This window comes from Actinomycetospora sp. CA-101289 (assembly GCF_050955895.1).
Taxonomy (GTDB): Bacteria; Actinomycetota; Actinomycetes; order Mycobacteriales; family Pseudonocardiaceae; genus Actinomycetospora.
Genome location: NZ_CP192093.1, coordinates 1 through 115,343 on the forward strand (window position 1 = coordinate 1; position 115,343 = coordinate 115,343).

Below are 115,343 nucleotides of genomic sequence, written 5' to 3' on the forward strand. Positions count from 1 at the left end.
GTGTCGGACCAGCTCTTCGACCTCGACGAGACCTGGGGCCGGGTCGTCTCCGAGCTCACCGCCGGCGCGATCGGCGGCGCCGCGCTCTCCCCGCAGCAGCGGGCGTGGGTGCGCGTGACCCGCCCCCTCGGGCTGCTCGACGACACGGCCCTGCTCGCCGCGCCCAGCGAGTTCGCCAAGGAGGCCATCGAGCGGGCCCTGCGCGAGCCGATCGTCGACGCGCTCTCCCGCCACATCGGCCGCCCGGTCTCCCTCGCGGTGCGCGTCGACCACAGCGCCCGGCCCACGCCCGACATCGGGCCCAGCACCTCGCCACTGCCGCGCGTGAACGCGTCGTCCGAGGACGGCCACCCGTCCGGTGACGGCCACCGCCCCGCCGACTCGGGTCCCGACACCGGCTACCTGGCCGCGACCTCGTCGCCCGGGTCGCCCACGTCGTCGCACCGGGCCGAGGCGATCGCCGCCGCCGCCGGTGTCGGGCGGGTGACCTACAACCCCGACCGGGCACACCCCGAGGAGGAGGTCGACGAGGTCCGCGACGGCCTCGCCGCCGTCCACGAGATCTGGACGCCCCGGGGCCCGGGTGAGCCGAACGAGCTGCGCGACACCGGCCCCGACCCCGCCCGCGGCGCACCGCGCTCGCAGACGCGGCTGAACGAGAAGTACACCTTCGACACGTTCGTCATCGGCGCCTCGAACCGCTTCGCCCACGCCGCCGCCGTCGCGGTGTCCGAGGCGCCGGCGCGCGCCTACAACCCGCTGTTCGTCTGGGGCGACTCCGGGCTCGGCAAGACACACCTGCTGCACGCCGTCGGGCACTACGCCCAGCGCCTCTTCTCGGGCATGCGCGTGCGCTACGTGTCGACCGAGGAGTTCACCAACGACTTCATCAACTCGCTGCGCGACGACCGCAAGATCGCGTTCCAGCGCCGCTACCGCGACGTCGACGTGCTGCTGGTGGACGACATCCAGTTCCTGGAGGGCAAGGAAGGCACCCAGGAGGAGTTCTTCCACACCTTCAACACGCTGCACAACGCGAACAAGCAGATCGTCGTGTCCTCCGACCGGCCGCCCAAGCGGCTGGAGACCCTGGAGGACCGCCTGCGCACGCGGTTCGAGTGGGGCCTGATCACCGACATCCAGCCGCCCGAGCTCGAGACGCGCATCGCCATCCTGCGCAAGAAGGCCGCCGGCGAGCGGATGGCCGCCCCGCCCGAGGTCCTCGAGTTCATCGCCGACCGCATCGAGCGCAACATCCGCGAGCTCGAGGGCGCGCTCATCCGCGTCACCGCGTTCGCGTCGCTGAACCGGCAGCCGATCGACCTGCAGCTCGCCGAGATCGTCCTGCGCGACCTCATCCCCGACTCGCGGCAGTCGGAGATCACCGCGCCGACGATCATGGCCGTCACCGCCGAGTTCTACTCGGTGTCCATCGACGACCTCTGCGGCCCCGGCAAGACCAAGGCGCTCGCCCTGGCCCGCCAGATCGCCATGTACCTCTGCCGCGAGCTCACCGACCTCTCCCTGCCCAAGATCGGCCAGATGTTCGGCAACCGCGACCACACGACGGTCATGCACGCGGACAAGAAGATCCGCAAGGAGATGGCCGAGCGTCGCCGGACCTACGAGCAGGTCCAGGAGCTCACCGCGCGCATCAAGCAGCGCGCCCGGGGCTGAGCTCGCCCTCCCGCCCCCGGTCGGCAGCGAAGGCGTCCCTCGCTGCGTCCCGCGCAGTCGAGGAGTCCTTCGCTCCACGACGCCCGCGCCGCACCCCGGCGCAAGCCGCCGAACCGGTCACCCTGCGTCGAGATCGTGCGCCATGTCGAGCGACGGTGCGTGACCGGTGGAGCAGCGCCGAACGCCGAGTCGACGGTGATCGGCGCCGAGCACAGGGTCCGGTAGCACACGGCGATCGTTCGACTCCCGATCGACCCACAGCTGGGGACAACTCTGTGGACATCTCCCTCGCGGCGGTGGAGCGGCCCGGGACGAGGAGGCGCCGGGACGAGCTGTCCACCGGACACGCCGATCCGTCCCCGGATCCGGGGACCCCGCGGATCGAGGTGTCCACACGGGGTCGCGCCCGCCCACCTGCACGGACGGCCCCCGTCCACACCGCGCACAGGACCTATTACTACTGCTGTTTATCTCTCTCTAGAGAACTCAAAGAGAACAGGTGGTGTGGACGGAGCGCCGAGACCGCTCCGAGACCTCGTCGGACGTACCCGATCGGCTCGGATCGAGATCGGGCCCGGAGTGTCGGACCCCTGTTGCAGGCTCTACCGTGATGCACCCGCGCCGGGGTGCACCGCCGGAGGCGACGCCGCACCGGCCCAGCAGGGGGAGGACCCGCGATGAAGTTCCGCGTCGAACGAGACGCTCTCGCCGACGCCGTGGCCTTCGTCGCCCGCAGCCTCCCGAGCCGCGCACCCGTCCCGGTCCTCGGCGGCGTCCTGCTCGACACCGAGGGCGACGGCACGCTGACGGTCTCCGGCTTCGACTACGAGGTCTCCGCCCGCGTCGAGGTGCCGGCGATGATCGGCGACGGCGGCCGCGCGCTGGTCTCGGGCCGCCTGCTCGCCGACATCACGCGCGCCCTGCCGCCCCACCCCGTCGACGTCACGGTCGACGGCCCGCGCGCCACCATCGCCTGCGGCAACGCCCGCTTCAGCCTCCCGACGATGTCGGCCGAGGACTACCCGCAGCTGCCCGAGATGCCGCCGGTCGCCGGCGCGCTCGCCCCCGAGGTGTTCGCCCAGGCCGTCTCGCAGGTCGCGGTGGCGGCCGGACGCGACGACACGCTGCCGATGCTCACGGGCATCCGCATCGAGATCGACGGCTCCACGCTGACGCTGGCGGCCACCGACCGGTTCCGCCTCGCCGTCCGCGAGTTCAGCTGGGAGCCGGGCGAGAGCGCGGGCGGCGGCGAGCAGGGCGAGGTCGCGCTGCTGGCGCCGGCCAAGACCCTGGCCGAGGCGGCCAAGACGCTGACGTCCTCGGGCTCGCGCATCGAGATGGCCCTGGCCCGCGGCGACGGTCTGCTCGGCCTCGCCGGCGGCGGGCGGCGCTCCACCACGCGCCTGCTCGACGCCGAGTTCCCGCGCTACCGCCAGCTGCTGCCCAAGGAGCACACGTCGGCCGCGGTGCTCGAGATCGCGCCGCTCGTCGAGGCCATCAAGCGCGTCTCGCTGGTGGCCGAGCGCGGCACCCAGGTGCGCCTCGAGTTCGCCGACGACACGCTGCGCCTCACCGCGGGCGGCGACGACGAGGGCAGCGCCGAGGAGGAGCTGGCCTGCCGGTTCGTCGGCGAGCCGCTGACCATCGCGTTCAACCCGGGCTATCTGCTCGACGGCCTCGGCGCGCTCGGCGCCGAGCACGCCCACCTCTCGTTCACCACGCCCAGCCGCCCCGCGCTGCTGCGCCCGGCCACCCCGCCCGGGGAGTCGGCGGACGCCGGCGCCGACGGCGACGACACCGCGGGGGGCGGGGCCACCGCGGTCGAGCCCGGTCCGGGCGAGGGCGGCGACGACCTGCCGGAACCACGCCCCGGGTACCTCTACCTCCTGATGCCGGTGCGCCTGCCGGGCTGACCCGGCCGCACGGCACGCCCCACACCGAGCACCCCGTCCGGGGAGCCGACGAGAGGAACTCAGACGTGCAGCTGGGCATGGTCGGACTCGGGCGCATGGGCGGCAACATGGCCGAGCGGCTCCGCGCCGCCGGGCACGAGGTCGTGGGGTACGCCAACGACGGGTCCGGGGACGTGGCGTCGCTCGACGAGCTCGTGAAGGCCCTCGCGGCGCCCCGCACGATCTGGCTGATGGTCCCGGCGGGCGAGGCGACGCACTCGACGGTCCGGAGCCTCGCCGACCTGCTCGAGGCCGGCGACCTGGTGGTCGACGGCGGCAACAGCAAGTTCACCGACGACGCGGTGCACGCCGAGCTGCTCGACGGCCACGGCGTGCGCTACGTCGACTGCGGCGTCTCGGGCGGGGTGTGGGGGCGCACCGAGGGCTACGGGCTGATGGCCGGCGGCGACGCGGGCGACATCGAGCGCCTGCTGCCCGTGTTCGACGCCCTGCGCCCCGAGGGCCCCCGCGAGGAGGGTTTCGTGCACGCCGGCCCGGTCGGCGCGGGCCACTACGCGAAGATGGTCCACAACGGCGTCGAGTACGGCCTCATGCAGGCCTACGCCGAGGGCTACGAGCTGCTGAGCGCGGGCGGACCGGTCGACAACGTCGGCGCGGTGATGAAGGCGTGGAGCCGCGGCACGGTGGTGCGCAGCTGGCTGCTCGACCTCATGGTCCGCGCCCTCGAGGCCGACCCGAAGCTCGACCAGATCACGGGCTACGCCGAGGACTCCGGCGAGGGCCGCTGGACCGTCGACGAGGCCATCGTGCACGCGGTCCCGGCGCCGGTGATCTCGGCGGCGCTGTTCGCCCGGTTCGCCTCCCGCCAGACCGACTCGCCGGCCATGAAGGCGGTGGCCGCGCTGCGCGCCCAGTTCGGCGGCCACGCCACGCACAAGGCCGGCGACGCCGCCAACGAGCCGCCGACCGGGGGCTGACCGCGCGGCTGACCGCCCGGCGGGGGCGAGCGGAACGAAGGGACGGATGTACGTCAGACAGCTCTCGGTCACCGACTTCCGTTCCTGGGAGCAGGCCGACCTCACCCTCGCGCCCGGTGTCTCGGTGCTCGTGGGGGCCAACGGCCAGGGCAAGACCAACCTCGTCGAGGCCGTCGGCTACCTCGCCACGCTCTCGTCGCACCGCGTCGCCGGCGACGCGCCGCTGATCCGCCGCGGCACCGCGGCGGCCACGGTGCGGGCGGTCGTGGTCAACGAGGGCCGCGAGCTGACCGTGCAGGTCGAGATCGCCAGCGGGAGGGCCAACCGGGCGCGCGTCAACCGCTCGCCGGTGCGCAGCCCCCGCGAGATCCTCGGCATCGTGCGCACCGTGGTCTTCGCGCCCGAGGACCTCGCGCTGGTCCGCGGCGACCCGGGCGAGCGCCGGGGCCTGCTCGACGACCTCCTCGTCGCCCGCGCGCCACGCTGGGCCGGGGCGCGCGCCGACTACGACAAGGTGCTGCGCCAGCGCTCGGCCCTGCTCAAGACCGCCCGGAACGCCCGCGGCGACACCGGCACCCTCGACGTCTGGGACGCCCACCTCGCCCGCGCCGGCGCCGTGCTCGTCGCCGGGCGCCTCGAGCTCACCGCGGCGCTGGCCCCGCACGTCCGCGACGCCTACGCCGAGGTGGCCCCGGAGTCGGTGCCGGTGGGCGCGCGCTACCGGTCCAAGGTCGCGGCGATCGACGACCTCGGGGTCACCGGCGCCGCGGTGCCGCCCGTCGAGGACCTCGAGGCGGTGCTGCTCGAGGAGATGCGCCGCCGGCGCACCCACGAGATCGAGCGCGGGGTGTGCCTCGTCGGACCGCACCGCGACGACCTCGAGCTCGTCCTCGGCGAGGGCCCGGCCAAGGGGTACGCCAGCCACGGCGAGTCGTGGTCGCTGGCGCTCGCGCTGCGCCTGGGCGGCTTCGAGCTGCTGCGCGGCGAGGGCTCCGAACCGGTGCTGGTGCTCGACGACGTCTTCGCGGAGCTGGATGCTCGACGCCGGCGGGCCCTCGCGCGGACGGCCGGACGCGCCGAGCAGGTGCTCGTCACCGCGGCGGTGGACGACGACGTGCCCTCCGACCTGCACGGGGCACGCTTCGTGGTCGAGTCGGGCACGGTGAGTGAGAAACCGGCGGCGAGTCGGACGACAGGGGGTGCGACTGGTGGGCCGGACGCGTGACGATGACCCTCGAGCTGGGGACAGACCTGTGGATGCTGTGGACAACTCGGGTGGGAGATCCGTCCCGGGCGATCGTCCGGGTGCGGATCCGGGGGCGGAGCAGGGCGGCGACCCCGGCGGCCCTGTCCACACCCCCGGATCGGGGGAGCCGGCGGCGGATCCACCCTCCCGGCGCGGTGCCGATCTGGCCCGCGACGCCCTCGCCGCGGCGCGCGAGGCGGCCGCCGCCAAGCGGGCCGCGACCGGGGGCGGGCGCGCCGACGCGGTGCGGCGCCCGGTCCGCCGCGGCGCGAACGGTCTGCGGCGACCCCGGCGCCGCGGCTGGTCGGGCGCCGGCTCCGACGACCGCGACCCCCAGCCGCTCGGCCGCCTCGCCTCGCGCCTGTCCGGCGAGCGCGGGTGGGCGCCGAAGCTCTCCGGCGGCGCGGTGTTCGGGCGCTGGGCCGAGCTCGTCGGCGAGGAGGTCGCCGAGCACGCCCGCCCGATAGCGCTGCGCGAGGGCGAGCTGACCGTGCAGGCCGACTCCACGGCGTGGGCCACCCAGCTGCGCCTGCTCCAGCGCCAGCTGCTCGGCCGCCTCGCGAACCGCCTCGGCGACGGGGTGGTCACGCGCATGCGCATCCACGGGCCGACCGCCCCCAGCTGGCGCCGCGGCCCCCGCCACGTGTCGGGGCGCGGTCCGCGCGACACCTACGGCTGACGGCTCGCTGGGGCGCTGCCACCGGCCGCCGAGAGGCGTCGGGAGGCCGTCTCGGGCGGTCGATCCCTCCCCGGGGCGATTCCGTCGCCCTGTGACGCGCTGAGCCGTGTGCCCGGGCCGTTCTGGGGAGGGGGACCCGGTAGACTGGACGGCAGAGGTACCCGCCCGCGCGCCGTGCGTACGGGCACGCGTCCACGCGAGGGAGAATCCGGAGCCCGTGGCAGCCGCACAGAACTCGGCCAAGAAGAACAACGGCGACTACAGCGCCTCCTCGATCACGGTGCTCGAGGGTCTCGAGGCCGTGCGCAAGCGGCCCGGCATGTACATCGGCTCCACCGGTGAGCGCGGCCTGCACCACCTCATCTGGGAAGCCGTCGACAACTCCGTCGACGAGGCGATGGCCGGCTACGCGACGTTCGTCCACGTGACCCTGCAGGCCGACGGCGGCATCACGGTCGTCGACGACGGCCGCGGCATCCCCGTCGACGAGCACCCGGTGGAGAAGAAGCCCGCGGTGGAGATGGTCATGACCATGCTCCACGCCGGCGGCAAGTTCGACGACAAGTCGTACGCCGTCTCCGGTGGTCTGCACGGCGTCGGTATCAGCGTCGTGAACGCCCTGTCCGTCGCGCTCGACGTCGAGATCCACCGCGACGGCCAGGCCTGGACCCAGCACTACGACCGCTCGGTGCCGGGACCGCTGGTGGCGGCGGGCAAGACGCGCAAGACCGGCACGTCGATCACGTTCTGGGCCGACCCGGACATCTTCGAGACCACGACGTACAACCTCGAGACGGTCTCGCGGCGCCTGCAGGAGATGGCCTTCCTCAACAAGGGCCTCACCATCACCCTGCGCGACGAGCGCAAGCCCGAGGGCGTCGACAGCGACGGGGTGGACCTCGACGAGGCCCCGGACGCCGAGGGCTACGTCTCGAAGGTCAAGGAGCGCACCTTCCACTACCCGGGCGGCCTCGAGGACTTCGTCGCCCACATCAACCACGCCAAGGACCCGATCCACCGCAAGCCGGTGGGGTTCCAGGCCGAGGGCACCGGCCACCAGGTCGAGGTCGCGATGCAGTGGAACTCGGGCTACTCCGAGTCCGTCTACACCTTCTGCAACACGATCAACACCACCGAGGGCGGCACCCACGAGGAGGGCTTCCGCTCCGCGCTGACCGCCACGGTCAACCGCTACGCGCGCGACAAGAAGCTCATCAAGGACAAGGACCCGGCGCTCACCGGCGACGACATCCGCGAGGGCCTCGCCGCGATCGTGTCGGTCAAGGTCGCCGAGCCCCAGTTCGAGGGCCAGACCAAGACCAAGCTCGGCAACACCGAGGTCCGCTCGTTCGTCCAGAAGGTCTGCAACGAGCACCTCGGCGACTGGTTCGAGGCCAACCCGGCCGAGGCCAAGACCATCATCAACAAGGCGGTCGGCTCGGCCCAGGCCCGCCTGGCGGCCCGCAAGGCCCGCGAGCTCGTGCGCCGCAAGACCGCCGGCGACCTCGGCGGACTGCCCGGCAAGCTCGCCGACTGTCGCTCGAACGACCCGGAGCGCAGCGAGGTCTACATCGTCGAGGGCGACTCGGCGGGCGGCTCGGCCAAGTCGGGGCGCGACTCGATGTTCCAGGCGATCCTGCCGATCCGCGGTAAGATCATCAACGTCGAGAAGGCCCGCATCGACCGCGTCCTCAAGAACAACGAGGTCCAGTCGATCATCACGGCGCTCGGCACGGGCATCCACGACGAGTTCGACCTCAGCAAGCTGCGCTACCACAAGATCGTGCTGATGGCCGACGCCGACGTCGACGGCCAGCACATCCGGACGCTGCTGCTGACGCTGCTCTTCCGCTTCATGCGCCCGCTGGTGGAGAACGGCCACGTGTTCCTCGCGCAGCCGCCGCTCTACAAGATCAAGTGGAGCGGCCGCGGCGCCGAGCCGGAGTTCGCCTACTCCGACCGCGAGCGCGACGGTCTGATCGAGGCCGGCCGGGCGGCAGGCAAGAAGATCAACAAGGACGACGGCGTCCAGCGCTACAAGGGCCTCGGCGAGATGAACGCCAAGGAGCTGTGGGAGACGACGATGGACCCGTCGACCCGCATGCTGCTGCAGGTCACGCTCGACGACGCGGCCACGGCCGACGAGCTGTTCAGCGTGCTGATGGGCGAGGACGTCGAGTCGCGGCGCTCGTTCATCACCCGCAACGCCAAGGACGTGCGCTTCCTCGACGTCTGACTCGCGCCTTGGCGCGGCCGGCTGGTCGAGGTCGAGACCCGGGGCCCGGGTTCCACGGGAGTTGTTTCCCGTGGAACCCGGGCTCTCGTCTGTGCGGGCAGCCGCGCGGCGGACCCCCGCGATCGTGCACTCGGCCCAGTTCGGGCACGGGTTCTTTGTCGAACCTTGACCCTGTCCTGGGCGGGTCGTTCCATGACCGGGCACCCCGACGACGAGGAGCGCCCCATGCCCAGCGACGCCGCCCGACCCTCGCTGCGCGTCCCGCGCAAGGTGGCGCTGGCCAGCCTGGTCGGCACGACCATCGAGTGGTTCGACTTCTTCATCTACGGCACCGCCGCGGCCCTGGTGTTCGGGAAGCTCTTCTTCCCGTCCGCCTCGCCGACCGCCGGCACGATCGCCGCGTTCGGGACGTTCGCGGCCGGGTTCATCGCGCGCCCCTTCGGCGGCGCGGTGTTCGCGCACTTCGGCGACCGCGTCGGCCGCAAGCCGATGCTCGTGTGGTCCCTGCTGCTCATGGGTGCCTGCACGGTCGCCATCGGGCTGCTGCCCACCTACAGCGCGATCGGCGTCGCGGCCCCGATCCTGCTGGTCGTCCTGCGCCTCGGGCAGGGGTTCGGCGTCGGTGGCGAGTGGGGCGGCGCGGCGCTCATGGCCGTGGAGAACGCCCCGCCGCACCGACGCGGCTTCTACGGGAGCTGGCCGCAGGTCGGCGTCCCGCTCGGTCTCGTCTGCGGCACCGGCGCGTTCCTCGTCCTCGACCTGACCCTCACCGAGGCCCAGTTCCTCTCGTGGGGCTGGCGCGTGCCGTTCCTGGCCAGCGCACTGCTCATCGCCGTCGGCATGTGGATCCGCCTGACCGTCGCGGAGAGCCCGGTCTTCCGCGAGTCGATGGAGACGAAGTCGGCGGCACGGATGCCGGTGGTCGAGGCGTTCCGCACCTACCCCAAGGAGATCCTGCTCGCGGCCGGGTCGTTCCTGGCCACCAACGCGACGTTCTACGTGGGCTCCGTCTGGCTGGTCTCCTACGCCACGACCAGCCTGGGCTACGACCGCACCGAGATCCTGGCGGCGAACACCGCCCTGTCCGCCTCGGACATCCCGATGATCCTGCTGCTCGGCCTGCTGTCGGACTACGTGGGCCGGCGCCGGATGTTCCTCGCCGGGATGGGGCTGCTGGCGGTGTTCGGCATCCCGTACTTCCTGCTGGTCGGCACGGGCAACCTCGCCCTGTTCATCCTCGGCGGCCTCGTCGTCCAGGCCTGCCGCAGCGCGGTGTACGGCCCGCAGTCGGCCTACTTCGCCGAGCAGTTCCCGACCCGCCTGCGCTACAGCGGCGCCTCGCTGGCCTACCAGCTCGCGTCGATCCTCGGGGGCATCGCACCGACGATCTGCGCGGTGCTCGTCGCCGCCACGGGCAGCCTGCTCTCGGTCGGCGTGTACGTCGTCGGCATGGCGCTGATCTCGCTCGCCTGCTCGTACGCGATGAGCGAGACCCTCCAGCGCGGTCTCGTCGAGGACCCGCGCGCCCCGGTGCCCGCCGTCGCGGGCGACCACGCGCGGTAGCACCCGGCGCGCCGCCGGGGGAAGCCGTGGCCGACGGGGGGCGTCGGTAGACTCGAGGGGTCGGGACCCGCGCTGACCAGGTGCGGATCCGGCGCACGACGACGACCCCGTCGAGACGATGCGGTGTCCGCCGCGGCCCCGGGGTGCAGAAGGGGAGACCGACCGCGTGACCGAGACGACCCTGCCTCCCGGCTCCGGCGAACGCATCGAGCCGGTCGACATCCAGCAGGAGATGCAGCGCTCCTACATCGACTACGCGATGTCGGTCATCGTGGGTCGCGCGCTCCCCCTGGTGGAGGACGGCCTCAAGCCCGTCCACCGGCGCGTCCTGTACTCGATGTACGACTCGGGCTTCCGGCCCGACCGCAGCTACGTCAAGTGCGCCCGCGTCGTCGGCGACGTCATGGGCAACTACCACCCGCACGGCGACTCGGCGATCTACGACGCGCTCGTGCGCCTCGCCCAGCCGTGGTCGATGCGCTACCCGCTGATCGACGGCCAGGGCAACTTCGGCTCGCCGGGCAACGACCCCGCGGCCGCGATGCGGTACACGGAGTGCCGGCTCACGCCGCTGGCCATGAGCATGCTGGCCGACATCGACGAGGAGACCGTCGACTTCGCCGACAACTACGACGGCCGCACCCAGGAGCCCACCGTGCTCCCGGGCCGCGTGCCCAACCTGCTGATCAATGGCAGCGCGGGCATCGCCGTCGGCATGGCCACCAACATGCCGCCGCACAACCTGCGCGAGGTGGCGGCCGGCGCCACGTGGGCGCTGGACAACCCGGAGGCCTCCGAGGAGGAGACCCTCGAGGCCCTCATGGGCTACATCAAGGGCCCCGACTTCCCCACCGCCGGCCTCGTCGTCGGCAGCGACGGCATCGAGTCGGCGTACCGCACCGGGCGCGGCTCGATCCGCATGCGCTCGGTGGTGGAGGCCGAGGAGGACAGCAAGGGCCGCACCACCCTCGTCGTCACCGAGCTGCCCTACCAGGTCAACCCGGACTCGCTCATCGAGTCGATCGCGACGTTGGTGCGCGACGGGCGCATCGCGGGCATCGCCGAGATCAACGACGAGTCGTCGGACCGCGTGGGCCGCCGCATCGTCATCACGCTGCGCCGCGACGCCGTGGCCAAGGTTGTGCTGAACAACCTCTACAAGCACACCCAGCTGCAGTACAGCTTCGGCGTCAACATGCTGTCGATCGTCGACGGGGTGCCGCGCACCCTGCGGCTCGACCAGATGATCCGGCACTGGATCCGCCACCAGATCGACGTCATCGTCCGGCGCACGCGCTACCGCCTGCGCAAGGCCGAGGAGCGCGCCCACATCCTGCGCGGGCTGGTCAAGGCGCTCGACGCCCTCGACGAGGTCATCGCGCTGATCCGCGCGTCGCAGACCGTCGACGTCGCCCGCACCGGCCTGATCGAGCTCCTCGACATCGACGAGCTGCAGGCGCAGGCGATCCTCGACATGCAGCTGCGTCGCCTGGCCGCCCTCGAGCGCCAGAAGATCATCGACGAGCTGGCCGAGATCGAGGAGACCATCCGCGACCTCGAGGACATCCTCGCCCGCCCCGAGCGGCAGCGGCAGATCGTCCGCGACGAGCTCGGCGAGATCGTCGAGAAGCACGGCGACGACCGCCTGACCCGCATCGTCGGCTACGACGGCGAGGTCGCCGACTCCGACCTCATCGCGGTCGAGGACGTCGTCGTCACGATCACGCGCACCGGCTACGCGAAGCGCACCAAGACCGACCTCTATCGCGCGCAGAAGCGCGGCGGGCGCGGCGTGCAGGGCGCGACGCTCAAGCAGGACGACCTCGTCGCACACTTCTTCGTGTGCTCGACGCACGACTGGCTGCTCTTCTTCACCAACAAGGGCCGGGTCTACCGGGCCAAGGCCTACGAGCTGCCCGAGGCCAACCGCAACGCCCGCGGCCAGCACGTGGCGAACCTCCTCGCGTTCCAGCCCGAGGAGCAGATCGCCCAGGTCATGCACATCAAGGACTACGACGTCACGCCGTACCTGGTGCTGGCGACGAAGGCCGGCCTGGTGAAGAAGTCGCGCCTGACCGACTTCGACTCCAACCGCTCCGGCGGCCTCATCGGCATCAACCTGCGCGAGAACGACGAGCTCGTCGGGGCCGTGCTGTGCTCCGACCAGGACGATCTGCTGCTCGTGTCCGCGGAGGGCCAGTCGATCCGCTTCACGGCCACCGACGACGCGCTGCGCCCGATGGGCCGCGCCACCTCCGGCGTCACGGGGATGCGCTTCAACAGCGGCGACGAGCTGCTCTCGCTCGGTGTGGTGCGCGACGGGACGTTCCTCCTCGTCGCCACCGGCGGCGGCTACGCCAAGCGCACGCCGATCGAGGAGTACCCGGTGCAGAACCGGGGCGGCAAGGGCGTGCTGACGCTGCAGTACGACCGCCGTCGCGGCACGCTGGTCGGCGCCCTGATCGTCGAGCTCGACGACGAGCTCTACGCGATCACGACGAGCGGCGGGGTGATCCGGACGACGGCGAAGTCGGTCCGCAAGGCGGGGCGCCAGACGAAGGGGGTGCGTCTCATGAACCTCGGGGACAGCGGCACCCTGCTCGCGATCGCACGCAACGCCGAGGAGGCGGCCGACCCCGACGCGGGCGGGTCGACCTCCCAGCCGCAGCCGTGACCGCCGCCGTGACCGCAGCCGTGACCGCCAGTCCTGATCCCGTCACCGACCGACGAGACGAGTCCCCGTGAGCACACCCAAGAAGCCGGACGAGCCCGGTCCCGCTGCGTCGTCCGCCGCAGCGGACGCTCCGGGTGGCACGCGGACGGGCACGGACGAGGCGGCCGGCGGTCAGGACGCCACGACGCGGGTCTCGACGGTCGCCGACCGCGAGCCCGCCGACGGTGCCGCGACGGCGGGGTCGGACCAGGCGGACGCCCCGTCGGAGTCGTCGGGCGGCGGGTCGGCCGGCCCGCCGCCGCCCTGGCAGCGGGGCGGTGCCGGCGCGGGCGCGCCGTCCGCGCCGGTGCCCGCCGGCGGGCGCCCGGGGCCGCGTCCCAACAGCCCGCCCACCCCGGCCGGCGGTCAGCCGCGGGTCGGCGGCGGCCCGGGTGGCCCTGGCGGCAACCACCCGCCCTCGGGTCCGTTCGCGCGGCCCGGCGGGCCCCAAGGGGGCCCGCAGGGCCCCGGTGTCCAGCAGGGCTCCAACCCGCCCTCGGGCGGCATCCCGGTCGCGTCGCGCACGGCGCCGGTGTCCGGGGCGGCCCGCCCGGGCGGCACCGGTGACGGGGGCGGGGCGTCGGGCTCGACGGGCACGTCCTCCTCGGGCATCGACGCGCCCACCAACCAGCTCTCGCCCGACCAGCTGGGTCTGCGTCCCCGCGAGGACGCGGACGAGGGCCGTCGCGAGCCCGACGACGTCGCCGACCTCGCGACGGCGCGGCCGCGCACCGGCAAGGCCCCGCGGCGGGCGAGCCTGCAGGTGCGCCGCTTCGACCCGTGGTCGGTGCTCAAGCTCGCGCTGGTGCTCGGCGTCGCGCTGTTCTTCGTGTGGATGTTCGCGGTCGGCGTGCTCTACGCGGTGCTCGACGGCATGGGCGTGTGGGCGCAGCTCAACGGCACCTACCAGGACCTCACGTCCGACGCGGGCGGCGGCGGCGAGCTCATCACCGCTGGCGGGGTGTTCGGCGTGGCCGCGGTCATCGGCGTCGTGAACATCATCCTGTTCACCGCGTTGGCCAGCGTCTCGGCGTTCATCTACAACATCTCCGCCGACGTCGCGGGCGGCATCGAGGTGACCCTCTCCGAGCGCGAGTGAGGGGTGCCGGGCGCCGGATCCCCGTGCACGGCGGGCCCCGGCGCTCCGGTAACCTGGTGTCCGCACCTCGCGAGGGCCCATAGCTCAGTTGGTTAGAGCGCGTCGCTGATAACGACGAGGTCGCTGGTTCAAATCCAGCTGGGCCCACCCTGCACCCACGACGGCCCCGGAGCATCGCGCTCCGGGGCCGTCGTCGTGCGCCGTGCTGGTCGGTCAGCCCGAGAAGGCCGCCGAGTGGTCGGAGCCCTTGCGCTGGGCCTCCCAGGCCTCGACCACGTTGTTGGGCACGCGGCCGCGGTCGGACACCTCGAAGCCCTGGCCCTTGGCCCACTCGCGGATCTGCTTCGACGTCTCGCGGTCGTAGCCGCCGGGAGACGTGGCCCGGGGCGTGCCCGTGCCCGCGCCGCCGCCGGAGCGACGACGGCCGCCGTTGCTGGCGCGCCGGCCACCGGTGCGGCGCGCGGCCGCGACGTAGTCGGCGAGGGCGTCGCGGAGCTTGCTGCTGTTCTTCTCGTCGAGGTCGATCTCGTAGGTCACGCCGTCGAGGGCGAACTCGACGGTGCTGATGTCCTCGGCCTCTTCACCGGTCAGGTCGTCGACCAGGGTGACGATGGTCTTCTGCGCCATGGGGGGACGTACTCCTTCACTGCGGTGCGCGACGCGGTGGCATTCCTGGCGTCGAGCGCGACATTAGCAAAGGAATGACGAGTTGTTCCCACCGCGTTCGATTCGTGCGCCCGACGTCACTCGCCGGGGGAGAAATACGAGACCAGGTCGCTCAGTCCGGTGCCGAACACATCGCGGCCGAACAGCGTAGAGAGCCGCTCCGCCTCGGCGAGGTCGCAGTCGAACAACACCGACCACGTGACCACGCATTCACCGGTGAAGGTCACGGGTGCGACCCGCATGGTCGAGCGGTAGTCCTGCACCGGGAACGGCGATTCGAGGATGGAGTAGGTGAGCCGCCGTTCGCGGTCGTCGAGGGCGACGAGCTGTTCGCGCACCGCGCCGCCGTCGGCGAGCGTCAGGTGGCGCACCGCGCCGACCTGGTCGGTGCGGGCGCCGTCCTCGAGCTCGCTGGCGCTGATCGCGCTGTGCCAGGTCGGGAGGCCGTCGAAGTCGCGGACCACCCGCCAGACGGCCTCAACGTCGGCGGGGACGACGGCGCTGGTGGTGACATCGGGCATCAGGGGGCCTCCTCGGGGTCGTGGGTGGGGCGCAGGGCGACGAACGCCCGGGTCGTGGCCGTGAGGGCCTGCTCGGTGGGCAGGCGCTCCATGCTGCTGGCGCCGTAGAAGCCGTGGCAGGTGCGCGCGCGGGACAGGACGTGGGCCGCGTCGTCGGGGGACGAGACGGGTCCGCCGTGGACGAGCACGAGGACGTCGTCGCGCACCTCGCGGGCGGCGGCGGCCCACTCGTCGACGAGGGCGACGCAGTCGTCCAGCGTTTTCGCGGTCTGCGCGCCGATGGAACCGCCGGTGGTCAGGCCCATGTGGCACACGACGACGTCGGCGCCGGCCGCGGTCATCGCGCGGGCGTCGTCGGGGGAGAACACGTAGGGCGTCGTGAGCAGATCCGCCTCGTGCGCGGCGGCGATGAGCTCGACCTCGCGGTCGAATCCCATCCCGGTCTCCTCGAGATTCACCCGGAAGGTGCCGTCGATGAGGCCGACGGTGGGGAAGTTCTGCACGCCGGCGAACCCGAGCTCGCGCAGCTCGCGCAGGAAGCGCGGGCGGATGAGGAACGGGTCGGTGCCGTTCACCCCGGCGAGCACCGGGGTGTGGCGCACCACCGGGAGGACCTCGCGCGCCATCTCCACCACGATGTCGTTGGCGTTGCCGTAGGCGAGCAATCCGGCGAGCGAACCGCGGCCCGCCATGCGGTAGCGCCCGGAATTGTAGATGACGATGAGGTCGATACCGCCCTCCTCCTCGCACCGCGCGGAGAGTCCGGTGCCGGCGCCGCCGCCGACGATCGGCTCGCCGCGGTCGACCTTCGCGCGCAGGCGCTCGAGGATCTCGGTGCGGGTCGGGGTCACGGGCGTCCTCCGGCGATCTCCTCGAGCGCGGCCACGACCGTCGCGGCGAACTCGGGGTCGTTGACGTGGTGGGGGCTCTCGACGAGGCGGTGGTCGTCGGTCTGGTGGAACCGCTCGCGCAGGGTGTCGAACAGCGCGGCGTCGGCCTCGTCGTCGGCGAAGGGCATGCCCGGCGCGTCGAGGGCCGAGACGCCGCCGAGGGGCAGCACGAGGCGCACGGGCCCCGGGCAGGCGTTGAGCTTGTCGGCCAGGAACCCGGCGGCCGTGCGGCACTCGTCGGGCGTGGTGCGCATCAGCGTCACCTGGGCGTTGTGCTCGTAGAGCGTGCGCCCGCGGAACCGCTCGGGGACCGTGTCCGGCGCGCCGAAGTTCACCATGTCCAGGGCGCCGACCGAGCCGACCCACGGAACGCCGGTGCGCGCGATCGCGCCGAGGCGGTCCTCGGTGGCGGCCATGATCCCGCCGACGACGAGGTCGGCGATCTCGGTGGTGCTGACGTCGACGACGGCCTCGATGAGCCGGTCGTCGACGAGCTTCTCCATGGCCCGCCCGCCGGTGCCCGTGGCGTGGAAGACGAGGCAGTCGAAGCGGTCGCTCACCGCCTCGGTCACCGCGGTGACGCAGGGCGTGGTCACGCCGAACATGGTGAGCCCGAGCGCGGGCTTGTCCGACGCCGGCGGCTCCGGCGCCCCGATCGCCCCGCCGAGCGCGTGTGCGGCGTTGGCCAGCACCCGGCGGCTGATGCGGTTGAGCCCGGCGACGTCGGTGACCGAGTACATGAGCGTCATGTCGACCGACCCCACGTACGGCGCCACGTTGCCCGACGCGACGGTCGAGACCACGAACTTGGGGACGCCGACGGCCAGCCGCTGGAGGGCGGGCGTGACGATCGCCGTGCCGCCCGAGCCGCCGAGCGCGAGGACGCCGGCGACGTCCTGGCGGGCCGGGAGCCAGCGCTCGAGGGCGGCGCTCATCGCCGTCACCGAGCGGCCCCGATCGCCGGTGAACGCGTCGTCGCCCGCCACCTCGCGGGGCCCGACGTCGGCGGTGCTGGCGTCGGGGTCACTGGTCCCCACGTCGACCGTGGTCACCGCGTGCCCCGCGTCGCGCAGGAGCCCGGCGACGTAGCCGAGCTCCTCGCCCTTGGTGTCGAACGTGCCCACCACGTAGGCCCGCCACGTCGCGCTCATCCGCGCTCCCGTCCTCGACGTCGTCGGCACGGTTCCTACCCCGCGGGCGGTGTGCGGCGCGAGCAGACGGGGCGCACCGGCTCCTGCGGTACCGTGGGCGCGTCGTCGACGAGAGGGGTGCGGTGAAGACGCTCATGGCGCTCGCCCTGGCCGCCGGGGCCGCTCTCCTCGTGCGACGGCACCGGGACCAGGCCCCGACCCGCGAGGTCTGGGCCGACGCGACGAGGCCCACCGCCCCGTCCTGATCCCCTCTCGGGGACGTAGCTCAATTGGCAGAGCACCGCCTTTGCAAGGCGGGGGTTGAGGGTTCGATTCCCTTCGTCTCCACCTACTGTGACCTGCGACAACGTTGGTCCGACCTGAGCAACTTCTCCGGTCGTGGCACGGTTCGTGGCACGAGTTGGCCTATCTTCCCCGGTCATGGCGAAGGCCGTGCGCCCTTCCTCGCGCGACAGGGGCAACATCGAGCTGCTTCCGAGCGGAGCTCTGCGGGTGCGCGTCTACGCCGGCCAGGACCCGGTCACGAAGCGACGGCACAGCCTCGTCGAGACGGTGCCGGCCGGACCCAAGGCCTGGGAGCGCGCCGAGGAGGTCCGTCTCGGGTTCCTCGCCGACATCAGGAAGAGGCGCAACCCGCGGACGACGGCGACCGTCAACCAGCTGCTTGACCGCTACCTCGATCAGCACACCGGTGGCCGGCGGACGGTCGAGGGCTATCGGGAGTACGTCGACAAGCACGTCCGGCCGTTCATCGGCATGTCGAAGGTCGGCTCGATCGACGCCGAGATCCTGGACTCGCTCTACGCCGAGATGCGGCGGTGCCGCGAGCACTGCCGCGACCGTCGCGGCGTGGACCACCGGACGAGCTACCCGCACGAGTGCGATGCACGGTGCCGACCACACCGGTGCCGGCCGCTGGGCGCAGCGACGATCCGCAAGATTCACTACATCCTCAGCGGCGCCTACAAGCGCGCGGTGCGCTGGCGGTGGGTGGGCTCGAGCCCGATGGACCAGGGCGAACCACCGCCGGTCCCGTCGCCCGATCCGCAACCGCCGACACCCGAGGAAGCCGCGCGGCTCGTCGCCGCGGCGTGGCGCCGCGACGCTGACTGGGGGATGTTCGTCTGGCTGATGATGGTGACCGGCGCTCGCCGTGGCGAGGTCTGCGGGCTGCGCTGGCGGTACGTCAATCTCGAACGAGGCGTGCTGACGATCCGGCGCGCGATCGCGGAGGTCCGTGGCGAGACCGAGGAGAAGGACACCAAGACCCATCAGCGCCGACACGTCACGATCGACCCCGGCACAGTCGAGGCCCTACAGGAGCACCGGCGGCGGTGGGAGGAGCGCTGCGCCGCCCTTGAGACCGAGCTGTCGCCGGACGCCTACGTCTTCTCGTCCTCACCGACGGGGCAGAAGCACCTGACGCCGTCGTCGGTGACGCAGCGGTACAGCAAGATGGCCGACCGGCTCGGGATCGACACCCACCTCCACAACCTGCGGCACTACTCGGCGACCGAACTCATCGCGGGTGGCGTCGACGTCCGCACGGTCGCTGGTCGCCTTGGGCACGGGGGTGGAGGCACAACGACGCTTCGGGTCTATGCGGCATGGGTCGCGGAGGCGGACCAGCGAGCGGCGCAGGGCCTGGCCGACCGCCTTCCCGAGCGGCCGGCTCCCTCCGACGTAGACGACGTCGAACGCGCCAGAACCGACCCGCGATACCCCTTCGAGCACATCGCGATGGCCCTGCGCGATCGCATCGCTGCCGGCGGGTGGCCGGTCGGCGCCCAGCTCCCGACAGGGAAGCAGCTCGGCGTCGACTTCGGCGTCTCGACCGCGACTGCTCAGCGGGCCGTGGCCCTGCTCCAGGCCTGGGAACTCGTCGAGGTCAGTCGTGGCCGGCGACCCGTTGTGCTCGCTCCCCAGGCGTGAGTGGAACTTCGTGTGGTGGTCAGCTCCACCCACGGGCAACGGCCCAGAGGCTCAGGGCGCGTCCCTGCTGGCGGAGTGCGCGCCACGTTCGGATCGTCCGCATGAGGGCGCAGCGTGCCCAACCGTCCGGGGTGGCGTCTATCGAACGCCCGTTCGACAGGACGGCGCCCTTCAAGGGTTGGTGTCCCACGAGGCTTGGTCGGCCACGGTAGGTCGCACCAGAACCTGGCCGCATGCGGTCAGAACAAGGCGATCCCCCGGGCCACGGAGGCTCCGGGGGATCGCTTGAGATACTTGGGTGGCAGTGTCTTGCACCCCTGCTCAGCTAGTGAACCTGAGGTTCATGCCGAGGTCGCAGCTATGAGCCTGTGGCTTCCGCCGCGACCTCACAATCGTACCCACAGAACGCCGCTACCTATCAAGCTCCTCTACGTGATCTACCGGCTACACCTAGTGATAGTAGCTTCTCGGGGGCTGGCCCGCGGTAGGTGTCGATGTTGACTCGTCGATCGCGACCGTCCTCCAGGGTCGGACGTCCAAACGTCGCACCGAGGTGCGTAGCGATCCTGCCCTTGTGCGAACCCGCGCTGCCCGGACCACCTCGCGCGATCCGCCTGTGGTGGAGGATGGAGCCAGCGAGCAGGTCGGCGACCTGCAGCACATCGTTTGACTTCGAGTCGAGACAGGCAGCCGAGACGACGGCGGTGCTCCGAAGCCGGCTGTTCGCTCTACTGCGGACCGTGTCCTCGAGCGAGCAGCCGACCGGGGTCGAGATCGTGTCCATCAGCACGCCAACGAGCTCGCCGCGGTTGATGCTGCCGACGAGGAGCTGGGCGACGACGTCTGCGTAGACGCGCCACTGCTCTCGGTCGCCCTTGAACGGGTCATGAACTTGGCCGTCAATGACGCACGCGTGCAGCGTGGCGTCGGACTCCTCCAAGGCGGCGATGATCTCGCGATAGATGGGGACTGAGGCTCGGTTGATCTCGCTGAACTTGAGCTCGCCCGAGAAGCCGGTCTGGTCACGGAGCTCCTGGACACGTCGCGCGAACAGGCCAGGCTTCCGGAGCTTCACGGCGGCGACGACGAAGAACTTGCTGGCCGTGGAGCGAGAGCCGCTCTCATCGATGAAGATCGTCGACGTCGACGCTCGCTGCTGGACCCTAGAGGTGGGCAGAGCGGCGCTCGTGCGCGCCATGGGCGGCCTCTCGACGGACTGTCTCGGTCAGTCGACAAGCCTAGAGGGTTGAACCGACAGCTCTCGTCGCCCGCGAGTGGAGCCGCTCGTCTTTGAGGAGACACACCTGGCAGGGACATCAGGCGCCGTGCGACGGTCGATCGTCGAGGAGCTCGCCCCTAGGCTGAGGCGGATGTCCCCCGAGCCGTCGGATGCCGAAGAGCTAGCACGGCGGCTACTCGCTGAGCCGTTACCCCGGCGCTGGTCACATGTAGTCGCTGTAGCTCAGAAGGCTCGCGCAATCGCGCAGGAGCTCGGCGCGGAGGCCAAGCTCCTCGAGGCAACGGCGTGGATGCACGACCTGGGCTACGCACCGGGCCTCGCCACCACCGGTTTCCACCCCCTCGACGGCGCCCGCTATCTCCGGGACCACGGCGCTTCGCAGCGCGTCGTCGACCTCGTCGCCCTCCACTCGTCGGCGAGGGCAGAGGCTCAGGAGTTCGGGGTGGCGGACGAGCTTGCGGAGTTCCAGGACGAGCGAACCCTGACCCGCGACCTGCTCTGGTATTGCGACATGACGACTGGTCCGGACGGGTCGGACATGGAGTTCGAGGCCCGCATGGCTGAGGTCCGCGAGCGGTACGGCCCCGACCACTACGTAACGCGTGCGCTCGACGCCGGCATGGATGAGCGGCGCGCAGCGGTGCAGCGGTCCAGGGACTGGCTGACGCGGGTGGGGCTCGCGAATCAGGTGTAGTAGGGCGGCGCGTCAGTTCGGAAGCCGTGGTCGATTCGGAGCCGGATCGATGGGTGGACGTCGATGCCGTCGAGCTCCTTCCGGGACACCCACACGACCTCGCTCGACTCGTCGCTCGTCCGGGGTTCGCCGGCGATGGGGCGCGCTCGAAAGCAGATGGAGAACTCCTGGCGGACCTCGCCGTCGTCGTATGCCATGACGTGGTCGGGATTCGAGTAGATGCCGACGAGACTCGTCACCTCGACAGAAATTCCAGTCTCTTCTTGGGCCTCTCGGACGACTGTTTGGGTCATCGTCTCACCGAGTTCGTGGCGGCCGCCTGGAAGGGCGTAGTAGCCATTGTCGGTGCGACGGATCATCAGCAACTGTGCGTCCTCGTCGAGCACGAAAGCGCTGACCGCGATGACGATGCTGTTCGGTCGTGGGGCGTCCGGGTCGTTGTAGTGATCGGTCCTGGCCACGCCGCTACCACTCGGCCAGCTTCGACTGGTCCCACACGTCCACAAAGCTGCCCTCGTACGTCTCGAACACGTCGCCGGCCGACAGTTTCCGCAGATGCATCGCGGGCGCGTGCGGGCCGGGGACGCCGAAGACGTGCATGTTGACGATCATCTCATCGTCGAACCGAAAGATCGAGTTGTACAGCGTGGTCTCGTGGAAGCGGAACTCGACACCATGGGTGTGAAGGAGCGGTCGGTAGCTGACGAGGCCGTACCGGATGCGCGCCCCCAGCACTCCAGGACCGAGCTTCTCTTCCGCGCTCCGCCGCTCGGTGGCCTCGCTCTCCGGCGCCCCGAAGGCGATCCGCACAGCGACGCCGGCCTCGGCCTTGGCCTTCAGGGTGGCGATGAAGCCGGGCCGTTCATGGAGGAACTGGCCGGCGTGCACCAGCACGTCGATCCCTGCTGACGCCCGTTGCAGCAGGTCGTCCCACAGGCGGGCGGGCACGTCGCTGCGGTGCGGGAACGTCTCGACGATCTCCGAGGTCGCGGCCCTCTTCTGCCGCTGAGCCGGGACGGCTCCGGGCCAGAGGTACGACTCGCTCCGCCCGACCAAGGCAGCCAGAGCCCCCCTATGCCGGGGATACGGAACCCGATCTTGCGTCAGCCACCGTTCGACGGTCTTGGCGTCGACCCCGACCTGGTCGGCCGCCGTGGAGGTCGAGTGCCCGGCGTGCATCAGGGCGTCACGGAGACGTTCGTTGGCCACCTCGGACCTCCAGGCCTTGCCTAGGGACGACTTCATTCTAGCGAAGACGTCCCTAGTTGTCCTGCCTGATGGTGTAGGCGTCCCCTGCTCTTTCCGCACCCTTGCGTTGCCTCGCCGCCACTCGGTGAGCACGGAGGAGCTTCGGAGGACAGAGTGACACTCAACGAAAGGACTGCGACAGCGCCGACGTTCTACGACGTGGCCGAGGTCGCCGAGATGTTCAAGATGTCGCGCATGACGGTCTACCGCGCCATCAACTCCGGGGAGCTGCGGGCGATTCGTATCCGTGGGCGCCTGCTGATCCCAGCTGCGGTGATCGATGGGCTGGTCGCGGAGGCGACGGCGGAGCGACCGAACTCCGATTCCGCGATGCTCGACGTGTTCGGTGGAGGGCGGTCATGAGCGTCGGACTGCTGATCCTCTTCGCGATTCTCGGCGCATTCATCTGCGCGAAGACGCGGTCCGCTGCTGGTGCGGTGGTGTTCTCGCTCGTCGCCCTGGTGCTGTTCATCGGCACACCGGTTGGTCAAGGCCTGCCGGGGGCGATCGGCGGGTTCATGTCGGCGGTGGATCAGGCGACGACGCCGGCCTTGTCGGGCGCCTCGGAGACGACGAACGACGGCTGAAGGCCGCCACGGCACAAGGCGCTCAAGGCCGCGCGAGACAGCGGAGCCGCCGCCGGCGACGCGAGACCGATGAGTCCCGCCGAGCGTGAGTGGGCCGTTCCTCCGCCTCAAGGGCGCCTGCGGCGCCGCTGCGCGGCCGGACGAGCCCGGCCCTTGACCCCGGAGACCTCGACGGCCCGCGGCGCCCGCACGCGGGGTGGAGGCAGGCAGGACGCCTCCACCCGCAACCGGCGGGACCCATCAACACCAGCTGTGCGACCGACACACCCGATCAGCTCTGAGGAGACGACATGAACGAGACGACGCTGACGATCGTCGGCAACCTGACCGACGCGCCGGACCTGCGGTATCTCCCGAGCGGGGCGGTGCGAGCAGGGTTCACCGTGGCGTCCACGCCCCGGCGCTTCGACCGCCAGCAGGGCGCATGGACTGACGGAGACGCTCTGTTTCTGCGCGGCGTCGCGTGGGGTCCGCTCGCGGAGCACGCCGCGGAGTCGCTGGACAAGGGCGACCGGGTGGTGGTGACCGGTCGGCTGCGGCAGCGGTCCTTCGAGACCGCGGAGGGCCAGCGCCGGCAGGTGATCGAGCTCGAGGTCGACGAGCTCGGGGTGTCGCTGCGCTACGCCACGGCCCGCCCCGAGCGCACGTCCGCTCCTGCTGGCGGCGCCGACGAGCCGGAGGGCGCTGAGGCCCCGGTCGAAGAGCTGGTGAGCCGCGATGGCTGACACGAACTGGCAGGTAAGAGCGGCGTGCCGGGGCGTGGACCCGGAGCTGTTCTTCCCGGAGGCGACGGACGAGCCCCTGGTTCGCAAGCAGGTCGCGGCGGCGAAGGCGGTGTGTCGGTGCTGCCCCGTGCGCGAGCAGTGCCTCGCCGAGGCGCTCGAGCGGCTTCCGCACGGAGTCGCCGGCGGGATGACTGAGCACGAGCGTCGACGAGCTCGGGCGCAGCGCGAGCGCCCCGGCGATCGCAAGCCGCGGTGGCTGCTTCTCCTCGAGGCCGGGTCCTCCCACCCGGAGGTCGCGGCTGAGTACGGGGTGAGCGTCCGCACCATCGCGCGTTGGGCCTCCCGCCTGCCCTCTGAGCACTCGGCGCCGGCTCATGGGCCTGGTCCCCGATGAGCGCGCTCGAAGTGAGTCGACGCGAGCAGGCGGCGTGGAGGACCCGGGAGCTCGTACGCCGGGTGGCGGTCTCCGCGTTCGGCACGACCGAGCAGCAGGAGCCCGTCGAGGGGTTCCATGGCCTTTCCCGACCCGGGCTGGATGATCCGTTGGCCGGAGTCCGGGCCGGACGGCTCGTCGCCGACGTCGCGGCCGGCGCGCTGCGGGACTGGGCAATGCGAGCCCGCGGCGTCGGCCACGGCTGGGACGCCGTCGGCCAGGCACTCGGGCTCTCCGCCGAATACGGCGAGAGCACCCGCGGTGCGGCGGCATGGGAGTGGCTCATGGAGCACCGACCTCCGCCTCCTCCGGCCAGCACCCCGCCGGCCGCAGCGGTGTGGACCTGCACGACGTGCCGTGGCCGCGTACGTGACAGCGGCCCGTTCGCCTTCCACCCCGACGACCGCGAGACCGGCCATCACGACGACTGCGCCCGCCGCTGCGGCGCTCCGTGCGTGGCGCCATGACGTGGAAGGAGACAGCGATGTCTAGCCGCAGGACAGACAACCCATCGGCCACGTTCGCCGGCGCAGGACGTGCGGCGCCGCTGCTGCTCGGGGTGGAACTGGTCCGTGCCGACGTCGGCCGGAGCTTGCTCGGGCTGGACCTCGGCGACGCCCCGTGCGGCGGACCCATCACCTGGGCGCTCTTCATCGACGGCGACCTGGTGGGGCGGACCGACGAGGCGATGACCGATGAGGCGGCACAGGCGTGGGCCCGCCGGATGACCGGCGAGGGCGTGCGCTTCCAGCGCGCCGATCCACGAGGCGGCTACTGGCTCGCCGACAGCACCGACCTACAGGGCGGGTGGCCGCGGTGATGGCGACATTGGTGATCCTGGTGTTGCTGATGGCAGCGACAGCGATCTCGCTGACGCGCGGCGCGATCCGGCCGGCGCTGGTGTGCGGGGCGGTGGCCGTGCTGCCCGTGATGACGTTGCTGCAGGCGTTGTCGTGGCCGGCGCTGCTCATCGCCGGGATGCTGCTGGCGCTGGTGGGGTGGCACCGCTGGTCCCGGTCGCGGGCGATCGTGTCCCGCTGGTCGGCGCGGTCGCGGCGCCGCGCCGGCGTCGCGTCCTCGCTCGACATCGCCCGCCACGCGGGGACGGTGGCGACCCGCCGCCGCGCGGGCACGGTCCGGCCTTCGCTGGGGTCGTTGGTGCGCCGGGAGGGGTGGGCGACGCCGACCTCCGCGGTGGGGGTGGAGCTGTGCCGGGTCGGGGTGCAGCGGGTGTGGTCCTCGATCGAGGACGTGACCTTGGTCTTCGGCGGCCCCCGGACCGGCAAGACCGGCTGGCTGGCGGGCCGCGTCCTCGACGCCCCTGGTGCGGCCGTGGTGACGTCGACCCGGACCGACTTGCTCGAGCTGTGCGCCCCGATCCGGCAGCGGGCCCGTGGGCCGGTGTTCGTGTTCAACCCGGTCGGGCTCGGCGGCATCCGGTCGACGATCAGCTTCGACCCGCTGACCGGCTGCACCGACCCGGTGACCGCGATGGAGCGGGCGACGGACATGGTCTCGGCGACCTCCCGGGCGGCGTCGGGGGATGCGGAGCGGTGGGACGCGCAGGCGCGTCGGGTGCTGGCGGCGTTGCTGCACGCCGCGGCGCTCGGCGGCGGGTCGATGCGCGACGTGCTCGGTTGGGTGGCCGACAACGACCGCGCCGCCCGTGAGGTGCCGGCGCTGCTGCGCCGCAGTCAGGTGGAGACCTTCGACAAGGCCGCCGAGCAGTTCGTCACCACCAACGACCGCACCCGCACCTCCATCACCAACTCGATCATGCCGGCGCTGGGGTGGCTGAATCACCCGTCGGCGGCCGCGGCCGCGTCGGGGCGCGCCTTCGATGTGGAGGAGCTGCTCGAGGCGCGGGCGACGGTGTTCCTGCTCGGCGCCGAAGAGGCCGACACCGGTCCACTGGTGTGCGCGCTGACCGGTCACATCGCCCGCGAGGCCCGCCGCCTCGCGGTGCAGAAGCCGTCCGGGCGGCTCGACCCGCCGCTTCTACTCGCCCTCGACGAGGCCGCACTGATCAGCCCGGTCCCGTTGGAGAACTGGACCGCGGACATGGGCGGGCGCGGGGTCACGATCATCGCTCCGTTCCAGTCCCGCGCCCAGCTGCTCGCCCGGTACGGGGAGCACAAGACCGCCACGATCCTGAACAACACCGGCTCGGTCATGCTCTTCGGCGGCACCCGTGACCAGGCCGACCTGCACTTCTGGTCCACCCTCGCCGGCGAACGCGACGAACGCGTCACCACCACCGACCTCCACGGCCGCGTCGCCTCCCGAACGGTGCGCAAGGTGCCGGTCCTCGCTCCGGCGCAGATCGCCAACCTCCCGGCCGGGAAGGTCGTGGTCTACCGCCGCGGGATCGCCCCGGTCATCGGCCGGGCCCGCATGGCCTGGACCCGCACCGACGTCCGGGCCCAGCGCCAGCAGCCAGCGACCGGCTGGCGCGGCCGCTGGCAGCGCGCCCGGGCGTGGGCCGACGTCGGCCTCGCGGCGCTGCGGCGACGAGTCACCCGCCCCCGCCGCACGACCCCGGCTGCACCCCGGCCGGGCTCGAGCGCCGGCGCGCCGCTGGTCATCGACATCGACCCCGTCGTCGACCCGGTGATCGGCGCCGCCCACCAGCCCAAAGCGCGCGATGACGCGGCCGGCGACCAGGGGTGGCGACGGTGAACCGCCGCGCCAGCCAGCTCGAGCGCGCCGACCAGGCCGCCACCGCAGCCGGACCCGCCTTCAACCACCGCGCCGCCCTCACCGGTGCCGACGCGAGCGAAGCATTCACGAGGAGCTTCCGATGACTGATCGGACCAACGACGAGAACACCCCTGCCGTCGCCGCCCGTGGCGACAAGATCGCGGCCGAGCTGGAGCGGCCCACACTTGACCAGGCGCCGCCCGACCAGCTCACCGACCGGGAGCTCGTCGCCCGCGCCGAGTACTGCGACGAGATCGCCCGCACCGCCAGCCCCGCCGACCGCGCAGCAGCGCTGGCCGACCTCGAGGCCACCCGGGACGAAGCCGAGGCCCGCGCGGTGGGCGAGCCCGCGGACAGCATCCGGGCCCAGGTCGCGGGCTACATCGGGCTGGTCCGCGAGGACGAGGAGCACGCCCTCGCCGCTGAGGCCGCCACCTGGCGCCGGCAGCTCGACGCCGCGCTGCCATCTGCAGGCCCTCCGCTTGCCAGCTACGCAATCGACGATGTGCCGCTCCAGCGCGCACCCGCGGGTTCCGAGCAAGGTGCCGAGGAGCAGCTGGATGAGCGGCAGCTGCAGGAGATGCTGGCGAACGAGACACCTCTACGGCGCGCCTTCATCCGCGCGAGCTTCACCGAGGACATCGCCCCTGTGCCTGCCCAGACCCGGGGGCGCGAGCGGATTGATCTCGGCGAGACCGTACTGACAGTTGAGCAACGCGCTGACCGGGCGCAGAGCCTCGGCCAGGGCGCCGGAGTCGACGTCGCCGGCTACGACCCCGACACCGACGTCTACACCGACCCCGACACCGGCCAGGTCGTCCGCCTCGACGGCCGCCCCGCCGACGGGCCACCCGCGAGGTGGGCGGCGGACCGGCACGAGACCTACCTCGACAGCCGCCCCGCCGAGGCCTCGGCGTCCAGCTGGGCCTACAACCCGAGCGCCGAGTACGGCGATCCCGACTGGCGCGAGCCCGCCTCGGACGACGAAGCCGCCGCCCGCATCGCGTGGCTCGAGGAGAACACGGCTCCGGCGACGGGTTGGGTGCGGCGCCCCCAGACCGAGGTCGAGGACGCCCTCGACGACGCCGGCGAGCAGGCGGTGCTCTCCGACCGCGCCCACGACCACGACCCGGTCGCCTGGGCCGAATATCAGCGCCTGCTCGCCCTCGATGCCTTGACCCCGCTGCCCGACCAGTCCGACGCCCTCGACCGCCGCCAGACCGAGGAAGCCGAGGAGATGGCTGTCGAGGATGACGAGCGTTACGTCGACCCCGAGGGTCGGAGCTGGCCGTCGGTCGACGCGTGGGTCACCGCCCGCGCCGACCCTGCAAAGGCCGCCGACACCTCGCACCCCGACGACCTCCCACGGCTGCGCCAGCGCCTCGCCGACCTGCAGTTCCAGCGGGCGGTCGGCGCCGACGGCGAGCAGGAGGGCGAGCGGCGCCGCGAGCAGCTCGCTCGCTGGCACCAGGATGACCACTCGACCGCCGACGCTGACGCACGCGACCTGGGGGAGGGGCGGTGAGCCGCCGACCGCCCCGGCAGCCCGGCGGCGACGAGGAGTTCGCGCGGGTCGAGGCTCTCGCTGGCCTTGCACGCGAGGTCGACGGACTGCGCCGCCACCTCGAGGCCTTGGTCGCGGTGCCCGAGCGTGTCGATGACCTGGCCCGCACCGTCGCCCAGCTCGCCGACGCCGTGTCCGCGATGCCCGCCCGGCCAGGACCGACTGTGGCGCCCACGTGGCTCACCGCGCCCGCCGACTCGGAGGCCACCGGGCAGCTGCTCGCCGAGCTCACCGACTGGTTGCACGCGGTGTTCATGCGCTACCCCGACGGGGTCGCGGTGCTGCCCGAGTGCTGGCTGTGGCACCCCGACGCCGTCGAGGAACTCCTCTGGCTCATGCACGCCTGGCGCGCCGCCTACCAAGGCCGGGGCGCCTCGGTGCAGCTCGCCGGGGACTGGCACGACCGCCAACGCCCCGGCGTCGTCCGCCGGCTGCGCACCTCGGTCGGGTCGTGCTCCCGCGAGCGCCACCAAACCCGCGCCGGCTGGAACACCACACCCCAGGGCGCCGTCCCCGTCCCCGGCGCCGACGCTGCCCACCTCATCGCCCGGTGGTGGGCCGGCGCCCGCGACCAGCCCGCCCCCGAACCCGACCAGGCCCCCCAGCCGGGCCCGCGGCTGCGCGACGCCCTCGACGGGCGCATCGGCCCGAGCAACGGGACCCGCTAGTGACCGACCACCCACACCCCAGAGCCGTCGGGCCGCGGGCCATGTCGGTGGGGCGAGCCGTGATCTGGCTACCGGGGCTCGCGGTCGCGCTCGGCGCCGCCGTGGCGACCGCTCACGGCCTCTACGAGGTCGCGGTCGCCGCCCGCGTCCCGGCCGGGATCGCGTGGCTCTACCCGCTGATCACCGATGGGCTCGCCCTGGTCGCCTACGCCGCCACCGCCCGCCTCACCGGACCCGCGGCCCGCTACGCCTGGGCCGTCGTCGTCACCGCCGCTGGCCTGTCCGGGCTCGCCCAGGCCGCCTACCTCGCCAGCGGACCCACCGTCGACGTCGCGCCCGCACTCCGGTTCGGGGTCGGTGCGTGGCCCGCCATCGCCGCCGCCGTCGTCGCGCACCTGCTGTTCCTGCTCGCGGTCGCCGACCCGGCTCCCGGTGCCGAGTTCGGTTCGCCGTCCGTTCAGCGAGGCACTGTTCAGGGCGGGCTGTTCACCTCGTTCGACGTTCAGTCCGAGGCGTTGCCCGGCGCTGTTCAGCCGCGACTCGGCGCGGGCGACGAGATCGCCGACGCGGACCGCGCCGATGGCGCAATGGCGGGCGGACCGAGGCCGCGCGCGGCTCCGTCACCGGCGCGCGACCGGGCCGAGGCGAGCGCGGTGCGCCACGCCCAGCGCCACGGCGCCTGGCCCACCGTCACCGAGCTCGAGCACGCCGCCGAGGTCTCCCGCGGCACCGCCGCCGCCGCCCTCAAGGCCCTGCGCGACCAACCACTGCCCCTGCACCTGATCAACAGCACCGACCAGGACACCACCGAGACCACCGACGAGGCCCACCCATGACCACCAACCCAGCGATCACCACGACAAGCAACAACGACCAGAACCAAGAACCAGGACAAGAACCAGAGACAAGAGCAAGACCACTTCCCGACACCGATCACTACACCGAACAGACGACAAGACACGACCAACAAGACACCCGAACGAAAAGATCAAGGGAAAGATCAGAAGACGCACACCGAGGCATCACGATCCGAGGGTCCCGGCCGGCCTCCGGCCCGCCGCCGAACGACAAGATCGGCGCCCGCCGCCTTATTGATCTTCAATGCTCGCGCGAGGGTCGCCCGCAGAGGTGGTCCGGGTGCTGAGCGTCGCGACGGGCTACAACCCGGACTACCTGTTGCGCGAGGTCGCGACCGGGCGGGAGAACTACTACACCGGCGCGGTTGCCGAAGGCGAGCCGCCGGGGCGCTGGTGGGGGGCCGGCGCCGAGACGCTCGGGCTGCGTGGCGAGGTCGACGCGCAGGACATGACCGCCGTCTACTCGCGGTTCCTCGACCCCCGTGCCGAGGGCTTCCGCGATCCCTCGCGGTGGGACGAGCTCGGCGAGGAGGCGACGCTGGGTCACGCCGGGCGTGCCTACAAGTCCGCGGAGCAGTTGTACGCCGAGGCGCTCGAGCGTGAGCCCGATGCGTCAGCTGAACGCCGCGATGAACTCCGCGTCGAGGCGAGCAAGGCAGTGCGGCAGAACGTGGCCTTCCTGGACCTGACGTTCAGCGTTCAGAAGTCGGTGACGCTGCTGCACACCGCGTTCGAGGCCGAGGAGGTCAAGGCCCGCGAGGCAGGTCTGGACGAGGAGGCCGCCGAGTGGGCCCGGCTGCGCGAGACCGTCGAGGACGCGATCTGGCGCGGCAACGACGCCGCCCTGTCCTATCTGCAGGAGCACGCCGGCTACGCCCGCGTCGGACACCACGGCGGCAGCGCGGGCCGGTGGATCGACGCACAGAACTGGGTGGTCGCGAGCTTCTTCCAGCACGACTCCCGCGACCACGACCCGCAGCTGCACATCCACAACGCCACCCTCAATCGCCAGCAGGCCGCCGACGACGGGCAGTGGCGCACGCTGGACTCCCGCGCGATCCACCGGCTCAAGCCGGCCGCAGCCGCGGTCGGGGAGCGCACCACCGACGAGGCGCTGATCCACGACCTCGGGGTGGCGATGGCGATGCGCCCCGACGGGATGGCGAGGGAGGCGACCGCGGTCGACCCCGGCTCACGCGACATGTTCTCCTCGCGCTCCCACAAGATCAGCGGACGGGCCGCCGAGCTGATCGAGCAGTTCGAAGCCACCCGCGGGCGGGAGGCGACCGGCCTCGAGCGCGACCGCATCAAGCGGCAGGCCACCATGGCGACCCGAGCCGCGAAGTCCCACGGCGGAGAGAGCCGCGAGGCGTTCCTCGCCCGCGTCGACGACGAGCTGCGCGCCGAGGTCGCCGGCGGGCTCGCCGGGATCGCCCACGCCGCCCGCGCCCAGCACGAGCAGGACCGCGCCGAGCCCGAGCGGTTCACCGCGACGGAGGTGCTCGAGGCAGCGCTGGAGGCAGTCCAGGCCAAGAAGACCAGCTTCACCCACGCCGACCTCGTCCGCGAGATCAACGCGCTCCTGCCCGACCACCTCGGCACCCCCGAGAACACCGACGTCGCGGCGCTGCTCCACGGCCTCGCGGACGAGGCCATCGCGCTGGTCGAGCAGGTGGAGCAGGTGGAGGTGGCCGCGCCGGGCGAGGGCCTCGAGCCCGAGGCGTTGCGGCGGCGGGACGGGACGTCGGTCTACATGGCGCCAGGCGGGCGGTCCTACGTCACCCGCGAGCACCTGCGCAGCGAGAACCGACTGCGCGCGGCCACCGGCGCACGTGAGGGGGTGCAGCTCACGCCGGGGCAGGCGCACCGATTCGTCGAGCACCTCCGCGACGAGGGCATCGAGCTCGGCGTCGACCAGGCCGCCGCCGTGACCGGGGTCCTCACCTCCGGCGCGCGCCTCGAGACCCTCATTGGCCCCGCGGGCACCGGCAAGAGCTTCGTCGTCGGCTCCCTGGCCCGCGCCTGGAGCGACCCCGCCCACCGCCGCCAGGCAGACCCCAAGCGCCGCGTGTTCGGGCTGGCCACCGCCCAGCTCGCCGCCGACGTCCTCACCGAGGAAGGACTCACCACCGCCAACACCGCCCGCTGGCTGGCCACACAGCGCCGGCTCGACTCCGCCCAGGCGACCCACCGGCCCGCCCTTACTGCTGACGAGCCCTGGCGGCTGCGCCGGGGCGACCTCCTGGTGGTCGACGAGTCCTCCATGGCCGACACCGCCGCGCTCGCCGCGGTCCACGCCTACGCTGACGAGGCCGGCGCCAAGCTGCTGCTCGTCGGCGACCCCCGTCAGCTCGGCGCGGTCGGCGCCGGCGGCGCCATGGACCTCGTCGCCCAATCGGGAGCGCGCTACGACCTCGCCGACGCACGTCGCTTCCACCACGAGTGGGAGCGCGACGCATCGCTGCGCCTGCGCGCCGGCGACCCCGAGGTCATCAAGGACTACCACCGCCACGGGCGACTGCTCGACACCGGCACCCTCGCCGATGCCGAAGTGTCCGCCGCCCGAGCCTGGCTGGCCGACACCCTCGCCGGCCACCGCTCCCTCCTGGTCGCCGACACCAACGACGCCGCCGCCCGCGTCTCCTCCGCCATCCGCGACGAGCTCGTGCGCCTCGGCCGCGTCGCCGAGCACGGCCTCCCGCTGCGCGACGGCACCGCCGCCGGCGTCGGCGACGTCGTCCAGGGACGCCGCCTCGCCTGGGACCTCGCCGGCTACGAGGGCAACCGCCGCGGCCCGGTCAACCGCGAGCACTACCGCGTCACCCGCCTCCGCGACGACGGCGCCCTCGAGGTCACGGTCCTCGGTGCCGGCGAACCGTTCCATCCACGGTCCGGTGGCGCCGACGGCACCGTGGAAGGCGAGGGCGAGCGGCTCGTGCTCCCTCCCGAGTACGTGGGCGCGGACCTCACGCTGTCGTACGCGGGCACCGTGCACGCCGCCGAAGGCGCCACCGTGTGGAGCGCCCACCCGGTGGTCACGCCCCGCACCGACGTCAACGCCCTGTACGTGGGGCTCTCTCGCGGGCGGGAGGCCAACACCGCCCACGTCGCCACCCTCACCGGCCCCGACGACGCCGCCCAGGGCTCCGAGAGCGACGTGGTGCACCGCGACCCGCGCGCCGTCCTCGCCGCCATCCTCGACACCCGCGAGGCCACCGACGAGGCGCACCGCTCCGCCACCACCGCGCAGGAGGACGCCGCGGCCCGAGCCGCGTCGGTGCAGACCGCGGGGGAGCGGTTCGCCGACGTCGCCCACGAAGCCGCCACCGAGCGCACGGCGCGCTGGCTCGACGCCCTCGTAACCCACGAGGTTTTCGACCCACACGACCGGCAGCGCATCGCCGCCGAGGACGGCACCGCAGGGCTGACCCGCCTGCTGCGCCAGGCCGAGATCGCCGGCCACGACCCCGCCGAGGTCCTGCGCGGCGCCATCGCCGACCGCTCCCTCGACGGCGCGCGCCGGGTCAGCGACGTTATTCAAGGCCGCATCCGCGCCGAGCACGCCTTCGAACCCGCCGGCGACACGTGGTCCGACTGGCTCCCCCGCGACATCGACCCCGCCACCCACCGCTACCTCGAAGCGCTCGCCGAGGCCGCCGACACCCGAACCTGCGAGCTCGGCGAGCAGCTCGCCGCGCAGCCCCCGGCCTGGGCCACCCGTCGCCTCGGAGCGGTCCCCGACGACGACGCGGCCCGCGACACCTGGAGGGCCCGCGCGAGCGCGATCGCCGCCCACCGCGAGCTCGCCGGCCACCCGCTCGACGACGACGGCAAGGCCAGGACGCAACCACGCGGCCACGCCAGTGACGGGCAACCTGCGAGCGCCACCGAGGTGCTCGGCTCCGCCCCGCCGCGGGGCCACGTCGAGGCCCACGCCGCCTACCGCGCCGCGCACCGCGCCGCGGGGCTGCCCGACCACCAGCGCGACGAGCTCGAGTGCTCACCCGCCAGCCACCGCGCCCGCGTCCGCGCGTGGGAGCGCGAACAGGCCTGGGGCCCGGCCTACGTCGAGAACCTCCTCGCCGGCACCCGCCAAGCCGAAGCGCGACACCGGCAGACCGCCGAACTACGCCGCGCCGAGGCCGACGCTGCGCGTGTCGAGGCGGAGCGAGACCGCCTCGCGCGCGAGGCGGACCACGCTGGCGCGCTCGCCGAGAACCTGGACCGCCACGGCACCACGCTCGAACAGCAGGCTCAGACCTATGCCGAGTGGTACGCCGCCACTGCCATGACCCGAGCTCTCGGCGAAGCCTCCGCGCAGTACCTCGCCGAACAGCAAGCCGCTGACGAGCCCGAGCCGGCGGTCACCGCCGAGGAATGGCTCGCCCTCGACCGCGCCGCAAAACACGAGGACGACGTCCATCGCGACATCACCGACATTGACGTCGAGGAGCGGCCCGGCGTGGACGAGCGCACTGTCGAGGCGGACAGCGACGATTCCGACGTCTCGCCCGAGCTCGACCGTGTCGAGGACGAGCGTCACGCGGCTCCCGACGCCGTCGAACGAGGCGCTCCCGAGCCCGACGGTCGAAGTGACCGTGATGACGTGCCTCTGGCGGAGACGGACGTCTCTGACATACGTGAGACTGCCGACCGGACTGCGAGCGGCGTCGACGAAGACACGGTCCACGCCCCCGACGCCAATGAGGTCGCGGCCGCGGCCGCCCGCGCTCACGAAGCCGCCGCCGAGCTCCGCAACCGGGAAGCCCTCGAGGAGCGCCACGAGGCCGACGAACGATCACAACAGCTCGCCGCCTGGCACGCGGAGGACGAACCCGTAGCGGGGGAGACCGTCGACGCGAGCGACGACGAGGACGTCGCTGACTCGGACGACTACGTCAACGTGTGACCCGACGGAAGTGGGATCGGCGGCCCGGACCGATCGGGTAACGGGCGGTCCAGCGCTTCCCGGAGGATCGCCGCGCACTCCCCGCGTAGATCGGCGCCTGCGCGGGACCCGTCCTCGAGGTGGCGTGGAAGCACCGGCGGCATGTCGTCGATGAATCCCAGCGCCCAGCTTAGGGCGCGCCCCGCTCCATCCGCGATGGCTGTCGTCCAGCCGTAGGCCGACCACTGTCCCCACCAGCGCCGTCGCTCGGCGCTGTCGAGCCGCGCGATCCCGGCTTCGCGCCACCACCCGGGCTCCGGGTACGGCTCGCCGCGCGACACCGCACCGCACACGATCAGCTCACCCATCGCCCGCCACCGACTCGGAGCCGCGACGTCAGCCGTCGCCGGCGCGGTCGGATGCACACCACCGACCCACGCCAGCGCGCACTGCGCCCCGTGGACCTCCGGGGACTTGCCGCGCTCCACGTAGCACCACAGCAGACCGTGCTCCACCCACGCGAACTGTGGGAGCGGCGGAGCGACCCAGTCTGGCACCTCCCGCACGCGGGGCACTCCCCACACCCTCGTCGTCGCGCTCTCGGTCTCAGCCACGCCGCACCGCCCTCCCGCGCCAACTTTCGGCGCGGGTTGCACTGGAACTCTGTTTCACAGGAGTGTGCGCCGGGCCCCCGACAGCTGGTTGCTTATCTCAAGGGCGACCAGTTGCGTTTGGGGCGCTGTGCGAGGAGCGAGGGCTGATCCTCATCCCGTCAGGATGATGAAGGAAGCGCGACCAGCACACCGCGCCCTCGGAGGCCCACCAAGTGCGCAACAACCGTCCTTCCCACTGCGCGATCCCGGATTACGACGCCACACTCGAGGTTGCGGTGCATGGCGTACTGGGTGAGGTTGGCGCTTCCTATGAGCACCGTCTGCTCGTCGATGACCAAGACCTTGGCGTGCAGCGCAGCTCCGTCCTCTCGGCACGCTCCCGGCCACGCGAGCCTGGTGGCAGGGATGCCCGAGAAGGCGGGCGCCCCGCCGTCGAATCTTGGGTTGTCGGCGGCCCGCTCAGCGAGGAGCGTGATGTCGACTGAGCGAGCGGAGGCCGCTTCCAGCGCGGTGCCGACGCTCGGCTCGGAGTGCATGGCGTAGCTGACGAGCACCACCTCCCTCCGGGCCTCGTTGATCAGATCGGCCACCGTCGCCGACGTCAGTCGGTGGACGGTGACGCCTGACGACGGCCCGGACCAGACCACGTCGATCCGAGAGGTGCCCCGTGCCCGTGCCCGTCGGAGCCCGTCGAGGACGCCGGCCAGCTCGACGTGAGAGCGGTTCGGCAGCGCCGCCTGGATGGACGAGCAGACAGCGCGGACGGGTTGCGAGCCGGTGGCGGACCGAAGTCTCGTGATCGCTGCTGGTCCCTCTCGGGTCGCCACCGTGAGCTCCTCGAGGAGGCGGTCGGGCAACGTCGTCGCGAGGTGGACGAGCTTGTCGACCGGATCGTTCATCGGGGAAAGGCCAGTCCGTTGCCGGTGAGGTCGACGAGGACCGCGCGATCCAGCCAGCGGTTATTCGCCTCGCAGCTGGTTTCCGAGACGAACAGGCAGGCGTGACACGCGGCGGCGTGCTGAGTGCGGTCTCCCGGCGATGGTTCGTGCTCAGCGCACAGCGGGTCGGACGAACAGCGCGCCGCGTCCTCCATCGCCTGGTCGAGCAGCCGCGTCAGGTGGTCGGTCTCCCCTAGCGCCACGAGTCCGCCGAGGGTGCCCTCGCTGTCGCTGGCCGCCGTCGACAGCAGGAACCCGGCCGTTCTCGTGCCCGGCTGGCCCACGTAGAGCCGCTCGCGGATGCTCGCCGACGAGTAGCCGCACTCGAGGGCGACCTGTCGAATCAGTAGGTGGCTCATCGTGTGCAGCAGCAACATCCGCGCCATCGGGAACAGTGGGTCGGCCGGACGGTCGTTGGCCTCCCGCCATGCCCTGTGCGCCTGTCGCAGGTTCTCGATCCGGGGATGGTCGGCGACAGCGTCCTCCCATGCCGCGACGCGATCCTCGCGCAGCTGCAGGAACACCCCCTCGCCCCGCTTCTCGACCGCAGGCACCCAGTCGACCGGGCCGCGACGCAGCGGCGCGAGGTTGGCCGGCCGTCCCTCCCGCCCGTCGGGCCCCTCAAGCCGCGTGAATCCGAGCAGCGCCTGGACCTCACGCAACCGCGGGACCCGCACCACCTGGTCGAGGAGGCCCTCGTAGCCAGGCGGGACGATCAGATTCGGTGCCGCGCGGAAGTCCTCGTCCTGCTTCTCAGAGGTTGGGCGAGAGAGCAGCTGCCACTCCTCGTCGAGCAGGTCGCCGGGTTCGGCCGGCACCGGGCCGCCGCCAGCTCGCATCTTCTCGATCTCGGCCCATATCTCGTCGACCGGCTCGTCGCGCAGGGACCGGAGCTCATCCATTCCGTCGACGATCGCCTTGACCACCTGCGGAGTCGGCTGCGCCCCGAGGAGCTCCCAGTGCTCCCCGATGCGATCGGCGAGGCTCTCGGAGCTGGGCAGGTGCAGGGCACTCGCGCTGACGCCGAACCAGAGGTTGCTTGCCCCGAGGACGATCAGCCGCAACGGCGCACCGCAGTCCTCGAACATCTGCAGGTGCGGGTGCCGCCCGCGGCAGCGGGGCAGACGGTCGGACCCGTCAGTGCCCGAGGCCCGCGCGACGTTGGCCGAGGCACCACACTCCGAGCAACCGATCGTCACCTGCGGTGCGAGAGTGCTGGCGGAGTCGCGCATGGTCAGCTGCGGTCCCCCGCACACCGCCCCGCGGGCTTGGTGGACGAACTCGACGTACGGGAAGTCATCGAGGTGGCCGCGGGCGCATGCGACGAGGAATCGGGCCGGTATGCAACGCCGCTTGCGCGCGTCGGCTCGGTTCGCCTGGTGCGGGCAGCCAGCGTGCACGATCTTCGCCAGGTCCGGGCGGCGACCCCACCGGTGGACGAGCACGAACTGATTGCTGCCGTGCAGCGCCCCGAGCCGGTGGCACTGCGGGCACCGGAGCCAGCCCGGGAACGGTGACACCGGGACGCCAACCTGCGTCCACGGGTCGTCGGCGGCCGCCGGGTCGACCGGTGCACTTTTCAGAGCGCTCACGGTAGGACCGAGGGTGCGCTGGACTTCGGAGAGCAGCCGTGGTTCGTGGACAACCTGCTGGTTCGCGGCGCTCCACGCATCCGTCCCCCGCACGATGACGCTCAGCGCGGGCAGGTCGACGACCGCTCCGACCCCGGTGGTCGAGACGAGGTGGCTCGGGCGCGCCTGCCCGATCCGGGTGGGCTGGGAAATGGGTCCGGGCCGCGACCGGCCGGGGCGGCTCACGCGTTCCCCTGCGTTCCGTAGGTCCACGCGGGAGCATCAGTCAACGACGGATCGCCCTGCCGAATCTGGAGCAGGACCTCTTCCTCGACCTCGCGCATGCTCATCGGCGCGGTCCAGAGGTCCCACGCCGTGACCCCAGGTGCTTCGAGCAGCCCTGCGACATCCGCTGCCTCCTGGTAGCCGAGCTTCCCGGTCGGCAGCTGCGTGCGCCGTTGCGACCACCGGTCGAGCCGATGTTGGACCTTCTTGCGGACCTCGTCGGCGACCTCCTGGTCGCTGGTCACGCGCTCCGCGCGGCGCCCGATCAGCTCGACGAGAGCCTTCGCGGACGGTCCGGTCAGCGGCACTGTGTGCGCGGCCGGGTTCGGCAGGCGGGACGTGGCCTCATGCCTGATGTCCGTGACCACCACCGCGGAGAGCGCGCGGTCGAGCGCGCGGTCACTGAACGGCGTCGTCGTGACCCCCTCGACCCGCATCCCGAAGGTGGCGTGGTTGTAGCCGAAGCGCTCGTAGTGCCCGAGGTCGCGCGGCCGGGTCCATTGGAAGATCGTCAGAACGAGGCCCGGCTCCGACGGCCGGCGCCCCACCCGTGAGGTCGCCTGGATGTACTCGGCAGTGTTCTTCGGCTGGCCGGTGACCACCATCGCCCCGAGCCGAGGGACGTCGACACCGACCTGCAGCATGCTCGTCGCGAGCAGGACGTCGACAGGCCGCATGCGCTCGGCGGCCTCCTTCCGGAAGTCGGGATCGGTGCGCAGGCGCTCCATCGCGGCGGTGGAGTCGTAGGTCGGAACGAAGCCCCGGTCGAGTTCCGCGAGCGTGCTCGTGATCTGCGCGCTCGGCATGCGGCTCGTCAGCTCACTCACGGCCGGGCGTCGGCGGCGGGTGCGGACACGGTTGCTGGAGAGCCGGTCGGCCACGTCGTCCTCCACCAGACGGCGCATCCCGGCGAGCTCGCGGGTGGAGGTGAAGTAGTCGACCACCGTCATGTACGGGTCGGCCGGGGCGCCGTGCTCGTCGAACAGGGCCTGGGCGTGCTCGAGCAGCGCCGCCATCACGCGGATCTCCACCGACTTCAGCGTCTCACCGGGCGCGCAGATCCCGAAGTAGCGCCGGCCGGGCTGCTTTGCGGTCGGCTCAACGGTGGTGGAGAAGAACGTCTCGCCCGCGTCGATGACCTGAGGCGGGAAGACCGTCAGCCCCCGGGCGAAGACCTGCTCCACCTGGTCGCGGGCCCGGCGAACCGTAGCGGTCGAGGCGACGAGGACCGGCCGGACGACCTGCCCGTCGCGCTCGTGGGTGCAGAGCTCGTCGACCACGGTCTCGTAAAGCCCGACCATCGACCCGAGTGCGTCGCTGATCAGGTGCAGCTCGTCCTGGATGATGAGATCAGGCGGGCGCAGCCGCATCGCGGGCTGCAGGGCGGTGGCGGGGTAGCCGGCCGCGGCGGGGTGACGGCTCTTGCAGAAGCCGACGAACTCGGGGTTGTGCCAGCCGTGTCGTGGGCAGCGGGTGTCGACCTGACCGAAGAGCGTCGCGGTCGCCGCCTTCCACGGAAGCTGTGCGAACTTGTCCACCGTGCTGATCACGAGCGCCGGCGTTAGGCGGTAGAGCTCCTCGTCGGTAGTGACCACAGGGAGCCCCTCGCCGTGCGCCTGGCGCTCCGAGAACGGGCACGTGCCCTCTGGGTCGGGGCAGTAGGCCAGCACCCGGCGCCGGACGTCGTCGGTGGTGACGTCGCGGCTGCCCTCCAGCGCGAGACCGCACCACGGGCAGGCGGCGAGCTGAAGCACCCCGCCCGGACCCGTGGTCTGACCCCGCTTGTCCTGGATCTCCTGGCGGGCGTTCTCAAAGGTGTTCGGGGTGACCGACACCCCCACCCACAGCCCGAGACGGAACGGCACCGTGCCCCACCGGCCGTCGCCGCCTGCGATCCGCTCGCGGCGCAGCCACTCGCAGGCGCAGATCAGCGAGGCGGCGCGCTGGAACTGCTGCGCGGTGAGCAGCCGCAGCGTGTAGCGCATGAGCACCGCGACCCCGTCGGTGCCGTCGCGGGCCTCCTCGCCGGTCCCCACCACGCCCTGGAGCCGCCGGACGGCGAGGGTGAACGCCGTCAGGCCGAGGTAGGCCTCCGTCTTCCCGCCGCCGGTGGGGAAGAACAACAGCTGCGCCGTGCCGTCGTCGGGACCCCGCAGGGCATCGGGGTGGCTCGGGTCGGTCAGCCCGGGCAGGCAGAGCAGCACGAACGCCAGCTGGAACGGCCGCCAGCTCCGGGTGCCGACGACGTTGTGCTTGCGCAGCAAGGCGTCGAGCCCGAGCGCGGGGTCGGCGAGGCGGTCACGCACCACCTCACCCCGCACGCGCTGCAGCGCCATGGCTTGGTTGGCGAACCGGAAGGCCTCCCGCGCCTGCCCATTGTCGCGGAGCAGGTCCACGGCGCGGTCGAGGCGGTCGGCGACCTTCAGGGCGAAGTCGAGGCCGACCGCGGCCGCCGGGGCGTAGCGGGCGACCTCGGGGTCGTCGAGCCGAGGCCGCTGTTCCTCCTGGAGCCACCGCCGGTACCCGGTGACGAGGGGACGCAGCGCCCGGACCAGGTCGTCGCGGGCGAGGCCGGGGCTCCCGAGCGTGTCCATGTCGAGTTTCAGCCCGGGCATCTTTCGGGAGTCGCCCGGGACGACGAGCGGCACCTCGGCGGAGGGGAACGATGTCGTCGTCAACCGCCACGCGCGGTCGTCGCCTCGCCGGACGTCGGCGTCGACGGCGCACTGGCGGCCATGGGCGTACTCCCGGGAGTGCCGGAAGAGCAGCTCCAGGGTGCGCCGCTCGTCGTCGGAGGTGGAGGGTGGCTCGGAGAGCTCGGGATCGTTGTGCCCGGCGAAGACCGCGGCGGCACCGTCGAGCGCGGTGACCTGGAGTTGAGCCTGGTAAAGGCGGGCCGTGTCGGGTGCCGACGACGGCGGGGTCTGGCGGTTGATAAGCGCGACGTCGACGATGCGCGTCGCGCCCTTGTGCCGGACGACAGCGCGGACCACGACCTGCTCGTGCAGCGGATCGGGTACGAGGTTGTCCTCTCCGCCGACGGTGCAGTCGATCTCGACCGGCCCGCCGCACGGCACCCGCTTCCACACCCGGCTCGGCCGGCCCTGCTCGGTCTCGTGAATCTCCGACGGACCACGCTCGTAGCGGCCCCACGAAGCCTTGACCCGCAGGGTGTCGACGTCGGCCGGCACCTGGAACGACAGCCCGATCGACGACGCGCCCCGGCTCCCCGAGCGGACCGTGGCCACCGGCTCGGTCCCGGCGTCGCCCGGCTCGTCGAGCGATCCGCCCTCGGCCTCGACGGTCTCGGGTGCCAGCCCGGCCGCCTCGTCGTCGGCGTCCGCTGGCGGCGCCGCCGCCGGGACGAGCCGCCCGACGAGGTACCGCTCAGCGGGCTGCATCCCGGGCGGCAGCTCCTCGTCCGGCCCATCCCACGGGCCGAGCAGGTCGCGCTCGAGCCGGTGCTCCAGCTCGTCGCGCACCGCGACCGACAACATCGCACTCGGGTCCACCTGCGCCCCCTCCCCTCACGGACGCGCCGAGCGTAGGAGGGCCCACCGACAGCCTCACTGACCGGTCACCGGGGCAGCCCAGAAAGTCCTCCCGGCTGGGTCCCGTCGACGCCCTGACAAGAACCGCGGTCCGCAAGGTCGTGAGCTTCACCGGGACGATCCGAACCTGTTCACCCGATGAGCCGACGCCAGCGCTCAGTCGTTCGGCAACAGTCAGTTCGTGGCGTGGGGGAAGCGGCGTTGTCCGGGGATCAACGAGGACGGAACGCGCTGCCGCCGAACGTGGTCCATCGAGGGGAACCCTCGCAAGCGCTACTGCCACGACCATCCGGGAGGGCGGGACAACAGCGTCGGGCGGGTATCGCCCGGGGTTCCGACTACTTTGCGATCGGCCAGTGCCTTCGTGCCGTCTCCTCGCGCGTCGACGGATCGAGTCCAGGGCGAACGGAAGCCCCACCCGTCGACCGCGTTGCGCTCGGGGCGCACGCCGGTGGGGCCCGACGCGGTCGCCTTCGTTGGTCGGGTCCTGTCCGACGGTTGGCAGTCGGCCGTGTCAGGGGAGCTGGCACGCGCCCTCAACGACGAACTGTGGCACGCGCTCAGCGCGAAGAGCGGTAACCGAGTGTTCTGCCGGAACCTCGCCTATATCGCTCGGGAGCTCGAGAAGATCGTTGAAGCGCCGAAGCGCTTGCTCAGCTGGGCGGTCCGGCGTGCCGTCCGGTCGCAGGGCGCCTCCACCATCGAAGCCGAGATTGCTAGGGCACTGGTGGATCACGCGGTCGGCGATTCGCTGAAGCTGTCTATCCCACACCTCGGGGATGCAGTGCGGACGATCCGCGTGACCGGGGTCTGGTCGTGCTTACAGGCCGATCTCTCACTCGAGGGCTGCGAATGCTTCAAAGACCTCGCTTCGGACAAGCCGAAGGAGTTGATGAAGGCCGAGCTGGAGGCCAAGATCGACGGCCTCGTGCGCGCCTGACCACCGCGCTTGGCCAGCAAGGCGCGTGTCTTCTCGCGGCGTTCGAGGAGCTTGGGCTGCGTCGCGCCGACCCATCGATCGGTGAGGCGGTGTGGGCTTCCCAGCGATCGATGATCGCGATCTCCGACTCGAGGTCGCCGAGCTTGCGGTAGATGATCGCCGCGTGCCCGGTCCAGGCCGGCGGGGTTTCCCGAACGACGATCTCCCGTGTCCCGAGGTACTCGGCGCGACGCGGAGCGTTATAACGCTGGACGGCCTGCTCAGCTTCGAGGGCCGTGATGGTCTCGAGGAGCAGTTCCAACGCCTCGCCGTACCGCTGCTCGCGCTTGAGCCGCACGACCTCGTCGTGCCAGGCCAGGAAGTGGTGCCCGCGGACGAAGCCCGCTTCATGCTCGGCGGCTTCCATTTCGTCGGAGGGGGACAGCCGCCAGCCGTCGCGCTTCGCCGTCCACGCCCGCTTCCCCTGACCCATGCCGTCGTAGCGCGGATCGGACCAATACCGATGGGTGTCGTCCTTCGGCTCGACGGTGCGGGGGCTGAACCAGCCCATCACTTGGCTCCCTGCTCGGCGGCGTAGCGGCGCTGGTTCTCCTCAAGCAGGCGGTCGAGGAGTTCGAATCGGGCGTCGGGACCGACAGTCCAGCGGATGCCGATCCTGGTGGGGTGGTGGCCGATGTTGAGGTCGAGGTCCGACCAGCCGTAGGCGTCCATGACCGCGTGGTCGATGTCGGCGTGGAGGTCGCGGAGGGCGACGACCGCCGGGTCGCGATCGGCGGGGTCGTGGACGTGGTTGTAGGTGGTCGTCAGGCCCCAGCCCCGGCCGAACATCAGCTCTCGCCGCTCGGTGTCAAGGCGGGCGCCGAGCTCATCGAGCCAGGGCGTCGGTACGGGCCGCGGCAGGGTGAGGAAGACGTCCGAGGGCGAGTAGTTAACTCGTGTCTCGAGCGTGGATGTGTACCGGACCGTCCACGTCGTGTGGATGCTCGACGACAGCACGGCCAGCTCTGCGAACCCGTCGAAACCAAACACTGCGCATTTGTGGGCGAAAACCTGGTTCGCGGGGACGCGGACCGGCATCACAGCGTTGCTAACCATGCTGATGGCAAGGACGTGTTCAAGGTTAGAGATCGCCGCGTACAGGTTCGGAGCGCGCTCTCCGTAGATCCACCATCGGTCGCGACGCTGAGCTCGTGCGTTCCGGTCACGCTCGGGCTTGACGTCCCGCTGGACGATAGCGAGCAACTCCGGGTAGCGCTTGGCCTGATCAAGCGACCAGCCTCGGAAGTTGATAATCCAGCGGCTCGCCGAGCAGTCCGGTCGCTGATTGAGGTCCTGCCCAATGATATAGCGTTGGAGCGCTTCGGCGTGGCGAGCGTCTTCAGAGATTAGTTGCAGCGCCTCGTCTTCGCTCATCGTGAAACCGAGGCCATCCACCTTTGATCCGTTGAAAACAAGATTCGCATTCTCGGCAAGGCGATGCTTGGCGCCACCGACACGGCCCACCGGCTCGAGGTCGGCGCCGATGGCGGGCACCGGTTCGTCGTCAAGGCGTCGCTCACCGAGCGGGCCGACAGGAGCGCGGCTGGCCCACACGTCAACAATCTCGAGATTCGCGCTCGCCGACGGCCATGGGTGGCTAGTCCGGCCGCGACGGATCGTCATCCCCCGAGCCACCGACTGGGCGAGCCCAACCTCCAGGGTGTCCCCCTGCACCAAGGTGTTTGTTGCGATGTAGCCGAGCTGACCCCGCGAGGACAGCAAGCGCTGCGCGCGGAGAACGAAGCGAGCCGCAAGGTCGGCGTTGCCCTTGACGTCGCGACCGTCCCAGCGCTGAAGGAACCCGGCAAGATCGTATCCGACGGCGCCCCGGAGCTTGGAACCGCCGAGGAACGGCGGATTGCCAATGATCGCGTCGAAGCCGCGGTCGGGGCTGTCGACGAACACCTCGGGGAACTCGACGGGCCAGTGGAACGGCGTGCGTGGGGCCCGGCCGTCGGGGCGTTCGGCCTGCAGGTCGGGCTGGGCACGTTCCTTCAGCACGGCGTCGTCGTCGCCGCTCGCCGAGCTCATCTCGAGACCGAGGGCGACGAAGGCGCTGCGGACGTCGCGAGCGGTGCGGGTGCGGGCAACGCTCAGGCCGATGCCGACGAGGCGATCAGCGACGGCGCGCAGGTGGGCGGTCAGGGCGCGCGCCTCGCGGAGCTGCCGCTGTTTGCGCTCGATGTCACGAAGACCCTCGGGCGGGATCGCGTTCGCCCGATTGCGAACGTCGGCGGCCTCGCCCAGCGTGCGGACCCAGGCATCGGTGAAGGGCAGCTCGACCTCACGCAGGGCCCGGCCGGCGACCGGGTCCAGGTGCAGCGTGGTGAGCTGGTCGACCTCGACGAGGCCGAGCAGGCTGTCGCCCGCGACGAGACGGCCGTCGAGGAAGTCGAAGGGGCGCTCACGGTCCATGGTGAGCAGCCAGAGCGACAGCTTTGCCATGTCGACGGCCAGCGGGTTGACGTCAACGCCATAGAGGCAGCGCTCCACCACCCGGCGGCGGGCCTCGAGCAACACCGGCGGCACCTCGGCGTCGGCCTGCTCCCCGGCGCCGACCCAGCGCTCGGCGTCGAGATCGCCCTCGTCTGCCTCGGCGGTGACCACGCAGTCGGCGAGGTAGCGGCACGCGGACACCAGGAAGGCACCTGAGCCCATCGCGATGTCGGCCACTCGCAGGCCGAGTAGGTGCCGGCTGGGGCGGAGCCTCCACTCCGAACGGTCGGCCGTCTGCAGGGGACCGGGGAAGTAGACGAGGGGCTCCAGCGCCCCCGTGGCGATCTCGAGCGCGAGCTGCGGCGGCGTGTAGTGGGCCCCGGTGGCCGCCCTACGACGACTGGGCGCGAGATAGCGCCGGCCGGGGCGAACCACCATGGGCCGTTCACGCTCGTCACGGCGCAGCACCGGCGCCAGCGCCACGGCGACCTTGAACGCCTCGGGCTCGGCGTCACCGACCTCCTCTGCGAGCACGTGCTCGTCGAGCACTTCCCGCAGGGCCTTCTCCACCCGGCTCGCCGTCCAGCCGATACGCGCGGCCACCTCGGCCTGGAGCGTGTCGGGCAGGCCGTCGACCCAGGTCCGGGCCTCGGCGACCCCGACCTCCGTTGGCATCTTCTGACGCGGCCATTTCGAGTGCCGGGCGAGCAGGAGGGTGAGCTCGTCGGCGGTCCGGACCTCCAGTTCGAGCAGGCCCTCGTAGACGTAGCCGATCTGCTCGACGCCCAGCGCACGGAACGTCAGCCGCCGCCATTCGACGCCGACGGTCACGAACTGGACCGCGCGCAGCATGCGCCACACGGTGCGGTCGTCGACCGCGGGGACGGTGGCGCCAGCCGAGCTCTCTTCACCGGCACGCCCTTCCAGCCAAGGGAAGCGGTTTGGATCGAACAGATCACTGCCGTAGGCCGGGAGTCGCAGGTCCTCGTGGTGGACCCCGCCGTGCACCGCGCGCGCCGTGGCGAGCAGGCGATGCCATGCGCCATACCGATAGTCCAGCGACTGCGGGCCGGCCAATGCTCTGACGCGGTCGAGGTCGTCGACGAGCCGGCCGACGCTGTAAGCGGAGGCGTAGACCTCGTCGTCGCTGGGCAGGAGGCGCCGCTCCTCGGCGAAGAGGAGAAACACCACCCGCATCATCACGGTGATGACGCCGCGGTAGAGCTCATCGTCGTCGACACGCGCGAGCAGGGCGCCGCCGCTGTCGGCGTCGAGCCGGTCGAGCGTGCGAACGAGCAGCTCGACGGCGTCGCGCACCTGGCGGCCGAGGGCGTCGGTGAGCTCCTCACCGCGTTCGAGGCTCTCCTCGAGCAGCCTCGGCAGCGTGTCGGGCGCGGCCACCCCGAGGAACCTCTGCCGGCCCAACAGGGCGGCGAACGCGGCCAGCGAGTCGGGCTCCTCGCTGAATAACGAGGCGTCGAAAACCGCGACGCCCGTGGCGGCGCGGCGCGGCGCCCAAACGATCGCCCACCAGCGCCCGTCGGTCACGAGCCCGACCGGCACATCTCGGGCCCGCAGGAGGACCGCGAGGCGCTCCGCTGCGTTGGCGGTCCAACCGTCGCGGGTGGTCCGTGCGAGCGGGTGGGTGCCCCAGGGCTCGATCCGGCCGAACAAGCGCCAGGGGCTGGCGCCGCCCGATGGCGGCCCGGTCGGCTCGGCGGCTTCGGCCGCGTCGTCGTCGGAGCCCCCGGCATCGTCGTCGGGTACGTCCTCGTCGGGAATCGATTCCTCGGCCTCGTCGACGACGAAGGCGAGGTCGGGATGCACGGTCACCCGGTGCTCGACCACGAGCGCCCCGAGCGCGTCGGGGAGGTCGTCCCGATGGTGCTCGCCCCAGTCGAGGACGCCGGAGAGCAGCTCGTCGATCACGGCCCGGCGCTCCTCGCCCTGCGTGGCGAGCATTCGCTCCACGACATGTCGAACCGCACCGCGCCGGTCAGCCGACACCGGCGGCAGGCCGTCGGGAAACACCCGGTGGACGACGGGCAGGGTGAGGAACGGCCCAGAGGTCTGGAGGAGCTCGAGCCAACTGTGGCGTTTGCGGGTCGCCTCGCCGGCACCGTTCACACGGCGAGCCGGGCTCACGCGTCCACCCCGTCGGGCACGACGACCGCGATGGCGAACGGGAAGACCAGCTCCCTGACCTCGGCGAACCGGCGTGTCACCAGGGCCACCTCGCGGTCGCGCTCGTCGTCGAGGGAGTCGAGCCGAGTCCGCCACGCCTCCCGATCGCGCTCCACCTGGGCCTGTTCGGCGCGGTCGAGGTCAGCGAACGAGAGCTGCGACGACTCTTCCGTGACGAGTGCGCCCTGCAGCGTCCGGCGCAGCTGCGCGAAGACGGCCTGCACGCGCTTCTCCTCCTCCGCGGCCCGGTGGGTGAAGGTCGTCGCCAGGCTCGTCACGCGGTCGCGGGCCTGGACGTCGACGTCCTCGCGGAGCCAAGTGCCGAGCCGCGTCCAGTCGGCGGCGATCCGTTCCCGAGCTGCCGCTGGGGCTAGGCGGCACCTCCCGGGGGCGAAGGCCTCGGCGACGGCGCGGCGGAGCGCAGCGTTCCGATCCTGCGTGAGGTCGAGCCGTCGTCCCCGTCCCGAGCTCGCGATCACCCGGCCCGCCGGGAGGACCTCCTCGTGCAGCCGGGCGCCGTCCGCGCCGACCACGACGAGACGGGAGAAGACGATGACGAGGAGGTCGTCGATCTTGGCCGCTTCCGGCAGCGCGGCCCGGACCGCAGCGACCCGGTGCAGGTCACGGCGCGAGCCCCACACCGCGCTGCGTAGCAGGCGGGTGGCTTGCGCGACTAGCGGGTGGCCGAGGTGGGCGAGGACCACGTCCTCGTCGGCGGCCTGCTGATCGAAGGTGAACGGCCGCTCCGCGCCCGTGAGGGGATCGGCGTGGCCCTCCACCGTGCGCTCCCATCCCCGGCGCAGCCGACCGGCTGTCACCACGCCGGGGCGGACGTCGATCAGCGGTTCCTGCTCGGCGAGGGCCAGGGCCGTGTCGACGACCCGACGGACGTTGGCGGGGGCCACCTGCAGCTCCGCGACGCTGGTGGCGAGCTGGGCGCGCAGCTTCGTGACCTGGTCGCGGAGGTCCTGCTCGGCCCGCAGGACGCGGGTGGTGGCTTTCGGGGTCACGGTGGCCGGGTCGGCGAGGGTCGCGCGGCCGAGCATCCGTGCCTCGACGGCGCCCGCCATGACCGGGTTGACGCTTCCGAGGTCCTCGCGCTCCACCGCGACCTTCTTGGCCACGCGGGCGAGGAACTCCAGGTCGGCCTCGTAGGAGCCGGGCGTGGCGGTGCTCCAGCCGGCGCCGATGAAGTGGCAGACGATGACGGGCTCGGTCTGCCCGTGGCGGTCGACCCGACCGATCCGCTGTTCGAGACGGTTCGGGTTGAACGGGATGTCGTAGTGGACGACACGGTGGCAGTGCCGCTGCAGGTCGATGCCCTCACCGGCGGCGTCGGTGGCGAGCAGGATGCGCACGGGGTCGCGGTCGGGGCGGGCCTGGAACGCCGCCTTGAGGTGCTCGCGGCGCTTCGGGTCCATGCCGCCGAAGACGAGCCCGAGACGATCGCCGCCAAGACCGGCGGCGTCGAGCAGGCCCGCGAGCCAGACCAGGGTGTCGACATACTCGGTAAAGACGAGGATGCGTTCGTCGTCCTCGAGCACCCGCTGGATCTCGTGCATCAGGGCCCTGGCCTTGCTGTCAGCGGGCTCCGCGTGGGCGTCGGCCCAGGTCTGCAGCTCGGAGAGGGCAGCGTCGGCGTCGGCCCCGCGCTCGACGCCCGTGGCACGGTGCAGGGTAGTGAGGAGTTCGGCCTGCGCCTCCTCGGCGGTCTCGTCGTCGGCGAGACCGTCGTCCCACCCCACGACCTCGTCGATCCAGTCGGGGACCGACTCCGTCCCGCCGTCCTCCCGACGATCCGCGTGGGCGGCGAGGGTGCGGGCGAACGCGGCCGGGCTGGAGAACAGCCGCTTCTTGAGCAGCAGCGCGATCAGGTCGTTCGCGCGGACACCGCGGTCGGTGGTCCCGGCGCGGCGACGGAGCTGGAGGTACCGGTCGAGCAGCTCGTGGCCGTGGTGCTCGTCGTCGGTGTAGGGCACCTCGATTGCGCGGGTCATGCGGGGCGGGAAGAGCGGCTCGCCGTCGTCGTTCCGTAGGTCGTCCTTGAGGCGGCGGATCATGACGTCGCGGACCGCAGCGGGGTCGGGGTCGATGCCGCGGGTGAAGCGCTGCGGGTCGAGGATCTCCAGCAGCGCCTGCCAGGACTCGCGGTGGCCGTTGTGCGGGGTGGCGGAGAGGAAGAGGCGGTGGCGGCTGTACGCGCCCAGCCGGCGGACGGCGTGGGTCTGCCGGCTGTCGACGGCGTAGCCGCTGGCCTTGCGCGGCGCGGGCGGTGCGCAATGGTGGGCCTCGTCGACCACGAGCAGGTCGAAGAAGCCTTGGTGCTCGGCCTCGACGGTGAGGACCTCGTCGAGCAGCCGCTGCACCCGGGGGGATCGCAGCCACTGCAAGCTGATGACCGTTCGCGGATGCACGGCGAAGGGGTTGGCCTGCAGACCGTGGTCGCGCCGGAGATCGCGGAGCGCGGCGGCGTCGAGCACGACGAAGTCGAGCCCGAACTTCTCGGCCATCTCGTCGTGCCACTTGCCCGTGAGCGAGGCCGGGCAGACGACGATGATCCGCCGAGCGCGGTGGCGCAGCAGTAGCTCTTGTGCGACGAGGCCAGCCTCGATGGTCTTGCCGAGTCCGACGTCGTCGGCGATGAGCAGATTGACCCGGGGCATGGCGAGCGCACGCGCCACCGGGGCGAGTTGGTGGGGCTCGATGGAGATGCCGGCGCGGAACGGCGCCTGCAGGGTTCGCTCGTCGGCGCTCGCGACGGTGCCCCACCGGACGGCGTCAAGGAAGGCGCCGAAACGCTCGGGGTCGTCCCAGCCGTCCGGCGTGACCTCGGGGAGCGCGCTCGCCGGGAGGACCTCGCGGCCCGGTTCGACGTCCCAGACGACGGTCAGCTCGTCGCCGAGGTCATCGTCGCTGACGCTGGTTAGGCGCACCATCGTGGCGCCGGGGAGCGGGGTTGGAGAGAGCTCGTCGCGCTGTTGGCGGCTGTGGTGGGTGCTCGCCACCACCCACTGCTGCCCGCGCACGCGGACGAGTTGGCCGACCTCCGGGGCGTCAGCCAGAGTCGATGCCGTCATGCTTCCCCTCGGCTCTGCTGTTCCACTACGAGCGACGATCGTGCCTGATCGAGGGCTTCACCGGGGGGTCCGGGTCAAGCCGGTGGAGACACGCCTTGCCGAGACCCACGTCCGGCCGGTGACCCCCGGTGCGGGGTCACGACGAAACGGCTCGGTCGCGCGTGACTACGCCCGCTCGAGGGTGACGCGAGCCGGGTTCTCCCGTGCCTCATGCCGAGTCGGCAGCTAGGTCGCTGGGGGCGAGGTCCGGTCGTAGGCGCAGGTACGTGGTGGCGTGGCGCCATCGGCCCTGCTCGTAGGCGGTGTCGGTCTCGACCTCGACCACCAGCTCTGGTTCGACCTGGGTGTACTCGATCTCGCTGCCGGGGGTCTGTCCAAAGCGACTGGAGGGCAGCCGCGGCGGCCAGGGGTGCTTGCGGCTCGGCGGTCGCAGCAGACGTCGCAGCTGGTCGCGCGCGGCGAGGGGCAGCGGGCTCGTGCGGCCGACGACTCGGAGGTGGCCGCCTCGGTAGCGGCCGAGGACGAGGGCTTCGGGGCGCTCGAGGGTGCCGAACACGCCGCCGATGACGGCTTCGGTGGTGTCGCGGGCGCGCAGCTTCTGCCAGCTGCGGGCGCCGGGGCGGTAGCGCTGGTCGCGGCGCTTGGCGACGACACCCTCGATGCCCGGCGGCTGGTCGCGCAGCCAGGCCCCCGCGGCTCGCGGGTCGGTGGTCATCGGCATGAGCCTCACCCCGCGCGGCGCACCGCCCAGCACCGTCTCGAGGACCTCGCGGCGCTCGTCGTACAGCGCGGGTCGCAGGTCGTGGCCGTCGTGGTGCAGGACGTCGAAGGCGACTAGCGAGGCCGGGCTCTCGCCGGCCAGCTGCGCGGTGCGCGCGGGGGAGGAGTAGCGCAGGCGCTGCTGCAGCGCGGCGAAGTCGACGCCGCCGCCGGCGGCGATGACGAGCTCTCCGTCGAGGACGAGCCCCGGTGGCAGGAGGCGCGCGGCGGCGACGACCTCGGGGAAGTACCGGCCGAGCGGCTTGGCGCGGCGGCTGTCGAGGCGCACGTCGCCGAACTCGCTGCTCGAGAGCAGGCAGCGGAAGCCGTCGAGCTTGGGCTCGTAGGCCCACGGCCCTGCGGTCGGCAGGACATCGACCGACCGCGACAGCATCACCGCGACCTTCTCGACCACCGCTGGAGTCTCACCGAGGATCGGCGGCCGGTGCCACCGGTGGAAAGCGGCCTCGCACCGGACGAGACCTCCGCTCCTTGCCGCGGCCTCGCGACACTGAGCACGAGCGCCATCGATGAGCGGTCGCGGTGGGTCTACAGCGGATGGTCGGTCTTGTCTCGGCGCGCGCTCTCGTAGCCGGCGGGCAGCGGGCCACGGAACTGCGGCGCCGGCTCACGGATCGGGTCGTGCACGAGGCGCTGCGCGGCCCGGGCCGCGTGCTCCCACACCCGCGGTGAGGTCGGGCGCTCGCGCCAGTCCTCGGCGAGGGTCTCGAGCAGGGCTCCCAGGGCGTCCGCCGACTCCCGGTCGAGGCCGGCGAACCCGCCGGGACCACGTTCACGCGCCACGGCGGCGGCTTCGATCATCTGCTCGGCCTCGAGCCGTCGTTGCTCGCGGCGACGGAGCTCGGCTGGGTGAACCACACGCACCTCCAGGACAGGACGAGATGAGCGTCCTTCCGCGGGGGAGCGCGGGCGACGCCCCAGCGTGGCACGACCCGACGACGAGACGTCCCCTGTCCACGCCGCGGGGACAGGCCTCATGCCGCCACCGTGCTGGGCCCACCGGTTGATCAGGTACGCGCCGCTGCGCAGGGCTCCTCACGGCCGGGCGGCCGGGGCGCCTGCGGCGCGGGATCGACGCCGCTACCGCGGCGGTCGGCGCTGGAGGGCCCCGGGAGCTTGATCGGGCCGTTCCTCCCGGTCAAGGGCGCTCCGCTGCGCTACGCGTCGCTGCGCGACCAGCCTCCGCAAGCTCCGGCTGGCCCTTGACCGCGAGCCTCGACGGCCCGCTCGGCGCCCTTCGGGCGGTGGAGGCAGCAAGCGCCTCCGCCCACCGCCCCGGGGCCCACCAGCCCCGCCCTCTCCAGGTCGGAGGCCACCATGAGTAACCAGCCCAACCACGACCCGCGCACCGACACCCGGGCGGACAGCGACCTACTCGCCGCCTACGTCAGCGGGGACACCGACGCGCTCGCGGTCCTGGTGCACCGCTACCAGCGGGTGCTGCTGAGCCTCGTGCGCAACCTGGCGTGGTTTGAGCCGGACCCCGAGGCCGTGGTGCAGGAGGTGTGGCTGCGCGTGCTGCAGAGCGCGGCGACCTTCTCGGGCAAGGCGAAGGTGTCGACCTGGCTGCATCGCATCACCGTCAACGAGGCCATCACCGCAGCCCGTCGCCGTCGCGCCAACCGGTCGACCCCGTTCGGAGAGCTGTACCGGACCCACGACCAGCCCGAGCGCACCGACCCCGGCGACCCCTCGCTGGCGGTCATCGACCGGGAGCACGCCGCGGTGGTCCTGCCCAACCTGCTCGCGCTGCTACCCCGGGACCAGCGCCTCGTGCTGGAAGTGCTCCACCTCGACGGGCTCACCAACGAGGAAGCGGCGGAACTGCTGGGGGTCGCCGTTGGCACGGTGAAGTCCCGGGCTCACCGCGCCCGCGGGACCATCCTCGCCCACCTCGCGACGCAGAGTCGTCGAGAGGCCCGGGCGGACCTGTGACAGCGGCTCGCCGTTCCCACCTGCTCCGCGACGGCGGGAACGGCGAGCCCGCGCGGTGCGTCAGACCAGCATGACCATCCACCACGTGAGCTCGCACGCGACGGACACCCCCGGGGCCGGTGTCCCCCACGGCGCTTCTCGGGACGCGATTAGCCGGCTTTTCGCTGCCGCCCTCGACGGTGACCGCCGCGCCGAGGCCGCCCTGCATCTGCTAGGCGGGTTCGACGACTCTGCGCACCGCGCGTCCTGGGCGCTGCTTAGCGCGTCCCAAGACCCTGCCGGGCCCACGCCGCCCGACGTGCTCGCCAGCATTGACCGCACCCTGGCCGCACTCCGTGACCGTCAGCCATGACGCCCCGGGCAACCGTTTGCGCTCGCGATCGTCACCAGCACACAGGGCGTCCTGCTGACCGAACACCCCTCACGGTGTTCCGCCGGTCACGTTCCCGGGGGCAAGGTCGAGCCCGGGGAGCAGCGGTCGGAGCGAGACGTCGCGCTGATGAGGCACCCCCGATGACCCTTCTGCCGTCCGTCGCCCTTCCGTAGGGTCTGCAAGGTGTCAGGGGAGGAGCTGCATGAGCAGGGTCGTGACGGCGCTCAACGCGCGAAAACCTGGCTTGATTCAACAACTCGTGCCAACGCCAAGTGGGTCAATCCAGACAAATGGGCCGTCCGAAAGTTGACCTTTCCTTGGTCTGAAGGTACTAAGCCGACCTTCTCGTTTGACCTCGGTGGCGATCTCATAGGTGGCGACTTCGACGGGCAGGAATTTCTCGCCGAGTGCAAGCTCTACAAGGGGTCGAGCGACCAAGGCTCGTTATACTACGAGTATCTAGCAAAGTGCTATCGGGCGTACAGCCTACGTCCCGAACGATGTGACCATTTCATGTGGATCACGTTCGGGACCCGTCAGATCATGAGTCGCCGGGCCCAGCCGCGACCATCGAGAACCTTGCGGCGGAACTCCGGTGGATACCTCTTCGGCACGGGCTGGTGATCCTCTCGACAGCGAGGATTGTGATCATCCAGTAACCCGACTCCAGCCAAGCCGGGGCACATCAAGCTCTCCGGACACGCCGGGGCGGTTCACTCGCGGGTGCCGACGCGGTCGTCGTGCTGTTCCGACGGCCTACTCCAATTGTTGGAGGAGTGCCTCGGCCTTGGCCACGTCGGCTTGGGCGCCGGGTCCGATCTGGTGGAAGTTGGCGAGGGCGGCGTGGGCGTAGAGCAGAGCGTCGCCGGGCCGCTCGTGGGCGAGCAGCAGGGCGATGTTGTAGCGGGTTCTTCCGGCGCCGTAGGTGTCACCGCGTGCCTCCACGTGGCGGATACATTGCTGGTAGTGGTGCATGGCCCGGGGGAGGTCGCCTACCTGGCGGTAAAGGACGCCGAGCTGGTTGTGGGCGGTGGCGCGGTAGTCGTGGTGGTCGTCGGGTAGCAGGTCGAGGGCCTGCTGGTGGCCGGCGCGGGCCTGCTCGAGGTAGGCGTCGAGCTCCTCGGTTGGAGCGTCGGCGGCGCGGGCCTCGCGGAACCGGTGATAGGCGACGTTGGCCAGAGAGCCATGGGTGGCGGCGCGGCCGACGTGGTCGTGGTCGGGGGTGAGGTCGAGGTCGCGTTGGTGCCAGTGCTGGGCCTGGTCGAGGTCGCGCAGCCCGGTCACGCGCAGGTAGGCGTTACCGAGTCTCGAGGCGGCGATTGCTTGCGCGAGGCTGTCGCCGAGGCGCTCGGCGAGGTCGTACTGGGCCTGGTAGTGAGCGAGGCAGGCCGGATTGTCTTGCTCGAGCAGCAGGTTCCCGAGGTTCTGTTCCCTGACCCTAAGCATGCGCAGGCGAGACCGGCCGGTGGGGTCGAGCTGGTCGGGAGGCAGTTCGAGGTAGGGCGCGGCGCGGTCGCGGTCCCAGGCGGCGGCGAGGGTTTGTAGGCGGGTGGCGGTGGGCCAGTCCTGCCGCGCCTGCGCGATCTGCACCCGGTAGTTGGTGACGAGGCTGTAGCTCTCCTCGCGGCCGGGGCGCGGGGCGTCGGTGGTGAGGTCGATGTAGTCGCCCTGGATGTCGGTCACGAGCCGGGCCCACTCGGGGTCACGCCCGGTCAGTTGGTAGAGCTTCTTCAGGCCTTGGGCGCAGCCCAGCGCCGCGTCGGGTAGGTGGTGGGCGCGGGCCAGGTCCAGGCCGTGGCGCAGGTTGGCTTCCTCGGCTCGTAGCGCGGGCAGCACCGCGACCGCCTGTCCGTCCGCGACCTGCTTGAAGTAGTAGGTGCCGAGGGTGGCGTGGGTGTGGGTGTAGGCGCGGGCGGCGGTGTCGGGGTCGGGGGTGTGGCAGTGGAATAGGTCGGTGAAGAACCAGGGCAGGGCGGGGTGGATGCCGTAGTAGCCGCCGCCGTGCGCGGTGAGCAGCCCGAGCTCGGCGGCCCGGTCGAGCAGGGCGGCGAGCTGTTCGCGGTCGGCGCCGGCCAGGGCGGCGACGGCGTCGTCGCCGGCGGTCTGCGGGTCTCCCATGGCGCGTAGGGCGTCGATGGTGACGGTGTCGCGGAACAGGTGCAGCAGCGCGAGTTGGGTGTGTTCGGTGTCGGTGAAGGCGTGGGTGAACCCGTAGGCCAGGGAGGCGGCCAGCGAGTCGCTGCGACCCAGCTCGGCGTTCGCTGCTGGTTCCAGCACGGCGGCCCCCGTATCGACCCGGGCCACGAAGGCTTCGAGCTGCGCGGTGCTGGTGACCTGCTCGCGCAGCACGGCCTGGCGCACCGCGACGGTGATCGCCAACGGGTTACCGCCGGTGAACCGGGCCAGGGGACGCCAGTCGATGGTGCCGGTGGTGGCGCCGAGGTGCCTGGCGAGGGCGCGGGTGAGCTGGAGGCTTTCCCATAGAGGCATGGGTGCCAGCTGAACGCGTTGCGGGAGTTCGCCCAGCCAGGGGTGCTCGTCGCGGCGGGATGTCAGTAGCACCCTGGTCTGGGTGCGGTAGCGCAGCTCGCGCAGGAAGCCGCGTAGCTCGGTCTGCTCCTGGTCGCTCCAGGTCGATGGGCTGCCGGCCGGGAACCCGGTGACGGGTTCGACGTTGTCCCAGACCCACAGCACCGGTATGTGCGCGAGCACCTGCAGGATCACGTTCCGTCGTGCGGTCGGGTCGGTGAGCGCCGCCCAATGGAGGTCGTTGGCCTCCAGCAGCGGCGCGAACACTGCACCCGCAGTGTCCAGGACCCGATCCAGCGGGGTGTGGTGCTCGAAGCTCGTCCAGAGCACGACGCCGTGCCTGCTGCTGCCGTCACCGCTGTCGCTGTCGCTGTCGCTGTCGCTGTCGCTGTCGCTGTCGCTGTCGCTGTCGCTGTCGCTGTCGCTGTCGCTGTCGCTGTCGCTGTCGCTGTCGCTGTCGCTGTCGCTGTCGCTGTCGCTGTCCAGGCGTAGCCCGCCGGTGGCGAGGTACCAGCGGGTGAACTCGGCGGCGGTGGTGGTCTTGCCGGCTCCGGCGAACGCGTGGAGCAGCACGACCTGGTGGTCGTCGAAGGCGCGGTCGAGAGCGAGCAGGGCCTCGTCGCGCCCGTAGAACCCGATGTCCGGGGCGGCGGGGACGTCGGTGCCGGTGCGGGAGCGGGTGTCGCCGCCGTGCAGGGTGATCCGGGGTTGCGCCGCGGCGGGCCGTTCGATGAGGGTGCGGGGGGCGGCTTCGTAGACGGTGGGCACCATCCAGTCCTGCAGATCGACTGGGGTGGTGCCGAGTTCGCGGGTAGGGTCGGCGGCCAAGGCGCGCCGCCCGGCTGCGGCGGCCTGTCCGAGGGGGTGCCCGGCGAGCAGGCTGGTGTAGAGGTCAGCGACGAACTGGGCCGCGGTGACGACGTAGACGTTGTAGCGCATGGCCACCACACCGGCGACGCCCCGGTCGGCGACCTCCGCGGCCAGGGAGCCGTAGGCGCGGACCCGTTCGTTCACCTCGCTCAGGGCCGGGTCGGGGGCCGAGGGGGCGTCGGCGTAGGCGGAGCGGCAGGCGTTGAGGACCAGGACCGGGACCCTGGTCTCGACCAGCAGGTCGGCCAGGGTGGGGCCGTCGACGAGCTCCTGGTTGCTGCTCGTGTCGGGGCGTTCGAACAGCAGGTAGCCGTGCTGCCCGGGCCGGGCGGGTGCGGCGAGGCCGGGCCCGTAGCTGGTGGCCGACACCTCGACCCGGCCGTCGCCCTCGGCCAAGATGTCGCGATAGGTGCCGTGGCCGTCGAAGTGCACCACCTGGTAGGGCTGGCCTGCATGAGCGGCGGCGCGCAGCACGGTGGCGAGGCGGGCGAACGACGCGGGGCGCAGCACGTCGAGGTTGAGCCCGTCGAGGCGGTCGACCCCGCCGCGGACCAGCCGCGAGGCCACCGACCGGAACGGGACGTCGTCGCGGCCGCTCGGGCGGCAGATCACCAGGAGCACCCGCAGTCGATCCTGACTGGTCTGCGGGAGTCGGGTGCGGGCGGCCTGGGTGTGGGTGCGGACGAACTGCCCGGCCTCGACCGCGAGCTTGCTGCCGCGCCGATCACGCAGCAGCTCCCACGGCAGGCCGGGGACGTCGGCGGGGTCGGCGTCGACCTCGATCCGCATCCGGTCCAGCCCGCCCGCGCTGGCCTCGTTCCACAGATCGCGGATGTCGCCGTCACCAAAGATGGCGGCGAACAGCTCGCGGCCCACCGTGTCCAGTAGCTGCTCGGCCTCGGCGGCCATTGCCGGGCCGGGCTCGGTGGGGAACCCGGCGTAGTCCTCGAGGTACCAGCGCAGCTTCTCCGCACCGGCGGGATCGGGCGGCACGGTGACCTCGACGGTCGCGGTGCGGGGCGCGAACCCGGGGAGAGTCGCGGACACGGTGATGCGATGGTGTCCCGCTTCGCCCAGGGGGCGGTCCTCGATCTTCATCACCGGCCCGTTATCCACGCCATCACCTCGTCTCGGGCTCACTGTGTGTTACCCCCTAGTCTGCGTTCCCGCGTTGGAACGGAGTCGCTCGTGCCGCTGACCCCCGCCACCTACAAGTGCCCCACCCACCCCCAGGTGGACCTGACCTCCCGTGTCCTCGAGGCCCTCGAGGACGAGGGCCCACCAGTCGCGTTCGGGAAGCGCCCCTTCCGGGTGCAGGTGACGTGTCCCGGGGATGGTTCCGGGGCTCACATGTTGATGGCCTCGGGCGAGCGCGAGACCTGATGGCCGTCGGGGAGCTCACCGACGGCGACCGTCGTTGGCTGGCGCTGGCCGACGAGCTCGCGCCGGCCAAGTCGCTGCAGCGGCTCGACACCGCCGCCAGCCGGGTCGCCTCCACCGTCAGCGTGGTCGCCACCGTGCTCACCGGGCTCGGGCTGCTCGCCGCCAGCCTCACTACCTTGCCCGACCCCTCCCGGTGGTTGGCGGTTACTGCGGCCGCGCTGGCCATCGCTGCGCTGCTTGTCGCGCTCGCCGCGCAATGGGTCACCGTCACGCGCGATCTCAAGCCGAACGACCTGGCCGAGGTCGAGCGGTGGTTCAACACCCAATTCTCGCGCCGAGTCCGGCTGGCGCGGTGGGCGGCAGGGCTGCTGGTCGCCTCCGTCGCATGCGCCGGGCTTGCGGCCGGGGTGTCGCTGCTGCTCGGCCCACGCGCGGCGCCGACCCTGGGCGTCACCCGCACTGCCGACGCAGTCGCCGTGGATGTCACTTTTCGTGGAGTCCGTCCCGGCCAGGTCGCGACCGCGACCGTGAGCGTCGACGGCCACGAGGCCGCCCGAGCCGCATTTGGTCCTGCCCCCGACGGCACCGCCACCCGCACCCTCACCCTCACCGGAGTCCCCCCTGGCGCCGCCGTTACCATCACATCCCAGGCGCCCGGCTCGACCTGCGGCGCCACCGCGGCCCCGGGCGGCGCACCGAGCGTGACGTGCGCGGGTTCATGAGGGCTGCTCGGAGCTTTGATCCTCAAGTCTGCGAATGAGTCTCTCGGCTGCTGCTGCTTCGGCTCGAGCGCCAGGGCCGACCTGTTGGAAGTTGGTAAGGGCGGCGCGGGCGTAGAGCAAGGCGTCGCTTCGACGGCCGTTCTCCGCGAGGAGCAGGGCGATGTGGTGGCGGGTCTCCCCGGCGCCATAGGCGTTACCGCGAGCCTCCTTATGGCGGATAGATCGCTGAAAATGGCCTATTGCCCGCGGTACATCGCCTGCCAGGCGGTGGAGGAGACCGAGCTGATTGTGGGAGGTGGCGCGATAGATGTGGTGGTCGTCGGGCAGCAGGTCGAGGACCTGCTCGTAGCCCGCGCGCGCCTCTTCCAGGTAGGCGGTCAACTCCTCGGCGGACGCGCCGGCGTCGCGGGCCTCGCGAAATCGGTTGTAGTTCACGTTCGCCAAGGAGCCATGGGCGCCTGCGCGGCCGATGCGGTCGTGTTCGGGGACGAGGTCGAGGTGACGCTTGTGCCAATACTCGGCCTGGAGGACGTCCCGCAGCCCAGTCACAACCAAGTAGGCGTTGCCCATGCTCGACGCCGCGGCGGCCTGGGCGCGGGTGTCGCCGATTTGCTCGGCAACGTCATATTGGGCTTGGAAATGCTCCCGGCAGGCGGGGTCATCAAGCTCGTGCAGCAGGTCCCCGAGGTGTTGCTCGCTAACTGCCAAGGCGCGCAGGCGGCTTCGACCGATTGGGTCGAGGCGCTCTGGGGGGCTCTGGAGATGCTCGGTTGCGCGGTCCCGGACCCACGCGGTGAGGTCCGTCTGCAGGCGGATAGCGGTAGCCCAGTCCCGCTGATTCTTAGCCAGCTGGACGCAATACCCAGCAACAATACTGTAGTGGTCCTCGCGCCCAGGGCGGGGTAGATCGCTGGCGGGATCGATGTACTCACCCACGAAATCAGCCACCAACCGAGCCCACTCAACGTCGCGTCCGGTCAAGCTAAAGAGCTTGCGCAAACCTTGTGCGCAACTGATCACGCACTTCGGGAAGTTATGTATGCGGGCTAGGCGCAGCGCATGGCGCAGGTTGGCTTCCTGCATACGTAGTAGTGACAGCACAGCGGTGTGTCCGTCCTCAATAACATCGAAGTAGACATCGCCGAGGGTGGCGTGAGCGGAGGTGTAGGCGCGTTGCGCGGCGTCAGGGTCGAGGACGTGGGTGGTGAAGAGGTCAGCGAAGAACCACGGCAGGGCGGGGTGAATGCCGTAGTAGCCCCCGCTAAATCGGGTGAGCAGGCCGAGCTCGGCGGCGCGGTTGAGTAGTGCCGTGAGCTGGTCACGGTCGGCTATGGCCAGCGCGGGCAGCGCGTCGTCGCCAACAAACTGTGCGTCGCCCATCGTAAGCAGGGCGTCGGTACTGACGGTGTCTTGGAACAGGTGCAGCAGCGCGAGCTGGGCGTGCTCGGTGTCGGTGAAGGCGTGGGCGAACCCGTAGGCCAGCGACGCGGCGAGCGAGTCGCTGCGGCCCAGCTCGGCGTTCTCGGCCGGTTCCAGCCCGGCGGCCCCGGCCTCCACCTGGGCCACGAAGGCTTCGAGCTGTGCGGTGCTGGTGACCTGTTCGCGCAGCACGGCCTGGCGCAGCGCCACCGTGATCGCCAACGGGTTGCCGCCGGTGAAGCGCAGCAGCCGATGCCAGTCGATGTCCTCGCTCCGGGGGGTCCTAGAGAGGCGGCGGACTAGGGCGTGGGTCAGCTGCAGCCGTTCCCGCATCGGCATCGGCTGTAGCCGGACGCGCTGCGGGAGGTCGCCGAGCCAGGGGTGTTCGTCGCGGCGGGAGGTAAGCAGCACCTTGGTCCGGGTGCGGTCGCGCAGCTCGCGGAGGAACGTCCGCAGTTCGGTCTGCTCCTGCTCGCTCCAGGCCGAGGGGGCGCCGGTGGGGAAGCCGGTGACGGGTTCGACGTTGTCCCACACCCACAGCACCGGCACCGCCGCGAGCACGCGCAGGATCACCGCCCGCCGCTGCGCGGGGTCGGTGATCGCCGCCCAGTGGATGTCACTTGCCTCGAGCAGCGGCGTGAGCGCCGCCCCTGCGGTGTCGAGGACGCGGTCGAGGGGGATGTGGTGCTCGAAGCTGGTCCACAGCACTTCCCCACCCATCTCGGCGTCGACCCCGCCGGTGGCGGTGTACCAGCGGGCGAACTCCGCCGCGGTGGTGGTCTTGCCCGCACCGGCCAGGGCGTGGAGCAGTACGACCCGGTCGCTGTCGAACGCCCGGTCCAGGGCGAGCAGTGCCTCGTCGCGGCCGAAGAACCCGATGTCCGGGGCGTCGGGCACCCCGACTGTCGGCGGCTCGGGCGCCACCTCGAACGATGCCTGCGCGGTGCGCAGGGTCAGCGGCTCGGGCTCGTAGACGGTCGGGACCAGCCAGTCCTGCAGCTCGACCGGAGTCGCGGCGATCCGCCGACGTGGGTCAGCGGCCAGCGCCTTGCGCGCCCCCGACACCGCCGCGCCGAGCGACCCACCCGACGCCAGCCGCCGGTAGAGGTCTTCGACGAAGCGGGCGGCGGTCTCGACGTAGACGTTGTAGCGCATCGCCACCACCCCGGGCACGCCCTGATCGGCGACCTCCGCGGCCAACGACCCGTAGGCCCGAATCCGGTCGTGCACCCCCGCGGCGGGGTCCGGCGCCGCCGGGGCCTCCGCGTACGCCGAACGGCACGCGTTGAGCACCAGGACGGGTACCCCAGTCTCGACCAGCAGCCCGGCCATTGTCGGGCCGTCCACCAGCCGCTGCCCGGATGCGTGCTGCGGGTCCTCGAACAGCAGGTAGCCGTGACGCCCCGGCCGGGTCTGGTCGGTGGGGCCAAAGGTCAGCGCCGACACCGCGACCGCGTCGTCGCCCAGCGCGCCGGTGTCGAGGAACGCGCCGTGCCCGTCGAAGTGAACGATGTGGAATCCGCGGCCCGCCTCGGCCGCTGATCGCAGCACCGCGGCGAGCCGGGCGAACGTCGGCGGGCGCAGCACCTCCAGATCGACCCCGTCCAGGCGGTCTACGCTGCTGCGCACCAGCCGGGAGGCCACCGAGCGGAACGGCACGTCCTCCTCGCCACCGGGCCGGCAGATCACCAGCAGCACCCGCAACGGCCCCGCCGTCGGTGACGGCAGCCGCACCGCCCGCGCCGTTTGGTGATGGGTCCGCACGAACTCTGCCGCTCCGAGCGCCACCGGACGGTCGGAGTCCGGGTCGCGCAGCAGCTCCCACGGAACCCCTGGCGCGTCGGAGGGATCGGTGTCGATCTCCACCCGCACCGCGGCCAGCTCCGCCTCGGCCGACGTCCATACCCGCGCCGCACCCCGCGCGGCGAACACTCGCTCGAACAGCTCACGCCCCACCGACGCGAGCAGCTCCTCCGCGCTGCGGGCCACCGCCGGCGCCGGATCGGCCGGGAACTCCGCGTAGTCCTCCAGATACCACCGGACCCGCTCGGACTCCGCCTCATCCACCGGCAGCTCGACCTCGGTCTCATGGGTCAGCGGCGCCCCGCCCACCCACGACACGCTCACCCGCCGCCGGTCACCGACCCCGCGGTCGACCATCCGAAGAACCGCCACACGCTCCCCCAAACCACGATCACACCCATGTCGTCGGCACGCGGCCCTCCCGCCCATCGGCCTACGTGTCGACGCCAGCGACGACGGTAGTGGCCCGGCCGGTGACCATGGAGTGTTTCGCGGGCGGCGACCCACCCGACTCTCGTGCACCGGTTCCGGGTGGCCCTACGACGTCGCCCCGCGATCCTCGTGACACGGCTCGTGACACGAAACGGCAGCACCTGGTGAGGTGGTAGAGCACGCCGTGACGTCCCACGAGGGACGTCGTTGCTGGTAGAGGCTTCTGTGCACGGGATCGGCCATCTTTGCAAGGCGCTCCTTCGCGCCTAGAAGGGCCTGGCCCGGGACACCCCACTCGACGTTGCCCGTGAGCCTCGACCGCCGTGTGGGGCCTCCGTTACCGTTAGCGAGGTCTGGCTCCGCCTGCCCCTTCCACTCATGCGCTACCTGATGCAGTCAGCCAGCGCGGCCACAGCCGAACCTGACTCCGCGAGCTTGGGAAAGCGAACTACCTCGGGTATGGGACACAAGCTGTGCTTTCGCACGAGTTCAAGTGCCGAAGCAAGTCGCTTATCCCTCGTCACAAAAATGTCACAGTCTGGCAAATAGGCCGCCAATTGGTCGTCCCCCGGGCTGCCTGACGTTATCTTGCTCATAAGCTGCGCAGTGGAGACCGCCCACCGAAGCCAGGTTCGAGGCACGTTGACCCTGTCGACGTCATAGAACCAGAACTTCGAGAATTCCTCTGCACTGGCGCCGACACGGCGCATGTCAAGGTAAGGCTCAAGCCAGTCGACGTCAGTGCTGTTGCGACCCGACCGTCGCACGGCGGTCGCGGTCCTTATTGAGTGCCAGTACACGTCACGAGCTTGGACTCTCCACCACTCGAGTTTGTCGCCCGTACGCCAGCCAGCGACGTACTCTGCGCTGGAATTGTCGGTTGGCTCGACCACCATGTGCGTGAGATCGCTGACGTCGCTCTTCGTGGCCAAGCGGCGTGTCCGGTTCTCCTCGTAGTTCTTCAACGCCGCTTCTTGCAGTGGTGCGTGCACACGGTGGGACAACGCTCTCATCATTTCTGGGTGAGACCGCGCTTGACGCCAAACCGTTTTTAGCCACTCGGTCCGGTAGGTCGCCAGACTCCCCGGAAGCGGTAGTTGTAGCACCCACTCTGGGCGAGTGCGGCGCACTTCGGATACCATCTCTGCAGCTTGCTGGTCGGCCTCCGTCCGAAGCCGTGTCCAGCTCTTCGAGGATAAGACCTCGACGATCTTCCGAAGCGCGTCATCATCAGGTGTGCGCAACACCTCCAGGAGCGTCGCAGGAGGTGTCTGGACCGCCCACTGGCGAGACGCCGCAAGCTTCTCAAGGCTCTCACGCGAATCTCGTCGCCCGATTTCTGACCAGATATTGGTGTCGAGAATGAGGCGCACGGAGGCGCTCCTCTCCCTCGAAGTCATATTGTCGTTTGTGATCTCGTTGTGTCTAAACTTTGGGCTCGGACCGATCTATGCTATCTGTACGTACGGCCTCCTGCGAGGGGGTTTTACTCTAGGTCTGACGCTGTCAGCGGTTAGGAGTGGCTCGTCGCGACTCGGCCTCCTGGTCGCTCGCGCTAGCCGATAGCGAGGGGTCGCTGCCTGGCTCCTACCGCCCGCTCGAGACGAAGCGCCGCAGCCGCGTCGACCTCACCCGCCGCGTGGTGCGCGCTCTCGCTCGCCACGACGGGCCGGGCGTGCTCGTCACCGGCAGCGGCTTACGCTCTTCGGCCTCGAGCGGGGCCGTGGCGAACGCCGCCGGCCGCAGTCGCGAACCGATGAAGGCCATCCGTGACTGGGCCAAGAGCAGCGGCCGGGCGGTCAGCGACCGTGGCCGCCTGCCAAGCAATATCGTCGAGGCCTACGACGCCGCCCACAAGCAGGCGCCGCGGACGGGGGCACGTCAACGTGCGGTAACACCGTCATACGCGGACTCCCACTAGACGGTGCCGGTCCCGGACGCCGTTCCTCCCCCCGGGACGAAGTTCCGGGGCCGGCCCATCGCCTAGCGGATACGTCGCCCGCTGAGGCGTCGAGAGCCGAAACCCGGTTATATGTAATGAACTCGCGTGATCGTCGCAGGTCGACCTCACTCTCGACTACGGCGAGCCGCCCTCCATTAAAGTTGCGCTGAGCGGATATGCCACCCCGGGCGGTGGCACATTTTCTACAATCGACTTAGCAGCGAGGTGGGAGTTCGCTTAGAGACGAGCCGTCGTCGACAGTGCGTCAACTACTCGGGTTGAACCTACCTCACGGGCAGGACCGGAGCCGCTAAGCTCGTAGACATAACTTGAGCGCTGGGCAGTCCGATATCTACGGATTGTTCGAGTCTGCGAAGAGCACTCTCTGTCGCCACTGCCACTGACTGAAGGTAGGATATTGAGGCGGCTGTCACGTCCCTTTCAAGGGCGATCCGTGAGCGCCCTACGATCTCTCGAACAATACTGAGCACACCCGCCGCATTCTCACGTGCGCCCGTATCCGGCAGGGCGGCCAGAGTCGATCGGACGAACATCTCGAACTCTTCCGCGTGGCGTTCTAGCTGGTCTTTCGCGGCTTGAAATTCGGTCCTCGCAGTGGTTGAGGCGGAAGCTCCCCCGGCTTCCCCGCCGACCCGACTAATCTGCTCTATCTCTCTCTCGAGTTGCACCAGTTCTTTCAACATGTGCTGCGTCGCTGCGCGGCGTATGCCAACATCCTCAATCAATCGCTCCTGCGCGCGTTGCAGACGCGCACTTTCCGAGGCGCGACGGGTCTGCCGAGCAACGAACATTCCACCGACAACGGCTCCAAGTATACCGCTAAATGCGGATACGACGCTTGCAATTAGACTCGCATCAATCATTGCCACCCCAATGTGCGTTCAGTCGTCCCTATTCCCGCGCCTCCGAGGCCATTCGCTCTATCCTTGCTTGTAGGGTGACGATCCTGTGATCCTTGGCGAGACCGGAGTCGGCGATGTTCAAGAAGTGAATCTTGCCTATCGACATCTGAAACGTCAGCTCAACGTTCGTCTGGCCGACGTTAAGAAGAGCGAGGTCGAGCGGACCTTGGTAGCTTGGATCTATTGTAGGTCCGTGTAGTAGCAGAAGGCTCTTCTCAACGCCAAGTCGGGTTGTGGCTCCGAGGAGTCCCATGTGGCTCTCCGACAGCTCGAAGCTCTCGTAAGACCGGATGATGGTCAGCTCTCCTGGTTCTACCGTCGCGCTCGTCCTCATAAGGTCGACGATTTCATTGCCGCTACGGTGACGAACTGTTACGTGCTGTCCGAGACGGAAGTAGTAGCAAGTTGACAGCAGTTGTTTCTTTTCGAATGGGTTGATACGTATAGTGCCCTGTTCGACCTGTCGCAGCACTTGTTCGTCTGAGAGGAGGAACATTAGGTGGGCTCCCTTGGATTGAAAAGCGGACCTGCGAAGTACTGGGCTCTATCGCGACGCGCTTACGGCCCACTCGGCGTGAACGGCGCTACCTCAACATGGGTGAATTCGAGGGGTGATCCGCGCAAGGGCTACTTCCTCCACGCCATCAATCTGCTCGGTTGTGACGTTGACATTCCTGAATCACGAGGCAGAAGCGCGATCGCCTTCACTTCCTGGCGTAGCAAGTCGAGGTCCTCTTCCCCGTAAGTCTCGGAGCTAACAATCAGAACGTCTGGTTGGATCGAGGTAGCGAAGTGCCAGCGAGGCGCGATCGTCTTGAGGAACACTGCATCAACATGACGCACATGAGATAGCATTTCCATTCTTTCACGATCAGGTAACACTGGCCGAGCCGCACCTTTGCGGACCGAGACTTTCGCGTCGCTATCGACCCCCACAATCAACGCGTCCGTCAAGCAGCTCGCCCGCTCCAGGAACCGCATATGTCCGACGTGCAGGAGGTCGAAGGTCCCGGAAACTAGGCCAAGCGTCCTTCCATCGCATCGCCAGGCGCCGATCTGGGCGAGCAGCTCTTCGAGGTCCCAGAAGACAGGGGCGCGCTGCACACGACTTCTTCCTCGCGCTGATTAGGTCTTCGAATCGTAGTCGAGAAGGCCTCGGCACGGGCACCGGGGGTCCGCGAGACCTGGCGGACGTCTGGGACACGCTGGTGCCGCACCTTCCGAGCGCCGCCGCGCTCTCCATCCTTAGCGACCCGGAGACCGGCGCGGGTCGCCGGCAGGGAGGCGTTGCTGCTCGGCGAGACGACCGTCGAGCGCGAGGGCCGGGTGTGGGGGCGCTTCGAAACGCTCTCGTCGGTGCCGATGCGCGGGCTCGCGACAAAGGTCCACGACTGGGTCGCGTTCGACGTAGAACTGGTTTACCTGCCCGCGGAGACTCGCGTCGTCGAGTGCGGTCGGGATCACGACGCCTCGGAGTGGTGACTCCCTTCCCTTTACCGACCTGACGCCCCGGCTCCCTCGCGGAGACCGGGGCGTCGTCGCGCTTAGGAGAGGAACGGCTCGATGATCGGCCACCAGTCCGGCGCTGCCGTGAGCAGCAGCACCGCGCCCGCCGCGATTCGCTTACGCCACTTCTTCCAGGTTCGTCCGGAGTTGCCGCCCTCGTCCATTTCTCTTCCTCGCTAAGGATCGCTTTCGGATAGTTCCCGGTGTCTTTGTCACTGGCGAACCTCCAATGCGGTCCATCGCAAGGGCTGTCGGGCGAGAGTGAACCTCGATCGCGAGCCGACAGCAGCTCACGGTGTTTACGTTACACGACGTTCGCGACCACGGTCGGCGTTCGCACCACGACCCGCACCCACGAGCCCTTTAGACGGCCTGACGCCCCACTCCGTGAGGAGGCCACGATCCCGGGCCCACTCGGCCTGCCTGCACATTGCCCCCCCGGCCGACCTGTTCCGCCCGAACGACAAGTCGGGCGCCGACGCCGGCCGGCCCGCCCCCGACCAGGTCCCCGCTACCTCCCCGGACGAGCACAACGAACCAGCCTCGTCTCCGTCGTCGTTCTTGACGCCGGGCGAGCGGGTCGGGTCGGCGGGCGCGGTGGAGCTCGAGGTCCGCGTGCCGGGCTGCGGCAGCGTCGCGCTCGCTGCCCATCAGCAGCTCTCGCTCGGCCCCGCGTACGGCGGCCGCGTCGTCACCGTCTCGGTCGACACCGTCTCGGTCGACGTCGACACCGTGCATGTCAGCCTCGACGGACAGATGCTCAAGACCGTGCCCTCCCGGCTCTCCAACGGTCACCTCGGCGAGCTACGCACCCGCGGCGCCCGTCCCGGCCGGCGATGCGCCCGCAGCGGCGGCGCTGCCTCGCTCGGCCCGTCATGCCGCGCCGGACACCGTCGTCGAGGTCGACCATGTCGTCGGCCGCGACGGTCTCGTTCGGGCCGACAACACCTACTTCAACGTCGGTATCGGCCAAACCGGCACCCTGGTCGTGCTGCGCCTCGACGGCCACCTCGTCCACGCCGTCGCCGGGCGGCTGCTGCTCGCCAGCTGGCCTCAGCCGATCGCCCTCGAGAAGCGCCTCGCCCTGCCCGGTGCCCGCCGTCCCAGCGGACCGCTGCCCGCGCCGACTCCGGCGCGCGCGCCGTGGGCTCGGCGTGTCGTCGGCGCCGACGGGGTCGTCATGGTCGCTCGGCAGCGCCCGCGGATCGGGCGCGCTCACGGCGGCAAGACCATCACCGTGGTCGCCGAGGACAACAGCTTCCGCGTCTGCGACCGTGAGCTCGCCACCTACGCCGGCGATCCCCCCCAAGCCTCTGACCCGCTTCAAGGCCTGATCCCTCTGGTGCACGTCAACGATGTCTTACGACGATCCGTCAACCATGTCTTGAGAACGGACACATCAACCGGGTTCCCATGTTCGTCGGGGCGGCGGTTCAGGGTTCCGGGGCGGGCGCGACGCCGGGCATCCATCCCTCTGCACGTGTCTGAACTCGTCAGCGAGCTGGCTCGGTGGGCCGGGACGGGTCAGCGTCAGGGCAGGGCGGCGTGGACATCCGTAACGGCCGGGGCAAACTGGGCGATCTGGGAACTGGCCACGCGTGCGTGTCACGCGGAAAGTAAAAGCATCGTCTGGCGCAGTGAGAGGAGCTTCGTGCCTAGTGGGCTGATGCCGCTCAATGTAGACGGCAACGAGTTGTGGGTGCAAACGGCGCTGATATCGGGGTCGGAGCCGACCTCTAACCGGTTAGACCGCGCGGGCGAGGCTGTGAATGACGCGTTTGCCCGGGCTCAGGACGCGATCGTAGCCATGGCTAGGGCAACTGTGTCGACTATCGGCAAGTTGGGGGATCGGACGGCGCGGCCACGGCAGGTACAAGTCAAGTTTGGGTTGAAGTTCACCGCAAAGGGTAACGTGATCGTCGCCGAGGCTTCTGGCGAAGCGACGCTGGAAGTGACCCTGATTTACGACGGGGCAGCCGGACCAGTGTGACCGTTGTGGTCGCCCACAGGAGGACTGATACGGCGATGCCCGACCCACGAGTACCTGGCTATCTAGGTAGAGTGCTCGATCAGAACGATGAGCCGATCGGTACGTGTTTTCAAGTTGCTGACCGGATAGTCGCTACTGCGTGGCATGTGATCGCCGACGTGGGCGCCGGTACCGTGGGTTCCGACGTGAACGTCGACGCACTAAATGATGTGCCGCCATCGCTGGAGAGGAGTCGCTCTGAAGAGCGAGATCGACAGGCCATACCAGCCGTGGTTCTAGCAACTGATCCTGAGCACGACCTAGCCCTCTTGCGTCTTGGTGTTGCGCTTCCTCGAATAGCCCCGTCGTTGCAGCCCTCTGACGGGATGGAACTCGCTGCTCAGATCTCCGTGACGGGAGTGGCAGCGGTCGAAGATTATTTCCAATACCGTTTCCTCGACGCATTGGGAAATTGGGCTGGCGGAACGACTAGAAGCGATTCCCTCCAACTCGCCCGAATAACATCGGATGCAGTGATGCGAGGTATGAGTGGCGCCCCGGTGCTGACCTCAACTGGCTCGATCGCGGGGGTCGTGTCGGGTCGTTATAACAGTCAGGACGGATGGCTACGGGACACCGCATGGGTTGCGAGGACCGAGGATCTCGAGCGAATTCTGATCGAGTACGCAGATGTGAGGGTGTCGCGGCGCGAGCCCTCCGAGGTGCGGGGCCCGTCCAACTCTCGATCGAGCTCTCGACCCATCGCCATACAGGACCTCTGGTTCGAGTGGCTGCATGCAGCTCCTCGCAGTGATTATCTTTGCGCTGACATATCGGTACACAACGGAGGTAGCCACGCGGCACTTATTTCGCGGGTGATCATCAATTGCCCCAAGAGTTGTAGGTTTCGTCCGATAGCTCCCCCCGCAGCGGCCAATTTCCCGACTGCGGGGTTCCTAGAATCCAGCTCTAGAACTTTCGCTAGCCTGCCTGGGCCCAGTGAAGAACCGTTTCTCGTTCAGCGAAAGATGTCTCAACTGATCGAGCCAAATGCTTTCGACCGATTCGAACTTGTCGTTGAAGTGCCTAGGCCTGAGGGTAAGTGGACGGCGAACATATACCACTTAGAGTTTGAATTCCTCTATAATGGTGGCGGCCGCGCCGTGTCGAACGGCGTGACCATCTATTTTCCAGCCCCGCCCAGGTGCCCTGACGTCGAGAGCATTGACACTAGCATTAAGAGATTCGTTTCCTCTGTGGCGGCAATCCGTGGAGAATTCGATAGGGTCGGCGTATCGATGGGCCTCGACCCTATCCCGTGGCGCACTCTCGAAACTAATGCTGCGCAAGCAGGGAAGGTCCATAGCACGCTCGGGAGACGCGACATTGTCGGCAAGACTGATGTAGGTAAGAGTAACGGGACAATCACTGAGGCTTTCTGGCGTCCAAGATATGCGGTAGCGAAATTTATAGCTGAGCACGCGGCTCAGTTGGCGAGCCTCGAGGAGATATTGGGGCGGGATGGTGAAGTCGCCAGTCCAGATCGGGATACGCCACGTCCGAGGCTGGAGTCGATCAGCAGGGTGTTGGCATTCCTCCAACAGAAGGAGAGTAAACTCGACGAGTACTTGCGTCCGCTAGCTTAAGGGAGCCGACACGCTCCGACCACCGGTCATGCGAGGGATTGTGACTAGCACGAGGTTGCCGTCGGACCGCAGACTGAGCGTGGTCCCGGGAAGCTTGACAGCCCTGTGGATGCAGAGGCACTCATCCGGCTCTGACTTAATTCTCGTCAATATGATTCTTCGGAATTGGCACACTAAACCAATTGTCGTGACCGCCGTCGAACTGCAATACGGTGAAGTTGTGACGCTATCGGTTAAGCCCGTGTTGCAGGCGGTCGTTTTTATAGATGGAAATGGTCGAAAGTGGAAGCCTTCTAATTGGGTTCCAAGCCTGGCGAAGTATGCATATCATGGCAATCGAACCTCTGCGGGAAGGAGAACCTCTTACTACCTCGAGCCTCATAGCCAGATACCTGTTAGCGTGCTAGTTGAAGCTCCAGCATTCGACACTTCTCAGAGTGTGGCGGGGTGCGCGGCACGAGTGTCAGTGATCTTCGCGGTTCAGAACGGCGATCAACTCTCCGTTGACGTTGGCGGCGTTCTCTTCTGGGCTCCAGAGGAACCTGTAATTGAGGACGCAATGTATGTGCAGAACCGCGTGGTAGCATTTCTTCAGACCGTGAGTTCGATCCGTGGGAAGTACGAGAAGCAACTCCTCGCGCGAGGTCGTCAGGCTCCTGACTGGACCGAGGTTTCGGTTACAGCAGCAGGTAAGATCAAAGGCATTCCGCCTTGGGTTGTTAGCAAGGTCACGCACGTGAAGCCTAGCGGTCGTCCTACTCCGTCCTTCGGGCGACCGCGGGAAGCAGTTAACGCCTTCGTCCGGCTCCATGCTTCTCGAGCTCAGGTGATTGCCCGGCTACTGAATGAGGCTGATGTGTCTTGCGTCCCGACTAATCGACCTCCTGTATTGTGCGCCAGGAGAAGTGGGCAGATTGCCGAAAGGCTAGACGGTATAACTGAAGAAGTGAACCGCCAGCTCGCTCAATACGAGATTGAATAGGCAGCCAGGTTCACGCCCCGCGTAGGCCGCTCGCATTCCTTGCGTTCTCCAGTTCAGCGACGTCGCCGTGGGTAGGTCTTGTTCACGACGTGCATCGGTCCCCCTGGGTAGGGTCCTCACGCAGCGCGCCAAGCCAGGGCCAGCACCGCGTCCCGTCGAACCACCTCGGGGAGCCCTATCCAGGAACCCGTGGGACTACCACTCGCGGCGCCAGTCGGGTCGCCACGCGTTGCGGGGTAGGACGAGGTGGACATGACGCTGTGGACCCGCGAACGCGCAGGCGACACTAGTGACGGTCGGCTCGACGGCTGATTCACCACTGTGCGGCTAGCACCGCCGGACGGTGATCTCGAGCTGACGCGGCGACTTCGAGGAGCTGCTCGAGCTGCCACGCGAGCTCGCGTACAGCGACTTTTCGTCGATCTACAGTTGATCTCGATCCACTAACTGCTTCCCACTCTCGCCTCTTGTGCCAATGGGCCACCTGTGGTGACCGCTGGTGCCCATAAGACTTGACGTACACGCGGTAGGCACGGAACTGCGGAAGAGATGCGCGCAGGAGCGTCAGCCCGGCGTCCGGCTCAGCTCCCGGGCGTCGTACTTCTCGGCGATGTCGTTGGGGATGCGGCCACGGTTAGACAGCTCGAGTCCCTGCTTCTTGGCCCACTCCCTGATGCGCTGGTTCTCCTCACGGCTGCGCTTCGGCGTGCCCGAGGTAGAGGAAGCGGCAGCAGCGGGACGACCAGGGGAGCGCCGGCCACCAGTGCGCCGTGCGGCGGCGACGTAGGGAGCGAGGACGTCACGGAGCTTGCTGGCGTTCTCGTCGCTCAGGTCGATTTCGTACTCGACTCCATCGAGGCCAAAAGGAACCGTGCGGTCCGCTTCGGACTCCCCATCTAGGTCGTCGATGAGGGAGACGACCGTCTTCTGTGCCATGTCGGGAATGCTCCGGGAAAAGCGCTCAAAGTCAAGAAGAACCGCTGAGAGTGCCGGAACTGGGACTGCCGCCCGGTGGGCCACCCCCTGTCGACGCACCGCGGCGACACCGAGTTCGGCGACGCCACCGCGAGGGCTTCACGGTGCCGGTGTGGCCGGTCAGGGTATGCCGGGCCTGGCCGGTGTCCGGGTCCCAAGCGCGGACCGTGCTGTCGGCGCCGGCGGAGGCGAGCCAGGAGCCGTCCGGAGCCTCCGGCGGCCAGGCGCTCCGCCCTCGACCAAGGCACCGACCTCAGGAGACCCGGGAGCTTGCGAGCCGGTGCGGGGGAGGGGTTGTCGGGGCAGGGCCTCACTCACAAGAGTGAAGACGAGGGACCGCGCTGCTCGACCGCCGAGGTGCTGAGTTGCCCGGGAGTCAGGAAATCGTGCAGGACCCGCAGGCCCAGGCAACTGCGCAGAAGGCGGTGCTCTGCTCGAACCGGTCTGAGACCGGCGGCCCAGTGGCGGCCGGCGCCGATGAGCCGGCACCGCTGAGACCCACGCTCAGCCACCGGCCAGGCCGGTGCAACGTCGACGACTTTGCGCGAGATGGTGCGCAGTGCCTCGCCAGGGCAACGACGAGCGTTGGGTGGTGGCGCCCGCGTCCGGGTACCGCGATGCCTTTCGTCGGGATGGAGCCGATAACCGCTGACTACGTCGTCGGCGCCGTCAAGACGTACTGCTCTGCGTCCGGGTGCTGAGAGCTGTGAGGCTAAGAGTCAGGGTAGGGCCAGGGGTTTGGGGCGCACCCGTCGAGACCGAACGTCTGCTGCTGCATTACGGGCGCGGGTGCGTCCGGGGCGGGGCACGAGAGGTGGCCTTTGCCGAGCCAGTGCCCGACTTCGTGGTTGATCACGTAACGGCGGTAGGACGTGAGGTCGTTCGCGTAGTCCGGGGTGCCGTAGGTCCACCGGAAGAGACTGATCACCGCTCGGGACCCGTCCCGGCAGGAGAGCTTGCCGGAGGTCTTGAGGGGCCGGCACAGTCGCTCGCCGGTCTCCGGGGTGGCCAGGACGACCTGCAGCGGCGCCTCGTCCGAGGAGCGGGCGAAGCTCATCGCTCCGTCGCGACCCCAGCCACGCGGATCGTTCAACGTCGTCATGACGAAGTCCGCGAACGCCTCCCCGTCGACGGGTACGCCGCGCTCGATCTCCACTCGCACGGCGCGGACCCGTCCCGGCCCGGGAGCGGGCTCGTTTCCCGGGACAGGGACGAGCTCCCCGGTCCCCACCTCCGGGACGCGGCGGTCGAGGAGACCCGCGAGGCGGTCGGCCGGATCGGGGCCCGGCGTCGGAGAGGTCTCGTGCGGGGCTGGTGGCGCCGCGACGGTCGACCGTCCCGTCTCGGGCGGCGGCCGGTCGACACCACCCGCGAGGGAGAGGGCCGCTGCGAGGGCGGCGGCCCCGACGGCCAGGACGACAGCCCAGCCGATCGGCGTGGAGGCGACAGCGAGAAGGCGTGGCGGTACCCGCACGCACGAAGGATGGCAGCAACGGCCGTCGGGCGCCGACCTCACCGGCGGGGACAGTGATGACGAACGTCAGTCACCCGGTGACACCGAGACACTCTCTCGCCGGCCCCGGCGGACCTAGTAGCGCCGCGGCCATGGTGTCGATCGTCGAGTTCATTGGCTTATGACGTCGGTCCTATCCGCGAAGGAAGCAGCTACGCCCTGTCACGTCTGCCCGGCCCGTGGAGTGGTTCGTGGAGTGGGACGCTGTTGGACGTCGTCGGCGAGCAGGGCGGCGTACGCACGATGCGACTGACCGACCCCGGATGTGGCCGTCGTCAGCGAAGAGTCACCAGCGTGCCGGGTGCTCCACGCCAGCAGCGTGGCACGGTCAACGAGGCCATCACCGCCGCTCGCCGCCGCCGGGCGCCCCGCTCGGCATCTAGCAAACCGTAGGCCCGAAGCGGGACAACCCGCCAGCCATCCCGTGGCACGCCTCGTGGCACGAAACGAAAGCAACCAGCGATGTCGAGGAGCACCGAGTGACGTTCTACGGGGACATTGTTCCTGGTAGAGGCCCTGGAACACGCGGTCGGCCATCTTTGCAAGGCGGGGGTTGAGGGTTCGATTCCCTTCGTCTCCACCCATCCTGACCTGCACTGACGTGTTTCACGGGGAACATCAGTCGTCCTCCTCGCCCTCGTGGGGCACATCTGGGGCACTCACGGCGGCGTCCATCCGGTCGGCGAGGTCGTCGAGCCGGTCCGGGAACAGGTGGCCGTAGAGATCGAGCGTGAGCGTTGCCGTCTTGTGGCCGAGCATCTGCTGGACGACCTTCACGTCCGCGCCCGAGGCGATCGCGAGCGAGGCGGCGGTGTGGCGCAGCTCGTGGGGGTGGAAGCCGGCCGGACCGACGAGCCGCACCGCGGGGTCGAAGGTGTTGCGGCGGAAGTTCCGCCCGCGCAGGACGCCGCCGGCGGGCGCGGTGAAGACGAGGTCGTCGGCGCTCTTGCCCTCCACGAGTGGTTCGAGGTCGGACACGAGGAAGCGCGGCAGCGGGACCGTGCGTCGGGCGTGAGACTTGGGTGCGCCCCACACGAGCCGGCCGCTGACCTCGGTGACCGACTCCGCGACGGCCAGGCGCCGACGCCCGAGGTCGACCCGCCTGACCCGGAGCGCCGCCGCCTCACCCCAGCGAAGCCCCGTGTAGGCCAGCAGCCGCACCAGCGGCGCGTAGTTCTCGCACGCCTTCGCGAGCAGCGCGACCGACGCGTGGTCGAGGTACCGGTGGTCGGGCAGCGCCGGCCGGCGGATGCGGATGCCGGCGGCTGGGTTCTTCGTGATCCGGTCGTCGGTGACCGCCCAGGCCATGACCTGGGAGAAGACGCGGTGCACCTTGTCGACCGAGCTGGGCGAGAGCGTCGCCCCGAGCTGGGTGACCCACTTCTGCACCTCAGCGTGGCGCACCGACGAGAGCCGGGTCGTGGCCCAGCGAGGGACGATGTAGTTCTCGATGGCGCCGCGGTACCGATCGTAGGTCGAGGGCGTCAAATGGCCCTGAGCGGCGAGCCAGTCGCGAGCCCACTCACCGGTGAGTAGCCGGCCCGCGGTCGGGTCGATGTAGGAGCCGGACCGCATGTCGTGCTCGACGGAGGCGGCGTAGCCTTCCGCGTCGGTCTTGCGACGGAAGGCCTTCTTGCGCTGCGAACCGTCGGGATCGCGCGACCGGACGAGCCAGCGCGAGCCGTGCCCGTAGCGCTCCGTGCGCACCAGCCCGTCCGGCGTCTTGAGGTGTCATCGGTCGTCGATGTCGGCCATCAGGCTGCGCCCTTCGGCGATGAGGTCTCTCCGTTGAGCCACGCGTGGAAGCGCTCGCGCGGGATGAGGTACCGCTTGCCCATGCGGATGCTCGGGATGTCGCCGGACCGCACGTACTCGTACGCCTTGCCCCGGGCGATCCCGAGCAGCGAAGCGACGTCGTCGACGCTGTAGGTCAGTGCTTCCAACGTTCAGCCCTCCGCGCCTTCGAGGCCCAGGTGGCCGAGGGCGTTGTGGGCGGCGGTGAGTTGGATGGTGACGACGTCGATGCCAGCCGTGGCGAGGGCGAGCGCGCCGGTCGCTTCAGATCGCGTGGACGCGGGATCGCGGCCGCGGTCGTCGAAGTACCAGCCGGGACCCTGGCTCACGGAACGGCCGATGAAGCCGAAGAGCTGCGGCAGCCGGTGCACGAGCTCGTCGAGGCTGCCCACGAGGCCGTAGGCGTCCGTGGCCGTGACCGTCTCGCCGAACGTCGCGTGGTTTGCCGCGCCGAGTGCCGTGGCTGCCTCCTCGATGCGCAGGCGCAGGATGCGGGCGTTGCCGGTCATTCGGTCTCCTCGGGGACGTCGGTGGCGCGGTCGGTGGCGGCGCCGAGCTGGTGGGCGAACTCGGCGGTGCCGCTGGTGACGGCGGGGCCGAGGGAGGGGAAGGCGGCGAACACCAGCCCGGCGGTGAGCAGCCCGGACACGAGGGCCGGGGCGGTCTTGTGGCTCTTGACCAACAGTGCGGTCACGAGGGCGGCGATGACGATGAGGGCGAAGATGCTCATCAGGCGGCCCTGCCGGTGGTCTCGATGCGCTGGACGTACTCGCGGTAGCCGCCGAGGTAGGGCACCCGTACGCGCGTGAGGGGGCGGCCGGGGCCGGAGACCAGGGCGATGCCCCTGTCGGCGACGGCGTGGGTGCCAGCGTTCTCGCGGGCGTCGTCACCGTGCAGCATCACCAGCGAGTCGGTCGGCACCGAGAACGAGATGCGGAGCCCGAACTGGTCGCGGACGTAGCCGCCGCCCACCGCGGTGGCCTCGAACCGCTGCGCGAGCATCAGCACCCGCAGCCCGTACTTGCCGCCCTCGGCGACCATCGCCTTGACCGCCATGCGGACGCGCTGGCCAAGCGGGTTGGCCTTGCTGGACTGCGCGTCGGCGAGGTCGAGCAGCTGCGGGTACTCCTCCAGCACGCACACGACCACCGGGCAGCCGGGCCCGGTGGTGACCTTGTCCGAGTAGCGATCCATCGACTCCCGCCGTGCCCGCATCGTCCCCACGAGGTATTCGAGGTGGTCGACGTGCGCCGCGATCTCCTCGGGCCCGGAACCGGTGGACTGCCAGTCGCGGTGGACCGTGCCGTCCCAGGGACGACCGAGCAGCAGGTCGGTGTGATCGACGCCGGCCACGAGGACGTCCAGGGCGGCCGCCAGCGAGGACAGCCAGCCGTAGCAAGCCGAGGACTTCCCGGAGCGGGTCATGCCCTGCACGGCGATGTGCACAGCCTCGCCGCCGGGCGCATGCCCGAGCGTGGTCGCGGCCTCGTCCCGACCCAGCAGTAGGAAGTCCTCCGCCGAGCCGAGCGAGACCGAGGGCAGGGCGAAGGTCTCGGCGAGCGGGTCCTGGTCGAGCAGGGTCACCCGGGCGTAGCGCCCTGCCAGCGGCTCGACCCGGAGCCCGGCACCACCCAGGGACTCCGCGAGTCGAGGCCCCTGCTCGGCGATGCCGGCGCAACGCTGACCGGGCATCAGCTCGACGGTGAACGACACCGGCGGCCCGACGGTCACGTGGCGGACGTAGGGGGTGCGGACGAACAGGCCGGTCGGGGTGTCGATCCACTGGCAGACCCGCAAGGCCTCGCAGGGGTCGCGGAACTCCCACCGGACCGCCGCGGCGTAGCGAGAGCACTCCTCCAGGTAGCGCCGCTCCGCCACCCACGCACGGCGGCGATCGAGCAGCCGGCCGAGTCCCGAGCGGCGGCCGGCGTCGCCGTCGCAGACCGGAGAGCGGGGCGCGAGAGCGCCGGAGCCAGCGGCGTCGTGGTTGGTGCTCATCGCATCCTCCCCATGGAACCGCGGCCTCGGGCGTCGTGGTTCTGGAACCGGCCGCCCTTGCCGCGACACATGGCGCAGCGGCCGTAACTCGTCGTCCAGCCCTTGCGACCCCAGGTGCGGCAGGTGGCCTTGCCCGAGCCCTGGCAGCCGGCGCACCAGTGGAAGCCGCCGGCCCGCCAGCCCAAGGCGCGCAGCGGGCGGGGCATTAGGCGGCCCCCCGCTCGATGCAGGCCGGGCACAGCGACCCGTCCACCGCGGGCATGGGGAACAGCAGCGAGCAGGCCGGGCACATTGGTTCGGCGTCGGCGACCGGGTCGGGGACGCCGGCCAGGCGTAGCCGGCGCATGAGCCGGCGCTCGCCAGGGGTGGTGGCGGCCCAGATGCCGTAGTCCTGCGCGGAGTCGAGCGCCCAGGCCAGGCACTCACGCTGCACTGGGCAGTGCCGGCACACCTGCCGGGCAGCGGCCACCTGCTCCTGCACCGCCTGGGCGCCGTCGACGCCCTGAGCGTCATCGGGCGGGAAGAACAGCTCCGGGTCGTGGTCACGGCAGACGCCGCGGGTTTGCCAGCGCATCACGCGGCCTCGCCCTCGGACGAGCGGCGGCCCGGCCGGGCGGGACCAGCCGAGCGGACGGCCTCGGCGGAGAACGAGACGTCCACGCCCTTGCCCTGCCGGGAGGCGCGCACCTTGACCCGCAAGCCCACCAGCTCCACCGGCGAGTACGGCGCGAGCTGGGGGACCTCGTGGGACGCGAACCGGACCCCGAACAGCTCGGGCTTGCCGTCCCGCCCGAGCGGGAGCAGTACGTCCACGACCTGGAACGGCGCACCGGTGGCCGGGTCGGTCTCCGGGTTGGTGCCGGGACGGCGACCGTTGGGGGTGTCCTCCCAACCCATCACCGGGGCGATGTGGCCGGTGGCCACGGCGGTGAACTCGGACCCGTCGAGCGGGCCGGCGAACTCGAACAACGACATGGTCTGTGCTCCCTCTGTTCCGAGCTGATGTATCTGACTAGCTCAGACTGCAACAGTTAGGAGCACGCAGGAACAACTGTTACTACCCGTGTGAGCTGCGGCCGGGGGTTAGTCAGGAAGCAGGTACGAGCTGTACCGTCGTGTTACGCACTGCAACGAGCAGTACGGAGCAGACGAGGGAGACCGAGCCTTGATGTCCCAGGCGCCCGAGCGGCTACAGCGCGGGACCAGCGCGGAGGCGATCGCGCGGCACCTTCGGACCGAGATCGAGTCCGGCACCTTCCGTCACGAGCAGCAGCTCCCCAGCACGCGTGCACTGGCAGCCGAGTGGGACACCAGCGTCGCCACCATCACGCGTGCCATGCAAACGCTCATTGGCGAGGGCCTGGTCGTGTCGCGCGACCGCTCCAGCCGTGTCGTGAACTACCCCGGCGAACAGCGCCAGGCCCGGAGTAAGCAGCAGGCACCGACGATTGTGGTGATCGGTGGTTACGCGGGCTCGGGTAAGACGGAGCTGGGCCGCATCATCGCCCGCCTCACCGGCTGGCCGGTGTTCGATAAAGACAGCGCCACCCGGCCCGTGGTGGAGATGGCGCTCCAGGAGCTCGGGAGCTCACCCAACGACCGCGAGTCCGAGCTCTACCTGACCAAGGTCCGACCGGCGGAGTACGAGGCGCTGCGAACTCTCACCGCCGAGAACGTTGCTTGCGGCAACAGCGCGATCATGACCGCGCCGTTCATCCGCGAGCTGCGCGACCCCTCCTGGACTCGCACCCTTGAAGCGGACGCCGAGACGCTGGAGGCCACGTTGCGCGTGGTGTGGATTCGCTGCGACGACGCCTCGATGCAGACCTACCTCCGCCGACGCGGTGCCGCCCGCGACACCTACAAGCTCGGGCACTGGGACGACTACGTCGCCGGCCTGGACCACGCCTTCACGCCGGCCATCGCGCACGACGTCATCGACAACTCGCTAGACAGTCCGCCGCTACGAGAGCAGGCCGCACAGCTCCTGCGGTCCTGGGACGTCGCGGCATGAGCGATGGAGACGGAGTCGAGGTCGAGGTCGAGCAGGCTCTCGTCGAGCGCGTGCGCGCCCGATTGGAGACCGACGGGGAGGTAATAAGGGGCACCGACAAGTCGCGTCGCCGAGCCACGCTCCATCGGTGCGCGCAACTTGCCGTCGAAGAGCTAACCACGTCACAGCATCCACTCACCTGGGCGACAGCCAGAACTCGTCCGAACGCAAGTACTATAAGAGACGACCCACGTGACGTGCTCATTGGACGCCTTGCTTCGATACTCGGTGTCGCAGACCTCGGTTACCGATCGGCCTCGTACGACGCGTTAGTCAGCGCGGCGCAGCGACTACGCGCACAGACAACGACAGTCCAGCGGGCAGAAACACCGTCGCAGCCGCCCTTTGCTGCGGACTTGGCCGACGTCGCGCTACATCCTGAGGAGCCCAGCTGAAGTTAGAGGGCCGTCAGACAGCTTCCGCCGGGTCCCGTCGAACCGTTGTGAAGGCTTCTCCTATGACAACTATCGTTCGCCTAGACGGAGACGAAGCAGACCTCGTGGTCCTGCGATCGCTCACGTACTCGCGTGACCCGCACGTAGATCGTGATTCCAAGGGATACTACCTATTTTACACCGGGTTCGACGACATATGGCCCACCTACGAGTCGATCTGGCCTGCTGCCGACAGCATCGTGCGACGCCTCAATGGAATAGGTCGTCTCCATAGCTCTTCCTACCGCCCAATCGCGGTAGGTCGTGCTCTCTACAACGACCTGGGAAATGGAACGTCGGTCTTTCGACCTGAGGGCGCTACCAGTCGTAGCTCTGTGTCTCCTTTGGAGCCAAAGGGGCCACACCCCTGGGCAACTCGCGTGGCGGACATGGCCGATTCTGACGCTGAGGTCGCAGAAGCTCTCGCCGTCCTCGGGACCCGAGCAGACGAATTGGACTGGTTCGACCTATACAAGGTATTTGAGATCGTTCGGGACGGCGTCGCAGGCCAATTCAACGCCTCTGAGAAACCGCTGCGCGCGAAGACGTGGCTCGACGAGGACGACCTCGCTCGGTTCCTTGACGCGGCCAACAATCGGGCAACGAGCGGGGACGCTGCGCGACATGCACGCGGAAGGTCAAGACGCCCTCACGCCAACCCGATGCGGCTGCCGGAAGGGGCTGAGTTTGTGAGGAATATGACCTCGGCGTGGATCGACGAGCTAAGTAGCAGAACAATCTAGATGTGAGGCGCCTATAGTGTGCGACCGGTCATTTGCGTGCTTCCACATCGTCACTCTGACGTGCAGCGCTCCGATCGAAACCGCTCGTCGGTGTTGCGCTGCATACTCCGCTCGGGCAGTCTGTGCCGAAGCATGACGTGCTCAGCGATACCAGTCTTTAGCGTCGGATGAAGCTTGAGTGGAGTGGCGGTGGCAAGTACCTATGTCATGCAGGACGAGTCGTCTACTGAGGTGCCCGTCTACACAGCCACTGCGACGCCGCCTTCTGCTGCTGAGATCAAGAGCACCGGGCGCCTCCAGGTCGTTGCAGCAGTTCTACTCGCTCTGCTAGCGGCAGCAGGATTCTGGTCAGCCAGCTCAACACTGATCGACCTCATTGTGTTGGGTGTAATCGCGCTTCTTCTTGTTCCCTTCGGGATTTCCCTGCTCGCCCTCGGTAGGGCAAGGCACAATCGGAGACTGTACCTAGAGACGGTGCAGCGCCTCTTGATGGTCCTTGAGAACCTGAGAGAATCGAGGTCTCCTTTCGCCACCGTGGCGGACGTCGAGGACGTCTTAGCCGGACATCGACCGAGGCGGAGTCGCTATTCGAGAGAGGTCGTGATCTTCACCGAGGAGGCTGACGACAAGAAGGATGATCCATCGCTCGATGACCTCGATATCGAGACAATCTTTCGACATCAACTTGAGTCTTTGGAAGTATTAGCATGCAAGTATCGCGAGCTCCTGGTCAGTAGTGACGACTTCGACACTGCAGAACGAGTTAATCGCGCTATAGAAGATGTCCGAAACCTCGGACGTAAGAAGTGAACAGGTCATGGCGCGACGTTGAACGTGCGATGGCTCGCGACCGGCTCCGTACCGCGGCCTCAGAGGCCGAGACTCGAATAGAAGGCCGCCGGAAAGACGAGGCTCTGTCGATTGCGCGTGCCGCAGTACGCGCAACGATCATCGGCGCGATCATCTCGGCTGTCGTCGGCGCAGGCGCGACTTTGGGTGTTGCACTGCTGAAACCGGACACACAGCCTCAGATAAGCGCGCCTCAGCCGACGACGTGCTTAGTCGTGTCGGAACAGTACCGGCAAAGGGCACTGACCCAGCCCGAACTGATTCGAGCCTTACTAGCTCCGGGACCTGACGGAATCTCTGCTATCGCGGCTGATCCCGACGCGGTCCGGTGCGGTATCAAGGATGACAACGTGCAACTTATGCTCCCGCCGGGGACGTCGAGTGCCGGGCCGGGATCGGGAGGTGGCGCGGCGGACGGTGGTGGAGGAGGCGGCATATAGCCGCAAGTCGGTCGCCTCACCCGCGAGGCGACCAGCGGGTCGACTCCCCAGGGCTCCATTGAGGGCCTACGCGAGCCAAGCGTGTCGCCATGTAGTCGCCTTACCTCCTGCCCATCGCATTGTCATGTTGCACAACTATGCGGGCGCCGCTGTGCGGGACTCATGTCATCTCGCAGGGGTGCCCGACTTTCTCGCATGCTCGTGCGGGTTGTCGATCCAGTGCAGTCTGCGGATGGCCAGCCATGATCGTATTGCGTCGAGGCCGTCGGCTTCGGCTATCGCCAGGAGGTCAGGACCGAGATGGGCACGTGAGACGTAATCCCACGCTTCGGCGCCTAGCTGGAGGCGGGTGTCGGCTTCCAGCTCGTCCGCGGCGATGTCCTCGTCGGTGGCCTCGGTGCCAAGCTCAGCGAGCTTGCGCAGGTTCCGTGCGCCCGTGGACCAGGTGAGCTGACGGCGGCCTTCGCTGGCCTTCTCCCACTCCCACCAGCGCGCCAGCGCCGTCTCTTCGTAAGTGTCGACGGCCTCGGCGAGGAGCTGCATCGGAGGTTGGCCACCGGCTCGCCGACCCTCCTTGCGAGGGAGCCGGTGACCTCATGGGCAATCTTGGTGAAGTAGTCGGCCAGGTCCCCATCGCCGAGCTGCACCCGGCGCAGGTCCCACCCGTGCTCCTCGCTCGCGGCGAAGCCCTTGCGATCCAGCGCCGCGCGCCATCGGGAGAACATGCGAGCCCCGACCGAGCCGGCGACAAGCTCGGCGGAGACCTGCTCGCCGAAGCAGAGCAGCGCGTGGACGTGGACATGCCACCCGTTGTCGCCGTCGGTGACCTCCACGACCCGCGCCCAACCCAGCAGCCCGCCGAACAGCTCCTGATCGGCCTTCCACGCCCCACCGGAGGTGACGCGGGCCCAGGCGTCGGAGAGGACGTCCCAGCAGCCCTTCCGCTGGCGGAGGGCGTGCTCCTCGATGGCGTCGGCTTCGGCCTGGTGCTCGTCGAAATCCCACCGGCTCGCGTTCGCGGCCTCGTAGCTGGCGCGGTTGTCCTCGAGCTGGCGCAGTCGCATGCGCTCGTCCGTGGTGAGCCCAAGCCGGTCGCCGCGGTCGTGGCGCATCGTGAGGGTGAGCAGGAACGCCGAGCCGCCGGCCTCGTCGACCGCGCGCATCACTTTGGACAGCTCGTCGGCGCGGCGGGTGGCGATCTTCGCGGCGCACTGCGGGCAGCACCACACCGACCCGCACGACGCGAGCCCCGAGTAGCCGGCCGTCCTCGTCCCGTCGGTGTTGCTCGTGAGCGCCAGGGTCACCCCGCCCTCGGGGTCGAGCGGGACCCCGCAGTTCCGGACTCGCCGCAGGCCGGTGACCTTGCGCAGCTGTGACCGGCGGACCCATCGGGTCTCGCGTCGGTGCTGGGCCTGCGCCACCCGCTCACTCGGGCTCAGTCGCTCGTTGGCTCCGCGGCGCTGCCTGGTCTTGTGAAGACCTGTTCGCCCATTACCGAGAACCCGCCCGCTCACCGGGCACCACCCACGGTCAGGACCGGTGCTGGCGCGCCGGCGTGGCCCGGCCCTGCCGGGCCACGCCTCCCCGCACCCCCAAAGACTGCGTCGGGGGCGGGGCGGCGGACCCGGGCGGGCCAGGCCACCACGACAGCGACAGCGACGACCAGGACCACGGCAGCGGTAGCCGCGAGCAGGACGAGGCTCGGCCTCCGGCGGCCAGGCGCTCCGCCCTGGACCAAGGCACCGACCTCAGGAGAGCCCCCGACAGCGACGAGCTCGGGACAGAGGTGGTGGTCGGGGCGGGGCCTCACCCACGACGACGCGCACGAGGGCTGCCAGACCGCCCGCACAGCCGCAAGCGCCACCAACCAGCACACGCGCCGGCCATCGACGACAGGGGCGCTTGCACCCGCACGAGCGGTCCGGCAGGGCAGAGCCCGCGCCGCCGAGGGAGAGACCGCGACGTGGCGACTGCCGTGGAGGCCGCAGGCCATGCTCACCTCCACCATGATTAGAATTGGAACGCCTTAGTCGTGGTCATTTCGCTTCAACGTGTGCCCGTACGCAGCGAGATGTGCTCATCTTCGCGCTGCGCGATAGAAGCGGAAGTCCATTTTCTCCAGGGGAGTGACACATGGAAAAGTTTCCATCCCGAGTGACATCCTCGTTCAACTCCAATGATACGGAAAAGATGCAGAAGTACCTCGATTGGCTCCGCGAGACCATCGTTAAGCAAGACGAGGCCCTCAGGCGTGCGACACTGTATTGTTACCTCTCAATTGCTATCTTTGAGCTCCTTGTACTGACTCCCAAGTCTGAGTTGACATTTGGGCCGCTGAAAGTCGCCGATTCCTCGGGCTTGCTCTTCTTCTTTCCGACCGCCGTCGCCTACTTCTGCCTGGAGGTCTTCATGGGCACTGGCGCGTTCGACGACTACAGGGACGCATTCGCTCGCTTACTCGAGAAGTGGCATGCAGGTGTAACGGCCAAGCGTATTGAACAAGGAGCTTTCCCGCCTCAAACGCTCTATTATGGGTCAATGTACGATGCTTTCTCGAGTTCGGCGGTCTCGAGGGAAGAGTCGACCCGAGAGACGCTCAGTGGCGGATTTGGGTTAATTGTCCCACTGCTTGCCCCCTTGGCCTTTCAGGTGCAGGCCTTCATCGTGCTATTTGCTCGTAGCGGGTCTGATAGGCCATTGCTTTGGGCGAACCTCGCCGCCACAGGCTTGCTGTATGTGTTCATCGCGCGGTTTCTATGGTTGGATTTGCGGGAGTAGTGAGGGCGGAGCGTCCAAGCTCGATCACCACCCACGTCGACAGACGTCGGCGCCGGCCCACGTACCGGCTACTACCCGCGAGGACGTGATTAGGCGAGTTGGGAATGGGGTCTCTCGATCTCGTGGACCGCTGAGGTGCTAGCTCAAGATCAATGCAATTTGAGGCGGCACGAGGGATGAGCAGGTCCGAAGCTCCGTGGATAGCCCAGCACGAACCAGCAGGTTAGGCAGGACGCAGGGACCTCAAAGAGGACGAGGTGTGGAGCAGAGGCTCACACACACCGAAGCCGTAGCCGCCGTCCTCGCACGAATGTTCGGTGGACACTGGAGCGTTTAGAGACACTTTGGTCCCACGCGAACGATCAGGACGTGGCGCGAACGCCGTCGTCAGCGACGCAAACCGAGCCTCTGGGCCGTCGCCCGCGGTTGGAGCTGACGTCCCGGCACTGGGGCACGCCTGGGGCACATCGAGGCGGCGACCAGGCGGCACGGGCTGACATCGAGCGGCCCGGGATGACCTGCTCGCGAGGTTTGCCAGCCGCATCCGGCCTGCATGCAGCATGGCTCTTGTCGAGTTTGCAAGGCGGGGGTTGAGGGTTCGATTCCCTTCGTCTCCACCGCTCTTGACCTGCGATGACGCCTAACCGTCGTGATCTTCCGTGTCCGGACGTGACGCGAATCGGGGCGGTTCTCGTCGTCGCTTCCAGCCACACTCGTTGACAGGGTTCACGTCCCGGCTGCCGCTGGGGGTTGCTTGGGCGGCAGGGAGGAGCTCGGGCGAACCGCCGACGAAGGGAACCTCCGCCGATCAGTGCACCGTCTCGACGATCTCGCGGCGAGGGACGCCGACGCGTTCCAGTGCCTGGTAGAACGCGGTGGGGTCGGCCCAGGCGTAGGCGCCGGTGTCGGCGCGGCCGGTGTCGAGGGCGAGCAGCGCGAAGGCCGCGCTGGCCGACCACCGCCGCCGGTGCGAGGAGCGATGCGTCGCCCTGGAGCTCGAGCTGTCGCCCGAGGCCTTCGTCTTCTCTTCGTCGCCGACCGGGCAGAAGCACCTGACGCCGTCGTCGGTCACGCAGCGGTACAGCAAGATGGCTCACCGGCTCGGCATCGACACCCACCTCCATAACCTGCGCCACTACTCGGCGACTGAGCTCATCGCCGGCGGTGTCGACGTCCGCACCGTCGCCCGCCTTGGGCACTGCGGAGGAGCACCCTCCGGGTCTATGCGGCCTGGGTGGCGGAGGCAGACCAGCGCGCCGCACAGGGGCTAGACCGTATGGAGGCCCGGCGCCTCGCTCGTAAGTTGGCGCGGGTCGCCGTCGCACTCGGTGACGGTGCCGCAATTACGGGAGGCGCCGGGTGTTGGCAGAGCGTACGTGGGTGGGTCTGGACGTTCATGCTCGTTCGGTCGTGGGGTGCGCGATCGATGACGAGGCGTGCGAGATCCGCACCCAGCGGGTGGCGCCGCAGACCGCCGCGATCGTGGCCTGGGTTCTCGCGCTGCCGGGGCCGGTGGCGGTGACCTATGAGGCCGGGCCGACCGGTTTCGGACTCGCGCGGGCGTTGGCCGCGGCCGGGGTCCGTTGCGAGGTGGTCGCGCCCTCGAAGCTCGAGCGTCCGGCCGGGGACAAGGTCAAGACCGATCGTCGGGACGCTGAGCGCCTGGCGCGGCTGCTGCGCATCGGGGAACTGCCCGCGGTGCGGGTCCCCAGCGAGGCCGAGGAAGCCGCCCGGGATCTGGTGCGGGCCCGTGAAGACGCGCGGGGAGACCTGATGCGTGCCCGGCATCGGCTCTCCAAGCTGCTGCTGCGCCAGGGCATCGTGTGGGACCGCAGCGCGTGGACCGGCGAGCACACCGACTGGTTGCGCCGCCAGCGCTTCGACCGGCGCGGGGTGCAGCTGGCCTTCGACGAAGCCCTCGATGCGGTGTTCAGCGTGCACGCCCGCCGCGACCGGCTCGACACCGCGATCGAGGAGATGGCCCAGACGACGTCGCTGGCCGGGCCGGTGGGACGGCTGCGCTGCTTGCGCGGGGTCTCCACGCTGACCGCGGTCGGGCTCTGCGTCGAGGTCGCCGACTGGCACCGCTTCACCGGCTCGACCATCGGTTCCTACCTCGGGCTGGTGCCCTCAGAGTTCTCCTCGGGAGCTCGGCGGGTCCAGGGCGGGATCACCAAGACCGGCAACGCGCACGCCCGCCGGTTGCTGGTCGAAGCCGCCTGGCATCACCGTCGCCCGCTGCGCCCCAGCCGGGAACGGGCCCGGCGCGCCGACGGTCAGCCCGCCGCGGTGCGGGCGCGCGCCGAGGCCGGCAACCGCCGCCTACACCAACGCTGGTGCCGTCTCGAGCAGCGCCGCAAGCGCCCGACGGTGTCGGTGGTGGCCGTGGCCCGCGAGCTCGCCGGCTGGTGCTGGAGCCTCGCGGTGCTCGACGAGCACCAGCATCACGCGGCCGCCTGACACGCGGCCGCCCCCACAAGCCCCGGCGGGTGCCGGGTGCGGATGCAGGCAGCGCGAGGAGCGACCCGCGAGTTAGCTATGAGCAGCTCCGCCCGACCCTCATCGAGCAGGGCGACGCTCGCCCCTAGATCCGCGGAACGCTCCCGACGAACACCCGGTCATGCGGTAACCAACCCGCGCATATCAGCCTGACCGCGCGTCGAGCCGGCACGCCTCCACCCCACCCGGCCCCGCCGGACCCACAACGCCCTGACCAGCCACGATGCACCGCATCGAGGGCCCATCACCCCTGCCCACTTGACAGAAGTGCCCTCCATATCAGCTGACCGGCTCCCCGAGCGGCCGATCACGAACGACGTCGACGACGTCGAGCGGGCGAACACGGACCCGCGCTATCCGTTCGAACACACATCGCTGTCCCCATACGAGATCGCATCCTTGGTGGTGAGTGGGCGCCAGGAGCCCAGCTCCCCACCGGCAAGCAGCTCGGCAAGGACTTCACGGTCGCGACCGCAACGGCCCAGCGGGCCTTCACGCTCCTCCAGGATTGGGGGCTCGTCGAGGTCAGCCGCGGACGACGACCTGTCATCCTCGACGCCTGCCTCGAGAAGCCCTCAACGACGCTGGAATGACCTCATCCCTCGCCGCGGGCCGGGACGGAATACATCGTGACGCAGGCCCATGAGAGCGCCGCGACGAGAAGGAAGGCGGCGTAGACGCCCCCGTACCCGATCACGCTCGCGGTGGTGGCGGCGGTGACGGGCGCGACGAGGCTGGCGATGCCCCAGCCGGTGAAGACCAGTCCGTAGGTGGTCCCGAACCTGTCGGCTGGGACGACGTCCGAGGTGGTGGCCGGGGTGAGGGTGGAGAGCGCCCCGTATTGCGTGCCGAGCAGCAGCAAGGCGACCAGGGCGAGAAGTCCGCCCGCGCCGAGAGCCAGCGGGATACAGGCGAGGACGAGGAGCGCGGAGTTGGCGTGGAGCGCGGCGCGTCGGCCGATGCGGTCGTAGAGCGGCCCGGCGATGAGGCGGCCGGCGAAGTTGCCGACGTTGAGCAGGGCGACGGCCAGGGTCACGGCGGTGAGGTCTCCGGCGAGATTGCCGGCCTGGGCGAAGGCGGCGAGGGCGGGAGCGCTGTCGAGATCGAAGGCGAGCCGGAGCGCCACGACCGGCGCGGTCGGTCGGGCGCGTTGGCGCGCGGTGGGTTCCGCGGCGCCGTCATCACCGCCAACTAGACACCGGTCGAGGCCGCGCGAGCTCCGACGTTGTCGCCGTGCCCGGGGTGTCGGGAGCCCACGGGCAGCAACTCGCGCTCGCCGACGAGCCCGTAGGCGCTTGTGAGCTTCCGCTCGGACCTGTCCTGGCCCCCGGCTGCTCCGCGGCCTGCACCTCGGCGACCCCGACGGCGACCCCGACGGCGACCCCGACGGCGACGTCGCCGCCGCGTGGACCGCGCCGGGCAGCACGAGCGCCCGCCGGCGGGGGAGCGAAGTCGCTGCGGCCCGGGTCAGCCAGGAGCTGTGGCCTGTGTCGCCAGTTCGGCTCGGACGGCACACAATCAGGCCAGCGGAACGGGCGGGAGGTGCTCACCAAGAAAGATGAGCTCCACGGCGGGCTACCGAAGAATGTAACGAGTCAGAGCTATAGATGAAGGGGGATCGAGGCACATTGAGCATCGACCCTAACCATGCCAGCGTTGTCGCATTTTACGGCCCCAAGTCTGAACAGCTCGTTCAGCTGGTACAGGGTGTCCAACGTCAGCTGAACCGCCTATTGCCAGACAGGTTCACGGCGCGGGCAATCCAGGAAGTGCATGCAACTATCATCGGCTTGGACCAGCGACCAGCCAAGCAGGTGTCCTTGGACCTTTCAGCCGCTATATCCTATCTCTGCCGTTCACTCGAAAGCGAATGCTTTACCGTAAGGTTCGGCGGCTTCAGGATTGATGACCTCAGGCTCTTGAGTCGAGGGAAGCCAATGGCGGAGCGTAGCATTGTCGTCGGAGGAGGGAAGGTAACTCTTATTGGGTGGCCAATGAAGGCCACGCCTTCCGGGCCGTTGGATGCACCATCTCACGCCCTGGCGCGGGTTCGTTCTAGATGCGAGGAGTTCGGCATTCGTCACAGATATCACGGGTCCGCCAACGACCTGGATCCTGATGTGCATATGGTGATTGGCGACGTCGAAGTCGACGTCGAACCGACGGTCGAGGAAGAGTTGCGGCGGTCACTCACAGTTGGAAGTGGCCCGCTTGCACAACCTACGCTCATAAGGATGGGCGTAGAAGAAGTTGTTTTGGTCGAGTACGCCGATGTTCGCTTACCGCGGCACACCACCAGGTCGTGGCCCTTGAGGGAGGCTTGCTTCGAGATCCGACAGCGCCCGCTCAGCCGTACAAATCAGACAGGGTCGGCAAGGGGGTGACCAAGGTCGCTACCAATGGGGCCGTAGGGCGCGGTGGTGGCTTACTTGTGCAGCCAGGGCGATGATCAATCGATGTTATTTGAGATGGAGGCGGCGGAAGGCACAGCCGGAAGTCGTGGCGCAGTGAAACGTGCTCGATCTCGCCATCCGTCTGCGGCCAGGACGGCAGGGTTCGCTTTAACAGGCCCTGGGGTCCCGTACCCAAGTCGGACCGGGCGTGCTCTCCACGGCGACGCCCGGTCCGGCGGGTGACCTCATCGACCCCGCCGGAGTCGCACCGGCACGGGGATGAACAGGATCGGCATCGCGAACACGCTGAGGTCGATGCTCGGGTCGCCGCCCCACATCGCGAACAGATAGTGGGCCGCGAGGATCAGGCCGACCCTGAGCCCGATCCGGAGGCCGAGAGACACGGCACCCGACCTCCGACGAGCAGTTGCACCCGTCCGACGGCCGCGCACCATGACAGTCCCGAGGGCTAGTGCGGCGAAGGCGACGAGCACGCCGACGAGTATTCCGCGGCGGAGAGTCCGCCGCCTGTCGCTCGCTTCGTAAGCGTTCGTCGACGAGTGACTCCCACCGCCACGGTGCGCCCGCCCCCGGCTTGCACCTGGGGACGTTGCCACTGAGATCGTCTCGACGATGAACGCGGTGATCCGGGTTGCTCGACCAAGCGCACCCGGGCCGCCGGTCATCGATGGGCGCTGACTCTCTGGTGTCGTTGTCATGACCCGAAGTCAACGGGCGATCCGCTCGACGGACGACCCACCCAACACGTATCGACCACACACGCCCATGGCTCCTGTCGCGAGACCCCGACCTGCAGCGATGATCGAATCGCATCATCGACACGTGTCGTCGGCTGGATCTGCGTATGCCAGGGATGAATACTTGCCCGCACCGGGCCCGCAGACGGGCGGGCCTGGCACCGCCTGGGGGTGGGCGGCGGGCCGCACAGCATCGTGGTCCACCGTGGCGCGGCTCGACGAGCAGGGGATTACTAGGCGTGGACCCGGTCACCGAGTGGACGGGGCGTCTCGCACACGCCTTGCGGCGCGCGATGCGCATGAGCAATCCGACCTTCGCCGAGAAGCTCGGCGTCCACGCCCGGACGGTCGACATGTGGCGAGCGAACTCCGAACGGCGTCCGAACCCGGAGATTCAGCAGGCCCTCGACACCATGCTCGAGCGAGCGGACGAGACCAGCAGGAAGCGGTTCGAGCTCATCGCGGGAGCAGAGAGTCCGACGGCGACACCGCCCGTCGAGTCCCTGCCGGACGAGCCGCCGCAGAACGCCACCGTGTCCGGGCCGGTCCCTACCCACCCCACGATCAGCCCAGGCGCGGGTTCCGACTTCCTGGATTGGCTCCGGATCTCCCGTACGGTGAGCGCTCCCCCGGACGGGTCCGACCTCGGAGAGATCCTTAAATGGCACCGGAAGCGCCAGGATCTCACACAGAAAGAGGCCGCCGAATTCCTCAACACTCATCAATCCACGCTCTCCCGCATCGAGAACGGCACTCAACAACTCACCGATGTCAACGAACTCCGGCACTTCGCCAGGGCGCTGGGTATTCCCCCGTCGCAGCTCGGAGTTCTGATGGATCGTTCTGGTGATGCGATTCCCGACCCCACTCACGTCAGCCACTTACCGGGCCCGGTCAAGGACAGCCAGGACCACTGGCGCCTGGTCCGCCGAGAGCTCAACGCGAACCGCGCTCTCCTCGGCCACATGGCCGCTGATCTCTACTCGAGCGACAACATCCTGGCCGGGACCGCTGTCCTCGCCGGGCGAGGATGGGTCCCGCCCAGCCCGGTGATGATTGACGAGATCACCATGACCTGGTCTGACATCGCGCCACCGCCCTCGATCACCGGAGGTTCGCCCGAGACGGCGCGAACGCTACCGCTCGCCGCCGATGGTCAGGTCTACAGCCGGTACTCCCGCGCGCTACGTGACCTCGCAAAGCCGAGACTCTTGGACAACAGGGTCAGTTATCGTCTCATCGATGTCGGGCAGTGGGCGCGACCCTCGCTTGAATTCACCTACACCAGCTACTTCGAGACCCTCGATGTCGGTGAGCCTCTGGGACACGAGTTCGCCCAAGCGTGGATGGACGCTGGTCGAGGCATGCCGCGAATGGCCGATCTTCCGCTACGGCAAAGTATCAGCGACCCCTTCGACCTTTGGGCTCGTCCGATGCTCCCAAGCATCAATACGCTGACGATTCGCAGGGATCCGGTCGGCGGACATCGGTTCTACATGCATCTCCGAGACTCCAGTTCGGTGGCCAGTGGTGGCGGGATTCTCCACGTCAGCCCGGCAGGCGCCTTCCAGCCCGCTGCGATCGCGCCGGTCCACCAGCGCAACGACTTCTCCCTGTGGCGCAACATGCAACGCGAGTACGCGGAAGAATTCCTCGGCCAGGCGGAACACGACGGGAACAGTACCGATCCAATTCACTACGAGACCGACGAGCCGTTTGCCTCTTTCGAGCGGGCTCGACTCTCAGGTGATTTCAGGGTCTACGTCTGCGCCGTCGTACTCGAACCTCTCACGCTCTGGGTGGAGCTGATCACGATCGCCGTTATCTCCGCACCGGCGTTCGACGAGCTCTTCGGCGACATGGTCCTGGTGAACGACGAGGGGGCATTCGCCAGCGCCGAGGAGCGTCCGACGAGCGGCATCCCGTTCACCGCCGACAGCATGAAACGCCTCGAGACCGCCCAACTCTCGCCCATCGCTCGCGCCTGCATTTACCAAGCATGGTCTCGCCGCCACGAACTGTTGAGCGCATGAAGGTGCTCGTGACGGGATCCACGGGGTTCGTCGGTCATGCCGTCGCCGCAGAGATGGTCGACCGAGGCCATCAAGTCGTCGGAGTTACGCGCACCATCGAATCCGCACTCCCGCCGGGGGTCGCTCGATTCCGTGGGGACATCTCGAGGGTGGAGGACCTTACCGAGGCCCTTAGCGGCGTCGACGCCGTCTGTCATCTGGCCGCCCGCACGCGTGCACGAGAGTCAATTAGCGACCCGCTTGGTTTCTGGACCACCAACGTGGGAGGCACGCTCACCCTGCTCAGAGCCATGCTCACGGTGGGGACGACTCGTCTCGTACTCGCGTCCACGTGCGCGGTCTACGGTCAGGCCGACCACCAGCCCCTCGACGAGTCGGCCCCCGAGGTTCCCGCGAATCCGTACGGCGAGAGCAAGCTCGCCGCAGACCGTTCGGTTCTTGACGTCGCCGCGACCGGTGCGATCGGCGCGGTGATTCTGCGGCCGTGCAATGCCGCTGGTGCCTCCCACGGGAGAACTGACCACGACACGTCGAGACTGATACCAGGCGTCGTCGCCGCCTTAAGGAGTCCGTCCGCCGAGGTGGTCATCGACGGCGACGGCGACTCGATTCGCGATTTCGTTCATGTCGCCGACGTCGCGGATGCCTTCGCATTGTCGCTGGATTCGTGCTCGCCGGGGACCGTGCGGACCTACAACATCGGCAGTGAGCGCAAGACGAGCGTGTTAGACGTCATCGAGGTGGCCGAACGAGCGTCGGGCAACGTGATACGCCGGCGACACGGCCCGGAGGCTCCTGGGCCGCGGGAACTGCGGGCGGACAGCAGCCGGATCCGGGCCGAGCTAGGCTGGCGGCCTCGGCGGTCCAGCTTGGAGAGGATCCTTGGTGACGTGCTCGACGCAGACCGCCGCGCGGCCCGAGACCGCGCCCTATGACGACGACTGCGGTGGTCCTCTGCGGAGGACTCGGGAGTCGGCTGCACCCGCTGACGGAGTCGCTGCCGAAGTCGTTGCTGCCCATTGGAAGGACCACGATGCTCGATCTGGTCATCCGGGGCCTCGCGCGGTCCGGAGTCGTCGAGATAGTGCTTTGCGCGGGCTACGGTGCCGCCTCGATCGCGGCGCACCTGCGCACGGGGGCGGCCCGCGCCGACGCCCACGGCAGTGCATTCACCTACTCCTGCGCGGGGTGGGAGTGCCGTGTAACCGTCATCGACACGGGACTAGACGTCGCGACGGGTGAACGCCTGTATCGAATCCGGGACCGGGTCGGGACCTCGGACCTGGTCGTCGCCTACGCCGACCTAGTGGCCGACGTCGACGTCGTGTCCCTACTGGCCGAGCATCGGCGGTCGAACGCTCAGGCGACCGTTACCGTCGCCCGAGCGCGGTCCCCCTTCGGACACGTCGACATTGATGACGCTGGCCGGGTGCGCTCGCTGCGGGAGAAGCCGCTGTTGGCCGAGTGGATCAACATCGGATACATGGTGCTGAACGGGCATGTGTTGCAGGGCCTCAACAGTCGGTCAGGCCCTCTGGAGCACGACGTCCTGCCGCGGATGGCAGCGACCCACGAGTTGCGCGCCCACCGACACCAAGGACCCTTCGAGTCGATCGACACCCCGGCGGACCACCGACGCGTGGATTCGTTGTTGCGGGGTTCCCCGCCCCCCTGGTTGAGGAGGATCGAGACGGGGTGTTCGCGCTGATTCTCCTTCACACCGGTGAGGCGGTAAATCCTCTTCCGACAGGCGGGGCATCGAGCTGGCGAACGCGATCTTCGAGTACCTCGAGTTCTGGCACAACCGACGCCGCCGACACAGCGCTCTGGGCTGGCGACCACCGATAGAGTTCGAGAACCAGAACAAGATTGTCGTGGCCTGAAGCTTCCAGTCGGCCGACTCCGCGCAGCCCGGGGCGCACCCCAAGGTCTCCGGACACGCCGGGGCGGTTCAACGTCTTCCTCGTGCTCTGGCTTGTACTGCTTCGAGTGTACGACTACTTCAACTAGCTCCTAGGTGGGGAGGATGACCTAGAGTGGATATTCGCGAGTGGATTCTTGGAGTATCCAAGCTCAATACGACAACGGCGTCCTACCGTGGCACTAGCGGGCCGGGGAGCGTGCGCGAGGCGGCAACGGCTTCGGCCTCCTGCCCGTACGTTCCCTGCGGCCACGCCCGCAACCCTTGCCCAAGTACAGGGAAGGCGGGCGCGCGGCCAGACTCGCGCTACTCTTCCTCGCAGCACCACGAGTGAGAGGGGCGCAAAGTGTCGAGCCTCGGCGATTTAGGGATTAACCTTCTCGCGGCGGCGTTAGCAGCAGTTGCGGGCTGGGCGCTGACGCGCCTACGGAAACAGCGAGTCCTCGGCCGCCGAAGGCAATTCTTCGGGGTTAGTAGCTCCCGGACCGCGCTCATATCGGTGCCTCGTCACGCTGCATCGCCCATGTCTGACAGTGTTCACAGACTCGACGTGGCTGCGATGGTAGAGATTGCAACAATCTTGCGGGAATCTGGAGCTCAGACCGAGTTGCTTTGTGCAGGGGGACGAATCGCAGTTTCGTGACTTGCTTGGCGACAAGACTGAGTTCGTCATCGGCGGGCCAGACGCCAATACTAGGATGGAGGCCCACTTGCGCACGTTTCTTCCGGGGCTGACTTTTGACAAATATGACAAGTCTAACCCCGCTCTCACAATTCGCGTCAAGGGTCAAGAGTTCGCTCGCCGGCCTGGCGTAAGTGATTACGTCGTCTTGGCGAGAATCCCTACAGGTCACAATCCTGTTTTCCTTATCTGTGGCCAAACGGCGTTGGGTAATGGGGGCGCGGCCAGATTCCTTACAAGTACGACCAACTTCGCGGACGCTTTGGAGGCGCGGACCCGTTCTGTCTGGTCCTCAAGATCGAGAATTCACAGGACTACGGGGATCGACTCATTAGCGAGGTCGGCGACTTCTCGAATTCGGCGTTCAAGGATTCGCGCAAGGTAAACGTCATCGACGATCGCCTTACCGCCGGCCAAGACGGTCCTTAGGTCTCAAGGTTGAACGAGGAACTCGCCTTGCTTGGTAAACCATGTACCGCAGACAGAGGTCCAAAATCTTCCGTGGCGGCATGCAGTCCGAACGCTCTTGGTCCGGCTCGTGGTGCGAACCAGCGGCTACCAACGGCTCGTGGTGCGGCCCCAGAACACGCCTCCGACCGCGAAGATGCTGGAACACGCTGTAGGGCCCGGGTGCGGTGATCTTCGAATCCGCTTGCTGCCGCGAAGCACCTCGATATCGACGGCTTGGTGGGCTCGCGGGCGCTGGCGTAACCCCGGCTTGGTGACCGCAGTCGACGGGGTGACCTATGAGATCGACCTCGCCAAGGACAACGCTGAAGCGCTGCGCGAGGTCTTCGCGCCCTACATCGCTGCCGCTCGCCGCACCGGCGGTCGCGCTCGCTCCGGCACGGGCAGCCGAGGCCGCTCCTCGGCCTCGAGCGGTGCCGTGGCGAACGCCGCGGGCCGCGGTCGCGAAGCGATGAAGGCCATCCGTGACTGGGCCAAGAGCAGCGGCTGGGCGGTCAGTGATCGCGGGCGCCTGCCGAGCAACGTCGTTGAGGCCTACGACGCCGCCCACAAGTAGCAGCTAACCGCAACGCCGGCGCCCCCCGGCTCATGGAAGCGGCGGCGAGATGCTCAGTTTGCCCCTGAGCGTCGCCGGCCGCCCCCGGCGTCGTGACACGGCTCGTGACACGAAACGTGGCGTATCGATGTTGCCCAGGAGCACGGTGTGTCGCTGTTCGAGGACGTCGTTGCTGGTAGAGGTCCTTGTCAACGCGGTCTGCCGTCTTTGCAAGGCGGGGGTTGAGGGTTCGATTCCCTTCGTCTCCACCGTGTCTGACCTGCAGTAACGCGCCTAGCGGCGGCCGTCCGTGTCCGGACGTGGCACGAAATCAAGGCGGTGCTCGTCAGCTCTGTACCTTCCGCGACACCCTCCGAGCGTGGGGTGCTCCATGGGCTCCGGCGCCCGGCACCTGCCACGGCCTGGCGTCCAGCCGAACCGATGGCGCGGCGCACCTGCCCTGTCGCGGTCGACGCGGTAGGCGCCGGTGCGACGAGCGACGTGAGTGGTGGTGGCGGCCGTCATGGCGCTGCGTTCTCCTCCGAGCGGAGCAGGGCCTCGCGGGCTCGCGGGTCCTCAGCCGATGACGTCGAGGGACGCGGAGACGATGGCGTCGGCGTCGATGCCGTGGAGCGCGTAGGCGGCCGGGAGGTCGGACGACTGGCCGAAACCGGTCACCCCGAGGTGAGTCGCCCGGGCCCGGTGCACGCCGGCGAGGAAGGCGAGCGTGTGGGGGTGGCCGTCGAGGACGGTGACCAGCGGCGCGGCACGGTCGGTGGGGAAGACGGCGTCGAGGATCCAGGTGGGGTCGCCGGTGGGCGCCGAGCGGGCCCGCAGGGCCCGGAAGAGCAGGTCGGGGCTGGTGACCACGACGACGTCGGCGTCAACGCCCTGGTCGGCGAGGCGGTCGGCGGCCGCGAGGGTCTCGGGGACCAGCGGGCCCATCGTGGCCAGGGTGACGGCGGGGCGCCCGGCGCTGCGCCGTAGTCCGTAGGCGCCGGCGACCACCTGGCGGCGGCGGCGTTCCCGCGCGGCGGTGTCGGTGGGCACCGCGGCGAGGGACTGGTCGACCGGCGCGGTGGAGAGGCGCAGGTAGGTCGAGCTCCCATCGGGGCGGCCGAGACGGCCCAGGCCGTCGAGCAGGCACCAGGTGACCTCGATGCCGAAGGCGGGCTCGAAGGTCACGCAGCCGGGCTGCTCGAGCCCGATCGACGGGGTGGTGATCGACTGGTGGGCGCCGCCCTCGGGCGAGAGGGAGACACCGGACGGCGTGCCGACGAGGATCGACTGCCCGCCTGCGTACATCCCGAACGCCCAGGGCTCGAGGGCGCGGGCGACGAACGGGTCGTAGAGCACCCCGATGGGCAGCAGTGGCTCGCCCCACCGTGACCAGGTGGCGCCGAGCTCGCCGAGCAGGCCGACGAGGTTGGTCTCGGCGATGCCCAGCTCGATGTGCTGGCCGCTGGGCCGTTCACGCCAGTGCAGGATCGTCTCCGCGTCGTCGGCGAACCAGTTGGTGCGTTCGTGCGCCGACCATGAGCCGACCTTGTTGAGCCAGCCGCCGAGGTTGGTCGAGGAGGCGACGTCGGGGCTGACGGTGACGACGCGGCGGGCGGCGTCGGGTGCGGAGCGGGTGAGGTCGAGCAGCGCGCGGCCCAGCGCCTGCTGAGTGTTGCCGGTGCCGGTGGGGGCGCGGCCGGCGTCGACGGGGACGTCGGTGGTCTGGCGGTCGGGGTGTCCGTTGCGGCGCAGTCGTCGCGCGGCCGCGGCGCAGAGGGCCGCCGCCGGGCTGTCGGCGGGAAGCGGCGCCCACGGGTCGTCGAGGTCGGTGCCGAGGTCGGTGGCCAGGGCCCGCATCTGGGCTTCGTTCAGCAGACTGGAGTGGTTCTGCGGGTGGCCCTGGGTCGCGAGCCCGTAGCCCTTCACCGTGTAGGCGAAGACCACCGTCGGGCGGGTGTCGTCGATGTGGGCGTAGGCGTCGAGCAGCGCGCCGAGGTCGTGCCCGCCGAGGTTGCGGATCGCGGCGTGCACGGCGTCGTCGTCGACCTCGCCGAGCAGCGCAGCGATCGCGTCACGGTCGGGTCCGTCGCCGGGCAGGCGTTCGCGCAGCTGGGCCGGCGTGCAGCGCAGCAGCCGCTGGTACTCGGGGTTGGTCATCTCGTCGATGCGCCGACGCAGCGCGTCCCCGCCGGGGCGGGAGAAGAGCTCGGAGAGCACGCGGCCGTACTTCACCGAGATGACCTGCCAGCCGGCCGCGGTGAACAGGCCGGTGAGCCGCGTAGCGGAGATGTCGGGGACGACCCGGTCGAGGCTCTGGCGGTTGAAGTCGACGACCCAGCAGACCTCGCCGAGCTCGCGGACCATCGGGTCGAGCACGGCCTCCCAGACCGCGCCCTCGTCGAGCTCGGCGTCGCCGACCAGCGAGAACTGGCGACCGGTCCCGACCCGTCCCCCTGACACGCCGTCGGCGTAGCGGCGCGCGATGGCACCCCAGATGGGGGCGGTCGCGCCGATGCCGACCGAGCCGGTGGAGTAGTCGACGGGGTCGGGGTCCTTCGACCGCGACGGGTAGGACTGCAGCCCGCCCTTGTCCCGCAGGGTGGTCAGGTACGAGGCGTCGAGCTCGCCGAGCAGGTGGTTGATCGCGTGCAGCACCGGCGAGGCGTGCGGCTTGACCGAGACGCGGTCCTCGGGGCCCAGTTCGGCGAACCACAGCGCCGTCATGATCGAGACGATCGACGCCGAGGACGCCTGGTGCCCGCCGACCTTGAGCCCACCGGGGTTGGGCCGCACGCGGTTGGCGTGGTCGACGATCGCCGTGGCCAGCCAGAGCACCCGGTCCTCGACCGAGCGCAGGGTGTCGAGGTCGACCCCCGTGTGCGATTCGCTGGGTGTCGGCAGGGGCGGCGCGGTCGTCATCGTCGGTCGTCCTCTCGTCGGGCGTGCACGTCCCGCCCGGCGTCCCGGACGGGCGGACGTGCGATCGGCGGTGTCGGCTCAGGAGGCCTGGGCGACGGGAGAGGGGTCCATGAAGATCAGGTACTCGCTGACCTTGGCGTCGCGGACCTTCGTGCGGGTCACGGCGGGCAGGGTGAACTCCGCGCCGTTCTGCATGGTGTAGGTGACCTCGACGCGCACGGCGGCGACGTCGCCGTCGACGAACTCCTCGAGGATGACGTGGCGCATGCCGGCCACGGCGCCGAGGTAGTTCGCGACCCAGGCCTGGATGTTCTCGCGCCCGACCACGGACTCGGCGTTGCCCATCCGGAACCGGCAGTCGTCCGTGAAGGCCGCGAAGAACGCGGCGATGTCGGTGTCGGCGGCCTTGAGCAGGTCGCGGGTGACGTCGATGGCCGAGGGCTGGGTGGCAGTCATGCGTCCTCCAGGGGTGGTGCCACGGTCGGAGCGCCTGCCTTTGACGTGCTGTTGTCGTCCGCGGAGGGCGAGCTGCAGATCAGGGGCCGGGACCGTGCTGGAGCCCGTCGGGCTCGGTGGCGGGAGCCACACTAAACAGTGCTATCTGTTATAACAAGAGTCGCTGAGGACGTGCCGGTAGCGGGCGCCCGTGGTGCGTCCGACGGCGAGAGAGCTGCTTAAAATCGCGGGTTGTTATAACGCATATCGTCGTCGTACTGTGGCTCGCACCACCTCAGGTGCCGTCTACGGCCCGAGGTCAGAGCCCGGCATCGGCGGGGCTCCCCGCTCAGCTCATCTGCGATCAAGGGAGATCGGGCATGGCCGATCTGGACGTTCCTGTGCTCATCGTCGGCGGCGGAGGTTGTGGCCTGTCGGCCTCGATCTTCTTGTCGAACCTGGGTGTGGAGCACCTGCTGGTCGAGCGTCACGAGACGACGTCGCACCTGCCCAAGGCGCACTACATCAACCAGCGCACGATGGAGGTGTTCCGCCAGCACGGCGTCGCGGACGCGATCTACGAGGTGGGCGCGCCCATCGAGAAGTTCGGCAAGGTCCGGTGGCGCACCTCGCTGGGCGGCGACGGCGAGCTCGACCAGCGCAGCATCCACGAGATGGACGCCTTCGGCGGCGGGAGCCTGCGCCCGACCTACGAGGCCGACAGCCCGTGCCTGGCGAGCAACTACCCGCAGCTGCGCCTCGAGCCGCTGCTGCGTCGCCAGGCCGAGGCCCGCGCACCGGAGTCGATCCGCTACCACCACGACGTGATCGACTGGGAGCAGACCGACACCGGGGTGGTGGCCACGGTCCACGACCGGACCGCCGACACCCGCTACACCGTGGCCGCGCGCTACGTGATCGCCGCCGACGGCGGCCGGAGCTTCGGCCCGGCCCTGGGCGTGGAGATGACCGGCCCGACGGGCATGGTCGACATGGTCAGCACCCACTTCAGCGCGGACCTCTCGCCCTACTGGGACGACGAGTCGCTGATCACCTGGTTCCTCAACCCCGAGGGGGAGAACAGCTGGGGCGCCGGTGCGATGGTGCAGATGGGGCCCACGTGGGGCCGCAAGTCCGAGGAGTGGGTGGTCCACTTCGCGTTCCGCCCGGACGACCCCGAGCGGTTCAACGAGGAAGCGATCGTGCCGCGCCTGCGTGAGCTGCTGCGCCTGCCCGACGTGGACATGACGGTGCACAAGGTCAGCCACTGGATCCTCGACCGCATCGTCGCCCAGCAGTGGCGCTTCGGGGACATCTTCCTGGCCGGCGACGCCGCGCACCGCCAGCCGCCGACCACGGGGCTGGGCCTGAACACCGGCATCCAGGACGTCCACAACCTGGCGTGGAAGCTGGCCGCGGTCCTGTCGGGGAAGGCCGACGACCGGCTGCTGGACACTTACGAGGCCGAGCGCAAGGCCGTGAGCACCCACGGCGCGGACTGGGCGCTGCTGGCGTTCATGAACCACACCGTGATCGACGCCGGGATCGGTCTGACCCCCGGCGCGCCGGTCGAGATGAACACCGCGGCATTCCACGCCTTGTTCTCCGAGGGCCTGATGGGCGAGGCGCTGCGCGCCCGCGCCGCGGTCTGCATCGGCACCCAGGCCTGGGAGTTCCAGGCCCACGACGTCGAGATCGGGTTCAACTACCCCGAGGGCGCCCTGGTGCCCGACGGGAGCGAGCCCGCCCCGCGCGACCCCAGCGGCCGCGTGTACACCCCGACCACCCGCCCCGGGCACCGCCTGCCCCACGCCTGGCTCGCCCGCGGCGCCGACCGCCTCTCCACCCACGACCTGCTCGACGCCTCCGGCGGGTTCGTGCTGCTCACCGGCACCGACGCCTCGGGCTGGAAGGCCGCGGCCGCCGCGGCGAGCGAGAAGTTCGGGGTCACCGTCACGCCGGTCGCCGTGGGCGCCGACGGCGACTGCACCGACCCCGAGGACACCTGGAACCGCCTGCGCCAGGTCGGCGCCGACGGAGCGATCCTCGTGCGCCCCGACCACCACGTCGCCTACCGGGCCGAGCACGCCCCCGTCGACCCCACCGACGCGCTCAACCAGGCCCTCGCCTCGGTGCTCGCCCGCTGACTGATCGGAGAGAAGCGATGAACACCCCTATCCAGCCCGAGTTGCCGCGCAAGCCGCGCCCGGTCGTCCCGCCCAAGCTGCACCACGCCACGTTCCTCACACTCAAGCTCGACGAGATGGTGCGCTGGTACGAGCTCGTCGCCGGCCTGACCCCGGTGCACTACAGCGACAGCGCGGCGTGGCTGACAAACGACGAGGCCAACCACCGGATCGCGCTGGTCGCCCACCCGGCGATCAAACGGGCGGTCGACAAGCCGATCAGCGCCGGGCTGCACCACACCGCGTTCGAGTACCGCAACTTCGACCAGTGGCTGGACAACTACGTGCGCCTGCGCGAGGCCGGGATCGTCCCGTTCATGAGCCTGGACCACGGCATCACCATGTCGCTCTACTACGCCGACCCCGAGGGCAACGGCGTGGAGATCCAGGTCGACGCGTTCGGCGACTGGGAGGCCTCCAAGGAGTGGATGTGGGCCTCGCGGGAGTTCGCCGAGAACCCGATCGGCAGCTTCTTCGACCCCGACAAGCTCGTCGAGGCCCGCGAGCAGGGCGTCTCGGCCGAGGAGATCCACCAGAACGCCCGGGCGGGCAAGTACCTGCCGGAGAACCCGCCCGCGGACATCCTGCTGCCCGAGGCGTACTGAGCGATGGACTCCCCGGAATCGACATCGGCGACGGCTCCGGCCGGCGCGCTGCTGTGGACCCCGTCCGCGCAGCGCGCCGGGTCGAGCGCCATGGCGAGGTTCGCCGCCGCGGCCGCGGACCTGGCCGGTGGCGATCTCGACGACTACGAGGCGCTGTGGGGATGGTCGGTGGACCACCCCGAGCAGTTCTGGCCGCTGCTGGCCGAGTTCTTCGGTGTCCGCGCCAGCGGTTCCTGGACCCCGATGCGCGACCGGGACGACTTCTCCGGCGCCGGCTGGTTCCCGCAGGTCACCCTCAACTACGCCGAGCAGGCCCTGGCTCCACTCGGCGCGGGTCCGGACGACGAGCCGCCGGCCCTGGTCGTGCTGCACGAAGGCACCGACCCGGTGGAGGTGTCGCGCGCCGAGCTGCGGGGGCAGGTCGGCGCGCTGGCCGCACAGCTGCGGGCATGGGGCGTGCGACCGGGGGACCGCGTCGCGGCCTACCTGCCCAACGGCGCCGAGGCCGTCGTCGGGCTGCTGGCCAGCGCCGCGGTCGGGGCGATCTGGGCGTGCTGCGCGCCGGATTACGGCGTCGACGCCGTGGTCGACCGGCTCGCCCAGATCGAACCCGCCGTGCTCCTGGCGACCACCGGCTACCGCTTCGCCGGCGAGTGGGTGGAGCGCACCGAGCAGACCGGCACGATCGCGTCCCGGCTGCCCTCGGTCCGCCACCTCGTCCTGGCCGACGGAGAGCACGGCGACGCTCCGGTCGTGACGGTGCCGTCCGCCGAGGTGCACGCCTGGCGGGAGGTCGTGGCCGAGCCGGTGGCGCCGGTGTTCGAGCCGGTCGCGTTCGACGCCCCGCTGTGGGTGCTCTACTCCTCGGGCACCACCGGGCTGCCCAAGGGGATCGTGCACTCCCACGGCGGGATCGTGCTCGAGCACCTCAAGTGGCTGGGCCTGCACGACGACGTCGGGCCCGGGGACCGGTTCTTCTGGTTCACCTCCACCGCGTGGATGGTGTGGAACGCCGCCGCCGGCGCCCTGCTCACCGGGGCCACGATGGTCACCTACGACGGCAGCCCCACCTGGCCGGACAAGGACGTCCTCTGGGACGCGGTCGCGCGCACCCGGACCACCCACTTCGGCACCAGCGCCGGTTTTCTGACCGCCTGCCAGCGCGCCGGGCTCGCGCCCGGCGCCCGCCACGACCTCGCCGCCCTGCGCTGCGTGATGTCGTCGGGCTCGCCGCTGCCGGTGCCCGCCTGGTCCTGGGTCTACGAGGACGTCAAGCCGGACGTGTGGCTCGACGCCCCCAGCGGCGGCACCGACGTCTGCACCCCCTACGTCGGTGGCAACCCGCTGCGCCCGGTGCGTGCCGGGCACATGCAGTCCCGGTTCCTGGGCACCCGCGTCGAGGCCTGGCGCGACGACGCCACCCCGGTGGTCGACGAGGTCGGCGAGCTCGTGGTCACCGCGCCGATGCCGACGATGCCGGTCCGGCTGTGGAACGACACCGACGGCTCCCGCTACGCCGAGACCTACTTCTCCACCTTCCCCGGCGTCTGGCGCCACGGCGACTGGCTGACCCTCACCGCGCAGGGCAGCGCGGTGGTGCACGGCCGCTCGGACTCCACGATCAACCGCCACGGGGTCCGCCTGGGCAGCGCCGACATCTACACCGCCGTGGAGACGATCCCCGAGATCGCCGACGCCCTGGTCATCGGTGCCGAGCTCGACGCCGGCCGGTACTGGATGCCGCTGTTCGTCACCCTCGCCCCGGGCGCGGTCCTCGACGACGCGCTGCGCGACCGCGTCGCCGCGACCATCCGCGACCGCTGCTCACCGCGGCACGTCCCCGACGAGATCCTCGAGGTGCCCGCCATCCCGCACACCCTGACCGGCAAGCGCCTCGAGGTGCCCGTCAAGCGGCTGATCCAGGGCTTCGACCCGGGCAAGGCCGTCAACACCGGCGTCGTCGACCGCCCCGACGTCCTCGAGGTGTTCACCGAGCTCGGCCGGCAGCGCCGCGCGGCCGCCGCACCCCGCCAGACCGCGGGGGTGGCCCGATGAGGCTCCTCGTCCTGGGCGCCACCGGCCGGCTCGGCCCGCACGTCGTGCGCGCCCTGCTCGCCGACGGACAGCAGACCCGCACTTTGTCCCGCGCTCCCGAACGAGCACGCACCGTGCTGCCCGCCGGCGCCGATCTCGTCACCACCGACATCACCGACGACGCCGACACCACCCTCGACCGCGAGCTCGAGGCCGCCGACGCCGCGCTGCTGCTCACCCCGCACGGCCCGGACATGGCCGCGGTGCAGAACGCGGTCATCGACCGCGCCGTCAAGGCCGGCACCCGCGTGGTGAAGGTGTCGGGCACCAGCGCCGGCATCGGACCCACGGGCCCCGACGCCTGCCGCCAGCACCACGAGTCCGAGCAGTACCTCGCGGACTCGGGACTCGCGTGGTCGGTGATCCGCCCCAACGGCTTCATGCAGACCCTCATCGCCGCCATGGCCCGCACCACGCGCGAGAAGGGCATCATCGCCAACCCGCTGGGCAGCGCCGGGATCAGCCTCGTCGACTGCGCCGACGTCGGGCGCGCCGCCGCCGCCGTGCTCACCGACCCGGCGACGGACGGCCGGCACTGGGTGCTCACCGGGCCGTCCGCCCCGACCTACGCCGAGATCGCCGCCACGATCCGCGCCGAGACCGGCGCCGACCCGACCCTGGTCGAGGTGACCCCCGAGCAGGCCGGGCAGGCCGCGCGCGCCGGGGGCGCCACCGAGTGGGAGGCCCACCACCTCGCCGAGATGCTCGCGATGTTCCGAACCGGCGCCTCCGAGTACGTCACCGACGACGTCGCCGAGCTCACCGGCACCGCCCCACGCTCGGTCACCGACTTCGTCCGCGACCACCGCGACCTGTTCACCGGCTGAGCACGCCGACACCACCGGCAGGCACCCGCCTGCTCCTGAAAGGACACCCCCATGCGCATCTTCGACCTGGGCGGCCGCGCCGCCCTCGGCATCGAGGACAAGGCCGTGGACATCGAGACCGCCAGCGACGGCCGGTTCACCGCGGACATCCAGGAGCTCTACCCGCGGTGGGAGGAGTTCCGTACCTGGGCCGCCGGGTTCACCGGCGGCCCCGACCGCGAGGTCGTGCCCACCGCGCTCGGGGCGCCGGTGCCGCGCCCGCCGCAGGTGTTCGCCATCGGCGTCAACTACCGCGACCACGCCGCCGAGACCGGCATCGACCTGCCCGAGCGGCCCATGGTGTTCACCAAGTTCCCCGCCGCGGTCACCGGGCCCTACGACGACATCGTGCTGCCCTCGGAGAACGTCGACTTCGAGGTCGAGCTCGTCGCCGTGATCGGGCGCCGCGCCCGCAACGTGCCCGAGTCCGAGGGGTGGTCCTACATCGCCGGCCTCACCGCCGGCCAAGACCTCTCCGAGCGCGCCGTGCAGCTCGCCGGACCCGCACCCCAGCAGTACAACATCGGCAAGTCCTTCGAGGGCTTCGCCCCGATCGGCCCGGTGCTCGTCACCCCCGACGAGCTCGACGACCCCGACGACATCGAGGTCTCCTGCCACCTCGCCGGCGAGCAGATGCAACACAGCCGCACCAGCCAGTTCGTCTTCACCATCCCCCAGCTGGTGGCCTCGCTGTCCAGCGTCCTGCCGCTGCTGCCCGGCGACCTCGTCTTCACCGGCACCCCCGGCGGGGTCGGCTGGCTCCGCGAACCCCGCCGCACCATCGGACCCGGCGAAGAACTGGTCACCACGATCAGCGGCATCGGCGAGATGCGCCACCGCTTCGTCTCGGCCGGCTGACGGCGCCGTGGGCGCCGTGGTGCTCGCCGCCCATCCGCCGCAGTATCCTGCGCTATAACTGATCAAGCCTCACTGGAAGGACCTCGAGTCCATGTCCGCGCATGACCCGATGGTCCGCCGCATCGAGGACAGCTCCCTGGCCGAGCGGGTGACCGCCGAGCTGCGTCGAGCTGTCATCTCGGGGTCGCTTGCCCCGGGCCAGGAGTTCTCGCTCCGCGAGATCGCCGGCATGCTCGGGGTCAGCTTCATCCCGGTGCGCGAAGCCCTGCGCAGTCTCGAGAGCGAAGGCCTGATCACCACCCGCCGCGGGCGGAGCGCACAGGTCACCCCTCTCGACGCCGACGACCTCGCCGCGGTCTACCGCCTGCGCCGCGTGGTCGAGCCCGAGATCGCCGCGCGGTCCTGCGTCCTGCTGTCCGATAGCGAGCTCGACGCCCTCGGCGGCGAAGCGCACTCGTTCGGCGACGAGGCTCTCGGGATCGACGAGGTCTACGAGGCCCACCACGAGTTCCACCTCCGCCTGCTCGCCCCCGCGGCGACCGAGTGGGACAAGCGCATCCTCGGCACGCTGTGGCGCGCCGCCGAGCGATACATCCGTATCGGGTTCGGCAAGCTCGATCCCCAGCCGGCCGAGCACACCCGCAGGGAGCACGCCCACGAGGAGCTGCTCGACGCGTTCCGCACCCGCGAGCCTGACACCGTGCGGGCCGCCGTCAACCGCCACCTCGAGCACAACGAAGCCCTCGCTCAGAAGGCCCTCGACCTGCCCTGACCGCGTCGACGACGTGCCGCCAAGACAGCTCTGCCCGAACGAGGAGCGTGGCACGCCACGTGGCACGAAACGAGAGCGAGCGGCGATGCCCACGAGCACTGAGTGACGTCCGGCGAGGACGTTGTTGCTGGTGGAGGCCCTGGGCTACGTGAACGCCCATCTTTGCAAGGCGGGGGTTGAGGGTTCGATTCCCTTCGTCTCCACCCATTTCGACCTGCGAAAACGATGTCCACCGAAGACCGTCCGTGTCCGGACGTGGCACAAAGATGGGCGGTGCTCATCTGCTCGATACGTCGGGTGACCTCGCGGGGGATGAGGTGAGCGCCCTCGGCGAGCGTTCGTGAACTCCCCGCGGAGAGCGTCGAGAGGTCCGGTGCCGTTGGCGCCCCTGGAGCGGTCAGCCGTGCCCGCGCCGAAGGGCCACGGTGACCCGTCGACGGGGGATGCGCCGGCCCGTCGATCCCGTCCGGGTTGGATCATCAGGCGGCCCCGGACAGGCTCGAGATTCCGTCACCGAGCAGCTTGAGGCCGATGACGAGCAGCAGGACGCACATGATCGCGGTGTTGTGCGTGGCCATCCATGTCCGCAGCGACGTGAGGACGTGGGCGGATCGCGCGCCCAGCCCGACGTCGATCGCGAGCGGGACGGCAGGACCGACGGTGGCGAGGACGACGAACACGGCCAGCGCCACGGCCTGGCCGCCGGCGCTGGTCCCGGTCTGGGCGACGGCGGCCGCGGCGCCGACGGTGATGAGCAGGTTCTTCGGGTTCACCGCGGACAGCGCGACCCCGAAGCCGGCGGACTTCAGCGGGGTGAAGCGGTCGATCGTCGCCATCCACGCGGGAAGCGCCGCGTCGGCTGCGTCGCGGGGACGACGCCGCCACTGGATCAGGGCCAGCACGACGAGGGCGACACCGAGCACGAGCTTGACCACGTCGACCCAGGTCGCTGGACCTTGACCCTCGCTCGCCCCTGCCCCGCCCGACACGAGCAGCACGACGGTCCCGGCGGCGGCCAGCCCGACGACCCAGCCGAGGACGAACGCGATCCCGTTGGCGCGCCCGCGGGGGGTGGCGAGCATCAACACGACCGCGACGATCGGGATCGGGCTCAGCGACACCCCGACGGCGAGGGGGAGGACCGCGCCGATCGCCTCACCCACCGTCGCCGCCGGTGGTGATGCGCCGCATCGGTGGCTGGGTCCAGGTGCCGTCGACGACGGAAGGCTCGGGCCCGTAGAGCCGGAAGATCGCGGTGAACGGTCCGGGCGGGGCAGGCAGCCAGTTCGCCGCCCGATCCGGGTCGTCGGGGCGCGCGTGCTGCACGGTGAGGGTCAGGGATCCGTCGGCGTCGTGGACCAGGCCGGATGTGCGGTCCCCGATCGAGTAGCGGTCGATGGGGTTGTCGACGAGCAGGCGACTGGGCAGCTCGTACATGGTGATCGACCAGAACAGCTTGACCGGGGGGAGCGCGCCGGCGGGGAACCGGACCTCGTAGCTGTGGTCCCCGGTGAGGGGCTTCCCGTCGTCGTCGGCGATCCAGCCGACGTAGACGGCTTCCTCGACGTTGTTGCCGTAGATCCCCATCGCGGCGGCCGTGGCGCGGCGCAGGTAGTCGTTTCCGAGGGTGTCGCGACTGCCGAACAGGCCGATGGAGGAGTGGGTGGCGTGCATCGAGTCGGCCAGCGTCTGCCGCCCTTGCGCGACGCCGGCGTCGACGGCCGCGAGCTGGTCAGCGGTGAGGGCGCCGGGGTCGAACGATCGACCGGCGGCGATCCCGGCGCGGGCGAAGCGCGCCAGCAGGTCCGCCTCGGACGGGTCGGGTCGGCAGAACTGCAGTAGGAAATTCAGGTAGGCGATGAAGTCACGGGTCACGGCGGCCTGCTCGTCCCACGCGGGCCAGTCGACCGGTGGAGCGGGCGGGGGCGAGGGGATGCCGGCGATCTCGTGGAGCGGGGTCAGGGTGTACTGCTGCTGCAGGGCCTGGACGTTGGGCAGGTCCTCGGGCCCGTCGAGGGAGGTGCGGCCCAGGCACCCGATGAGCTCGGTCTCGGAGCGGAAGACCCCGTCGATGCCGTCGGGCACGGCGCCGTCCCAGCCGGGTCCGGCGAACAGGTAGCGCCCGCCGGCGCGCCCGGTGCTCAGCACCCCGACGTAAGCGAAGTTGTAGGTGAACAGGTCGAACCACTGGAAGGTGACGTAACGCTCGCCCGGCACCGGCGGCATCGTCAGCACCCATGGCTCGGCCCGCAGGTCCAGCCAGGCCCACGAGTACGGGGTGTCGTTGTTCGCGGTGACGATGTCGGTGTCGGCCGGGGTGTAGACGCGCGAGTAGTGCCGGAAGCGCCCGAAGCCGCCGACGTAGCCGGGGAACGCCGGGTCGAGGGCCTGCTCGTGGAGGGTCTTGTAGTTGAACAGCATCGGGTAGGCGTAGACGAACGCGTCGGCGACCGTGGCCTGCAGTTCGTCCGGTCCGGCGTCGATCAAGAGTTCCTCCTGGGGTCAGTCGAGGGGTCGGCGCCCAGGCAGGCGACGGCGGCGTCGACCTCGGCGAACACGGGCGGAGTTGCGCCATCGGTGGCGCGCAGCACGTCGCGGACCTGACCGATGTCGCGGGCGACGACGAGGGTGACGCCCCGGGCGGCGAGGGTCGCGGTGAGCTCCACGAGCATCCGCGCGGCGGTGACGTCGACGAACGGCACCGAGCGGGCGTCCAGGACGATTCCGTACACGCCGGGCCCCGCGGCGGCGCGCAGGGCGTCGCGGACGTGGTCGGCGTCGGCGAAGAACAGGCCGCCCTCCACCCGGAGGACCACGACCCCGTCGGTCGGTGCGGCCTCCGGGTGACGGTCGCGGTCGATCCAGAGGTCGGGGCCCTCGGGGGCCCGGCCGAGCTCGGCGACGTGGGGGCGGGACGCGCGGTAGAGCAGCAGCAGCAGCGACAGGGTGATGCCGAGGAAGAGCCCGGGCAGGGTGTCGAACACCAGGACGCCGAGCAGGGCGGCGACCGCGGCGGCGAAATCGGCGCGCGCGGCCAGCCCGTAGATCGACCCGAGGCGCCGCGTCCACATGCGGTAGAGGGTGACCAGGGCGCGCACGTCGATGAGTTCGACGACCGCGGCGATCACGATCGCGGCCAGCGCCGGTTCCGGGAGCCGGGTGAACAGCCCGGTCAGGAAGAGCAGGGTGACGACGGTGAGCACCGCCGCGACCAGGCCGGATGCCTCGGTGCGGGCGCCCGCGGACCCGTTGACGGCGGTCTTGGACAGGCTGCCGTTGACCACCATCCCGGATGCGAGCCCGGACCCGAGGTTGGCGGCGCCGAGCCCGAGCAGCTCCCGGTTCGGGTCCACCTCGTAGCCGTGGCGTACGGCGTAGGTCTTGGCCGCACCCAGCCCCTCGGCGAACCCGATCAGGGCGACCCCGAGCGCGCCGCCGGCGAGCTGGAGGTAGGTGCCGATCGGGACGGCGGGCAGCCCGAGCGGGGGGAGTCCGGCGGTGATCGGGCCGACGACGTCGACGCCCTGCCGGTCGAGCCCGAGCGTCCACACCAACGTGATGGCCAGGGCCACCGCGACCAGCGATCCGGGCACCACGGGCAGCCAGCGCCGCAGCGCGAGAACCACCACGAGGGTGCCGAGGCCGATCGCCGCGCTGCGCAGGTCGGCGTCGCCGAGGTGGGTCACGAAGTGCCAGAGCTGGGCGAAGAAGTCGCCCTCGCCCTTCTCCACGCCGACCAGCTTCGGGAGCTGGCCCACGGCGATCGTCAGGGCGAGCCCGACGATGAAGCCCTTGAGGACGGGCTCGGAGATGAAGCTGGCGAGGAACCCCAGACGGAACGCACCGGCCACCACCGCGACGAGCCCAACGGTGATCGCCAGCGCGGTGGTCAGCGAGACCGGGTCGAGGCCACCCCCGCCGACGTCGGCGACGACGCTCGCGGAGAGGGCCGCGGTGGCCGCCATCGGGCCGACGACCAGGTGCTTCGAGGTCCCCACCAGGGCGTAGAGCACGAGAGCGGGGACCGCGGCGTAGAGGCCCACGACCGGCGGGACGCCGGCGATCGTGGCGTAGGCCAGGGACTCGGGCACCAGGACCGCCCACACGGTGGCGCCGGCGACGAGGTCGCGACGGACCCAGGCCGGGCGGTACCCGTGCAGCGAGGGGGCGATCACGCGATCAGGCCGGCGTGATGTCGCCGAGCTTCCAGCTGCGGTCGAAGTAGCTCTCCAGCGGCCCGTACAGCCGGAAGTACGAGAACCAGTGCCGCCCCGGGATCGTCTGGACCCAGTTGTCCTCCCGGCCCGGCGGCGCGGTGGGTGCGAAGAACACGTCCACCGAACCGTCGTCGTTGGCGACGAGCTCACCGTCGCGGGACCCGCGATCGCCGCGCTGCTGCTCGTTGTCGATCAGGCACCGGGTGTCGACGTCGTAGACCGTGACCGACCAGAACAGCTTCGCCGGCACGCCTGGCGGCACGTGCAGGGTGTAGTCCGCGCCGCCCTCGAGCCATCTCCCGTGCGCGTCGGTGTAGGCCCCGAGGTAGGCCTGGCCCTGACCGGGGGTCTGGCTCTTCATGGCTTCGGAGAAGCTGACCGCCTCGTAGAACCACGACGCCCGCTCGAGCAGCTCGTCGTGGCCCTCGCCGCGCTGCGCGGAGTTGGTCATCTGCACCGCGAGGTCCCACTGACGGTCGGGCCAGTAGGTGGCCCCGGGGAAACGCTTCGCGAACGTGTTGGCCTGCGCCATCAGTTCGCCGACGCGGGTGGCCTCGGTGAGCAGCGCCGCCGTGCGGGCGTCGGGGTCGAAGGCACGGCCCTTCTCGATCCCGAGCTGGCGCAGCATCGCGAGGAAGAACCGGTCGCGCTCGTCGACGATCTCGCGCTGGTAGACCTCGTGCAGGCGGACCCAGTACTCGAGTCCGCGGGGCTGGTCACCCGACCACTCCCGCCCGTCCGGGGACACGATCCGCGTCTCCGGAGCCTGCCGGCCGTCGAACGGAGTGATGCGGACCGTCGCGACGAGCGCGTCGGCCTTCTGCGGGTCGGGCTCGAGGGCCCGGGAACCGAACATGATGTTGTTGCCGGTCGCCCGGTGCACGTAGAGGTCGGACGTGTCGTCGGGGACGGGTTCGCCGGGCGGCACGACGAGGTGCCGGCCACCGCGCCCCTGGTCGGGGCCCATCTCGCCGAGGATGCCGAACTCCCGCTGCCAGAAGTCGGAGAAGCCCCCGGCGGTCGGGCCGGGTCCGACCTCGATGAGCAGGGGCCCGGTCTCGCCCAGGTCGATGAAGTTCAGGATGTAGGGCGTCGTCGCGTTCGCGGTGATCAGCCCGAGCCGGTCGCGGTAGGACAGGTAACGGACCAGGTCGTAGTTCGTGGCCCCGAAGACGTCACGGTGCTGGGTCTGCCACTGCGCGTAGGACACGAGCGGCAGCGACCACAGGTACGCCTGGACCGCCATCTGGTGGTCGAGCTCGTCGAAGATCAGCGGGAGGTCCTCCCGCCGCGGCAGCTCGCCGTCCATCTCGACCGCCGCCAGCCGCCCGGGGAACCCCTGGCCCTCGCCGCCCATCGCCGCCCCCCGTGTCCTCGTCGCGAGCCGGGTACGACGGCGGTGCCGCCGGTCGTGTGTCCCCGGACCGACGCTCGATCGTCCGTCGCATGATCGACCGCGCGATCGACCATAGAGCCGCGCGCCGATGCGCGGGCAGGACCAGTCGGCCGCAAGTCGGCCGCCTGCTGGCTGCTCCGAGTGATCGCCGGCCAGGTCGTGGCACGCCTCGTGGCACGAAACGAGAGCCAGCGGCGATGTCGAGGAGCACCGAGTGACGTCCCGCAAGGACATCGGTGCTGGTAGAGGCCCTGGGCTACGGGGTCGCCCATCTTGGCAAGGCGGGGGTTGAGGGTTCGATTCCCTTCGTCTCCACCCACGGTGACCTGCGAAGACGCTGGTTCGACCGAGCGAACCTCGACCGACGTGACACGGTTCGTGACGCGAGTGGCCCTAGCTTCCGCGTCATGGCGAAGGCCAAGAACCCCCGGAAGCGCGAGCGGGGGACCATCGACGAGCCCCGAGTGGAGCCCTGCGCGTACGGGTGTACGCCGGGCAGGACCCGGTGACGAAGCGCCGGCACGACCTCGTCGAGGTCGTCGCGGCCGGGCCGAAGGTGTGGGACCGGGCCGAGGAGGTTCGTCAGGGGTTCCTCGCCGACAGCCGTCGGAGGCGCAACCCACGGACCTCGGCGACGGTCGACCAGCTGCTCGACCGCTACCTCGAGCAGCACACCGGCGGCCCGCGCACGGTCGAGGGCTACCGGGAGTACGTGGCCAAGCACGTCCGTCCGTTCATCGGCACGTCGAAGGTCGGTGCGATCGACGCCGAGATCCTGGACTGTCTCTACGCCGAGATGCGGCGGTGTCGGGAGCACTGCCGCGACCGCCGCGGTGTGGACCACGGACGAGCTTCCCGCACCAGTGCGACCGGCGTTGCCGACGCACCGGTGCCGACCTCTCGGCGATGCGACGATCCGCAAGAATTCACTACGTGCTCAGCGGTGCCTACAAGCGAGCGGTGCGGTGGCGATGGGTGGGCTCGAACCCCATCGACCAGGCCGAGCCACCACCGGTGCCGACGCCCGACCCGCAGCCCCCGACGCCCGAGGAAGCGGGGCGCCTCGGCGCCGAGGCGTGGGGCCGCGACCCCGACTGGGGATGGTCGTCTGGCTGACGATGGTCCCCGGCGCCCGCCGTGGCGAGGGTTCTCGAGACGCGACGGCCTCCTCGGCTCAGTGCGGGTCAAGTCGCGCACTGGTACCCGACCCCGACGTCGGGGACGCGAATGGTGCCGGGCTCGCCCGGCTCCTACCGCCGAGCTCCGGCCGGACACCGGGTGCCGGCCCCTCACATCGGGCACCACCAGCGGCGACTGAGATGCGGGACGAGAGGAGTGTTCGGGGATGCTCGACGACGTGTCCGACCCGGAGGAGCTCATCGGGTCGAGGGTGACCGGCAACCGAGGGACCGACCTCGGCGAGGTCGATGCGGTGTACCTGGACGAGGAGACCCAGCGCCCGGAGTGGGTGGCCGTGACCACCGGCATGTTCGGCGCGGACGTCTCCGTGGTGCCCCTCGCCGAGGCTGCCTACCGCGACGGTGTCCTGCGCCTGCCCTACACCCGCGACCAGGTCCGCAGCGCCCCGCACCAGCCCGCCGACCGCCAGCTCACGCCCGAGGACGAGCTGATCCTCGTCGGTCACTACGGGACCGACCACACCGCCTCCGGGCACCTCACGCCGGACCGGCGCCAGGAGTGAAAGTGCGGAGGGTGAGGGCTGTCGGTCGAGCTGCGTCACGCACCGTGGGGTAGTTTCCGCGTCCTGGTTGATGCCTCAGCCTCGCCCCTCGGCTACCCGCCGAATCTCCTCGAGGTCGGAGTCCTTTGACCGCCGCACCGGCCACCGTCCGCACCCGGCGCGCTGTCGACGACGGCGGGGCAGACGAGCCGCACGACACGCGTCACGCCTGTGTCGAGGTCCCTCTCGACGACGTCGACGGCGTGGTCATCACCCTGCACGGAGACTTCGGGTGCCGTGACGTCGCTCTGCTCAGCGGTCACCTGCACACCGAGCTCGACGCGTCGCCGGCCCGGATGGTGGTCGACCCGAGTCGGCTACGGTTCGGCGAGGCCGCGGTGGGGCAGGTCCTCGCAACCGCTCAGGAGCGTGCGGAGGCCGCTGGCACAGCGCTCCGCCTGATCGAGTCCGCCCACCACACCGGGGGCGACCGGTGACCGATGAGGCGCCGAGGGACGCGTTGCCCGACCTGAGCGGCTTGCGCGACGCCGTGGCGCTCGCGCTGCGCGGACCCGATCCCGTGGAGGCGATGCGGATCGTCTGCCGATCGACGGCAGAGGCGTTGCTCGTCGACGGCGTGGCGATCTCGACCATGAGCGGTACCCGCCACCGGGAGACGCTGTGCGCGAGCGACGACACCGCCGCCGAGCTCGAGGAGCTGCAGTACAGCCT

Annotated in this window: 93 protein-coding genes, 3 tRNA genes and 1 pseudogene (1 of these 97 running past the window's edge); 56 read left to right on the forward strand and 41 right to left on the reverse strand. The window is 70.1% G+C overall.

Going from position 1 to position 115,343, the window contains the following annotated elements; genetic code table 11:
- From dnaA to ACQPX6_RS00050, 10 genes are all read left to right on the forward strand, one after another.
- Complete coding sequence (gene dnaA / locus ACQPX6_RS00005; protein WP_433784588.1) at positions 1-1,677, forward strand: chromosomal replication initiator protein DnaA; 1,677 nt, start codon at positions 1-3, stop codon at positions 1,675-1,677.
- A gap of 677 nt (positions 1,678-2,354) precedes the next feature.
- Entirely contained in the window at positions 2,355-3,590 is a 1,236-nt protein-coding gene (gene dnaN / locus ACQPX6_RS00010) for a DNA polymerase III subunit beta (protein ID WP_433784590.1), read from the forward strand.
- A gap of 65 nt (positions 3,591-3,655) precedes the next feature.
- Complete coding sequence (gnd, locus tag ACQPX6_RS00015; RefSeq protein ID WP_433784592.1) at positions 3,656-4,567, forward strand: phosphogluconate dehydrogenase (NAD(+)-dependent, decarboxylating); 912 nt, start codon at positions 3,656-3,658, stop codon at positions 4,565-4,567.
- Between the two features lie 46 nt (positions 4,568-4,613).
- The gene (recF, locus tag ACQPX6_RS00020) at positions 4,614-5,792 is read left to right on the forward strand and encodes a DNA replication/repair protein RecF (protein ID WP_433784593.1); all 1,179 of its coding nucleotides are present in this window, start codon (positions 4,614-4,616) and stop codon (positions 5,790-5,792) included.
- A gap of 37 nt (positions 5,793-5,829) precedes the next feature.
- Positions 5,830-6,492 carry a DciA family protein gene (locus ACQPX6_RS00025; protein WP_433788407.1) on the forward strand — a complete coding sequence of 221 codons (663 nt, stop codon included), beginning with the start codon at positions 5,830-5,832 and terminating at the stop codon, positions 6,490-6,492.
- 217 nt (positions 6,493-6,709) lie between these two features.
- On the forward strand, positions 6,710-8,728 hold the full coding sequence (gyrB, locus tag ACQPX6_RS00030; RefSeq protein ID WP_433784595.1) for a DNA topoisomerase (ATP-hydrolyzing) subunit B: 2,019 nt from the start codon (positions 6,710-6,712) through the stop codon (positions 8,726-8,728).
- Positions 8,729-8,920: 192 nt separating this feature from the next.
- Entirely contained in the window at positions 8,921-10,291 is a 1,371-nt protein-coding gene (locus ACQPX6_RS00035) for an MFS transporter (protein WP_433784597.1), read from the forward strand.
- 166 nt (positions 10,292-10,457) lie between these two features.
- Positions 10,458-12,965, forward strand: a complete 2,508-nt coding sequence (gyrA, locus tag ACQPX6_RS00040; protein ID WP_433784598.1) for a DNA gyrase subunit A — start codon at positions 10,458-10,460, stop codon at positions 12,963-12,965.
- 67 nt (positions 12,966-13,032) lie between these two features.
- Positions 13,033-14,103: a DUF3566 domain-containing protein gene (locus tag ACQPX6_RS00045; RefSeq protein ID WP_433784599.1), complete on the forward strand. Its 1,071-nt coding sequence runs from the start codon at positions 13,033-13,035 to the stop codon at positions 14,101-14,103.
- A gap of 73 nt (positions 14,104-14,176) precedes the next feature.
- Positions 14,177-14,250, forward strand: a tRNA-Ile gene (locus tag ACQPX6_RS00050).
- 66 nt (positions 14,251-14,316) lie between these two features.
- Here ACQPX6_RS00050 and ACQPX6_RS00055 read toward each other — a convergent pair.
- The 4 genes from ACQPX6_RS00055 to ACQPX6_RS00070 all read right to left on the reverse strand — a co-directional run bounded on the left by ACQPX6_RS00055 (position 14,317) and on the right by ACQPX6_RS00070 (position 17,331).
- On the reverse strand, positions 14,317-14,730 hold the full coding sequence (locus ACQPX6_RS00055; protein WP_433784600.1) for a histone-like nucleoid-structuring protein Lsr2: 414 nt from the start codon (positions 14,728-14,730) through the stop codon (positions 14,317-14,319).
- A gap of 116 nt (positions 14,731-14,846) precedes the next feature.
- Positions 14,847-15,290, reverse strand: a complete 444-nt coding sequence (locus tag ACQPX6_RS00060; protein ID WP_433784601.1) for an SRPBCC family protein — start codon at positions 15,288-15,290, stop codon at positions 14,847-14,849.
- The gene (locus ACQPX6_RS00065; RefSeq protein WP_433784602.1) at positions 15,290-16,141 is read right to left on the reverse strand and encodes a phosphoenolpyruvate hydrolase family protein; all 852 of its coding nucleotides are present in this window, start codon (positions 16,139-16,141) and stop codon (positions 15,290-15,292) included. The genes ACQPX6_RS00060 and ACQPX6_RS00065 overlap by 1 nt, the downstream gene beginning before the upstream one ends.
- Positions 16,138-17,331, reverse strand: a complete 1,194-nt coding sequence (locus tag ACQPX6_RS00070) for a Tm-1-like ATP-binding domain-containing protein (protein WP_433784604.1) — start codon at positions 17,329-17,331, stop codon at positions 16,138-16,140. Before ACQPX6_RS00070 ends, ACQPX6_RS00065 begins: the two co-directional genes overlap by 4 nt.
- Positions 17,332-17,453: 122 nt before the next feature.
- Here ACQPX6_RS00070 and ACQPX6_RS00075 point away from each other — a divergent pair, with 122 nt between their 5' ends.
- The 3 genes from ACQPX6_RS00075 (at position 17,454) to ACQPX6_RS00085 (ending at position 19,263) form a co-directional block, all read left to right on the forward strand.
- Positions 17,454-17,576: a DLW-39 family protein gene (locus tag ACQPX6_RS00075; protein WP_433784605.1), complete on the forward strand. Its 123-nt coding sequence runs from the start codon at positions 17,454-17,456 to the stop codon at positions 17,574-17,576.
- A 9-nt stretch (positions 17,577-17,585) separates the two neighbouring features.
- Positions 17,586-17,658, forward strand: a tRNA-Ala gene (locus ACQPX6_RS00080).
- 51 nt (positions 17,659-17,709) lie between these two features.
- Positions 17,710-19,263, forward strand: a complete 1,554-nt coding sequence (locus ACQPX6_RS00085) for a tyrosine-type recombinase/integrase (protein ID WP_433784606.1) — start codon at positions 17,710-17,712, stop codon at positions 19,261-19,263.
- A 418-nt stretch (positions 19,264-19,681) separates the two neighbouring features.
- Here the strand turns inward: ACQPX6_RS00085 and ACQPX6_RS00090 are convergent, their stop codons facing one another.
- Positions 19,682-20,461 carry a DUF3800 domain-containing protein gene (locus tag ACQPX6_RS00090; protein WP_433784607.1) on the reverse strand — a complete coding sequence of 260 codons (780 nt, stop codon included), beginning with the start codon at positions 20,459-20,461 and terminating at the stop codon, positions 19,682-19,684.
- Between the two features lie 76 nt (positions 20,462-20,537).
- Between ACQPX6_RS00090 and ACQPX6_RS00095 the strand changes: the two genes are divergently transcribed.
- Positions 20,538-21,197 carry an HD domain-containing protein gene (locus ACQPX6_RS00095; RefSeq protein ID WP_433784608.1) on the forward strand — a complete coding sequence of 220 codons (660 nt, stop codon included), beginning with the start codon at positions 20,538-20,540 and terminating at the stop codon, positions 21,195-21,197.
- Here ACQPX6_RS00095 and ACQPX6_RS00100 read toward each other — a convergent pair.
- The gene (locus ACQPX6_RS00100; protein ID WP_433784610.1) at positions 21,188-21,658 is read right to left on the reverse strand and encodes an NUDIX hydrolase; all 471 of its coding nucleotides are present in this window, start codon (positions 21,656-21,658) and stop codon (positions 21,188-21,190) included. The genes ACQPX6_RS00095 and ACQPX6_RS00100 overlap by 10 nt on opposite strands.
- Positions 21,659-21,662: 4 nt before the next feature.
- Positions 21,663-22,406, reverse strand: coding sequence for an XRE family transcriptional regulator (locus ACQPX6_RS00105; protein WP_433784611.1), 744 nt, complete (start codon positions 22,404-22,406; stop codon positions 21,663-21,665).
- A 198-nt stretch (positions 22,407-22,604) separates the two neighbouring features.
- Here ACQPX6_RS00105 and ACQPX6_RS00110 point away from each other — a divergent pair, with 198 nt between their 5' ends.
- The 12 genes from ACQPX6_RS00110 to mobF all read left to right on the forward strand — a co-directional run bounded on the left by ACQPX6_RS00110 (position 22,605) and on the right by mobF (position 34,888).
- Positions 22,605-22,808 (forward strand): helix-turn-helix domain-containing protein, encoded by a 204-nt coding sequence (locus ACQPX6_RS00110; RefSeq protein ID WP_433784612.1) that lies wholly within the window; start codon positions 22,605-22,607, stop codon positions 22,806-22,808.
- Complete coding sequence (locus ACQPX6_RS00115) at positions 22,805-23,032, forward strand: hypothetical protein (protein ID WP_433784613.1); 228 nt, start codon at positions 22,805-22,807, stop codon at positions 23,030-23,032. Before ACQPX6_RS00110 ends, ACQPX6_RS00115 begins: the two co-directional genes overlap by 4 nt.
- Positions 23,033-23,322: 290 nt before the next feature.
- Positions 23,323-23,757, forward strand: coding sequence for a single-stranded DNA-binding protein (gene ssb / locus ACQPX6_RS00120; RefSeq protein WP_433784614.1), 435 nt, complete (start codon positions 23,323-23,325; stop codon positions 23,755-23,757).
- Complete coding sequence (locus ACQPX6_RS00125) at positions 23,750-24,151, forward strand: WhiB family transcriptional regulator (protein WP_433784615.1); 402 nt, start codon at positions 23,750-23,752, stop codon at positions 24,149-24,151. The genes ssb and ACQPX6_RS00125 overlap by 8 nt, the downstream gene beginning before the upstream one ends.
- On the forward strand, positions 24,148-24,657 hold the full coding sequence (locus ACQPX6_RS00130; RefSeq protein WP_433784616.1) for a hypothetical protein: 510 nt from the start codon (positions 24,148-24,150) through the stop codon (positions 24,655-24,657). Before ACQPX6_RS00125 ends, ACQPX6_RS00130 begins: the two co-directional genes overlap by 4 nt.
- A gap of 17 nt (positions 24,658-24,674) precedes the next feature.
- Positions 24,675-25,010, forward strand: coding sequence for a hypothetical protein (locus ACQPX6_RS00135; protein WP_433784618.1), 336 nt, complete (start codon positions 24,675-24,677; stop codon positions 25,008-25,010).
- 29 nt (positions 25,011-25,039) lie between these two features.
- Positions 25,040-26,869 carry a type IV secretory system conjugative DNA transfer family protein gene (locus tag ACQPX6_RS00140; RefSeq protein ID WP_433784619.1) on the forward strand — a complete coding sequence of 610 codons (1,830 nt, stop codon included), beginning with the start codon at positions 25,040-25,042 and terminating at the stop codon, positions 26,867-26,869.
- Positions 26,866-26,994: a hypothetical protein gene (locus ACQPX6_RS00145; protein ID WP_433784621.1), complete on the forward strand. Its 129-nt coding sequence runs from the start codon at positions 26,866-26,868 to the stop codon at positions 26,992-26,994. Before ACQPX6_RS00140 ends, ACQPX6_RS00145 begins: the two co-directional genes overlap by 4 nt.
- Entirely contained in the window at positions 26,991-28,415 is a 1,425-nt protein-coding gene (locus ACQPX6_RS00150; RefSeq protein WP_433784622.1) for a hypothetical protein, read from the forward strand. The genes ACQPX6_RS00145 and ACQPX6_RS00150 overlap by 4 nt, the downstream gene beginning before the upstream one ends.
- A complete protein-coding gene (locus ACQPX6_RS00155) occupies positions 28,412-29,122 on the forward strand; it encodes a hypothetical protein (protein WP_433784623.1) in 711 nt (236 codons plus the stop codon). Before ACQPX6_RS00150 ends, ACQPX6_RS00155 begins: the two co-directional genes overlap by 4 nt.
- A 59-nt stretch (positions 29,123-29,181) precedes the next feature.
- Complete coding sequence (locus ACQPX6_RS00160) at positions 29,182-29,958, forward strand: hypothetical protein (protein WP_433784624.1); 777 nt, start codon at positions 29,182-29,184, stop codon at positions 29,956-29,958.
- Between the two features lie 301 nt (positions 29,959-30,259).
- On the forward strand, positions 30,260-34,888 hold the full coding sequence (mobF, locus tag ACQPX6_RS00165) for a MobF family relaxase (RefSeq protein WP_433784625.1): 4,629 nt from the start codon (positions 30,260-30,262) through the stop codon (positions 34,886-34,888).
- Here the strand turns inward: mobF and ACQPX6_RS00170 are convergent.
- The 4 genes from ACQPX6_RS00170 to drmA all read right to left on the reverse strand — a co-directional run bounded on the left by ACQPX6_RS00170 (position 34,873) and on the right by drmA (position 41,787).
- The gene (locus ACQPX6_RS00170; protein WP_433784626.1) at positions 34,873-35,382 is read right to left on the reverse strand and encodes a hypothetical protein; all 510 of its coding nucleotides are present in this window, start codon (positions 35,380-35,382) and stop codon (positions 34,873-34,875) included. The two genes, mobF and ACQPX6_RS00170, sit on opposite strands and share 16 nt — an antisense overlap.
- A gap of 257 nt (positions 35,383-35,639) precedes the next feature.
- Positions 35,640-36,380: a DISARM system phospholipase D-like protein DrmC gene (drmC, locus tag ACQPX6_RS00175; RefSeq protein WP_433784627.1), complete on the reverse strand. Its 741-nt coding sequence runs from the start codon at positions 36,378-36,380 to the stop codon at positions 35,640-35,642.
- On the reverse strand, positions 36,377-38,236 hold the full coding sequence (gene drmB, locus ACQPX6_RS00180) for a DrmB family protein (protein ID WP_433784628.1): 1,860 nt from the start codon (positions 38,234-38,236) through the stop codon (positions 36,377-36,379). The genes drmC and drmB overlap by 4 nt, the downstream gene beginning before the upstream one ends.
- Complete coding sequence (gene drmA, locus ACQPX6_RS00185; RefSeq protein WP_433784629.1) at positions 38,233-41,787, reverse strand: DISARM system helicase DrmA; 3,555 nt, start codon at positions 41,785-41,787, stop codon at positions 38,233-38,235. The genes drmB and drmA overlap by 4 nt, the downstream gene beginning before the upstream one ends.
- Positions 41,788-42,277: 490 nt before the next feature.
- Here drmA and ACQPX6_RS00190 point away from each other — a divergent pair, with 490 nt between their 5' ends.
- Positions 42,278-42,766 carry a hypothetical protein gene (locus ACQPX6_RS00190; protein ID WP_433784630.1) on the forward strand — a complete coding sequence of 163 codons (489 nt, stop codon included), beginning with the start codon at positions 42,278-42,280 and terminating at the stop codon, positions 42,764-42,766.
- Here ACQPX6_RS00190 and ACQPX6_RS00195 read toward each other — a convergent pair.
- The 5 genes from ACQPX6_RS00195 to ACQPX6_RS00215 all read right to left on the reverse strand — a co-directional run bounded on the left by ACQPX6_RS00195 (position 42,684) and on the right by ACQPX6_RS00215 (position 52,140).
- Positions 42,684-43,316, reverse strand: a complete 633-nt coding sequence (locus ACQPX6_RS00195; protein ID WP_433784631.1) for a hypothetical protein — start codon at positions 43,314-43,316, stop codon at positions 42,684-42,686. The two genes, ACQPX6_RS00190 and ACQPX6_RS00195, sit on opposite strands and share 83 nt — an antisense overlap.
- Positions 43,316-47,386 carry an Eco57I restriction-modification methylase domain-containing protein gene (locus ACQPX6_RS00200; RefSeq protein WP_433784632.1) on the reverse strand — a complete coding sequence of 1,357 codons (4,071 nt, stop codon included), beginning with the start codon at positions 47,384-47,386 and terminating at the stop codon, positions 43,316-43,318. Before ACQPX6_RS00200 ends, ACQPX6_RS00195 begins: the two co-directional genes overlap by 1 nt.
- On the reverse strand, positions 47,383-50,502 hold the full coding sequence (drmD, locus tag ACQPX6_RS00205; RefSeq protein ID WP_433784633.1) for a DISARM system SNF2-like helicase DrmD: 3,120 nt from the start codon (positions 50,500-50,502) through the stop codon (positions 47,383-47,385). The genes ACQPX6_RS00200 and drmD overlap by 4 nt, the downstream gene beginning before the upstream one ends.
- Positions 50,503-50,710: 208 nt before the next feature.
- Positions 50,711-51,676: an ATP-dependent DNA ligase gene (locus ACQPX6_RS00210; RefSeq protein ID WP_433784635.1), complete on the reverse strand. Its 966-nt coding sequence runs from the start codon at positions 51,674-51,676 to the stop codon at positions 50,711-50,713.
- Positions 51,677-51,810: 134 nt separating this feature from the next.
- Positions 51,811-52,140, reverse strand: a complete 330-nt coding sequence (locus ACQPX6_RS00215) for a hypothetical protein (protein ID WP_433784636.1) — start codon at positions 52,138-52,140, stop codon at positions 51,811-51,813.
- A gap of 459 nt (positions 52,141-52,599) precedes the next feature.
- Between ACQPX6_RS00215 and ACQPX6_RS00220 the strand changes: the two genes are divergently transcribed.
- Together ACQPX6_RS00220 and ACQPX6_RS00225 are read left to right on the forward strand one after the other, a co-directional pair.
- The gene (locus tag ACQPX6_RS00220; RefSeq protein ID WP_433784637.1) at positions 52,600-53,217 is read left to right on the forward strand and encodes an RNA polymerase sigma factor; all 618 of its coding nucleotides are present in this window, start codon (positions 52,600-52,602) and stop codon (positions 53,215-53,217) included.
- Between the two features lie 379 nt (positions 53,218-53,596).
- On the forward strand, positions 53,597-53,734 hold the full coding sequence (locus ACQPX6_RS00225) for a hypothetical protein (protein ID WP_433788408.1): 138 nt from the start codon (positions 53,597-53,599) through the stop codon (positions 53,732-53,734).
- A gap of 612 nt (positions 53,735-54,346) precedes the next feature.
- Here the strand turns inward: ACQPX6_RS00225 and ACQPX6_RS00230 are convergent.
- Positions 54,347-58,036: a CHAT domain-containing protein gene (locus tag ACQPX6_RS00230; RefSeq protein WP_433784638.1), complete on the reverse strand. Its 3,690-nt coding sequence runs from the start codon at positions 58,034-58,036 to the stop codon at positions 54,347-54,349.
- Between the two features lie 141 nt (positions 58,037-58,177).
- Here ACQPX6_RS00230 and ACQPX6_RS00235 point away from each other — a divergent pair, with 141 nt between their 5' ends.
- Together ACQPX6_RS00235 and ACQPX6_RS00240 are read left to right on the forward strand one after the other, a co-directional pair.
- Positions 58,178-58,372 carry a hypothetical protein gene (locus tag ACQPX6_RS00235; protein WP_433784639.1) on the forward strand — a complete coding sequence of 65 codons (195 nt, stop codon included), beginning with the start codon at positions 58,178-58,180 and terminating at the stop codon, positions 58,370-58,372.
- Positions 58,372-59,094 (forward strand): hypothetical protein, encoded by a 723-nt coding sequence (locus tag ACQPX6_RS00240; protein ID WP_433784641.1) that lies wholly within the window; start codon positions 58,372-58,374, stop codon positions 59,092-59,094. The genes ACQPX6_RS00235 and ACQPX6_RS00240 overlap by 1 nt, the downstream gene beginning before the upstream one ends.
- Here the strand turns inward: ACQPX6_RS00240 and ACQPX6_RS00245 are convergent.
- The gene (locus ACQPX6_RS00245; RefSeq protein WP_433784642.1) at positions 59,089-62,673 is read right to left on the reverse strand and encodes a CHAT domain-containing protein; all 3,585 of its coding nucleotides are present in this window, start codon (positions 62,671-62,673) and stop codon (positions 59,089-59,091) included. The genes ACQPX6_RS00240 and ACQPX6_RS00245 overlap by 6 nt on opposite strands.
- Before the next feature lie 458 nt (positions 62,674-63,131).
- Positions 63,132-64,121 carry a type II toxin-antitoxin system VapC family toxin gene (locus tag ACQPX6_RS00250; RefSeq protein ID WP_433784643.1) on the reverse strand — a complete coding sequence of 330 codons (990 nt, stop codon included), beginning with the start codon at positions 64,119-64,121 and terminating at the stop codon, positions 63,132-63,134.
- A 383-nt stretch (positions 64,122-64,504) separates the two neighbouring features.
- On the opposite strand from ACQPX6_RS00250, the gene ACQPX6_RS00255 reads away from it, so the two are divergent.
- Positions 64,505-64,669 (forward strand): Lsr2 family DNA-binding protein, encoded by a 165-nt coding sequence (locus ACQPX6_RS00255; RefSeq protein WP_433788409.1) that lies wholly within the window; start codon positions 64,505-64,507, stop codon positions 64,667-64,669.
- Between the two features lie 933 nt (positions 64,670-65,602).
- Here the strand turns inward: ACQPX6_RS00255 and ACQPX6_RS00260 are convergent.
- Entirely contained in the window at positions 65,603-66,109 is a 507-nt protein-coding gene (locus tag ACQPX6_RS00260) for a dCTP deaminase domain-containing protein (protein ID WP_433784644.1), read from the reverse strand.
- Positions 66,110-66,240: 131 nt separating this feature from the next.
- Complete coding sequence (locus ACQPX6_RS00265) at positions 66,241-66,717, reverse strand: adenylyltransferase/cytidyltransferase family protein (protein WP_433784645.1); 477 nt, start codon at positions 66,715-66,717, stop codon at positions 66,241-66,243.
- A gap of 183 nt (positions 66,718-66,900) precedes the next feature.
- Here ACQPX6_RS00265 and ACQPX6_RS00270 point away from each other — a divergent pair, with 183 nt between their 5' ends.
- Positions 66,901-67,095, forward strand: a complete 195-nt coding sequence (locus tag ACQPX6_RS00270; protein ID WP_433784646.1) for a hypothetical protein — start codon at positions 66,901-66,903, stop codon at positions 67,093-67,095.
- A 62-nt stretch (positions 67,096-67,157) separates the two neighbouring features.
- On the opposite strand, the gene ACQPX6_RS00275 is transcribed toward ACQPX6_RS00270, so the two are convergent.
- Positions 67,158-67,283, reverse strand: coding sequence for a hypothetical protein (locus tag ACQPX6_RS00275; RefSeq protein WP_433784647.1), 126 nt, complete (start codon positions 67,281-67,283; stop codon positions 67,158-67,160).
- Between the two features lie 572 nt (positions 67,284-67,855).
- Between ACQPX6_RS00275 and ACQPX6_RS00280 the strand changes: the two genes are divergently transcribed.
- A complete protein-coding gene (locus ACQPX6_RS00280; protein WP_433784648.1) occupies positions 67,856-69,109 on the forward strand; it encodes a CU044_2847 family protein in 1,254 nt (417 codons plus the stop codon).
- A 35-nt stretch (positions 69,110-69,144) separates the two neighbouring features.
- Positions 69,145-70,734, forward strand: a complete 1,590-nt coding sequence (locus ACQPX6_RS00285; protein ID WP_433788410.1) for a S1 family peptidase — start codon at positions 69,145-69,147, stop codon at positions 70,732-70,734.
- Between the two features lie 1,546 nt (positions 70,735-72,280).
- On the opposite strand, the gene ACQPX6_RS00290 is transcribed toward ACQPX6_RS00285, so the two are convergent.
- The 9 genes from ACQPX6_RS00290 to ACQPX6_RS00330 all read right to left on the reverse strand — a co-directional run bounded on the left by ACQPX6_RS00290 (position 72,281) and on the right by ACQPX6_RS00330 (position 78,971).
- Positions 72,281-72,652 carry a histone-like nucleoid-structuring protein Lsr2 gene (locus ACQPX6_RS00290; protein ID WP_433784650.1) on the reverse strand — a complete coding sequence of 124 codons (372 nt, stop codon included), beginning with the start codon at positions 72,650-72,652 and terminating at the stop codon, positions 72,281-72,283.
- A 751-nt stretch (positions 72,653-73,403) separates the two neighbouring features.
- On the reverse strand, positions 73,404-74,207 hold the full coding sequence (locus tag ACQPX6_RS00295; protein WP_433784651.1) for a DUF3152 domain-containing protein: 804 nt from the start codon (positions 74,205-74,207) through the stop codon (positions 73,404-73,406).
- A 615-nt stretch (positions 74,208-74,822) separates the two neighbouring features.
- Complete coding sequence (locus ACQPX6_RS00300; protein ID WP_433784652.1) at positions 74,823-75,911, reverse strand: tyrosine-type recombinase/integrase; 1,089 nt, start codon at positions 75,909-75,911, stop codon at positions 74,823-74,825.
- A gap of 47 nt (positions 75,912-75,958) precedes the next feature.
- The gene (locus ACQPX6_RS00305; RefSeq protein ID WP_433784653.1) at positions 75,959-76,147 is read right to left on the reverse strand and encodes a helix-turn-helix domain-containing protein; all 189 of its coding nucleotides are present in this window, start codon (positions 76,145-76,147) and stop codon (positions 75,959-75,961) included.
- Positions 76,148-76,150: 3 nt separating this feature from the next.
- Entirely contained in the window at positions 76,151-76,507 is a 357-nt protein-coding gene (locus ACQPX6_RS00310) for a hypothetical protein (protein ID WP_433784654.1), read from the reverse strand.
- Positions 76,504-76,728 carry a hypothetical protein gene (locus ACQPX6_RS00315; RefSeq protein WP_433784655.1) on the reverse strand — a complete coding sequence of 75 codons (225 nt, stop codon included), beginning with the start codon at positions 76,726-76,728 and terminating at the stop codon, positions 76,504-76,506. The genes ACQPX6_RS00310 and ACQPX6_RS00315 overlap by 4 nt, the downstream gene beginning before the upstream one ends.
- A complete protein-coding gene (locus tag ACQPX6_RS00320) occupies positions 76,728-77,996 on the reverse strand; it encodes a hypothetical protein (protein WP_433784656.1) in 1,269 nt (422 codons plus the stop codon). The genes ACQPX6_RS00315 and ACQPX6_RS00320 overlap by 1 nt, the downstream gene beginning before the upstream one ends.
- 205 nt (positions 77,997-78,201) lie before the next feature.
- Positions 78,202-78,570, reverse strand: coding sequence for a WhiB family transcriptional regulator (locus ACQPX6_RS00325; RefSeq protein ID WP_433784657.1), 369 nt, complete (start codon positions 78,568-78,570; stop codon positions 78,202-78,204).
- Positions 78,570-78,971, reverse strand: coding sequence for a hypothetical protein (locus ACQPX6_RS00330; protein ID WP_433784658.1), 402 nt, complete (start codon positions 78,969-78,971; stop codon positions 78,570-78,572). Before ACQPX6_RS00330 ends, ACQPX6_RS00325 begins: the two co-directional genes overlap by 1 nt.
- 193 nt (positions 78,972-79,164) lie before the next feature.
- On the opposite strand from ACQPX6_RS00330, the gene ACQPX6_RS00335 reads away from it, so the two are divergent.
- Both ACQPX6_RS00335 and ACQPX6_RS00340 read left to right on the forward strand, forming a co-directional pair.
- A complete protein-coding gene (locus ACQPX6_RS00335) occupies positions 79,165-80,010 on the forward strand; it encodes a GntR family transcriptional regulator (protein ID WP_433784659.1) in 846 nt (281 codons plus the stop codon).
- Between the two features lie 1,423 nt (positions 80,011-81,433).
- Positions 81,434-82,036 carry a hypothetical protein gene (locus ACQPX6_RS00340; protein WP_433784660.1) on the forward strand — a complete coding sequence of 201 codons (603 nt, stop codon included), beginning with the start codon at positions 81,434-81,436 and terminating at the stop codon, positions 82,034-82,036.
- Between the two features lie 814 nt (positions 82,037-82,850).
- On the opposite strand, the gene ACQPX6_RS00345 is transcribed toward ACQPX6_RS00340, so the two are convergent.
- Positions 82,851-83,936 (reverse strand): hypothetical protein, encoded by a 1,086-nt coding sequence (locus ACQPX6_RS00345; protein ID WP_433784661.1) that lies wholly within the window; start codon positions 83,934-83,936, stop codon positions 82,851-82,853.
- A gap of 769 nt (positions 83,937-84,705) precedes the next feature.
- Between ACQPX6_RS00345 and ACQPX6_RS00350 the strand changes: the two genes are divergently transcribed.
- On the forward strand, positions 84,706-85,293 hold the full coding sequence (locus ACQPX6_RS00350; protein ID WP_433784662.1) for a hypothetical protein: 588 nt from the start codon (positions 84,706-84,708) through the stop codon (positions 85,291-85,293).
- Positions 85,294-86,101: 808 nt separating this feature from the next.
- Here ACQPX6_RS00350 and ACQPX6_RS00355 read toward each other — a convergent pair.
- On the reverse strand, positions 86,102-86,365 hold the full coding sequence (locus ACQPX6_RS00355) for a hypothetical protein (RefSeq protein WP_433788423.1): 264 nt from the start codon (positions 86,363-86,365) through the stop codon (positions 86,102-86,104).
- Between ACQPX6_RS00355 and ACQPX6_RS00360 the strand changes: the two genes are divergently transcribed.
- The 3 genes from ACQPX6_RS00360 (at position 86,346) to ACQPX6_RS00370 (ending at position 88,385) form a co-directional block, all read left to right on the forward strand.
- Positions 86,346-86,564 carry a tyrosine-type recombinase/integrase gene (locus ACQPX6_RS00360; protein ID WP_433788411.1) on the forward strand — a complete coding sequence of 73 codons (219 nt, stop codon included), beginning with the start codon at positions 86,346-86,348 and terminating at the stop codon, positions 86,562-86,564. The two genes, ACQPX6_RS00355 and ACQPX6_RS00360, sit on opposite strands and share 20 nt — an antisense overlap.
- A 109-nt stretch (positions 86,565-86,673) precedes the next feature.
- On the forward strand, positions 86,674-87,753 hold the full coding sequence (locus ACQPX6_RS00365) for an IS110 family transposase (RefSeq protein ID WP_433781620.1): 1,080 nt from the start codon (positions 86,674-86,676) through the stop codon (positions 87,751-87,753).
- Between the two features lie 410 nt (positions 87,754-88,163).
- Positions 88,164-88,385, forward strand: a complete 222-nt coding sequence (locus ACQPX6_RS00370) for a GntR family transcriptional regulator (RefSeq protein WP_433788412.1) — start codon at positions 88,164-88,166, stop codon at positions 88,383-88,385.
- A gap of 2 nt (positions 88,386-88,387) precedes the next feature.
- On the opposite strand, the gene ACQPX6_RS00375 is transcribed toward ACQPX6_RS00370, so the two are convergent.
- Together ACQPX6_RS00375 and ACQPX6_RS00380 are read right to left on the reverse strand one after the other, a co-directional pair.
- Complete coding sequence (locus tag ACQPX6_RS00375) at positions 88,388-88,918, reverse strand: MFS transporter (RefSeq protein ID WP_433784663.1); 531 nt, start codon at positions 88,916-88,918, stop codon at positions 88,388-88,390.
- 1,512 nt (positions 88,919-90,430) lie between these two features.
- Positions 90,431-90,589 carry a hypothetical protein gene (locus ACQPX6_RS00380; protein ID WP_433784665.1) on the reverse strand — a complete coding sequence of 53 codons (159 nt, stop codon included), beginning with the start codon at positions 90,587-90,589 and terminating at the stop codon, positions 90,431-90,433.
- A gap of 593 nt (positions 90,590-91,182) precedes the next feature.
- Between ACQPX6_RS00380 and ACQPX6_RS00385 the strand changes: the two genes are divergently transcribed.
- The 6 genes and pseudogenes from ACQPX6_RS00385 to ACQPX6_RS00410 all read left to right on the forward strand — a co-directional run bounded on the left by ACQPX6_RS00385 (position 91,183) and on the right by ACQPX6_RS00410 (position 96,851).
- Entirely contained in the window at positions 91,183-92,976 is a 1,794-nt protein-coding gene (locus ACQPX6_RS00385) for a helix-turn-helix domain-containing protein (protein WP_433784666.1), read from the forward strand.
- Complete coding sequence (locus ACQPX6_RS00390; protein ID WP_433784668.1) at positions 92,973-93,911, forward strand: NAD-dependent epimerase/dehydratase family protein; 939 nt, start codon at positions 92,973-92,975, stop codon at positions 93,909-93,911. Before ACQPX6_RS00385 ends, ACQPX6_RS00390 begins: the two co-directional genes overlap by 4 nt.
- On the forward strand, positions 93,908-94,684 hold the full coding sequence (locus tag ACQPX6_RS00395; RefSeq protein WP_433784669.1) for a nucleotidyltransferase family protein: 777 nt from the start codon (positions 93,908-93,910) through the stop codon (positions 94,682-94,684). The genes ACQPX6_RS00390 and ACQPX6_RS00395 overlap by 4 nt, the downstream gene beginning before the upstream one ends.
- Before the next feature lie 49 nt (positions 94,685-94,733).
- Positions 94,734-94,859: pseudogene (locus tag ACQPX6_RS00400) on the forward strand (IS3 family transposase); the annotation flags it as partial.
- A 1,441-nt stretch (positions 94,860-96,300) separates the two neighbouring features.
- Positions 96,301-96,603 (forward strand): histone-like nucleoid-structuring protein Lsr2, encoded by a 303-nt coding sequence (locus ACQPX6_RS00405; protein ID WP_433784670.1) that lies wholly within the window; start codon positions 96,301-96,303, stop codon positions 96,601-96,603.
- Between the two features lie 159 nt (positions 96,604-96,762).
- Positions 96,763-96,851: transfer RNA gene (locus ACQPX6_RS00410), tRNA-Ala, on the forward strand.
- Positions 96,852-97,158: 307 nt separating this feature from the next.
- Here ACQPX6_RS00410 and ACQPX6_RS00415 read toward each other — a convergent pair.
- Together ACQPX6_RS00415 and ACQPX6_RS00420 are read right to left on the reverse strand one after the other, a co-directional pair.
- Complete coding sequence (locus ACQPX6_RS00415) at positions 97,159-99,501, reverse strand: transketolase-like TK C-terminal-containing protein (RefSeq protein WP_433784672.1); 2,343 nt, start codon at positions 99,499-99,501, stop codon at positions 97,159-97,161.
- 78 nt (positions 99,502-99,579) lie between these two features.
- On the reverse strand, positions 99,580-99,957 hold the full coding sequence (locus ACQPX6_RS00420) for a nuclear transport factor 2 family protein (protein WP_433784673.1): 378 nt from the start codon (positions 99,955-99,957) through the stop codon (positions 99,580-99,582).
- Positions 99,958-100,316: 359 nt separating this feature from the next.
- Here ACQPX6_RS00420 and ACQPX6_RS00425 point away from each other — a divergent pair, with 359 nt between their 5' ends.
- From ACQPX6_RS00425 to ACQPX6_RS00450, 6 genes are all read left to right on the forward strand, one after another.
- Positions 100,317-102,083: an FAD-dependent monooxygenase gene (locus tag ACQPX6_RS00425; RefSeq protein WP_433784675.1), complete on the forward strand. Its 1,767-nt coding sequence runs from the start codon at positions 100,317-100,319 to the stop codon at positions 102,081-102,083.
- 17 nt (positions 102,084-102,100) lie between these two features.
- A complete protein-coding gene (locus tag ACQPX6_RS00430; RefSeq protein WP_433784677.1) occupies positions 102,101-102,727 on the forward strand; it encodes a VOC family protein in 627 nt (208 codons plus the stop codon).
- A gap of 3 nt (positions 102,728-102,730) precedes the next feature.
- Positions 102,731-104,782: an acetoacetate--CoA ligase gene (locus tag ACQPX6_RS00435; protein WP_433784679.1), complete on the forward strand. Its 2,052-nt coding sequence runs from the start codon at positions 102,731-102,733 to the stop codon at positions 104,780-104,782.
- A complete protein-coding gene (locus tag ACQPX6_RS00440) occupies positions 104,779-105,648 on the forward strand; it encodes an NAD(P)H-binding protein (protein ID WP_433784680.1) in 870 nt (289 codons plus the stop codon). The genes ACQPX6_RS00435 and ACQPX6_RS00440 overlap by 4 nt, the downstream gene beginning before the upstream one ends.
- Positions 105,649-105,699: 51 nt before the next feature.
- On the forward strand, positions 105,700-106,545 hold the full coding sequence (locus tag ACQPX6_RS00445; RefSeq protein WP_433784681.1) for a fumarylacetoacetate hydrolase family protein: 846 nt from the start codon (positions 105,700-105,702) through the stop codon (positions 106,543-106,545).
- A 91-nt stretch (positions 106,546-106,636) separates the two neighbouring features.
- Complete coding sequence (locus tag ACQPX6_RS00450) at positions 106,637-107,317, forward strand: GntR family transcriptional regulator (RefSeq protein ID WP_433784683.1); 681 nt, start codon at positions 106,637-106,639, stop codon at positions 107,315-107,317.
- 479 nt (positions 107,318-107,796) lie between these two features.
- On the opposite strand, the gene ACQPX6_RS00455 is transcribed toward ACQPX6_RS00450, so the two are convergent.
- Genes ACQPX6_RS00455 through ACQPX6_RS00470 form a run of 4 tightly spaced genes read right to left on the reverse strand, consistent with a single transcriptional unit; the run spans position 107,797 to position 112,891 of the window.
- Entirely contained in the window at positions 107,797-108,480 is a 684-nt protein-coding gene (locus ACQPX6_RS00455) for a GAP family protein (protein ID WP_433784684.1), read from the reverse strand.
- Positions 108,473-109,804: a DUF1254 domain-containing protein gene (locus ACQPX6_RS00460; protein WP_433784685.1), complete on the reverse strand. Its 1,332-nt coding sequence runs from the start codon at positions 109,802-109,804 to the stop codon at positions 108,473-108,475. Before ACQPX6_RS00460 ends, ACQPX6_RS00455 begins: the two co-directional genes overlap by 8 nt.
- Entirely contained in the window at positions 109,801-111,492 is a 1,692-nt protein-coding gene (locus ACQPX6_RS00465; protein WP_433784686.1) for a SulP family inorganic anion transporter, read from the reverse strand. The genes ACQPX6_RS00460 and ACQPX6_RS00465 overlap by 4 nt, the downstream gene beginning before the upstream one ends.
- A 4-nt stretch (positions 111,493-111,496) precedes the next feature.
- A complete protein-coding gene (locus tag ACQPX6_RS00470; protein WP_433784688.1) occupies positions 111,497-112,891 on the reverse strand; it encodes a DUF1254 domain-containing protein in 1,395 nt (464 codons plus the stop codon).
- Between the two features lie 1,014 nt (positions 112,892-113,905).
- On the opposite strand from ACQPX6_RS00470, the gene ACQPX6_RS00475 reads away from it, so the two are divergent.
- The 3 genes from ACQPX6_RS00475 to ACQPX6_RS00485 all read left to right on the forward strand — a co-directional run.
- Positions 113,906-114,046 (forward strand): hypothetical protein, encoded by a 141-nt coding sequence (locus ACQPX6_RS00475; RefSeq protein WP_433784690.1) that lies wholly within the window; start codon positions 113,906-113,908, stop codon positions 114,044-114,046.
- Between the two features lie 229 nt (positions 114,047-114,275).
- Complete coding sequence (locus tag ACQPX6_RS00480; protein WP_433784691.1) at positions 114,276-114,632, forward strand: PRC-barrel domain-containing protein; 357 nt, start codon at positions 114,276-114,278, stop codon at positions 114,630-114,632.
- Positions 114,633-115,131: 499 nt separating this feature from the next.
- On the forward strand, positions 115,132-115,343 hold the 5' end (the start) of the coding sequence (locus tag ACQPX6_RS00485) for a GAF domain-containing protein (RefSeq protein ID WP_433784692.1). 553 nt of this gene lie beyond the right edge of the window; 212 of the gene's 765 nt are visible here — the first part of the coding sequence; it begins with the start codon at positions 115,132-115,134; its stop codon lies off the right edge, out of view.

Coding starts and splice junctions, on each gene's coding strand:
- ACQPX6_RS00195 (WP_433784631.1), bottom strand. CDS start 43,316: ATGGGCTGGTTCAGCCCCCGCACCGTCGAGCCGAAGGACGACACCCAT.
- ACQPX6_RS00330 (WP_433784658.1), bottom strand. CDS start 78,971: ATGTCGTTGTTCGAGTTCGCCGGCCCGCTCGACGGGTCCGAGTTCACC.
- ACQPX6_RS00150 (WP_433784622.1), top strand. CDS start 26,991: ATGACTGATCGGACCAACGACGAGAACACCCCTGCCGTCGCCGCCCGT.
- ACQPX6_RS00240 (WP_433784641.1), top strand. CDS start 58,372: ATGGCCGTCGGGGAGCTCACCGACGGCGACCGTCGTTGGCTGGCGCTG.
- ACQPX6_RS00350 (WP_433784662.1), top strand. CDS start 84,706: ATGCAGAAGTACCTCGATTGGCTCCGCGAGACCATCGTTAAGCAAGAC.
- ACQPX6_RS00440 (WP_433784680.1), top strand. CDS start 104,779: ATGAGGCTCCTCGTCCTGGGCGCCACCGGCCGGCTCGGCCCGCACGTC.
- ACQPX6_RS00480 (WP_433784691.1), top strand. CDS start 114,276: ATGCTCGACGACGTGTCCGACCCGGAGGAGCTCATCGGGTCGAGGGTG.
- ACQPX6_RS00315 (WP_433784655.1), bottom strand. CDS start 76,728: ATGAGCATCTTCGCCCTCATCGTCATCGCCGCCCTCGTGACCGCACTG.
- ACQPX6_RS00275 (WP_433784647.1), bottom strand. CDS start 67,283: ATGGACGAGGGCGGCAACTCCGGACGAACCTGGAAGAAGTGGCGTAAG.
- ACQPX6_RS00035 (WP_433784597.1), top strand. CDS start 8,921: ATGACCGGGCACCCCGACGACGAGGAGCGCCCCATGCCCAGCGACGCC.
- ACQPX6_RS00255 (WP_433788409.1), top strand. CDS start 64,505: ATGAAGGCCATCCGTGACTGGGCCAAGAGCAGCGGCCGGGCGGTCAGC.
- ACQPX6_RS00395 (WP_433784669.1), top strand. CDS start 93,908: ATGACGACGACTGCGGTGGTCCTCTGCGGAGGACTCGGGAGTCGGCTG.
- ACQPX6_RS00450 (WP_433784683.1), top strand. CDS start 106,637: ATGTCCGCGCATGACCCGATGGTCCGCCGCATCGAGGACAGCTCCCTG.
- ACQPX6_RS00220 (WP_433784637.1), top strand. CDS start 52,600: ATGAGTAACCAGCCCAACCACGACCCGCGCACCGACACCCGGGCGGAC.
- drmD (WP_433784633.1), bottom strand. CDS start 50,502: ATGACGGCATCGACTCTGGCTGACGCCCCGGAGGTCGGCCAACTCGTC.
- ACQPX6_RS00325 (WP_433784657.1), bottom strand. CDS start 78,570: ATGCGCTGGCAAACCCGCGGCGTCTGCCGTGACCACGACCCGGAGCTG.
- ACQPX6_RS00285 (WP_433788410.1), top strand. CDS start 69,145: ATGCCCGACCCACGAGTACCTGGCTATCTAGGTAGAGTGCTCGATCAG.
- ACQPX6_RS00445 (WP_433784681.1), top strand. CDS start 105,700: ATGCGCATCTTCGACCTGGGCGGCCGCGCCGCCCTCGGCATCGAGGAC.
- ssb (WP_433784614.1), top strand. CDS start 23,323: ATGAACGAGACGACGCTGACGATCGTCGGCAACCTGACCGACGCGCCG.
- ACQPX6_RS00245 (WP_433784642.1), bottom strand. CDS start 62,673: ATGGTCGACCGCGGGGTCGGTGACCGGCGGCGGGTGAGCGTGTCGTGG.
- ACQPX6_RS00335 (WP_433784659.1), top strand. CDS start 79,165: ATGTCCCAGGCGCCCGAGCGGCTACAGCGCGGGACCAGCGCGGAGGCG.
- ACQPX6_RS00425 (WP_433784675.1), top strand. CDS start 100,317: ATGGCCGATCTGGACGTTCCTGTGCTCATCGTCGGCGGCGGAGGTTGT.
- dnaN (WP_433784590.1), top strand. CDS start 2,355: ATGAAGTTCCGCGTCGAACGAGACGCTCTCGCCGACGCCGTGGCCTTC.
- ACQPX6_RS00320 (WP_433784656.1), bottom strand. CDS start 77,996: ATGAGCACCAACCACGACGCCGCTGGCTCCGGCGCTCTCGCGCCCCGC.
- ACQPX6_RS00090 (WP_433784607.1), bottom strand. CDS start 20,461: ATGGCGCGCACGAGCGCCGCTCTGCCCACCTCTAGGGTCCAGCAGCGA.
- ACQPX6_RS00070 (WP_433784604.1), bottom strand. CDS start 17,331: ATGAGCGCGACGTGGCGGGCCTACGTGGTGGGCACGTTCGACACCAAG.
- ACQPX6_RS00140 (WP_433784619.1), top strand. CDS start 25,040: ATGGCAGCGACAGCGATCTCGCTGACGCGCGGCGCGATCCGGCCGGCG.
- ACQPX6_RS00415 (WP_433784672.1), bottom strand. CDS start 99,501: ATGACGACCGCGCCGCCCCTGCCGACACCCAGCGAATCGCACACGGGG.
- ACQPX6_RS00260 (WP_433784644.1), bottom strand. CDS start 66,109: ATGTTCCTCCTCTCAGACGAACAAGTGCTGCGACAGGTCGAACAGGGC.
- ACQPX6_RS00055 (WP_433784600.1), bottom strand. CDS start 14,730: ATGGCGCAGAAGACCATCGTCACCCTGGTCGACGACCTGACCGGTGAA.
- ACQPX6_RS00310 (WP_433784654.1), bottom strand. CDS start 76,507: ATGACCGGCAACGCCCGCATCCTGCGCCTGCGCATCGAGGAGGCAGCC.
- ACQPX6_RS00135 (WP_433784618.1), top strand. CDS start 24,675: ATGTCTAGCCGCAGGACAGACAACCCATCGGCCACGTTCGCCGGCGCA.
- ACQPX6_RS00060 (WP_433784601.1), bottom strand. CDS start 15,290: ATGCCCGATGTCACCACCAGCGCCGTCGTCCCCGCCGACGTTGAGGCC.
- ACQPX6_RS00125 (WP_433784615.1), top strand. CDS start 23,750: ATGGCTGACACGAACTGGCAGGTAAGAGCGGCGTGCCGGGGCGTGGAC.
- ACQPX6_RS00115 (WP_433784613.1), top strand. CDS start 22,805: ATGAGCGTCGGACTGCTGATCCTCTTCGCGATTCTCGGCGCATTCATC.
- drmC (WP_433784627.1), bottom strand. CDS start 36,380: ATGAACGATCCGGTCGACAAGCTCGTCCACCTCGCGACGACGTTGCCC.
- ACQPX6_RS00290 (WP_433784650.1), bottom strand. CDS start 72,652: ATGGCACAGAAGACGGTCGTCTCCCTCATCGACGACCTAGATGGGGAG.
- ACQPX6_RS00420 (WP_433784673.1), bottom strand. CDS start 99,957: ATGACTGCCACCCAGCCCTCGGCCATCGACGTCACCCGCGACCTGCTC.
- ACQPX6_RS00390 (WP_433784668.1), top strand. CDS start 92,973: ATGAAGGTGCTCGTGACGGGATCCACGGGGTTCGTCGGTCATGCCGTC.
- ACQPX6_RS00430 (WP_433784677.1), top strand. CDS start 102,101: ATGAACACCCCTATCCAGCCCGAGTTGCCGCGCAAGCCGCGCCCGGTC.
- ACQPX6_RS00340 (WP_433784660.1), top strand. CDS start 81,434: ATGCAGGACGAGTCGTCTACTGAGGTGCCCGTCTACACAGCCACTGCG.
- recF (WP_433784593.1), top strand. CDS start 4,614: ATGTACGTCAGACAGCTCTCGGTCACCGACTTCCGTTCCTGGGAGCAG.
- ACQPX6_RS00435 (WP_433784679.1), top strand. CDS start 102,731: ATGGACTCCCCGGAATCGACATCGGCGACGGCTCCGGCCGGCGCGCTG.
- ACQPX6_RS00470 (WP_433784688.1), bottom strand. CDS start 112,891: ATGGGCGGCGAGGGCCAGGGGTTCCCCGGGCGGCTGGCGGCGGTCGAG.
- ACQPX6_RS00280 (WP_433784648.1), top strand. CDS start 67,856: ATGTCAGCCTCGACGGACAGATGCTCAAGACCGTGCCCTCCCGGCTCT.
- ACQPX6_RS00130 (WP_433784616.1), top strand. CDS start 24,148: ATGAGCGCGCTCGAAGTGAGTCGACGCGAGCAGGCGGCGTGGAGGACC.